The organism is Terriglobia bacterium, assembly GCA_020073495.1.
Taxonomy (GTDB): domain Bacteria; phylum Acidobacteriota; class Terriglobia; order Terriglobales; family Acidobacteriaceae; genus JAIQFD01.
Genome location: JAIQFD010000005.1, coordinates 115,344 through 230,686 on the forward strand (window position 1 = coordinate 115,344; position 115,343 = coordinate 230,686).

At 62.4% G+C, this 115,343-nt stretch carries 82 protein-coding genes, 1 other RNA gene and 1 pseudogene (2 of these 84 cut by a window edge); 46 read left to right on the forward strand and 38 right to left on the reverse strand.

Annotated elements, in window-relative coordinates:
- On the forward strand, nucleotides 1–155 hold the 3' portion of the coding sequence (locus tag LAN37_14005) for a hypothetical protein (GenBank protein MBZ5648324.1). Its footprint begins 103 nt before the window's first position; the window shows 155 of its 258 coding nt (coding positions 104–258); its start codon lies beyond the left edge, outside the window; its stop codon occupies nucleotides 153–155.
- 52 nt (nucleotides 156–207) lie between these two features.
- Here LAN37_14005 and sucB read toward each other — a convergent pair whose 3' ends face one another.
- From sucB to lpdA, 6 genes are read right to left on the reverse strand one after another with little or no spacing between them, the layout of a single operon-like run.
- Nucleotides 208–1,704, reverse strand: coding sequence for a 2-oxoglutarate dehydrogenase, E2 component, dihydrolipoamide succinyltransferase (gene sucB / locus LAN37_14010; protein ID MBZ5648325.1), 1,497 nt, complete (start codon nucleotides 1,702–1,704; stop codon nucleotides 208–210).
- Entirely contained in the window at nucleotides 1,683–2,651 is a 969-nt protein-coding gene (locus tag LAN37_14015) for a small ribosomal subunit Rsm22 family protein (protein ID MBZ5648326.1), read from the reverse strand. The genes sucB and LAN37_14015 overlap by 22 nt, the downstream gene beginning before the upstream one ends.
- Before the next feature lie 5 nt (nucleotides 2,652–2,656).
- Complete coding sequence (locus tag LAN37_14020; GenBank protein MBZ5648327.1) at nucleotides 2,657–3,631, reverse strand: alpha-ketoacid dehydrogenase subunit beta; 975 nt, start codon at nucleotides 3,629–3,631, stop codon at nucleotides 2,657–2,659.
- Nucleotides 3,632–3,635: 4 nt separating this feature from the next.
- Entirely contained in the window at nucleotides 3,636–5,036 is a 1,401-nt protein-coding gene (locus LAN37_14025) for a thiamine pyrophosphate-dependent dehydrogenase E1 component subunit alpha (protein MBZ5648328.1), read from the reverse strand.
- Between the two features lie 8 nt (nucleotides 5,037–5,044).
- Nucleotides 5,045–5,818 (reverse strand): lipoyl(octanoyl) transferase LipB, encoded by a 774-nt coding sequence (gene lipB, locus LAN37_14030; GenBank protein MBZ5648329.1) that lies wholly within the window; start codon nucleotides 5,816–5,818, stop codon nucleotides 5,045–5,047.
- Nucleotides 5,819–5,830: 12 nt separating this feature from the next.
- Nucleotides 5,831–7,255, reverse strand: coding sequence for a dihydrolipoyl dehydrogenase (gene lpdA, locus LAN37_14035; GenBank protein MBZ5648330.1), 1,425 nt, complete (start codon nucleotides 7,253–7,255; stop codon nucleotides 5,831–5,833).
- A 142-nt stretch (nucleotides 7,256–7,397) separates the two neighbouring features.
- On the opposite strand from lpdA, the gene LAN37_14040 reads away from it, so the two are divergent.
- On the forward strand, nucleotides 7,398–9,254 hold the full coding sequence (locus LAN37_14040; GenBank protein MBZ5648331.1) for a M2 family metallopeptidase: 1,857 nt from the start codon (nucleotides 7,398–7,400) through the stop codon (nucleotides 9,252–9,254).
- Between the two features lie 62 nt (nucleotides 9,255–9,316).
- Here the strand turns inward: LAN37_14040 and hemB are convergent, their stop codons facing one another.
- On the reverse strand, nucleotides 9,317–10,351 hold the full coding sequence (hemB, locus tag LAN37_14045) for a porphobilinogen synthase (GenBank protein ID MBZ5648332.1): 1,035 nt from the start codon (nucleotides 10,349–10,351) through the stop codon (nucleotides 9,317–9,319).
- A gap of 165 nt (nucleotides 10,352–10,516) precedes the next feature.
- Here hemB and LAN37_14050 point away from each other — a divergent pair, with 165 nt between their 5' ends.
- The 9 genes from LAN37_14050 to LAN37_14090 all read left to right on the forward strand — a co-directional run bounded on the left by LAN37_14050 (nucleotide 10,517) and on the right by LAN37_14090 (nucleotide 24,936).
- Nucleotides 10,517–12,223, forward strand: coding sequence for a HAMP domain-containing histidine kinase (locus LAN37_14050; GenBank protein MBZ5648333.1), 1,707 nt, complete (start codon nucleotides 10,517–10,519; stop codon nucleotides 12,221–12,223).
- 60 nt (nucleotides 12,224–12,283) lie between these two features.
- Complete coding sequence (locus tag LAN37_14055; protein ID MBZ5648334.1) at nucleotides 12,284–14,704, forward strand: endonuclease MutS2; 2,421 nt, start codon at nucleotides 12,284–12,286, stop codon at nucleotides 14,702–14,704.
- 22 nt (nucleotides 14,705–14,726) lie between these two features.
- Nucleotides 14,727–15,365, forward strand: coding sequence for a hypothetical protein (locus LAN37_14060; protein MBZ5648335.1), 639 nt, complete (start codon nucleotides 14,727–14,729; stop codon nucleotides 15,363–15,365).
- Nucleotides 15,366–15,502: 137 nt separating this feature from the next.
- Entirely contained in the window at nucleotides 15,503–17,317 is a 1,815-nt protein-coding gene (gene dnaG, locus LAN37_14065) for a DNA primase (GenBank protein MBZ5648336.1), read from the forward strand.
- A gap of 270 nt (nucleotides 17,318–17,587) precedes the next feature.
- Complete coding sequence (gene rpoD, locus LAN37_14070) at nucleotides 17,588–19,285, forward strand: RNA polymerase sigma factor RpoD (protein MBZ5648337.1); 1,698 nt, start codon at nucleotides 17,588–17,590, stop codon at nucleotides 19,283–19,285.
- 1,242 nt (nucleotides 19,286–20,527) lie between these two features.
- Nucleotides 20,528–21,907: a replicative DNA helicase gene (gene dnaB, locus LAN37_14075; GenBank protein ID MBZ5648338.1), complete on the forward strand. Its 1,380-nt coding sequence runs from the start codon at nucleotides 20,528–20,530 to the stop codon at nucleotides 21,905–21,907.
- Nucleotides 21,908–22,050: 143 nt separating this feature from the next.
- Complete coding sequence (locus LAN37_14080) at nucleotides 22,051–22,482, forward strand: hypothetical protein (GenBank protein MBZ5648339.1); 432 nt, start codon at nucleotides 22,051–22,053, stop codon at nucleotides 22,480–22,482.
- A 126-nt stretch (nucleotides 22,483–22,608) separates the two neighbouring features.
- Entirely contained in the window at nucleotides 22,609–23,754 is a 1,146-nt protein-coding gene (gene alr, locus LAN37_14085) for an alanine racemase (GenBank protein MBZ5648340.1), read from the forward strand.
- 108 nt (nucleotides 23,755–23,862) lie between these two features.
- Nucleotides 23,863–24,936 carry an alpha/beta hydrolase family protein gene (locus LAN37_14090; protein MBZ5648341.1) on the forward strand — a complete coding sequence of 358 codons (1,074 nt, stop codon included), beginning with the start codon at nucleotides 23,863–23,865 and terminating at the stop codon, nucleotides 24,934–24,936.
- A gap of 24 nt (nucleotides 24,937–24,960) precedes the next feature.
- Here LAN37_14090 and LAN37_14095 read toward each other — a convergent pair whose 3' ends face one another.
- Both LAN37_14095 and LAN37_14100 read right to left on the reverse strand, forming a co-directional pair.
- Nucleotides 24,961–25,278 (reverse strand): four helix bundle protein, encoded by a 318-nt coding sequence (locus LAN37_14095; protein ID MBZ5648342.1) that lies wholly within the window; start codon nucleotides 25,276–25,278, stop codon nucleotides 24,961–24,963.
- Between the two features lie 80 nt (nucleotides 25,279–25,358).
- Nucleotides 25,359–26,159, reverse strand: coding sequence for an enoyl-CoA hydratase/isomerase family protein (locus LAN37_14100; GenBank protein MBZ5648343.1), 801 nt, complete (start codon nucleotides 26,157–26,159; stop codon nucleotides 25,359–25,361).
- A 156-nt stretch (nucleotides 26,160–26,315) separates the two neighbouring features.
- Here LAN37_14100 and rpiB point away from each other — a divergent pair, with 156 nt between their 5' ends.
- The 3 genes from rpiB to LAN37_14115 all read left to right on the forward strand — a co-directional run bounded on the left by rpiB (nucleotide 26,316) and on the right by LAN37_14115 (nucleotide 29,387).
- A complete protein-coding gene (rpiB, locus tag LAN37_14105) occupies nucleotides 26,316–26,777 on the forward strand; it encodes a ribose 5-phosphate isomerase B (GenBank protein MBZ5648344.1) in 462 nt (153 codons plus the stop codon).
- A 56-nt stretch (nucleotides 26,778–26,833) separates the two neighbouring features.
- On the forward strand, nucleotides 26,834–28,123 hold the full coding sequence (locus LAN37_14110; GenBank protein MBZ5648345.1) for a serine hydroxymethyltransferase: 1,290 nt from the start codon (nucleotides 26,834–26,836) through the stop codon (nucleotides 28,121–28,123).
- 103 nt (nucleotides 28,124–28,226) lie between these two features.
- Complete coding sequence (locus LAN37_14115) at nucleotides 28,227–29,387, forward strand: glycosyltransferase family 4 protein (GenBank protein MBZ5648346.1); 1,161 nt, start codon at nucleotides 28,227–28,229, stop codon at nucleotides 29,385–29,387.
- Between the two features lie 358 nt (nucleotides 29,388–29,745).
- Here LAN37_14115 and rnpB read toward each other — a convergent pair.
- Nucleotides 29,746–30,201, reverse strand: an RNA gene (gene rnpB / locus LAN37_14120) — RNase P RNA component class A.
- Nucleotides 30,202–30,362: 161 nt separating this feature from the next.
- Here rnpB and LAN37_14125 point away from each other — a divergent pair.
- The 7 genes from LAN37_14125 (at nucleotide 30,363) to LAN37_14155 (ending at nucleotide 37,589) form a co-directional block, all read left to right on the forward strand.
- Nucleotides 30,363–31,616 carry a PLP-dependent aminotransferase family protein gene (locus LAN37_14125; GenBank protein ID MBZ5648347.1) on the forward strand — a complete coding sequence of 418 codons (1,254 nt, stop codon included), beginning with the start codon at nucleotides 30,363–30,365 and terminating at the stop codon, nucleotides 31,614–31,616.
- 124 nt (nucleotides 31,617–31,740) lie between these two features.
- Complete coding sequence (locus tag LAN37_14130) at nucleotides 31,741–32,970, forward strand: ABC transporter permease (GenBank protein ID MBZ5648348.1); 1,230 nt, start codon at nucleotides 31,741–31,743, stop codon at nucleotides 32,968–32,970.
- Nucleotides 32,967–34,229: an ABC transporter permease gene (locus LAN37_14135; GenBank protein MBZ5648349.1), complete on the forward strand. Its 1,263-nt coding sequence runs from the start codon at nucleotides 32,967–32,969 to the stop codon at nucleotides 34,227–34,229. Before LAN37_14130 ends, LAN37_14135 begins: the two co-directional genes overlap by 4 nt.
- Nucleotides 34,230–34,263: 34 nt before the next feature.
- Nucleotides 34,264–35,418 carry a bacteriohopanetetrol glucosamine biosynthesis glycosyltransferase HpnI gene (gene hpnI, locus LAN37_14140; GenBank protein ID MBZ5648350.1) on the forward strand — a complete coding sequence of 385 codons (1,155 nt, stop codon included), beginning with the start codon at nucleotides 34,264–34,266 and terminating at the stop codon, nucleotides 35,416–35,418.
- Nucleotides 35,419–35,911: 493 nt separating this feature from the next.
- Nucleotides 35,912–36,088 carry an NAD-dependent epimerase/dehydratase family protein gene (locus LAN37_14145; GenBank protein MBZ5648351.1) on the forward strand — a complete coding sequence of 59 codons (177 nt, stop codon included), beginning with the start codon at nucleotides 35,912–35,914 and terminating at the stop codon, nucleotides 36,086–36,088.
- Nucleotides 36,089–36,198: 110 nt separating this feature from the next.
- Nucleotides 36,199–36,861, forward strand: coding sequence for a tetratricopeptide repeat protein (locus LAN37_14150; GenBank protein ID MBZ5648352.1), 663 nt, complete (start codon nucleotides 36,199–36,201; stop codon nucleotides 36,859–36,861).
- Between the two features lie 62 nt (nucleotides 36,862–36,923).
- Nucleotides 36,924–37,589, forward strand: coding sequence for a tetratricopeptide repeat protein (locus LAN37_14155; protein MBZ5648353.1), 666 nt, complete (start codon nucleotides 36,924–36,926; stop codon nucleotides 37,587–37,589).
- A 188-nt stretch (nucleotides 37,590–37,777) separates the two neighbouring features.
- Here LAN37_14155 and LAN37_14160 read toward each other — a convergent pair whose 3' ends face one another.
- The 9 genes from LAN37_14160 to LAN37_14200 form a co-directional block, all read right to left on the reverse strand.
- A complete protein-coding gene (locus LAN37_14160; protein MBZ5648354.1) occupies nucleotides 37,778–40,126 on the reverse strand; it encodes a fused MFS/spermidine synthase in 2,349 nt (782 codons plus the stop codon).
- Between the two features lie 131 nt (nucleotides 40,127–40,257).
- A complete protein-coding gene (locus LAN37_14165; GenBank protein MBZ5648355.1) occupies nucleotides 40,258–41,727 on the reverse strand; it encodes a hypothetical protein in 1,470 nt (489 codons plus the stop codon).
- 298 nt (nucleotides 41,728–42,025) lie between these two features.
- The gene (locus tag LAN37_14170; protein MBZ5648356.1) at nucleotides 42,026–43,606 is read right to left on the reverse strand and encodes a hypothetical protein; all 1,581 of its coding nucleotides are present in this window, start codon (nucleotides 43,604–43,606) and stop codon (nucleotides 42,026–42,028) included.
- 368 nt (nucleotides 43,607–43,974) lie between these two features.
- Nucleotides 43,975–45,081, reverse strand: a complete 1,107-nt coding sequence (locus tag LAN37_14175; protein MBZ5648357.1) for a 6-bladed beta-propeller — start codon at nucleotides 45,079–45,081, stop codon at nucleotides 43,975–43,977.
- Nucleotides 45,063–46,865: a hypothetical protein gene (locus LAN37_14180; GenBank protein ID MBZ5648358.1), complete on the reverse strand. Its 1,803-nt coding sequence runs from the start codon at nucleotides 46,863–46,865 to the stop codon at nucleotides 45,063–45,065. Before LAN37_14180 ends, LAN37_14175 begins: the two co-directional genes overlap by 19 nt.
- Nucleotides 46,866–46,915: 50 nt before the next feature.
- On the reverse strand, nucleotides 46,916–47,929 hold the full coding sequence (locus LAN37_14185) for a peptidyl-prolyl cis-trans isomerase (GenBank protein MBZ5648359.1): 1,014 nt from the start codon (nucleotides 47,927–47,929) through the stop codon (nucleotides 46,916–46,918).
- A 67-nt stretch (nucleotides 47,930–47,996) separates the two neighbouring features.
- The gene (locus LAN37_14190; GenBank protein ID MBZ5648360.1) at nucleotides 47,997–48,941 is read right to left on the reverse strand and encodes a hypothetical protein; all 945 of its coding nucleotides are present in this window, start codon (nucleotides 48,939–48,941) and stop codon (nucleotides 47,997–47,999) included.
- A gap of 116 nt (nucleotides 48,942–49,057) precedes the next feature.
- Nucleotides 49,058–50,326, reverse strand: coding sequence for a 6-bladed beta-propeller (locus LAN37_14195; protein MBZ5648361.1), 1,269 nt, complete (start codon nucleotides 50,324–50,326; stop codon nucleotides 49,058–49,060).
- A gap of 24 nt (nucleotides 50,327–50,350) precedes the next feature.
- Nucleotides 50,351–51,847 (reverse strand): hypothetical protein, encoded by a 1,497-nt coding sequence (locus LAN37_14200; protein MBZ5648362.1) that lies wholly within the window; start codon nucleotides 51,845–51,847, stop codon nucleotides 50,351–50,353.
- 450 nt (nucleotides 51,848–52,297) lie between these two features.
- On the opposite strand from LAN37_14200, the gene LAN37_14205 reads away from it, so the two are divergent.
- Together LAN37_14205 and ccsA are read left to right on the forward strand one after the other, a co-directional pair.
- A complete protein-coding gene (locus tag LAN37_14205; GenBank protein MBZ5648363.1) occupies nucleotides 52,298–53,740 on the forward strand; it encodes a cytochrome c biogenesis protein ResB in 1,443 nt (480 codons plus the stop codon).
- Between the two features lie 355 nt (nucleotides 53,741–54,095).
- Complete coding sequence (gene ccsA / locus LAN37_14210; GenBank protein MBZ5648364.1) at nucleotides 54,096–55,163, forward strand: cytochrome c biogenesis protein CcsA; 1,068 nt, start codon at nucleotides 54,096–54,098, stop codon at nucleotides 55,161–55,163.
- 416 nt (nucleotides 55,164–55,579) lie between these two features.
- On the opposite strand, the gene LAN37_14215 is transcribed toward ccsA, so the two are convergent.
- Entirely contained in the window at nucleotides 55,580–56,053 is a 474-nt protein-coding gene (locus tag LAN37_14215) for a hypothetical protein (protein MBZ5648365.1), read from the reverse strand.
- Between the two features lie 516 nt (nucleotides 56,054–56,569).
- Between LAN37_14215 and LAN37_14220 the strand changes: the two genes are divergently transcribed.
- Together LAN37_14220 and LAN37_14225 are read left to right on the forward strand one after the other, a co-directional pair.
- Nucleotides 56,570–56,974, forward strand: coding sequence for a hypothetical protein (locus LAN37_14220; protein MBZ5648366.1), 405 nt, complete (start codon nucleotides 56,570–56,572; stop codon nucleotides 56,972–56,974).
- 121 nt (nucleotides 56,975–57,095) lie between these two features.
- The gene (locus tag LAN37_14225; protein MBZ5648367.1) at nucleotides 57,096–60,320 is read left to right on the forward strand and encodes a hypothetical protein; all 3,225 of its coding nucleotides are present in this window, start codon (nucleotides 57,096–57,098) and stop codon (nucleotides 60,318–60,320) included.
- Between the two features lie 72 nt (nucleotides 60,321–60,392).
- Here LAN37_14225 and LAN37_14230 read toward each other — a convergent pair whose 3' ends face one another.
- Both LAN37_14230 and LAN37_14235 read right to left on the reverse strand, forming a co-directional pair.
- Nucleotides 60,393–60,785 carry a response regulator gene (locus tag LAN37_14230; GenBank protein MBZ5648368.1) on the reverse strand — a complete coding sequence of 131 codons (393 nt, stop codon included), beginning with the start codon at nucleotides 60,783–60,785 and terminating at the stop codon, nucleotides 60,393–60,395.
- Nucleotides 60,782–62,020, reverse strand: a complete 1,239-nt coding sequence (locus LAN37_14235) for a hypothetical protein (GenBank protein ID MBZ5648369.1) — start codon at nucleotides 62,018–62,020, stop codon at nucleotides 60,782–60,784. Before LAN37_14235 ends, LAN37_14230 begins: the two co-directional genes overlap by 4 nt.
- Before the next feature lie 90 nt (nucleotides 62,021–62,110).
- On the opposite strand from LAN37_14235, the gene LAN37_14240 reads away from it, so the two are divergent.
- A complete protein-coding gene (locus LAN37_14240; GenBank protein ID MBZ5648370.1) occupies nucleotides 62,111–62,473 on the forward strand; it encodes a hypothetical protein in 363 nt (120 codons plus the stop codon).
- Between the two features lie 36 nt (nucleotides 62,474–62,509).
- Nucleotides 62,510–63,976, forward strand: a complete 1,467-nt coding sequence (locus tag LAN37_14245) for a sigma-54 dependent transcriptional regulator (protein ID MBZ5648371.1) — start codon at nucleotides 62,510–62,512, stop codon at nucleotides 63,974–63,976.
- Between the two features lie 69 nt (nucleotides 63,977–64,045).
- Here LAN37_14245 and LAN37_14250 read toward each other — a convergent pair whose 3' ends face one another.
- The 3 genes from LAN37_14250 to hemA are packed head-to-tail and all read right to left on the reverse strand — an operon-like array spanning nucleotide 64,046 to nucleotide 66,506.
- The gene (locus LAN37_14250) at nucleotides 64,046–64,576 is read right to left on the reverse strand and encodes a hemerythrin domain-containing protein (GenBank protein MBZ5648372.1); all 531 of its coding nucleotides are present in this window, start codon (nucleotides 64,574–64,576) and stop codon (nucleotides 64,046–64,048) included.
- Between the two features lie 3 nt (nucleotides 64,577–64,579).
- A complete protein-coding gene (locus LAN37_14255; GenBank protein ID MBZ5648373.1) occupies nucleotides 64,580–65,203 on the reverse strand; it encodes a tetratricopeptide repeat protein in 624 nt (207 codons plus the stop codon).
- Nucleotides 65,196–66,506, reverse strand: coding sequence for a glutamyl-tRNA reductase (hemA, locus tag LAN37_14260; protein ID MBZ5648374.1), 1,311 nt, complete (start codon nucleotides 66,504–66,506; stop codon nucleotides 65,196–65,198). Before hemA ends, LAN37_14255 begins: the two co-directional genes overlap by 8 nt.
- A 788-nt stretch (nucleotides 66,507–67,294) precedes the next feature.
- Here hemA and LAN37_14265 point away from each other — a divergent pair.
- Nucleotides 67,295–69,970 carry a TonB-dependent receptor gene (locus tag LAN37_14265; GenBank protein ID MBZ5648375.1) on the forward strand — a complete coding sequence of 892 codons (2,676 nt, stop codon included), beginning with the start codon at nucleotides 67,295–67,297 and terminating at the stop codon, nucleotides 69,968–69,970.
- A 529-nt stretch (nucleotides 69,971–70,499) separates the two neighbouring features.
- Here the strand turns inward: LAN37_14265 and LAN37_14270 are convergent.
- Nucleotides 70,500–71,258, reverse strand: a complete 759-nt coding sequence (locus tag LAN37_14270) for a Crp/Fnr family transcriptional regulator (GenBank protein ID MBZ5648376.1) — start codon at nucleotides 71,256–71,258, stop codon at nucleotides 70,500–70,502.
- A gap of 339 nt (nucleotides 71,259–71,597) precedes the next feature.
- Here LAN37_14270 and LAN37_14275 point away from each other — a divergent pair, with 339 nt between their 5' ends.
- The 8 genes and pseudogenes from LAN37_14275 (at nucleotide 71,598) to LAN37_14310 (ending at nucleotide 82,209) form a co-directional block, all read left to right on the forward strand.
- Nucleotides 71,598–72,056 (forward strand): hemerythrin domain-containing protein, encoded by a 459-nt coding sequence (locus LAN37_14275; GenBank protein MBZ5648377.1) that lies wholly within the window; start codon nucleotides 71,598–71,600, stop codon nucleotides 72,054–72,056.
- 317 nt (nucleotides 72,057–72,373) lie between these two features.
- Nucleotides 72,374–74,251: pseudogene (locus LAN37_14280) on the forward strand (2-oxoacid:acceptor oxidoreductase family protein).
- 183 nt (nucleotides 74,252–74,434) lie between these two features.
- Nucleotides 74,435–75,862 (forward strand): 4Fe-4S binding protein, encoded by a 1,428-nt coding sequence (locus LAN37_14285; GenBank protein MBZ5648378.1) that lies wholly within the window; start codon nucleotides 74,435–74,437, stop codon nucleotides 75,860–75,862.
- A gap of 748 nt (nucleotides 75,863–76,610) precedes the next feature.
- Complete coding sequence (locus LAN37_14290; protein ID MBZ5648379.1) at nucleotides 76,611–76,994, forward strand: hypothetical protein; 384 nt, start codon at nucleotides 76,611–76,613, stop codon at nucleotides 76,992–76,994.
- 124 nt (nucleotides 76,995–77,118) lie between these two features.
- A complete protein-coding gene (gene tnpA / locus LAN37_14295; protein ID MBZ5648380.1) occupies nucleotides 77,119–77,562 on the forward strand; it encodes an IS200/IS605 family transposase in 444 nt (147 codons plus the stop codon).
- Between the two features lie 664 nt (nucleotides 77,563–78,226).
- On the forward strand, nucleotides 78,227–78,763 hold the full coding sequence (locus tag LAN37_14300) for a hypothetical protein (protein ID MBZ5648381.1): 537 nt from the start codon (nucleotides 78,227–78,229) through the stop codon (nucleotides 78,761–78,763).
- A gap of 128 nt (nucleotides 78,764–78,891) precedes the next feature.
- Nucleotides 78,892–81,612: a serine/threonine-protein kinase gene (locus LAN37_14305; protein ID MBZ5648382.1), complete on the forward strand. Its 2,721-nt coding sequence runs from the start codon at nucleotides 78,892–78,894 to the stop codon at nucleotides 81,610–81,612.
- A gap of 75 nt (nucleotides 81,613–81,687) precedes the next feature.
- Nucleotides 81,688–82,209 carry a DinB family protein gene (locus LAN37_14310; GenBank protein ID MBZ5648383.1) on the forward strand — a complete coding sequence of 174 codons (522 nt, stop codon included), beginning with the start codon at nucleotides 81,688–81,690 and terminating at the stop codon, nucleotides 82,207–82,209.
- A gap of 43 nt (nucleotides 82,210–82,252) precedes the next feature.
- Here LAN37_14310 and LAN37_14315 read toward each other — a convergent pair whose 3' ends face one another.
- The 4 genes from LAN37_14315 to LAN37_14330 form a co-directional block, all read right to left on the reverse strand.
- The gene (locus LAN37_14315) at nucleotides 82,253–85,006 is read right to left on the reverse strand and encodes a bifunctional acetate--CoA ligase family protein/GNAT family N-acetyltransferase (GenBank protein MBZ5648384.1); all 2,754 of its coding nucleotides are present in this window, start codon (nucleotides 85,004–85,006) and stop codon (nucleotides 82,253–82,255) included.
- A 191-nt stretch (nucleotides 85,007–85,197) separates the two neighbouring features.
- Complete coding sequence (locus LAN37_14320) at nucleotides 85,198–86,880, reverse strand: GWxTD domain-containing protein (GenBank protein MBZ5648385.1); 1,683 nt, start codon at nucleotides 86,878–86,880, stop codon at nucleotides 85,198–85,200.
- Between the two features lie 91 nt (nucleotides 86,881–86,971).
- Nucleotides 86,972–87,976, reverse strand: coding sequence for a tetratricopeptide repeat protein (locus LAN37_14325; protein MBZ5648386.1), 1,005 nt, complete (start codon nucleotides 87,974–87,976; stop codon nucleotides 86,972–86,974).
- 269 nt (nucleotides 87,977–88,245) lie between these two features.
- Complete coding sequence (locus LAN37_14330) at nucleotides 88,246–91,836, reverse strand: TonB-dependent receptor (protein ID MBZ5648387.1); 3,591 nt, start codon at nucleotides 91,834–91,836, stop codon at nucleotides 88,246–88,248.
- Nucleotides 91,837–92,003: 167 nt separating this feature from the next.
- Here LAN37_14330 and LAN37_14335 point away from each other — a divergent pair, with 167 nt between their 5' ends.
- Nucleotides 92,004–92,153, forward strand: coding sequence for a hypothetical protein (locus LAN37_14335; GenBank protein MBZ5648388.1), 150 nt, complete (start codon nucleotides 92,004–92,006; stop codon nucleotides 92,151–92,153).
- 151 nt (nucleotides 92,154–92,304) lie between these two features.
- Nucleotides 92,305–92,796 (forward strand): Rrf2 family transcriptional regulator, encoded by a 492-nt coding sequence (locus tag LAN37_14340; GenBank protein ID MBZ5648389.1) that lies wholly within the window; start codon nucleotides 92,305–92,307, stop codon nucleotides 92,794–92,796.
- A 26-nt stretch (nucleotides 92,797–92,822) separates the two neighbouring features.
- Here LAN37_14340 and LAN37_14345 read toward each other — a convergent pair whose 3' ends face one another.
- From LAN37_14345 to LAN37_14365, 5 genes are all read right to left on the reverse strand, one after another.
- Entirely contained in the window at nucleotides 92,823–96,119 is a 3,297-nt protein-coding gene (locus tag LAN37_14345; GenBank protein ID MBZ5648390.1) for an efflux RND transporter permease subunit, read from the reverse strand.
- The gene (locus LAN37_14350) at nucleotides 96,116–96,607 is read right to left on the reverse strand and encodes a nitrous oxide reductase accessory protein NosL (protein MBZ5648391.1); all 492 of its coding nucleotides are present in this window, start codon (nucleotides 96,605–96,607) and stop codon (nucleotides 96,116–96,118) included. Before LAN37_14350 ends, LAN37_14345 begins: the two co-directional genes overlap by 4 nt.
- Before the next feature lie 45 nt (nucleotides 96,608–96,652).
- Complete coding sequence (locus LAN37_14355) at nucleotides 96,653–98,080, reverse strand: efflux RND transporter periplasmic adaptor subunit (protein MBZ5648392.1); 1,428 nt, start codon at nucleotides 98,078–98,080, stop codon at nucleotides 96,653–96,655.
- Between the two features lie 11 nt (nucleotides 98,081–98,091).
- On the reverse strand, nucleotides 98,092–99,441 hold the full coding sequence (locus LAN37_14360; GenBank protein ID MBZ5648393.1) for a TolC family protein: 1,350 nt from the start codon (nucleotides 99,439–99,441) through the stop codon (nucleotides 98,092–98,094).
- A gap of 100 nt (nucleotides 99,442–99,541) precedes the next feature.
- A complete protein-coding gene (locus LAN37_14365) occupies nucleotides 99,542–99,940 on the reverse strand; it encodes a hypothetical protein (protein MBZ5648394.1) in 399 nt (132 codons plus the stop codon).
- Nucleotides 99,941–100,222: 282 nt separating this feature from the next.
- Between LAN37_14365 and LAN37_14370 the strand changes: the two genes are divergently transcribed.
- The 5 genes from LAN37_14370 (at nucleotide 100,223) to LAN37_14390 (ending at nucleotide 108,648) form a co-directional block, all read left to right on the forward strand.
- Complete coding sequence (locus tag LAN37_14370; protein MBZ5648395.1) at nucleotides 100,223–102,259, forward strand: hypothetical protein; 2,037 nt, start codon at nucleotides 100,223–100,225, stop codon at nucleotides 102,257–102,259.
- Between the two features lie 185 nt (nucleotides 102,260–102,444).
- Nucleotides 102,445–102,804: a hypothetical protein gene (locus tag LAN37_14375; protein ID MBZ5648396.1), complete on the forward strand. Its 360-nt coding sequence runs from the start codon at nucleotides 102,445–102,447 to the stop codon at nucleotides 102,802–102,804.
- Nucleotides 102,805–102,956: 152 nt separating this feature from the next.
- Nucleotides 102,957–104,195: an efflux RND transporter periplasmic adaptor subunit gene (locus LAN37_14380; GenBank protein ID MBZ5648397.1), complete on the forward strand. Its 1,239-nt coding sequence runs from the start codon at nucleotides 102,957–102,959 to the stop codon at nucleotides 104,193–104,195.
- Nucleotides 104,195–107,329, forward strand: coding sequence for an efflux RND transporter permease subunit (locus tag LAN37_14385; GenBank protein MBZ5648398.1), 3,135 nt, complete (start codon nucleotides 104,195–104,197; stop codon nucleotides 107,327–107,329). Before LAN37_14380 ends, LAN37_14385 begins: the two co-directional genes overlap by 1 nt.
- Nucleotides 107,326–108,648 carry a TolC family protein gene (locus LAN37_14390; GenBank protein MBZ5648399.1) on the forward strand — a complete coding sequence of 441 codons (1,323 nt, stop codon included), beginning with the start codon at nucleotides 107,326–107,328 and terminating at the stop codon, nucleotides 108,646–108,648. The genes LAN37_14385 and LAN37_14390 overlap by 4 nt, the downstream gene beginning before the upstream one ends.
- Nucleotides 108,649–108,820: 172 nt before the next feature.
- Here the strand turns inward: LAN37_14390 and LAN37_14395 are convergent, their stop codons facing one another.
- Nucleotides 108,821–109,390 carry a PEP-CTERM sorting domain-containing protein gene (locus LAN37_14395; protein ID MBZ5648400.1) on the reverse strand — a complete coding sequence of 190 codons (570 nt, stop codon included), beginning with the start codon at nucleotides 109,388–109,390 and terminating at the stop codon, nucleotides 108,821–108,823.
- A gap of 572 nt (nucleotides 109,391–109,962) precedes the next feature.
- Here LAN37_14395 and LAN37_14400 point away from each other — a divergent pair.
- Nucleotides 109,963–110,892 (forward strand): polysaccharide deacetylase family protein, encoded by a 930-nt coding sequence (locus tag LAN37_14400; GenBank protein ID MBZ5648401.1) that lies wholly within the window; start codon nucleotides 109,963–109,965, stop codon nucleotides 110,890–110,892.
- Nucleotides 110,893–110,962: 70 nt separating this feature from the next.
- Here LAN37_14400 and LAN37_14405 read toward each other — a convergent pair whose 3' ends face one another.
- Nucleotides 110,963–111,898 (reverse strand): sigma-54 dependent transcriptional regulator, encoded by a 936-nt coding sequence (locus LAN37_14405; GenBank protein ID MBZ5648402.1) that lies wholly within the window; start codon nucleotides 111,896–111,898, stop codon nucleotides 110,963–110,965.
- 302 nt (nucleotides 111,899–112,200) lie between these two features.
- Nucleotides 112,201–112,584: a PilZ domain-containing protein gene (locus LAN37_14410; GenBank protein ID MBZ5648403.1), complete on the reverse strand. Its 384-nt coding sequence runs from the start codon at nucleotides 112,582–112,584 to the stop codon at nucleotides 112,201–112,203.
- A 444-nt stretch (nucleotides 112,585–113,028) separates the two neighbouring features.
- On the opposite strand from LAN37_14410, the gene LAN37_14415 reads away from it, so the two are divergent.
- Both LAN37_14415 and LAN37_14420 read left to right on the forward strand, forming a co-directional pair.
- Nucleotides 113,029–113,964 (forward strand): HAMP domain-containing histidine kinase, encoded by a 936-nt coding sequence (locus tag LAN37_14415; protein ID MBZ5648404.1) that lies wholly within the window; start codon nucleotides 113,029–113,031, stop codon nucleotides 113,962–113,964.
- A 3-nt stretch (nucleotides 113,965–113,967) separates the two neighbouring features.
- Nucleotides 113,968–115,343, forward strand: partial view of a sigma-54 dependent transcriptional regulator gene (locus LAN37_14420; protein ID MBZ5648405.1) — the 5' portion only. 52 nt of this gene lie beyond the right edge of the window; 1,376 of the gene's 1,428 nt are visible here — the first part of the coding sequence; its start codon is at nucleotides 113,968–113,970; its stop codon lies beyond the right edge, outside the window.

A 115,343-nucleotide genomic window follows, 5' to 3' on the forward strand; every position in this document is an offset into this window, starting at 1 on the left:
AATCGGTGCTGTCGTTCGTCAGCGCCGCTATCTCGATGGCGGAATCGATCTCCAATCGAGAGATCCTCGATGAGGGCAAGTTTCGCGATGGGCTCAGCAAGGTCATCGACGGCACGGTGCAGTGCCTGAACGCCTCCACCTGGGCGAAGCAATAAAGGAAACGGCAGGCCGGTCGGCCTGCCGTCGCAATTCCACGTGGAACGTTCGCTAGTAGATCGACTCGCTCCAGCCTTCCAGGTTCTTCTTCAGCGTGGCCAGGAACCTGTCGGCGTCGGCGCCGTCCACCACCCGGTGATCGTAGCCGAGCGAGACATGGATGATGTGGCGGATCACGATGTTGTCGCTGCCATCCTCGTCAGTGCGCACCACGGGCGTCTTGAAGATGCCGCCCATTCCCATGATCGCTACCTGCGGCTGGTTGATGATGGGCATGCCGAACAGCGGGCCGAACACCCCGGGATTGGTGATGGTGAAGGTGCCGCCCTGGACTTCGTCGGGCCGCAGCTTCTTCGAGCGCGCGCGCTCGGCGATGTCGGTGATGGCGCGCTGCAGCCCCACGAAGCTCAGCTCCTCGGCGTTCTTGATGACGGGCACGATCAGCCCCCACTCCAGCGCCACCGCGATCCCGAGGTTGATGTTCTTGTGGTAGCGGATGTTGTCGCCTTCGACCGAGCTGTTCACGATCGGGTGCTGGCGGATAGCGTTGATCACGGCTCGCGCGAAGAACGGCATCACCGTCAGCTTCACGCCATTCGCCTCCTCGAACTTCGCCTTTTCCCGCTCGCGGAGGCGCATGATGCGCGTGACGTCGACCTCGAAGACCGAGTACACGTGCGCGCTGGTGTGCTTGGACTCGACCATGCGCTGCGCGATGATCTTCCGCATCTGCGACATGGCTACCAACTCGCCGGGCACTGCGATCGGACCGCGCTCGGGCGGGGGAGCTGCGGGCTGGGCCGCTGCCCGTGCCGGCATCTCCATCGGACGCGCTGCGGGAGCGGCCGCCCCACGAGACGGCGCAGCCGCCGCGACGCCCGGGTGTTGCTCCACGAAGCCCAGGATGTCGTCTTTGGTGATGCGTCCGCCCAGGCCGGTCCCGGCTACTTGCGTCAGGTTCACCCCGTATTCCTTTGCGATGCGGCGCACCAGCGGGCTGGAGCGTACGTGTTCTGCTTCCTGGTCGCGATCGGTCGCGGGGAACTCGATCACCGACTCCTTGTGCGGGGCGGCCGCCGGCTGCTCTTTGGCACGCGCGGCGGGTTGCGGCTTCGCAGCTTCCATCTTGGGCTGAGGAGCGGCCTTGGCCGGGGCCGCCGGCTTAGCGGCTGGCGCCGCGGCCACCGACTCGCCTTCGGCGGCGATCGTGCCCACCACCGTATTCACCTGTACGGTCGTGCCTTCCTTCACCTTGATCTCGGTCAGCACTCCCGAGGCGGGCGCAGGGATCTCGGCGTCCACCTTGTCGGTCGAGATCTCGAACAGCGGCTCGTCGCGCTGCACCTTCTCCCCGGGCTTCTTCAGCCACTTGGTCAGCGTGCCTTCAAAGATCGATTCGCCCATCTGGGGCATGATCACGTCAGTCGGCATGGTTCTTTTTCCCCACAGGCTGCTGGTTGGCCCGGCAGCGGGATTGCGATCCGTCATTATAAATAATGTTAGCGCGAGACGCCGCCCGCCCGTATTTACGACTTCGGCGGCGGCCATGCATCGCCCCACTTCGCGCGCCGGGCCGCACGAAAAGCGTTTGGATCTGACTTCGTCACCGTGATCTCCCGCAGGTTTGGCGCCTCGCAGAGCGTCATCTTTATGTGTCCTTTGCCGTGGACCGGATGGCGCAGGATCCGCGCAGGAACCGTTGGAGCCGGTTTGCCGCGGACAAAGGCAAGGTAGGAGAACTTCTCGTCCTCGTAGCCCAGTTCGCCGGATTTCAGTCGCCGATGCAGGGAAGTCCGCTCTAGGCGCGCTGCAAAGTGACACCAGTCGCCGGGCCGCTTCGCCATCGGGCACTCAGCGTTGCCCGGGCAGGGCGCCAGAATGTGCTGTCCGTGCGCGAGCAGGGCCTCGCGCAAGGACAGCAGGGAAGCAAACCCGCGCGGCGTCCCCGGCTCGATGACGACGAGCGCCTTGCCCGACGCCTCCCACGCCCGCTTCAAAAGATCCATTCGCCCCTTCTCTTGGATCTCGCCGAGCGCATACGCTGCAATGACCAGATCATGTTGCGCGAGCGCGGCAGAGCGCAGGTCGCTTGTAACCCACTTTGCGCGGCCGAGGCCTTGATGCGCCGCCGCGAGCTGCTTGCCCACCGCGACCATCTCCGCGTCGCGCTCAATGAGCGTGACTCGCTCGAGGTTTGGGAATAGTTCGGCAGCGGTCCACGCGGCGGTGCCCGGTCCTGCGCCTAGGTCGAGCACACTGCGGATTTCGCCTACGCGTCCGCGCACTTCCTTCAACACGCCGGAGATCGCCGCGTAGGTCGCGGGCAGGCGCACCAGCAGATAAGCAAGGCGATGCTCCGAAGTGCTCAGCGCGATCTGCGGCAGGTCCGAGCGATAGCGCGCGCTGAGTTCTTCGCCGGCTCGGCGAATGGCCTTGAAATCGCGATTCTCGATGAGCGATTCGATGCTTTCGGCAAGCGCGTGCGGGAGCTGCATCCAGGTCAGTACTTCCGCAGCCAGCGCGCCTTTTCCACCACGTCCTTGGCGCTGGGCAGGAAGCGCTCCTCGAGCGGCGGGGAAAAGGGCACGGGAGTGTCCTGCGACGTGATGCGCACGATGGGCGCGTCCAGCCAGTCGAACGCCTCTTCGTTGATGATGGCCTCGATCTCGCCCGCGATGCCGCCGGTCTTCGTGTCCTCGTGCAGGATGATGACCTTGTTCGTCTTCTTCACCGTTTCAGCGATGGCCTCGCTGTCCAGCGGCAGCAGTGTGCGCAGGTCCACGACTTCCAACTCGATGCCTTCCTTGGCCAGCGTCTCGGCGGCCCCGAGCGCGGTGTAGAGCATGGCCGCGTAGGTGATCACGCTGACGTGCTTGCCCTCGCGCGCCACGCGCGCCTTGCCGATCGGCACCGTGTAGTCGTCCTCCGGCAGCTCTTCTTTAATGCGCCGATAGAGGAACTTATGCTCGAGGTACAGCACGGGATTGGGGTCGCGAATGGCGGACTTGATCAGTCCCTTGGCGTCGTACGCCGTCGCGGGCGCGATCACTTTCATCCCCGGCGTGTGCACAAAGTACATCTCGGGGTTCTGCGAGTGGAAGGGCCCGCCGTGGACGCCGCCGCCGCACGGCCCGCGCATCACGATGGGCGCGGGCGCGCCCCAGCGGTAGTGCGACTTGGCCAGCATGTTGGTGATCTGGTTGAAGGCGCAGCCGATGAAATCGATGAACTGAAACTCCGCCACCGGCCGCAGCCCGGTGAGCGCCGCACCGAACGCCGCGCCCACAATGGCCGATTCCGCAATGGGCGTGTCCACCACCCGCTCCGGGCCGAAGTGGTGGATGAAGCCGTCGGTGACCTTGAACGCCCCGCCGTAGATACCGATGTCCTCGCCGATGCAGAACACGCTCGGGTCGCGCTCCATCTCCTCCCAGAGTCCCTGGCGGATGGCTTCGAGATAGGTGACGTGTGCCATAGCGCTATTTCAGATGCCCCGCCGCTTCCGTCGCTTTTAGCTTCGCCCCGGCCTTTGCGCCTTGCTTCAACCCATACTTAGGCTTGATCGCGTGGCACTTGCCGTCGCAGTAGACGCCCTGGTGCTCGGCGTCGGTCGCCGGATCCGGCATCGGTGACGCGACCGCGGCATCGCGGTCGGCCTCAAGCTGCTTCTCGACGTCCTCGATCACTTTCTTGTTCTCCTCCGCCGACAGCCACTTCTTCACCTTGACCAGGTAATTCTCGAAGCGCGCGATGGGGTCGCGCCGCTGCCAGTACTCGAACAGCGGACGCGGGACGTACTGGGCCGCGTCGTGGATGGCGTGGCCCTTCATGCGCATCATTTTGGCTTCGATGAGCGTCGGGCCTTCGCCGCGGCGGGCGCGCTCGCATGCCTCGTGCGCCGCGTCGTACACCTGGCAAGCGTCGGTGCCGTCGATGATCAGGCTGGGCACGCCGTAAGCTAGCGCGCGCTCCGCCAGATCTTTGATCGCGAATTGCCGCTCGTTGGGCGTCGAGTATCCCCAAAGATTGTTTTCCACGATCAGCACCAGCCCCAGCTTCTGCACCGCAGCGAAGTTCAGCCCCTCGTGGAAGACTCCCGTGGACTGGCCGCCATCGCCGATATAGGTCATGACGGCGATGCTGCGTCCCTGGTAGCGTGCGCCCAGCGCCACGCCGGCCATCACCGGGATCAAGTCGCCGAGCATGGAGATTGGCGCGACAACGTTACGCTCGTAGATGTCGCCGAAGTGCGAGCTGGCGTCGCGCCCCCATGTCGGCGAGTCGGCCTTGGCCATGTACTGCCGCATGATGTCGCGGGCCGCGAAGCCCTTCACCAGCATCGAGCCCTGGTTGCGGATCATCGGCGCCAGCCACTCGTCCTTCTTCAACGCGAACGCCGAGGCGCACGAGCACGCCTCCTGCCCCAGGCCGAAGTACACCCCGCCGACCACCTTGCCCTGCTTGTACAGGTTCTCGAGCGCCGTCTCCATGCGGCGATTCAAGTGCATCCAGCGGTAGATCTCGATGGATTGTTCACGCGTCAGATACTTCGACTCGCGGATGGGCGGCGCGGGCGAGTCGAGCTTGCCCTCGACTTCCCATTTCACCTCGCCGTCCTTCTCGACTTGCAGGAGCCGGAAATCAGGGACTTCAAGTCGCCAGTCGGGGATGCCGTAGCGGTTGGTGCGCGGCGTCCCGTCTCCCTGACTTCCAGGAGAGACCCTGCCGGCAACGTCTCTACTCGGAGGCGCTCCGAAATTGTGCGCGCGCACCGGGACAGTCGCGGCCCGGTACGCGGTCAGATTGAGGTCCTTCAGGTCTTGCGCTTTGGCGGCGGGCTTCTGTGGCCGGTGACCGTTCTTTTTATTCTTCTTCGCCATCCGTATGCCTAGGCCCAGGGAGTGTCGTCGCCGTGCATGGCGCGCAGCCCGGCCGGCTCTTTCAGCGGTACGCCCACGGCGCGGCCGACCAACGCATCGAGAGTATCCACCCACAGTATCTGCGATTCAAACACCTTGCCGAAATTACGGACCACGACTTCCGCGACCTGGTCGAGCGCCGGCGTCGCGCGGCCGGGGTCGAGTGCTGCGATCGCCGTGTGAAGCGACATGACCGGCCTGTCGGAGATGCCGCAGGGCACGATGAGCTTGAACTGGTCGAGGTCGGTGGAGACATTCAGTGCGAAGCCGTGCGAGGTCACGCCGCGCGAGATGTGCACCCCGATGGCCGCCAACTTGGCCTCGGGGTCGAAGGTCCACACGCCGGTGCGGCCGGCGATGCGCTTGGCGGCCACGCCGAAGTCGGCGCAGGTGCGGATGAGCACCTCTTCTATATGGCGGACGTAATCCACCGCGCCCATACGCTTCGCCCGGTCGCGCAGATCGAAGATGGGATACCCGACGAGCTGTCCCGGACCGTGGTAGGTCACGTCGCCGCCGCGATCGCACTCGAAGATCTCTATACTCGCGCGCCGCATCTGCTCGTCGGAGGCGACCACGTTCTTCCGCGTGGCATTCCGCCCCAGCGTGATCACCGGGGGATGCTCAAGAAGAAGAAGGGTGTCGGCGATGCGGCCCTGTTTGCGCAGATCCACGAGCGTCTGCTGCAGGCGTGTGGCGGTCGCATAATCGACCATGCCGAGTTGGACGACGTTGATGACCACGCCGAGTTGCCCCTATGCGTTGATCGCCATCCCGTACACCGAGCTGAAGGCGTCGCCCATGGCCTCGTACAGCGTCGGGTGGGCGTGGGTGGTGAACATCAGGTCCTCGACCGTGGCCTCTGACTCCATCGCGGCGACCGCTTCGGAGATCATCTCGGTTGCGCCCGGGCCTATGATATGCACGCCCAGGATCTCGCCGTACTTTGCGCCCGCGACCACCTTGATGAATCCGTCATGCGAGCCCACGATTGACGCCTTTGAATTCCCGGCGAAGGGGAACTTGCCGACCTTGATGTCGAGCTTCCTCTCTCGCGCTGCCGCCTCGGTCAGGCCGACTGACCCGATCTGCGGCTCGCAATAGGTGCAGCCGGGGATGCGCTCGCGCTTCACCGGCCTGCCTTCTTTGCCGGCGATCTTGGCCACCGCCACCAGGCCTTCCATCGCTCCCGCGTGCGCCAGTTGCGGCATGCCGGCGACGATATCGCCGACGGCATATATGCCCGGTTCGCCCGTCTGCATCCATTCATTGGTGTGGACGAACCCGCGCTCCACCTTGATGTTCTTCACCTTCTCCAGCCCGACGTTCTCCGTGTTGGGCTTGCGGCCGACGGCGATCAGGATCTTCTCCGCATCGATCTTCTGCGATTTGCCGTCAGCGGTGATGGAGACCGCCACCCCGTCTTTCGATCTCTCGACCTTGTCCACCTTGGCCCCGACGTAGAAATTGATGCCGCGCTTCTTGAACACCCGCGCCAGTTCTTTCGAGATCTCTTCGTCCTCGACCGGCACCAGCCGCGGCAGCATCTCGAGGATGGTCACCTCGCTGCCGAACGACTTGTAGATCGACGCGAACTCCACGCCCACAGCCCCCGCGCCGACAACGATCAGCGACTTGGGGATCGAATCCAGGCTCAGGATCTCGACGTTGGTCAGGATGCGCGCGTCCGGCTCCAGGCCGGGGAGCATACGCGCCTCCGAGCCGGTAGCGAGCAGCACGTTTTTCGCTTTGGTAATGGTGCGCTCACCGCCCGCGCCGGCGGTGACCTCGATCTCGAAGACACCGTTCTTCGCCGGCCCGGTCAGGCGGCCATAGCCCGCGATGGTCGTCACCTTATTCTTGCGCATCAAAAACTCGAGTCCCTTGGCGTGCTTGAGGACGATCTTGTTCTTGCGTTGCATGATGACCGCCCAGTCGATTTTCACGTTCTCGGCGCCCACCAGGCCGAACTCCTTGCCTTCTTTCACGTGGTCGTAGATCTCAGCATTAAAGAGGAGGGCTTTGGTGGGAATGCAGCCCACGTGCAGGCAGGTTCCGCCCAGCTTCGCGTCCTTCTCGATGAGCGCAGTCTTCAGCCCGTATTGGCCGGCGCGGATGGCGGCGGTGTATCCGGCCGGGCCGCTCCCGATGATGGCAACATCGTAGATCGTCTCTGCCAAGGTCTTGCTCCCCTTCTGAATAGGATTCCGTCAGATAGACAGTCAGCCATTGTACGGCAGGCGGCGGACGCAGACGAATCCCGCCGCCTCCTATTCGATTCAGCAGTCCAGGATTTAGAATCAGCGCCCGGAGGTGTACCGCATGCGCCAGGTGTTCTGGACCGCCGCACTCATCCTATTGTTCCTGATCCCAGCTTCTTCGCAGACCTTGTCCACGACTCCCGCTGAGAAGCCGAAGGAAAGGGCCGCCGCCGGGAGCGCAGCCCCCACCGTTGCCGAGGCCGAGAAGTTCATCAAGGACGCCGAGGCCGCGCTCAGCGAAGCCACCATCAACCAGGGCCGCGCCGACTGGGTGAACCAGAATTTCATCACCGACGATACCGAGGCGATCTCCGCCGACTACAACAACAAGCTCATCGCCGAGACCACGAAGCTGGCGGAGCAGGCCACGCGTTTCGACAAGCTGAAGCTCCCGCTCGAGGTCGCGCGCAAGTTCAAGTTGCTGAAGCTTTCGCTTCCCATGCCCGCGCCAAGCAACGCGAAAGAGCGCGAAGAGCTGACCAAGAACCAGGTTTCCATGCAGTCGGACTATGGCAAGGGCAAGTACTGCCCGCCGAGCACGCCGGACAAGTGCCTTTCGCTGGGGCAGATCGAGAAGATCATGGCTACCAGCGCCGACCCGCAACAATTGAAGGAACTGTGGGTGGGCTGGCACAAGGTGGGCGCGCCCATGCGCCAGCGGTATGCCCGCTTCGCCGAACTCTCCAACAAGGGCGCGCGCGAGATGGGCTTCCCCGACGTCGGCGCCATGTGGCGCTCCAACTACGACATGACCCCCGACCAGTTCGAGCAGGAGGTCGAGCGCCTGTGGCAACAGGTGAAACCGCTCTACCTGTCGCTGCACGCGTACGTACGGGCGCAGCTGGTCAAGAAGTACGGCCCCCAGGTGGTCCCGCCGGACGGCATGATCCCTGCCCACCTGCTGGGAAACATGTGGGCGCAGGAGTGGGGCAACATCTATCCGTTGGTCGCGCCCGCCGACGCCGACAAGGGCTACGACCTGACCAAGCTGCTGGAAGAGAAAAAAACCACGCCCATCCAACTGGTGAAGTACGGCGAGGGATTCTTCACCTCGCTCGGTTTCGATCCGCTTCCCAGGACGTTCTGGGAACGCTCGCTGCTCGTGAAGCCGCAGGACCGCGACGTCGTCTGCCACGCCAGCGCGTGGGACCTTGATCTCCAGGAAGATGTCCGGCTCAAGATGTGCATCCAGGTCCGTGACGAGGACTTCATCACTGTCCATCACGAGCTGGGGCACAACTTCTACCAGCGCGCCTATCGCAAGCAGCCCTTCTTCTTTCAGGACAGCGCCAACGACGGCTTCCATGAGGCCATCGGCGACACCATGGCGCTCTCCGCGGTCAGGCCCGAGTACCTGCACCAGGTCGGCCTGCTACCGCAGGTGCCGCAGACTTCGAGCGACATCGGCTTTCTATTGAAAGAGGCGTTGGATAAGGTCGCGTTCCTGCCCTTCGGGCGACGCGTCGACCTGTGGCGATGGCAGGTCTTCAACGGCAAGATCAAGCCGCAGGATTACGAGAAGGCCTGGTGGGACATGATCAACAAGTACCAGGGGCTCTCGGCGCCTGTCCCGCGCACCGAAGCCGACTTCGATCCCGGCGCCAAGTACCACATTCCCGCGAACACACCGTACGCGCGGTACTTCCTGGCGCGGATCTACCAGTTCCAGTTCCAGCGCGCGTTGTGCAAGAAGGCCGCCTACAGCGGGCCGCTGCACCGCTGCTCTATCTACGGCAACAAGGCAGCGGGCGATCTGCTTAAGAAGGCGCTGGTAATGGGCAAAAGCCGTCCCTGGCAGGAGGTCATGTTCGAATTGACCGGTGAGAAGGAAGGCGACGCTTCTGCGATGATGGAATACTTCGCTCCGCTCAAGCAGTGGCTCGACGAGCAGAACAAGGGACAGAAGATCAGCTGGTGATCAGGTTGGCACAGAAGAAGGGCACGGTCGTTGCCGTGCCCTTTGATTTTTCTCTGCAACGGTCAGCCCAGTAGTTTTGCGGCGTCCTTCGCGAAATAGGTCAGGATGATGCTCGCCCCGGCACGCTGGATCGATTGCAGCGACTCCAGCATGATCCGGTTCTTGTCCACCCAGTTGTTCTGTGCGGCGGCCATGATCATGGCGTACTCGCCGGAGACCTGGTAAGCCGCCAGCGGCACATCAAAACGCTGGCGCGCTGCGTGGATCACGTCCAGGTAGGGCATCGCCGGCTTCACCATGACCATGTCGGCGCCCTCGGCCAGGTCGAGCTCGATCTCGTGCAGCGCTTCGCGCAGGTTGGCGCCATCCATCTGGTAAGAGCGGCGGTCGCCGAACTGCGGCGCCGAGTCCGCTGCCTCGCGGAACGGCCCGTAAAACGCCGAAGCGAACTTGGCCGCATAGGACAGGATGGGGATGTTGGTGAACCCATTCTCGTCGAGCGCCTTGCGGATGGCAGCCACGCGCCCATCCATCATGTCGGAGGGCGCGATAATGTCCATTCCGGCGCGCGCCTGCGACACCGCGGTCTTGGCCAGGATCTCCAACGTGGCGTCGTTGACGATCTCATACTCGGCGACGGCGGGGGGCGGAGCTGCGGCTACCGCAGCGCCCAGCGACTGCGCCGTGGTGCTCTTGCGCACGATCCCGCAGTGTCCGTGGCTCATGTACTCGCAGAGGCACACATCCCCAACGACGATCAGCCCCGGCACCTCGCGTTTGATGGCCCGCGTCGCCTGTTGTACGATTCCGTCGGTCGCCCAGGCGCCGGTTGCCATCTCGTCTTTCGACTCGGGCAGGCCGAAGAGGATGACCGCAGGCACTCCCAGCGACTTGACCTCGCGCGCCTCCTTGACCGCTTCATCGACCGAAAGGTTGTAAACCCCGGGCATGGAGCGCACTTCTTTGCGCACACCCTCCCCCGGGCAAACGAACATCGGGTACACGAAACCTTCAGGAGTAAGACGGGTTTCACGCACCAGCGACCGCATCTGGTCGGTCCGCCGGAGCCTGCGCATACGAGTGATAGGGAAGGACATGACGGCTTCATTCTAGCACCCGGGTCGGCACAAGAAATGCGTTCCAAGCCTGTATTTACGCGGTTCCGGGTACCTTTGTAACTATTGAATTCAGGGCATTTGCGGCTACCATGCTCCAGAAGGGGCCCTACGTCTAAGCGAGCCAAATCGTGGCTCATCCCGCCGATGTTGCTGGTCGGCGTCTATGCTGTGGTGTCCGTCACGGCCCCGCCGAGCTATGCCCTGACCGTTTTCGGTGACATTGCCCAGGAACTGATGGCCCTGGGTGTGCTCGCCGCCATGGCGGCCAACATCGGCCAGGACCGCGGCCGCGCCAATCTGTTCTGGATCTCGATGAGTGTGGGCTGCGCCTTTTGGGCCGCTTCCCAGGGTTTGTGGGTTTATTACGAGGTCGTCATTCGGCGTCCCATGCCCCAGCCGTTCTGGGGGGACATCATCTCGTTCCTTCACATCGTCCCCTTGATGGGAGCATTGGCCGTCCAGCCTCACCTGCGCCAGGACACGCGCTTCCTGCGGGTCGGCATGCTCGACCTCTCCACCCTGCTGCTGTGGTGGATGTATCTGTACCTCTTCTTGGTCATTCCCTGGCAATACATCTCGCTCAACGATTTTCAGTACGGACGGACGTTCACGACTCTGTCATTCATCGAAAATGTGGCCTTCGTCATTGGCGTGGGAATCGTTTGGGGAAGCACTGCCGGACCGTGGCGCAGGATCTACCAGCGCTTGTTCCTGGCCGGTCTCCTCTATGCCATGAGTTCGACCCTGGGGAACATCGCCGACTACAACCACAAATACTACACGGGCAGCATCTATGACGTTCCTTTGCTGATCTCGGTGCTCGGATTTATCTGGGCGGGGGTCGGCGCCCACGAGCAATGGAAAGAGGAGGGCACGGCGTCTCCTCGGCGCGAGCAGTACGCGGTGTGGCCGGCCCGGCTGGCGATGGCCGCCGTGCTCTCCATGCCGGTCGTGGCCATGCTCGACATCGCGATCATGCCGCAGCCGTTGGCGGTGCGCAATTACCGTTTGGTGCTCACCCTGGGCGCCATGCTGCTGCTCGGCGCGCTGGTGTTTATCAAGGAACATTTCATGGACGAGGAGCTGTTGCTCCTCTTGCAGGCATCGCATCAGTCCTTCGAGGACCTCAGCCGCGTCCAGGACCAGCTCGTGCACTCGGAGAAGATGGCCGCGCTCGGCCAGCTCGTTGCCGGCGCCGCTCACGAGATCAATAACCCGTTGGCCGCCATCCTCGGATACTCCGACATCCTGGGTTCGCAAAAATCGCTGCCAGAGGACGCTCGCGCCATGGCCGAGAAGATCGGGCAGCAGGCCCGCCGGACCAAGACCCTGGTCGGCCACCTGCTTAGCTTCGCCAAGCAATCGAATACGGAAAAGAGCCTGCTCAACGTCGATGCCGTGGTCAACAACGCGGTCACCCTGCGGCAGATGGATCTGGGAAAGAACAACATCCACGTCGAGCGTGTCAGCGAGGCGGAACAGCCTTACATCCTGGGCGACTCCAACCAGCTCCTCCAGGTCTGCTGCCATATCATCAACAATGCGGTGGACGCGCTGCAGGAGACTGGCGGCGGCACCATCACCGTTCGCACTGGCCGCCGCAACGGCCATGTCACGCTCGAAATCTCCGATACCGGCCCGGGGATCAAGGACCCGCAGCGCATCTTCGATCCCTTCTACACCACCAAGCCGATCGGCAAGGGCACTGGTCTGGGGCTGAGCGCCTGCTACGGAATCGTCCACGAGCACCACGGGCAGATCACGGGGTTCAACCGCCCCAACGGTGGGGCCACCTTCCTGTTGAAGTTTCCCGCCGCCGGCCAGAGCCTGATCGACAGCGTCAACCCCTAGAACGGGCCCTTACTGCTGAGGCTTGTTCGCCGCGTCTCCCTGATAACATTGGTTCTCTGTATGCCTGCCTTGCCGCACACCAGCGCGCGTGCGCTGGAATTCGACGTTCTCCGCGAGATGCTGCGCGGTTATGCCGCGTCGCCGCTCGGTCACGAGCGTCTCTCGCGCTTGGCACCCTCGGACGACATTGCCTGGATCGAACGCCAGCATCAACTCGTGGCCGAGGTGAGAGAATTCCTGCGCACCGGCGGCCGCTTCGATTTCTCCAGCCTGCTCGATCCGGCCGCACTGGTCGACAAGTCACGTATCGAGGGCGCCGCGCTCGATACCGAGGCTCTGCGCGCCATCGTGCTGGTGGTGGACCGCGCCGACGAGTGGCGGCACATCGCAGCCCATCCGCCGTCGCAGATGAAACGGGAGTTTGCGGCTGTTACCGAGCTCTCCAGCAGAATCGGCGACTTCACGGATTTCCTGCGCTTCTTCCGCAACAAGATCCTTCCTGACGGCACCCTCGACGACCGCGCCTCGCCCGAGCTGGCCCACGTCCGCCGCGAAGTCGAGAAGCAGAAGCGCCTGATCCAGGAATCTCTGCGCGGCTACCTGCGCCGCCTGGCCGAGGGCGGAGCCGTGCAGGATGAACTCATCACCATCCGCGGCGAGCGTTTCGTCATCCCGGTGAAGACGGAGCAGAAGCGCCGCGTCAACGGCGTCGTGCACGGCGCCAGTTCCAGCGGCCAGACCGTTTTCGTCGAGCCGCTCGAGACCATTGAGCAGAACAACGACCTGGTGCGCCTGCTGGAAGAGGAACAGGCCGAGGTCCACCGCATCCTGCTGGAAATGACCGCGCGCGTGCGCGATCACGCCGACGCCATCCTTGCTGCCGCCGACGTCCTCGCCGAACTGGAGCTTCAATTCGCCAAAGCGCGCTTCGCCGAAGACTACGACTGCGTGCAGCCCTCTTTCCGCGACCATGTGTGCATCCTCCGCAACGCGCGTCATCCCCTGCTCGATCGCACCCTGAAGCTGAAGAACGGGCGCATCGTGCCCATCTCGCTGGAACTCGAAGGCGACCGCCGCCAGCTCATCATCAGCGGCCCCAACACCGGGGGAAAGACAGTGGCGCTGAAGACCGTCGGCTTGCTCACCCTCATGGCACAGGCGGGTGTGCCCGTGTCCGCCGAGCGTGCCGAGCTGCCTGTTTTCGACGCCGTCCTGGCCGACATCGGCGACTACCAGTCCATCGAGCAGAACCTCTCGACCTTTTCTGCGCACATCACCAACATCGACCGCATCTCGCGTACGGCGACCGATCGCTCTCTGGTGCTGCTCGACGAACTCGGTTCCGCCACCGATCCCACCGAGGGAGCGGCGCTGGCCGTCGCTATCGCCGACTACTTCTGCCGACGTGGATGCATCAGCGTCATCTCCACCCACCACACCTCGCTCAAAGTCTATGCCGCGAACACCGACGGCGTGCTCAACGCCGCTGTCGGTTTCGACGAGCGCACGCTCCAGCCCACGTACGAGCTGAAGATCGGCGTGCCCGGCGCCTCGGCCGGCATCAATATCGCCCAGCGCCTGGGCCTGAACCCCGACATCCTGAAGGCCGCGCGAGAAGCCGTCGGCACGCAGGCTCGGGATGTCGCCCGGTTCCTGGACAAACTTCACGCCGAGCTCCGCGAAGCCGAGCAGGAGCGCTCGCGATTGCAGACGCGTGAAGAGGAGGTCGCCCGCGAGAAGAAACGCCTCGACAGCGAAGGCCTGAAGGAACAGCGCGAGCGCGTCCGCGACATGGAGAAAAAACTGGAGGGCGTGCTGCGTGACTTCGAATACCGTGCCCGCGAGACCGTGCAGGCGGTGCAGGACCGCGCCGCCGCCCTCAAGCTGTCGAAGGACGCGGAGCGCCGCATCGCCAAGCTGCGCCGCGAATTCAAGGAAGAATTCGATTCCGCCATCGTCGCGCACTCGACCGGCGCGGATCGCGGCGACCCCAATGCGCGGCCCTCCGAGGTCAAGCACGTCAGCGAGGGCGACACCGTGCGTCTGAAGTCGCTGGGTCGCAACGCCGTGGTCAAGCGCAAGCTCGACGACCAGGCCTACGAAGTCGAGATGGGCGCCATGAAGATGCGCGTGCCCAAGGACGACATAGCGGAGATCGTGATCCGCGCCTCCGACTCGCCGGTCAAGGCGGCACGCGCCCACGGCATCTCGGTTTCGGTGGCGGAAGAGTCGGGCGTGCCCACCGAGATCAACGTCATCGGCGAGAACGTGGACGAAGCCACCCGCCGCGTCGAGAAGTTCATTGACCGCGCCTTTCTGGCTGGCGCCTCACGCGTGCGCATCGTGCACGGCAGCGGTATGGGGATCCTGCGCAAGGCCCTGCGCCAATACTTGCAGAATCATCCCCAGGTCGCCAGCGTCTCCGAGCCTCCCCAGAACGAGGGTGGAGGGGGAGCGACGGTCGTGGAACTCCGGGTGTAAGCTTCGTTCGACCATGGCGTCTTTGCCGACTTACGATCCTTCTTGGCCACAACTGCTGTCGGGAGAGGCCATCATTTGGCGCGGCCGCCCCGTCCGTGGGCGCTACGTTGTCAAAGACGCGAAGATGACGCTGACGGGCATTCCCATGGCGCTGTTTATTTCAGTATGGATGTGGTTCGCAATCTCTATTCCGAAGAAGAACTGGCCTCCCAAGGGTCCGGACGACGCGTTCGGTTACATCTTTCCCGTGTTCGGGTTGTTGTTCGTGGCCGTTGCCTTGAATCAGTTGGTCGGGCATTACTTGCGAAACTGGCTGGAATCGGCGAACGCTGAATACGTGGTCACGAACAAGAGAATTATCCAGCGCCTCGGCGTGTTTCGCCCGCGCGAACTGAGCCATCCGCACTCTGACCGGCCGATCGAACTGCGGCGCTATGGGAATTCGCAAGTGGGTGACATTGTGCTACGCGCCACTTGGACGGCGGCTCAACCGAAGCAATTCGGCGAAGCTATCCAGCGAATGTTCAATCCGCAATCTGCCTCGAATGAGTTCGCCCTTTATGCCGTGGATAACGTTGAGACTGTATATCGGTTGATTCTCGAGCAACTCAAGAAGGCGCAAGCTGCAACCGAGGCGACGCCGTCGGTTTTCCGCCAATAGAGGCCCAGCGGAGTTGTAGTTTTCCGCGAATCTCCACGGCTTTGTCCGGGAATCCACAGCTTATCCACAGCTCTTGTCACATTTCTGCTGCGCCGTCGTAGTTTCTGGCCCAGAATTCCCGCGGAGCAGTCTGCCCGATGGCCAACCCCGGCGATTTCGCGTACACGCTGAAGCAGCAGGCGGACATCGTCCGCATCATCGGCGATTACGTGAAGCTGAAAAAATCCGGGGCGCAGAATTTCTCCGGCCTCTGCCCCTTCCACAACGAGAAGACTCCGTCTTTTTCCGTCCACCAGACGCGCCAGTTCTACCACTGCTTCGGCTGTGGCGTCTCCGGCGACGTCTTCTCCTTCGTGCAGAAGATCGAGAACATCACCTTTCCCGAAGCCGTGCGCCTGGTCGCGCAGAAGCTCGGCGTGCCCGTGCCCAAGCAGACCTACGACTCGCCCGCCGAGGCAAAAGAGGCCAAGCTGCGCGGCGCGCTCGTGGACCTTCACGAGCGCGCCTGCCAGTTCTTTGAAGAGCAACTCAAGCGCCCGGAAGCCGCACACGCCCGCGAGTACCTCGCCAGCCGCGGCCTGACCGAGGAAGGGATCAAGACCTTCCGCATCGGCTTCGCCCCCGACTCCGGTTTCGTGCTGCGTGATCGCCTGAAGGGCGCGGCCGACGAAGAACTCCTGAAAGCCTCTGGCCTCTTTTCGTGGAAGGAAGAGGCGCAGGGGGCAAGAGCTGCGCTGTACTCCAAGTTCCGCAACCGCGTGATTTTCCCCATCTCCAACGAATCAGGCAAGGTCATCGCCTTTACTGGCCGCACCCTCGCCACCGACGAGAAGTCTGGTCCCAAGTACCTGAACTCGCCCGAAACGGCGATTTACTCCAAGAGCCGCGTCCTCTACAACCTGGACCGCGCCCGGGAAGCGATCCGCAAGTTCGGTTACGTGATCCTGGTCGAAGGCCAGATGGACTGCATTTCGGTGTTCATGGCGGATCTCCACAATGTGATTGCCAGTTCCGGCACCGCCTTCACCGAGGCACAGGTCCGCCTGCTCAGCCGTTACACCAAGCAGATCATCGTCAACTTCGATCCTGACACCGCCGGCGCCGCCGCCGCCGAGCGTTCACTTGCCATGCTGGTCGCCGAAGATTTCGTGATCAAGGTCGTGACCCTGGAACAGGGCTTCGACCCCGACCTGTACGTCCGAAAGATGGGAAAAGCTGCCTACGAGAATGCATTGCGCAGCGCGCCAAGGTATTTCGACTACCTCATCGAGCGCGCCATGACTCAGTTTCCGCCGCGTTCGCCCGAAGGCAAGGTCAAGGCCGTCAATTTCCTGCTGCCGCATATCCAGCGCATCCCCAGCCGGATCACGCGCGACGAACTGGCCAACGACATCGCCCAGAAGCTGGGGATCGACTCTGCCGTCCTGCGCCAGGAACTGCGCCACGCCGTGGCCACGCGCAGCTCGTCGGTGAAAGCCGCCGCCGAGGCGCAGATCACGCAGGCTGAGCGCATTTTGATCCGCGCCCTGGCCTCGGCCACGGCCATGAGCGACGAATCTCCCCACTCCGACCGCTCGGGGGAAGATGGCCTTCCCGACCTTTGGCGTCAGGCTGAGTTCACGCTCACCAGCGAAGGCCTGCATCGCGGCCTGGCCGCCGAGTCCCTGATCGACGCCCTGCTCCAGGCCGAGCCCGGCACGGATCTCATGTCCCTGCCGCTGTCGGACTCCGACCGCCGCGTCCTCGCGACCACGCTGATGCACGAGGACGAAGAGCTCACGATGGAGCTGGTCGAAGAAGCGTTGGCAGCCTTACGCCGCCGCCGTCTCGAGCGTCAGCAACAGGAGGTGAAGCGCCAGATTGCCGATGCCGAGCGCAAGAACGATGCCGCCACCCTGAACCGCTTGGTTCAGGAGAAACTCCGCATCGACCGCGAGCTGGCGACGCACTAGTCGGGCTACTAGGTTTTCAGGGTTTGAGCATGGGAAATTTTCGGTTTCCGCCGCAAACCTCTGAAACCATCTAACCCATTGAAGCGTCTAATGGTTAAGAGGATCCGGCGGGCGGACTGGACGGGGGCGGGGACAAGGGTATCTCTGGCCAAGTGGCAGCCTATTTTGCTAACATTAATGGGTTTCGACGCTAAAGCCCCCACTATCACTCCCCGCTGCCATAATGCGCGGTGACAGTCCTTTGCCCGGGCAGGACTACGAGGATTTCTTTTGGCTCTCGAAGATAAGTACGACGACATCAAGAAGCTGATCGACGCCGGCAAGGAGAAGGGTTACCTCACCTACAGTGAGGTCAACGACCTGATCCCGCACGACGTCCACTCCCCCGAGGACCTCGACGACCTGCTGACCACCATCGGCACGCAGGGCATCGACGTTCTGGAAGGCCCCAAGGGTCTGCCCTCCGCCGAGATGGCGAAGAAGTTCGACCAGGAACTCGAGGCCGGCGAGGACGTCGAACTCGACCTCACTCCCGGCGCTCTCGAGAAGACCAACGATCCCGTCCGCATGTACCTGCGCGAGATGGGCACGGTCCCGCTGCTCACCCGCGAGGGCGAGGTCGAGATCGCCAAGCGCATCGAGCGCGGGCAGCTCCGCGTGCTCAAGGCCCTGTCCCGCTCGCCCATCATCATCCGCGAGGTGATGGCCATCGCCGAGGACCTCAAGAAGGGCGTCCGCAGCATCAAGGAGATCGTCATCTTCGACGAGGAGGAGCTCACCGAGGAGATCGTCCTCAACCGCATCAAGGAGACGACCTCCCGCATCGACGAGCTCGCCAAGCACTACAAGCGCGCGCAGCAGCTCGCCGAAAAACTGGCCGACCTTTCGCAGAAGAAGAAGCCCCGCGAATACCGCCGCTGCCGCTGGAACCTGGGCCGCGTGCAGGTGCTGATCTCGCTCATCATCCGCCAGTTCGCGTGGACCAACCCCGAACGCAAGCGCCTCATCGACAAGGTCAACAAGACCGTGGACGCCATGCGCTCCCTCGACCGCCAGGTCAACAGCCTGGAGAAAAAGATCGAGGCCACGCGCAGCGAGGACCTGAAAAAGGACTACCGCAAGCAGCAGCGCCAGCTCCGCAACGACCTGGAGCACATGGAGCACGAGGCGGGTGTCGACTTCCAGGAACTCCGCCGCACCCAGCGCGAGCTCATCCAGGGCGACATGGATGCGGAGAAGGCCAAGCGCGAGCTGATCGAGGCCAACCTCCGGCTGGTCGTCTCCATCGCCAAGAAGTACACCAACCGCGGCTTGCAGTTCCTTGACCTGATCCAGGAAGGCAACATCGGCCTGATGAAGGCGGTGGACAAGTTCGAGTACCGCCGCGGCTACAAGTTTTCGACCTACGCGACGTGGTGGATCCGCCAGGCCATCACCCGCGCCATCGCCGACCAGGCGCGCACCATCCGCATCCCGGTGCACATGATCGAGACCATCAACAAGCTGATTCGCACCTCGCGCCAGCTTGTGCAGGAGCTCGGCCGTGAGCCTACGTCGGAAGAGATCGCGAAGCGCATGGACATCCCGGTGGCGAAGGTCCGCAAGGTCCTGAAGATCGCCCAGGAGCCCATCTCGCTGGAGACGCCCATCGGCGAAGAGGAAGATTCCCACCTCGGCGACTTCATCGAGGACCGCGCCGTGGTTTCGCCCGCCGACGCCGTCATCAACGTCAATCTCAAGGAGCAGACGGCGCAGGTGCTGCGCACCCTGACTCCCAGGGAAGAGAAGGTCATTAAGATGCGCTTCGGTCTCGAGGACGGCTCTGAGCACACGCTCGAGGAAGTTGGGCAGTCATTCGCCGTCACCCGCGAACGTATCCGCCAGATCGAGGCCAAGGCCCTGCGCAAGCTCCGCCATCCTTCGCGCTCCCGCAAGCTCCGCGCGTTCCTCGACGGCGTCACCGACTAAGCCAACAGCTTGGAAGGGGCACGGCTTCAGCCGTGCCATAAGCGCAGAAAAGATCGGGGGCTTTAGCCCCTGAGGTCTCCAGAGCGCGGCACTCGGCCGCGCTCTTTCCTTGGCCCCATCCTGGGCGAGCGCGCGCCGAATTGGAGCCTGTCCGGCGCGAAGCGAACGGCAGCGCGAATCGAAGAGCCTGCCCTCAGCGAAGCGAATGGGACCCCTACCGAACCCGGGTTTTCCCCTCGATTTCCTCGCATTTCCACAGCAATCCACCGAAAGTCACAGCTTCTACACAACTTCGCCCCGCCGGACCCTTGCGCAGCGAATTTCCCTCGGGCATCTTCCCATCAACGCGAGCGTGCAGTGTCCGCGCGCGTGGTACGGTGCACGGGCTGTTACGTCGGAGGACGATTCTCGGCCCGACCGGTTGCCGGAAGCCCCAGGGGCCGCTGGCGACCTGCACCAAGCGTCCCGTCCCTGTCTGTGGGCGCGAGCCCACCGGCAAAAACAGGTGGCGAGAGGGCGCCCTGCGCGCGCATCCATGGGCGGTGACGTCCGTGGCTCGACTCGGACATTTGCACCCAACGGGGCGGTTGCGTGGCTGGCGCAACCGCCTTTGTTGTTTCTGCACCACCTCTGCCAAATAAATCCTGGGCATACCGGCTTTTCCACAAGCATTCTCCACAGACGTTGAGGCACAATTTTCAGTGAAGTGGTACAGATTGCTGGCAGCCGTACTAAGCACGTAGAGGAGATCACGATTCAGTGCGGTTCCCTCGCGAGAGATTTGATCGACTGATTGCCGCGTTACCTACGAAGAAGCTTTCGCGTCCGCAAAGCTTTGCCTTTTGTCTCGCGGCGTTCTGGATCTTTCTGACGGTTGCGGTACTCCCTTTCAACCTTGGCGACTATGGATCTGAAATCAAAGCCGCGTGCTTAGTTGGAGCCTTTGCGCTGATCGTGTGGTTTGCAAAGAAATTCTCGTAGTCTCTCGAAGCACACCCTTTCGCCCGATTTAATAGCTGTCTTCGCCTTATCTTCCCCTATGAACGAAATCGTGCCATAATTCTGCCAGCTCCCGTTCTTCGCCCATCTTCTTTTTCATCGCGGGAAGGATGACTCGCGATGCCCAAGTTGCACGTTCCTTGCCGCAACTATATCGACTACTGCTCTGTTTTCCAGAGGCCTTTTGCACATTGGTGGATGACGAGCGCAACCTATGCGTTTAGTTTTCTAAAACCATAGATTATGGCGACCACCGACTACAGCTTGGACCGCGGCCTGCCGGCGAGCATCGACGCCGAGCGCTCCATTCTGGGCGCCATCCTGCTCGACAATTTCTCTTATAACGAGGCCGCCGAGCAGCTGCTCCCCGACGACTTCTCGCTCGACTCCCACCGCCGCATCTTTTCGCGCATGATGGAGTTGGCCGAATCCGGCCGCCCCATCGACATCATCACCCTCCCGGAGGAGCTCGGACGCCACAAGGAGGTCGAGGCCATCGGCGGCGTGGCCTACCTGTCGTCCCTCACCGACGGTGTGCCCCGCCGCCCCAACATTGAGCACCACATCCGCATCGTCAAGGACAAGGCGATGCTGCGCGGCCTCATCCATGCCGCCAACAACGCCATCGCCCTGGCACTGGACCAGTCGGACACCGCCGACGACATCCTCGACTCGGCCGAATCCGCCATCTTCCAGATTTCCGAGCAGCGCCTGGGCCAGGGATTCATCGCCATCCCGCAGATCGTCAAGGAATCCTTCGGCTCCATCGACGCCCTCTACGAGCGTGGCCAGCGCATCACCGGCCTGGAGACCCACTTCGTGGACTTCGACAACCTGACCAGCGGCCTTCAGCCTTCGGACCTGGTCATCATCGCGGCCCGCCCTTCGATGGGCAAGACCGCGTTCGCCATGAACATCGCCGAGAACGTGGCCGTGCTCAACAAGAAGGTGGTCGGCATCTTCTCGCTGGAAATGTCGCGCGAGTCGCTCTTGCTGCGCCTGCTGTGCTCGCACGCGCGCGTTGATTCGCACAAGCTGCGCACCGGCTTCCTCGGCCGTGAGGACTACGACAAGCTTAGCTCGGCCCTGAACGCGCTCGCCGAAGCGCCCATTTTCATCGACGACACGCCCGGCATCTCTCTGCACGAGATGCGCGCCAAGGCCCGCCGCCTGATGCAGAAGGAGCAGCGGCTGGACCTGCTGATCGTGGACTACCTGCAACTGATGGCGGCGGCGCCCGTGGGCGGCAAGCGTTTCGAGAACCGCACCCAGGAAGTCTCCGCCATCTCTCGCGGACTGAAAGCGCTGGCCAAGGAACTGCGCGTGCCCGTCCTCGCGCTCTCCCAGTTAAGTCGTGCCCCGGAGAGCCGTGGCGGCGACCATCGTCCCCAATTGTCGGACCTGCGCGAGTCCGGCTCCATCGAGCAGGACGCCGACGTGGTGGCTTTCATCTTCCGCGAGGAGGTTTACAAGCCCGGCGATCCCGACCTCGACGGCTTGGCCGAGCTGCTCATCGCCAAACAGCGCAACGGTCCCACCGGCAAGGTCGAACTGGCGTTCATCAAGCGCTCCACCCGCTTCGAGTCCCGCGCCAGCGAGCCCTACGCGGAGGGTCCGATGTAAAGTCTTCGCAAACCGCGGGGCGAGGTGTATGCTGCGTCATCCTCCGATGCAAGATCCAGCCCTGCTGGTGTCTTCCACCGCAGCGGCCGAACCCCATTTGGAACGGTCCCCCAGGCTCCGAACGCTTTGCATTGGAGGCTTCGATGAGAACGGCCTACGTTCCGGTGGTTCCCCTGTTTCAAGGAGGGCCTTTCAAGGTCCTGCCCTTCCGGCCGGTATGGCTGAGCGGCTTGAACCTGCACGATCGCGGCGTCTTCAGCGCGCTGCTCGAACTCTCGTGGAGTTCGGTGCCCACCTGTTACCTGCCCAACGACCCCGAACAGCTCCGCCAGATCCTGGCCATGCAGTTCGGGCACGACAGCTGGGCCAAGCCGATCTCGGCCGAGGTCCTCGCGCGTTTCGTCCTCGACCAGCACAACGGCCTGCTGTACTTCCCGCCGCTGTTGCGTGCCTGCCACTACATGCAGGACGCCCTCGACCCAGAAGAGATATTCCGTATCGCGGCAGAGACCGTCGACGTAGCCACCTTACTGGCTGCGGACGAGCGTCCGCCGGTGGCGCCGTCGGATCGCTGACCCCGGTTTCGTCCGGGTGCGTGCCGGAATCGATCGTGGACGGTTCTGGTATGCACCCGAACGCTCGCGCCACGACTGTATAATCGGTTTGACGTGGCCGCATCCTCGGTTGTCCCATCGACCCAGATGATCTCTCGCCGGACCTGGGCGGAGATTTCCGCCTCCAAATTGCGTCACAATTTCCGCACGGTGCAGGACTACGTTGCCCCGCAAGCGACCGTCTGCGCCGTGGTGAAGGCCGACGCCTACGGTCACGGAGCCCAGGGCTGCGCCCGCGCCTTGGAACTCGAGGGCGCAAAGTGGTTCGGAGTGACCTCGACCCACGAGGGGATGCTGCTGCGCGACGCCGGCATCAACGGGCGCATCCTCGTGATGGCAGGATTCTTCCGCGGCGAGGAGGAGTACCTCCTCCAGAACAACCTCACGCCCACCATCTGGGACTGGAGCCACATCGAGCTGCTGGAGGATGCGGCCGAGAAGATGGGCAAGGACAGGATCAGCGTCCACCTTAAGGTGGATACGGGCATGACCCGCCTGGGCGCGGACCTTTCCGATCTGCCCATGCTCGCCGACGCCCTGCGTCAGGCGCGCCACGTCCGCGTCGAGGGCTTTTACAGTCACCTGGCCTCGGCGGAAGTGGTGGATGCTCCCACCGTCGAGCAGCAGATCGACCGCTTCGGCCACGCCTCGGCGACTATCATCGAGCACGGCCTCTCGCCCGCCTACTACCACATCGCCAACTCCGCCGCTCTTGCCACCCGGCCCAAGACGTGGATGAATTTTGTCCGTCCCGGCCTCGCCCTGTACGGCTACCACCTGCCGTTCGTCTCCGCCGAGACCGGCGCGCCCGACGATTCTTACGAACTGCCGGTGGTGCCCGTGCTGACCTGGAAGACGCGAGTGATCGCCCTGCGCGACGTTTCCGCACGCACCGCCATCGGCTACAGCGGCGCCTACGTCACTCCGGCTCCCGCCCGCATCGCCGTGCTGCCGGTCGGATACGCCGACGGCTTGAACCGCCAGCTCTCCTCCCGCGGCCGCGTCATCGTGCGCGGCGACTACGCTTCCATCATTGGCAACATCGCCATGGACCTGACCACCATCGACGTCACCCGAATCCCCGGCGTGGACATCGGCGACGAGGTCATCATCATCGGCTCGCAAGGGGACCGCTCCATCGGCCCTTGGGAGCATGCCACCCTCGCTTCCACGGTGGCCTACGAGATCCTCTGCGCTATTTCCAAGCGCGTCCCCCGCAAGTACGTGGACTAATCGTGTGGAACAGCCGCCCTCGGCTGTCTCTTACTGGGCACAACCTAGTAACGGTCGTTCGCAGTTGTTATAGTTTTTCCTTCCATGCTTCAGCTTTATTCCAAGTGGATGTATTCCTGGGAGACGCGTCTCACCATGCGCGACACCAACCGCGTGGTGCGGCCCTTCGACTGGGGGCTCGACTGGATGCGGGGCTGGCCGATGGTGAACGGCAGCTTTCACCGCGAATCTGCCGATCCCGAGCGCTTCGTGCACGAGCTGAACCGCGAGATCGTGCGCCGCAGCGAAACCTTTTTCTCCTACGAAACGCCGAACGACTTCCGCATCGAGATGCATGTACCGCCGCCGGCGCGCGACCGGGAAGGGAAGTACGTCCAGCGCGAGACGGCCCCGGCACAGTTCTTGCGCTTCACCTCACCGGTGCAGACGCCCTTCCCGGAGAACAACGTAGCGAATGCCCGCTGGTTTCCGGCGCGGGGCCGCCGCGCCATGCTCATCCTGCCGCAGTGGAACGCCGACGCCGAGAGCCATAACGGCCTGGGACGGTTGTTCAACTGGATGGGTGTCGCGGCTCTGCGCCTCAGCCTGCCCTACCACGACGTGCGCAAGCCCGCCGAGATCGAGCGCGCCGACTACGCCGTCTCGGCCAACATCGGCCGCACCATCGACGCCGTGCGCCAGGGCATCGTCGAGATCCGCGCCTGCCTCGACTGGCTCCAGCAGCAGGGATACACCGAGCTCGGGATCCTCGGCACCAGCCTGGGTTCGTGCTACGCGTTCATCGCCAGCGCCCACGACGAGCGCTTGAAGGTCAACGTCTTCAACCACGCTTCGACTTACTTTGCGGACGTGGTCTGGACCGGCCAGTCCACACGCCACATCCGCGCCGGGATCGAGTCCGCCATCGGCCTCGACCGGCTTCGCGATTGCTGGCGCTCCATCAGTCCCATGTCGTACTTCGACAAGTTCGCCGCCAAGCCGAAGAAATCGCTGGTCGTCTGGGCCACGCACGACCTCACCTTCCTGCCGGAGTTCTCCAGGCAGGTGGTCGCCGAGTTCGCGCGCCGGAAATGCGATTTCCGCCAGGCGGTACTCCCCTGCGGCCACTACGTCACCGGAGAGACGCCCTTCAAATACGTGGACGCCTTCCACATCTGTCGCTTCGTTTCTTCCGCCTTCTAGTTGCCAGTTGTCAGTTGCTGGTTGTCAGTTCTTCCGGATTGAGGCGAGCAGACCGTTGAGGATGCGGCCGACTTCCGCAGTGGATTGCAGCAGGTGTTCGGAGTCGGGATCCTGAATGTAGTGCAGCTTCGTGGCAATCTGTACGAGCGTTTCGAGCTCAAGCAAGGGGCCTCTAGCCGTCCGAAGAAAGTGTTGGAACTCTCCTTCGTAGCGACGGCCCTGGCCCTCGGCGATATTCGCGGGAACGGAAACGGCCGCTCTTCGCATTTGGCTTGTGAGCCCGTCTTTTTCATCCCATGGGAATCGCTTTGTTGTCGCGTAGATGTCTGTCACGAGGTCCATCGCCTTTTGCCAAGCTTTCAAATCCTTATACGTACACTCCACGGGATTCCTCCTGACAACTGGCAACCGACAACTGGCAACTACTTGTTCTTCCACACCGGCTTTCGCTTCTCCACCACCGCCCGCAGCCCTTCCTGCACGTCTTCCAGGTCCATGAGCTGGTTCAGGTAGATGTCATGCGATTTCTTCATCGCCTCCTGGATGGGCAGGCCGAGCGAGCTGCCGATGACCTTTTTCGTCATTTCCAGCACTGGCGCCGAGAACTCCCCGATGCGAGCGATGACCTCGTTCACCGCCTTTTCAAGATCGGCTTCCGGCACCACCTTGTTGACGAACCCGTGCACGTTGGCCTCTTCCGCCGACATCGCCTCGCCGGTCAGGATCAGCTCGTAGGTCTTTTTCGGCCCGATAAGCTGCGGCAGCATGACCGCGGCGAATGGCGGGAAGATCCCCAGCTTCACCTCCGGCTGCGCAAACTTGGCCTTGGGCGTCGCGATCACCATGTCGCCGAAGGCCACCAGCTCCGATCCCGCGCCGATCGCCGGTCCGTTCACCACCACGATCACCGGTTTCGAGATCTCGCGCATCGCCGTGAAGATACGGTTGAATGCATCCAGCGTCTGGAACACGCGATCCGCCTTCGAGTCCTCCAGCCCGATGCCCGCTGAGAACGTTTTTTGCGACGAATCGAGCAGGATGGCCTTGATGTCGCCCCGCCCGTTCAGGCTTTCGATCGCCTCCGCCATTTCGGTCATGAGCGGCACGGTCAGGACGTTGTACGGCGGATGGTTCAGCGTGATGCGGGCGATGTACGTGGTGGTGTCGAAATGGATGAACTTGAAGCCTTCTTTGACTTCCGGAGTTGGGCTGGTGCTGGCCATGGTCACTCCTCGGCGGAATTTTTGGGAGGCGTGATTATGTGACGAAATGCCTGTTTCCACAAGGGCCGCCGCTCCGCGATCGCACGCTCTCCGCAGCCTTTCTTTTACCCACGACCCGCGACCTGCGACCCACGACCGGTTTACAATTGACCCGCTATGAAGGTCGCCATCGGCGCCGACCATGCCGGCTACGAGCTGAAGGAAAAGATCAAGCAGCGCCTCGCGCAGCAGGGCATCGAGATCCGCGACGAGGGCACTGCCTCCACCGAGTCCGTGGACTATCCCGACTTCGCGCGCAAGGTTGGCGAAGAGGTGGCCGAAAAGAAGGTAGACTACGGCGTGCTCGTCTGTGGCAGCGGCATAGGCATGTCCATTGCCGCCAATAAGGTCCCCGGCGTGCGCGCCGCCAACGTCACCAGTGAGTTTGAGGCGCAGCTGAGCCGCGAGCATAACGACGCTAACGTACTCGCCCTTGGCGCCCGCATCCTCAAGGACGAAGAAGCCTTCGCCATTGTGGACAAGTGGCTGCACACCCCGTTCGCCGGCGGCCGCCACCAGCGCCGCGTCGACAAGATCATGGAGATCGAGCGTCAGGAGATCCAGGCCCACGCCAAATAATCCGGAGAGGCGCCCGTCAAGGCGTCGTTCACTTTCGCATTTAGAAGGACGCATTCATGAAAAACGATCGGATGTCCCGCCCCCTCTGGGAAGATGATCCAGAGATCGCCCAGGCCATCGCCAACGAAGAGCGCCGCCAGCACGAAGGCCTCGAGCTGATCGCCTCCGAGAACTTCGTCAGCGAGGCCGTGCTCGAAGCCGCCGGCTCCGTCTTCACCAACAAGTACGCCGAAGGCTATCCCGGCAAGCGCTACTACGGCGGCTGCGAGTTCACCGACGTGGTCGAGACCCTCGCCCGCGAGCGCGCCAAGAAGCTCTTCGGCGCTGACCACGCCAACGTCCAGGCGCACTCCGGCTCGTCGGCCAACCAGGCTGCCTACGCATCGGTCGTTCAGCCCGGCGATCCCGTCCTCGGCCTGAACCTCGCTCACGGCGGCCACCTCACCCACGGTCACCCGCTCAATTTCTCCGGCAAGACCTACAAGATCATTCCCTACGGTGTGACCAAAGAGACCGAGACCATCGACTACGATGCGCTGGAGAAGCTGGCCGAGCAGGAGCGCCCCAAGCTGATCATCGGCGGCGGCAGCGCCTACCCGCGCATCATCGACTTCGTGCGCATGCGCCAGATCGCCGACAAGGTCGGCGCCATCTACCTGGTGGACATGGCGCACTTCGCCGGCCTGGTCGCCGGTGGCGTGCATCCCTCGCCCGTGCCGCACGCCCAGATCGTCACCACCACCACCCACAAGACCCTGCGCGGTCCGCGCGCCGGCATGATCCTCTGCAAGCAGGAATACGCGGCTGCCGTTGACAAGACGTCGTTTCCCGGTTTCCAGGGCGGTCCGCTGGTGCACATCATGGCCGCGAAGGCGGTGTGCTTCCTCGAAGCCATGCAGCCGGAGTTCAAGGATTACGCCCGCCAGATCGTCGCCAATGCCAAGGTCCTGGCCGAGACCATCGCCGCCGACGGGTACCGCATCATCTCCGGCGGCACCGACACTCACCTCATGCTGGTCGACGTTTTCAGCAAGGGCATGCTGGGCAGCGAGGCCGAGAAGGCGCTGGGCGAGGCCGGCATCACCGTCAACAAGAACGCCATCCCCTTCGACACCAACCCGCCCATGAAGCCCAGCGGCATCCGCATCGGCTCGCCCGCGGTCACCACCCGCGGCATGAAGGAGGGCGAGATGCGCCAGATCGGCCACTGGATCGCCCAGGCGCTCAACAACCGCCAGGATGCGGCCGTCCTCAAGCGCATCCGCAAGGATGTGCTGGATATGTGCGAGGCTTTCCCGCTCTACGCCGAGCGCCGCGCCCGCGCCGCCGCCGAAATGAAAGCCTGACCACGCAGGACTCTGAGGTACGCGGAGGAGCTGAATGCTCCTCCGTTTTCTTTTTGCCTGCATTCCTCTGTGTCCTCCGCGTCCTCCGTGGTTAAATTGGTTCGTGCGCATCGCCCTCGACATGCGTCGCGTCAACGAGTTCGGCGTCGCCACCTATGTTCGCAACATTGTCCGCGCCCTCGCCCATCTGGATGACCGCAATCAGTACCGCCTGATCGGTTCCCCCGCGCGCCTTCGCGAATGCGGCGACCTGCCGCCCAATTTCACCCACATTCCCTATGCGCTCAACGAGATTTCCCCGCGCGACTATTTTCATTTTCAGCACGTCCTGCGCCGCCATTCCTGCGATGTGGTCCACGTCCCGCACCTGTTCTGGGTGCCGCAGTACATGCCCTGCCCCTACGTGGTCACGGTGCACGATCTGCTCGACTTCCTTTATCCGCAGAACGGCGGCACCGGCTGGAAGCAATGGGTCCAGGGCTACCTGACCCGCCGCACGCTGTTTCGCGCAGCGCGCATCTTCGCCGTTTCCAATTCGACCAAGAGCGACCTCATGCGCCTGTTTCGCGTGCCCGGCCACAACATCGAGGTCGTCTACAACGCCATTGACGAGCGCTTCCTCCAGGGCCACGCCTCCGACGCCGAGCGCCAGTTCATCCGCGAGCGCTACCAGGTGAATTATCCCTTCCTGCTGTATGCGGGAAACATCAAGCCGCACAAGAACATCGGCCGCATCATCGAGGCCTTCGCCGCGCTCAAAGCCGAACTGGAGAAGGAAGCCAAATTCACCGACCTGAAGCTCATCATCATCGGCGATGAGCTCTCCAAGCATCCCGATCTGCGCCGCACCGTCATCAAGGCCGGCGTGCAGAACGACGTTCGCTTCCTCGGCTTCGTCCCCATCGATGTGCTGCGCATCTTCTACGATGCGGCCAAGATCTTCGTCTTTCCCTCACTCTACGAGGGCTTTGGCCTTCCGCCGCTGGAGGCCATGGCGCTGGGCACGCCGGTGGTTACCTCGAACGCCTCATCCTTGCCCGAGGTGGTCGGCGATGCCGCCGTGCTGGTCAACCCCGAGAACGTCTTCGAGATCATGCACGCACTGCATCGCGTGCTGCTCGACCAGCCGTTCCGCGAGCGCCTGAAGCAGCGCAGCTACCAGCAGGCGCAGCGCTTCTCCTGGGAAGTCTCCGCCCAGCGCATCCTCCAGGTGTACCAGGAGGCCTGTGGCTCGGACCGTAAACTCGCCTCCGCCGCCGACTGACCGAACACGCTGGACGATTCCAGGACGCCAGAACATTGATGCGCTTCTCCTCCTGTACGGAAGAGAAGGGCATCCTGTGACGGACGGACCTGTAAGTTGAGCCGTCTTGCGGGCGTGAGCGCAGCGGGAGCCCGCAGGCGAAATCCTGACGCCCCGCGGAAGGACCTCGCGAACGCATTGATGCCCTCCCACTCCTTTCGGAATGAGAGGGCATTGAGTGACGGACGGACCTGTAAGTTGAGCCGTCTTGCGGGCGTGAGCGCAGCGGGAGCCCGCAGGCGAAATCCTGACGCCCCGCGGAAGGACCTCGCGAACGCATTGATGCCCTCCCACTCCTTTCGGAATGAGAGGGCATTGAGTGACGGACGGACCTGTAAGCCGAATTCTGTCTGCCGCTCCGAAGACCGGCAGGACGGTCATTCCTCTGGGCGGCACATTGCTGTGCCGCTCTAGCGACCTACCCGGAAGTTCCGCCCATTTCTGGGCGCCCGTGCTGGGCTGACGAGCCGAGCCGGCTCGTAGCGGGATTGCTCCCGCATTCCTCCCCTATTTGGTCTTGCTCCGTGTGGGGTTTGCCCTGCCCCGTCGATCGCTCGCCGGGCGGTGCGCTCTTACCGCACCTTTTCACCCTTACCTCGGCCTTGCGGCCGGGGCGGTATGTTTTCTGTGGCACTTTCCGTCCAGCGGGTTTGAGCCCGCCGTCCCGGACGTTATCCGGCACACTGCTCTGCGGAGTTCGGACTTTCCTCCCCGCCACCGCGCGGCCTGGCCAAAGCCAGCGTTCGCGGCGCGAGGCGACCATCCGGTCCGCCTGTCAACAAACTCATTATATTCCATCGTTTGCGCACCCGTCCTGCTCCTGTTTTGGCCGACCGGGTACCTCGGTTTGTTCGCCCGAACCATGCCATGTAACCCACATCACAGACTCCAGGCCCCCTTCGTCTTAGGCTGAGTTATGGCAGAGGCACCAAAACTATGTCTACTCCTTGGTTGCACCGATTTGCCCAGCGTACGCAAGCGGTAAAGAGCTCAGCCATTCGGGAACTCCTCAAAATCACCCAAAATCCAGACGTCATCTCCTTAGCCGGCGGGCTTCCCGCGCCGGAGGTCTTTCCCACCCAGCGTTTTCAGGAGGCCTGCCAGAAGGTTTTGGCTGAGAAGGGCCCGGCGGCTCTTCAGTACAGCGCCACCGAGGGGTATCTCCCCCTCCGCGAGATGATTGCCGCCCACACCGCCCGCTACGGCATCATGGCCACTCCGGAGAACGTGCTCATCACCTCCGGTTCGCAGCAGGCCCTGGACCTGATCGGCAAGCTGCTCATCAACCGTGGCGATCGCATCCTGGTCGAGGCGCCCACGTACCTGGGCGCGCTCCAGGCCTTCACCGTCTACGGCGCCGACTACGTGAGCGTTCCCATCGACCACGACGGCTTGCAAACCGACCGGCTCGAAGACGCCCTCCGCTCCGGCCCCAAGTTCATGTATGTTCTGCCCAACTTCCAGAACCCCGGCGGGGTCACGCTTTCCGAAGGCCGCCGCCACCAACTGGTCCTGCTCGCCGAAAAGTACGGCATCCCCATCATCGAGGACGATCCCTACGGCCAGCTCCGCTACGAGGGCGATCACATCCCGCCTCTGGTCGTCATCGATCGCGAGAACCTGCGCCGCGACAACGGCTACACCCTGGGCAATGTCATCTACCTCAGCACCTTCTCCAAGACCCTGGCGCCCGGCCTGCGCCTGGCCTGGATCCTCGCCCCGGCGGATGTCATCGCCAAGCTGGTGCAGCTCAAGCAGGGCGCCGACCTCCACACCGCGACCTTCAACCAGATGGTCGCCTACGAGGTCGCCCGCGACGGCTATCTCGACGAGCATGTGAAGTTCATCCGCCAGGTTTATCGCGAGCGCCGCGATGCCATGCTCAAGGCGCTGGACGAGTTCTTCCCCCGCGAAGTCACCTGGACCCACCCCCACGGGGGTCTCTTCCTCTGGGTCACGCTTCCCCCGGGCATGGACTGCCACGAGCTCTTCCCGGCCGCTCTCGCCGAGAATGTCGCCTTCGTCCCCGGCGACTGCTTCTACGTCACCGACGACGCTGAAGCGCGCCGCCATCTCCGGCTGAATTTCTCCTATTCGCGTCCAGAGGTCATCCGCGAAGGCGTCCGCCGCCTCTCCATCGCCGTGCGGCATCAGATGCAGCTACATCAGCTCGTACCCACGGCCGCCTGATCCCACCCAACGGCTGCGCAGCTCCTCCTGCGCGGCCGTTCCGTTTTCCTTCTCTCTGACCACTGCCCACTGTTCATCCGTCACAGCACTCCGTTCGCGTCCTGCTAGACTCATTTTGGGGTCCATGAACACTCTGGAAGCCATCCGGATTGCCTTGCAATCGCTCTGGGCGAACAAGCTCCGCTCCGCGCTGACCCTGCTCGGCGTGGTCATCGGCGTCGCTGCGGTCATCGCCGTCGTCACCTTCGTGAATGGCATCAACGGCTACGTCGCCGAGAAGATCTTTAACCTTGGCGCCGACGTCTTCATCATCAACAAGTCCAAGAACGTCATTACCAACGTGGACGAGTACCTCGAGGGCCGCCGCCGCAAGGACATCACTCTCGACGACTACCAAGCCGTGCGCGACGCCTGCCGCGCCTGCACCGTCATCGGCGCCACCGCCGGCAATCACACCGGCCGGGTCAACTACAAAGAACGCTCCATCACCGATTCCTTCGTGCGTGGCTGGACGCCCTCCATGGCCCGCATCTACGACCTCGACATCATCGCCGGCCGCGGCATCAGCGACGCCGACATGAACAGCGCTACCAACGTTGCCGTCATCGGCTACGACATCCTCGAGCAGGTCATGGGCAGCGAGGACCCCATCGGCAAGGAGATCCGCGTCGACGGCCAGCTCTACCAGGTCATCGGTGTCGGCAAGAAGGAAGGGAAGACTCTGGGCCAGAGCCGCGACAACTGGGTCATGATGCCCATCACGTCCTGGCTGCGTCTGTACGGCTCGCACAACTCACTGCGCATCTGGGGCAAGGCCTCCGCCGTCGGCGCCCCCATGGATGCCGCCATCGACGAGGCGCGCGTCGTGCTGCGCGCCCGCCGTCATGACCCCCCCGGCCAGCCCGACACCTTCGAGGCCGAGACCAACCAGACCTTCCTCGGCATCTGGGCAAGCCTCAGCAGCAGCTTCTTCATCGTGATGGTCGCCATCGCCTCGATTTCGCTCGTCGTCGGCGGCATCGTCATCATGAACATCATGCTGGTCTCGGTCACCGAGCGCACCCGCGAGATCGGCATCCGCAAGGCCGTGGGCGCCACCCGCTCCGATGTGGCCGCCCAGTTCCTCATCGAGTCTGCCACCATGGCCCTGGTCGGCGGCGTTCTCGGGGTCCTGTTCGGGGTCTTCATCGCCAAGTCGGTCACCGCTCTCATCGGGATGCCCTCCGCCATCAAGTTGTGGGCCGTGTTCGCCGGGCTAGCGGTGGCCACCAGCGTGGGCCTGTTCTTCGGCGTCTACCCGGCGCGCCGTGCCGCCCGCCTGGATCCCATCGCCGCCCTGAGGTTCGAACTATGATCCGCCGCCGCGACTACGGCGAGATCTTCGCCATGGCCCTCGACACCATCCGCAAGAACAAGATGCGCTCCGGCCTCACCGTTCTTGGCATCGTCATTGGCGTGATGACCGTCATCGGCATGTCGTCCGTGGTCAACGGCCTGAACTCCAATGTCAGGGAAGTGGTCGAGTCCATGGGCTCCGACATCGTGATGGCCTTCCACCTCAACGTCTTCACCTTCGGCCACATGCCCGAGGAGATGCGCACCCGCAAGGAGCTGACCTTCGAAGACGCTATGGCCATGAAAGACCTGCCCCACGTGAAGTACGTCACCGCGGGCGTGCGTCTTTTCCTCCCCCAGTTCGGCGCCGGTTCCTACGTCGTCAGCTACCAGGGGAGGAAGGCCAAGAACGTCATCCTCGAGGGCGACACTGCTTCCGTCAAAGACGTCTATGACGTGCGTTTGGTCGAGGGCCGCTGGTTCGGCGAAGTGGACGACGAACGCCGCTCGCCCGTCATCATCCTCGGCTATGAGACCTGGAAAACGCTCTTCGCCGAGCGCAGCGCTCTGGGCGCCGAGATCAACATCGAAGGCCAGCTTTTCACCGTCATCGGCGTCGGCGAGCCTCGCAAGACCGCCTTCGGCTCCGGCTCCAATCCCGAGGACAACATCGTCTTTTTCCCGCTCTCCACCTTCCGCAAGCTTCACCCCGAGCTCAAGCAGCACTGGATCAGCGTAAGAGCCACCTCGCACGAGGACATGGGCAAGGCCATGGACGAGATGCGTGAGCTCCTGCGCCGCCGTCGCAAGGTCCCCTCCAACAAGCCCGATAATTTCGAAGTCTTCACCCAGGACTCCCTCACCGACGTCTGGAACCAGGTCACCGGCGCCGTCTTCGTCTTCATGTTCGCGGTGGCCAGCGTGGGCTTGATCGTCGGCGGCGTCGGCGTGATGAACATCATGCTGGTCTCGGTCACCGAGCGAACCCGCGAGATCGGCGTGCGCAAGGCCATCGGCGCCCGCAAGCGCGACGTGCTCCTGCAATTCACCCTCGAGGCCATGACGCTGAGCGCGGTCGGCGGTGTGCTCGGCATCCTCGCCGGCGCCTTCGTCACCCAGCTCATCCGTTTTATCTGGTCCTCGCTGCCCGCCAGCATGTCCGCGTTCTGGATCACGACTGCCTTCGTTTCTTCTTGCGCCATCGGCCTCATCTTCGGTATCTACCCGGCGTGGAAAGCTGCTAATCTCGACCCCATCGACGCTCTGCGGTACGAATAGTTGAAAGGGCACGGCTAAAGCCGTGCCGTTACACTTGCTCAAGACCGCTCTCGAACTCGTGTTTGCGCTCCTGACCCTCTGCGGTCTCGGCTACTACCTCCTGGTGCTGTGGGCCGCGCGCTCCTTCGTGCGCCGATCGCGCCCCGTCGAGGTATTCACTCCACCCGTCACCATCCTCAAGCCAGTCCGCGGGATTGATCCGGAAGCCTTCGCCGCCTTCGAGAGCCACTGCCGCCAGGACTACCCGGATTTCGAGATCATCTTCGGTGTTTGGGACCCGGCTGATTCCGCCATTGCGGCCATCGAGCAACTCAAGAAGGAATTTCCTGATCGCAGCCTCCGCTTGATCGTCTGCCCCGAGATCCTCGGCACCAACCGGAAGGTGAGCAACCTGGTGCAGATGCTGCCCCACGCCCGCCACCAGCATCTGATCGTCAACGACAGCGACGTCCGCGTGCCCCAGGATTACCTGCGCAGGGTGGTGGCGCCGTTCGCGGATGCAAAGGTGGGCATGGTCACCGCGCTCTATCGCGGTGCGCCGGAGGATACCCTCGGCTCGGAACTGGAATCGCTCGGCATCAGCACGGATTTCATCGGTGGCGTGCTCGCGGCGCGCGTTGTGGACAGGGGCATTCGCTTCGCGCTCGGCTCCACACTCGCCATCCGCCGCGACCTCCTCGCCCAGATCGGCGGGTTCGAAGCCTTGCTCGACTACCTCGCCGACGATTACGAGATGGGCAAGCGTACCTGCGATGCCGGCTTCCGTGTCGAGCTCGCCGACACGGTGGTCGACACCCATTTGCCTGCCTACTCCTTGCGCAGCTTCTTCGAGCACCAGCTGCGCTGGGCACGAGGCATGCGCGACTCCCGCCGCGCTGGCTACTTCGGTGTGGTCCTTACTTTCGGTCTGCCCTGGTCGGTCTTCGCTCTGATCGCCGCTGGTGGTGCGTTGTGGGCCTGGGCACTCTTCGCAGTCACCGTGCTCGCGCGCCTCGCCGTCGCAGGGGTGATTGGCCGGGTCATCCTGCGCGACCCGCACGTCTGGTGCCTGCTCTGGCTGCTCCCTCTCCGCGACTTCATGGCCTTGCTGGTCTGGTGCGCCAGCTACGCCGGCCACACCATCATCTGGCGCGGCGAGCGCTTCCGGCTCAAGGACCGAAAGCTCTACCGCGTCTCCGGGTCAGCGTAAGGGAAAATAGGGAGTCGTCACTCCGGTGAGCGAGGCGTTTCCTGGCAACACTTTCATTCACAGGACGCAGAAACACCCGCTTCACATCGTGGGGCGTGAATCAGGAGAAGGGGCTACAGATTATTAGTCCGCGAATTCCGCCTGGCTGCGCTTGCTACGCCGGATCGGGCACTTGAGTTCGCCGCGCCGGAGCGCTCCCACCAGCTCGCGGACCTGAACAAAGCCGAGGTAACAGGGAATCACGAGGACAGCTAACGCCAGAATCCAGTTCACCATGCCTCGAAACTACGCTTCCAGGCACTGTTGAGTTTGTGAACTACGTCACATTTCCTTGTGATGCCGCTCCAGGCTGCGGCAAATCGCGCACGTTTGCGTCACAGCTGAATGTGACAGATTCAGCGATGCCAGCCGTGCGGCCGGAGCTGAAACTTGCGCGGATCTGGCTATGGCACTTGCGGTTCAGGGCCGCTCTCCGGCAGATTCGTGGACCAGGATGAATGTACTGGTCACTGGCGGGGCTGGCTCTATCGGATCCCATGCCGCGCGGGCTCTCGTTCGTAAGGGGCACACGGTTGTCCTGTACGACAACCTGAGCACCGGTGACGGGTGTTTGGCCGCCGGGTTGGAATTGGTGGTCGGTGACACGGCGAACGCACCTTCTCTGATGTGATACGCGTCACATTCGGGGGTGATTACAGACACAGTCCGGCGCGGTACCCCCCGCTATCGTGGAGGCATCCTGACACTCTCCGAAAAGTAGTGTGTGGAAGGGAAATCAGAATGGGGCAAGACGCTCAGAATCGCTCCTCCGACTGGACCGGCACGCAAGCCTATGTGCTTGCTGTCATTTGCCTGCTGCTCGGGACTCTTGTCGGCTATCTCCTGCGGGGGTCGGGTCCAGCCCAGGCAGCACCCGCCGGACAATCCGCAGAAAGCGCGGCAGGCACGATGGGTTCTCAGGTCACTCCCGAGCAACTGAGGGTTATGGCCGACAAACAGGCCGAGCCGGTACTTGGGCAATTGAAGCTGAAGCCCAGCGATCCCGCGCTGCTCATGCAGGCCGGCAACATCTATTACGACGCGCAACAATTCAAGGAAGCCGCCGACTACTATGCGCGCGCGCTCGAAGGCGATCCGAAGAACACCGATGTTCGTACCGACATGGCCACCGCGTATTGGTATCTGGGTGATGCAGACCGGGCTCTCGCGGAGTTCGACAGGGTACTCGAACAGCAACCGAACAAGGCGAATGCGCTGTTGAACCGCGGGATCGTGCGATGGAAGGGCAAGATGGACGTAAAGGGCGCCGTCGCAGACTGGGAAGGGCTGCTCAAGGCCAACCCGGATTTTCCGCAGCGCTCGAACGTGGAGCAGTTGATTGCAGAAGCCAAGAGACACAGCAATATCAAGCCCGGCGAGAAGACGTCGAAGCCGGCCATGTGAAATCCGTTCTGACCTCCGGATGAGCGCGGGCCTCCGCGGGTAGTTGAATGCAAGGAGAGGGCATGGACACGACATCGACACCTGGGACAAAGTGGACCGCCAAACAGGCCTACGTATTGGCAGTCGTGTGCATGCTCTCCGGAATCCCCGTCGGCTATCTTCTTCGTGCCCCGTCCACCAGTGCGGTCAGGAATGCCGCTCAAGATTCGCAGCAACCGGTGCCCGGCGTGGCGGCTCGCGCCGATCAGATAACTCCTGAACAGCTGAAGCACATGGCCGATGTGCAGGCCGAGCCGTTGTTGGCCGCCCTGCGGAAAGACCCCAACAACCCGGACGTGCTTGCGCAGGCAGGCAGCGTGTATTTCCGCGCACATCAGTTTCCGATCGCGGTGGACTATTACGAACGCGCCATGCAGATCAAGCCGACTGCCGATGGGCTCGTCTCGTTGTCTAACTCCTACCACTACGCCGGATCGGACGACCGTGCCATCGAGACCTTGAAGCGGGCATTGCAGATTGATCCCAAGTCGCCCAATGCGCTCTTCAATCTCGGCATGCTGAACTGGCAGGTGAGGAACGATCCCAAAGCTGCGATCGAACTTTGGCAACGCATGCTGAAAACCAATCCGAACCATCCACGTCGCGCAGAGGTGGAAAGCATGATCGTCAAAGCCAAGGAGCACGTGAAGGTGCCCGCCGGGATGACAACCGCCAAGCCGGCACTGTAGTCGGAGATCGTCGGCGTCTGGGAGTGCTGTCAAAGAGGGCTCTGCGGCCGCCCACCAGGCGGGGGTCCTCCCTGAGACTCACCTCTCTTCAACGCAAACCGCAGCAGAGTTCTATCGCGGTGCTTGCGGACCTGATTTGGACAAGAGTGCGTCAGACCGAAGGTTGCGATAGCAATCCCGCCGGTGGATCAAGGCGTCTTCATGGTTACGATTTGCCACAAGTTGCTGTAGTCATCCGTCCACAACAGTGCGCGGATCTTGTAGGGCACATAGTATCCGTGCTGAACGATGTCATCAGTAAGCACCGATGCCGGAGTGAATGAGAGCAACACCCAATCACTTGCAAGAGCGCCCTGTTGATCTTTATCGCCGTGGATTACGATCATCGTTAGGCCAAAATACCGGCTGAGCGCAGTGACGACCGGAGACAGGTCGAGACGCTGGCAAGTAATATGCACTGCCAGGACACCATCACTTCTCAGATGGCGCAGGTAGAGTTCAAACGCTTCGCGAGTGAGCAGGTGAACGGGGACGGAATCGTCGCTATAGGCGTCCACTACCAGGAAGTCAAAGTTGCCGTAGTCGCCGCGGGAGGCTTCACGCTCCAGAGACAGCCTGGCATCGCCGAGGACCACGTCCACTTTGCCGCCCGCGTCTTTCAGAAAAGTGAAGACTGGGCGCGGTCCTTCTGAGAGTGCGGCTACGGCCGGATCGATCTCGTAAATCCGCAGGTAGTCGCCGGGACGAGAGTAGGCTGCCAGCGTGCCCACCCCGAGCCCAATGATTCCCATGCGGATTGGCTGCCGGCGGCTACCACCCACATTCAGGTGCGATTGCAGCAACAAGCCGATACCGCTGTTCGGACCGTAATAGGTGGTGGGATACATGGCCATTACATCGCGGAACTGTGCTCCATGGGCCGTGGCGCCGTGCTGGAGAACGAGGTACAACTTGTTCTCGCCAAAGTAAGTGGAAACAACGCCAAAAAAATTGCGTGACTGTGTAACGTAACTCGTCTGAAGCTGCGCGACGATCCTGGCGTGCAGAAACGCCGCAAGCGCCAACACCACGACCATACAGGCTGTCCACCACTTTCCGCCACGCCAGCCAAGACGAGCTGGATCGCGGAAAACAAATGCCCCCAGTAGCAGGGGAACGCAGAAAAGACCCATCAGCGGAAAAAAATGCGACTCCGATGTGATTTGACGCCCAACTGGGTCCAAGCGGGTTTCCAGGTAAAAGACAGCGAATGCCGTCACCACGATGCTAACCAGCAGTGGAAAGGAACCGCGGTTCAGCCATGAGTCGCGATCTCGTGCCACCACGAACAGGACCAGCAGTGCAGTCGCAAACAGGCTTATCTGCAACTCCCAGAAGTCCGGAAACACATGGGGCGCGATTAAGGCCACGAAAATTCCACCGAGGGCGCCTCCGACGGAAATTGCCATGTAGAAGGAGGTTAGATACCTGGATTTGGGTTTCATTCGCGCCAGTTCACCGTGACACATCATGCAAACCGCGAACATGGCAAGCAGTAACACGCCCAGGTGCAGCATAAGATGGCCACGGCGCTGGATGGCCAGCGGGACCAGCGCCAGGCTGATGCCAAAGACTGCGTGAAAGATGCCACGCTTGTACCAGCGCTCACTCTCGAAACAGAGGATGAACGACAGCAGGTACAACGCCAACGGAATCACCCATAGCAGCGGGATCGCGACCAGCTCCTGCGAAATGACATTCGTCGCGGCCAGCAACATCATGCATGCGCAAGCGGCTAGACCAACCCAGAGCAGGTATTGCGCCGGCGTGGGCGGGCCCGCATCGATGTCATTGTCAGCTTGCGGTTCCGGGGCAGTTTCGCGGTCAACGGCATTGCGGGCATGGATCGCGCAGACCGCGCAGCCGGCCGCAAACAGAAAATAAGCAACGGTCCAAATCCGCGCTTGCGTTCGAAGCTTCAGCAATGGTTCCACAAGGAACGGATAGCTGATCAGGCCAAGAAGCGATCCAAAGTTTGAAACCGCATACAACCGGTAGGGCGAACGCCTGTTTTCGGTGCGAGCATACCAACTCTGGAGCAACGGCCCTGTGGTCGATAACAAGAAGAACGGAAGTGCGACACTGGCGCCGAGCAGGGCCATGATGTCGAGCACTGGATGATTGACGTCCTGAGGTTTGAAGCTGGCTCCAGGAGTAATGGGAGAAGGCCAAAAGCTCGCCGCCACAAGCAGCAGCAGAACTGAGATGATCACAAGAGAAACATGCACCTTGGCCTGCGCTGCTGGACTTAAACCGATCGAGATCCAGTGCGCGTAAGCATACCCAGCGAGCAGCAGCACTTGGAAGAACAACATCGATGTTGTCCAGACAGAGGGCGTTCCGCCGAACCACGGCAGTATGTACTTGCTGATGATCAGCTGCACCTGAAACAGCAGAAATGCGCTGAGGAACAAGGTGGCGGCAAGCAACCCAATCGCCGACGGTCGACCGGATGCGGCCGGTTTCACGGCTGACGTGGTCTCAGTGGGATTCAGCATACCAAGTGATAACTTCGGCAGAAACTCACGCACAACCTATAACCGCGAGTTCTGAACGCGAGTGGCGCAAACCGCATCTTCGAAGGAAGCCAGATGAAGTACGTGGTGCCCTCACGGTTTCCCCCGCTAGGTCATGGACTCCTTCTGGGACACGGTGCCCGCTGTTCAATGAACTTGCGCCACCGCAAGGCTTGGCCGCGGTGATCGGCACGCACCCGTCCAGCCTGTTCGTGATTGTATATCTGGTCGGCGATCGAAAAGTACCGGTCCGCTGCAGCTTCGTCTCCGGACTGCTGGTAATAGCGACCCAGGTTGTAGTTCCCGAGACGGGAGCCGGGCTCGGCCGCAAGCACCTGCTGGAGCAGCGGAAACGCTTCTGCTTCGCGGTTCAGGTCCAGATATGCGGCAGCGAGGTTGTTCTTCATGGAGATGTTTTTCGGAGCCGTCTCGACCGCCCGTTGAAACAACGAAAAATTATCCCGCCACACATGCAGATTAGAAATTGTTGCCCAGCAAAGGGCCGTTGCCACCACGGCAACAGCAACGATTCGCGTGGTTGTGAAGCGCAGCCGGGCGATCAATGCCGTCGCGATGAGCGCAAGGCCGACCGACGGCAGATACAAATAACGATCGTGTGCGAAGTCTCCTTCCAGAAGATACCGAATCCCCAAACTGGGGAGCAGGGTGACGCTGAACCATGCCGCTCCAAATCGAATGTCCGGGGAGGCGCCGCGAAGAACCCATACCAAACCGGCAATCACCACGAGCAGCAGCAGCAGCGGCCAGATCTCAGTCTCCACGGGAACGTCGTAGCAAGGGCTCAGATGGACGGGCCACACCAGATGTCCGGCGTAGAGAGCTAGCACGCGCGGCCAAGTCAAGACCATTGCTCCCACGCTCATGCTGGGCGGTGCGGCAGGGAAAAAGTGACCGATTGCATGGATACGAAGGGCCATGTACAGCATCGCGCCGAAGCAGTAAGGGATTGCCCCAAGCGCCGCGTCCTTCAATCGCGACTGTGTGCTTTCGTACGCAAAAATGAGGACAGGGGCCACAATGCCCACTTCTTTTGTAAACATGGCCAGCACGGCAAATAGAAGGGATACGTAGCTGATCGGAGATCTCCGCTTGGAATAGAAATAGATGGACGCCACCAGAAAAATCGTGACCAGTGGATCTTCCACGGAAGAGATCCAACCCACGGCCTCTGCGTGAATCGGATGGATTCCGAACACCGCGGCGGATAGGGCAGAACACTTCAGATCGTCCGTAAGACGCCGAATCAGCAAGAAAACAATGGCGGTCGCGCCGAGGTGCGCGAGAATCGACCCAAGATGCCAGACCGCACTGGGCGCCCCAAACAGAACATAAGCAAGGCGTAGCCAGATCAAGAAGACTGGCCGGTAGAAATTGGCGTCCTGCAGAGGTGAGTGGGCCCAGAGGTGTGAGGTGAAATATCCAGGCAGGTAACTCCAGGCTGTGATCCGCGGATTCGTAACGATTTGCTCGAAGTCGTCATAGACGAGGCAATAGCGGATCGTCGGCAGGAACAGGAAGAACGTCGGAGCAAGCACGGCTGCTATTGATATGGTGCGGCGCATATTGCAAAAATAAGTACGCAAGCGAATACGGGACTGTGATTGAGGTCACAGGTCGATCTGAACCCGCGGGGCAACACAGCGAGTGCGCCGGTTGCCGGTGAGGTCGTTTCTGTCAGCGAGGTCTCGTTTCCTCCAACTGACCGCGCTGACGACTGCGGCGGGATGTCTGACTGATGCAAAAGGGTGTTGAGCGTGCGTAGAGTCTTCCGGAAACAAAGGCACGGCAACTGCTTATTGTTCTGCTCAGTGTAAAAAGTGCGAATGCGTGCCAGCCAAGGTTATCCACCGGGTTGGGTCGTCACTTTGACTTCACGGGAACCCCGGTCCTTCCGATGCCCCTGAGAGCTGAAGGCGTAATCGTTCCATCGCCGTTGTGATCATAGCCGTGGCATCTCAGGGTACAGGTGTTCGTCGCTGAGTTATACGAGATCGGGACTCCCGAGCCGTTCGCGGAGACTACGTTGGCGTCGAAGTTCACGAGCCCCACCCCAGGGATGCTGCCTGTCTGCGCGACCCCGTGAGCGGTATGGCAGACAGAGCACGAAAACCCATCAGTGATGATGTGACTTGCGTGCCCACTGAAGCTGCTGGCACTCAGGATCCCAGAACCAGTGAGGTCATGGCACTTGGCGCACATTGCAAAGGGCCCGCCTATACTCCCCAAGTTCGACGGAGTCAGCCCTTGGAGCGGATTCGTGATGTTCTGGCCTGGCGCGGGCGCCTGGCTGAACTCGTAGCGGCGTTCCAGGATATGCATCCACTTGGAGCCGTGCGGTCCGTTGGGCCCCGGGCCACCGAACTCGCGATTGTCGTCGCTGTTATGGCAATCCGTGCACAGGATGCGGCTGCCGATTGGGCGCCCGTTTGTGATGCCGTCAAGATTCACCATGAACTTGCGAATGCTTGGCTGCGAGAATGAACTGCTGAAATCACGCATCACAGGATGGCTTGAGAGCGTGGTACTGCCAAATTGAGAGATCACATTCAGAGGATCGCCTGCGGAATTAGGATATGCCGGCAAATAACCGAATGTGGCGGGATTTGTGCCTTTTCCCGCGCTCGTGCCGTGGCAGCGCAGGCAGTTCTCATACTGATTGACCGCTGGAGTAAGGACAGTGACACCGTCTGCCGCACTGACTCCAGCGACGCCCGCTTGCGAGACTCGGATCGCGGGAGGGATGGTAAACGAGCTGACTTGATTGGCGGAATGAGGGTTGTGGCAGTCCGCACAAGTGGCATGCCGGTTATTGCTCAACACTGCGGTTTCTGCAGCGTCGTGTACATTGTTCCCCGCCGGCAAAGGATGTCCCGGCTTGACAAACTCGGCGTAGATGTTCGGGGAACTGGGAGAAAGATTCAACTCGCCGCTGTGGCATGTCAGGCAATCCTGTGTGGTCGGGTCCACGGTAGGCGCCGGCGGGTTCGCGGCGCGGAGCAGCCGCACTGGACCCTGTGCATTGTGGGACATGTGACAGGAACTGCATGCATTCTGTGCGACAGTACCGTAGCTTCCAACCTGCGCCTGACCTGCCACCTTGTTCGTCGCCGTGGCATGGATGCTGCCAGTCCACCCCGCGATTGGGTTGACCTTCCCGGAAACCACGCGGTTTGGATCATGGCAAGCAAGGCACATCTGGCCGTTCGAGCTGTCACGAACCAAGAAGTTCTGCGCGACCGTGTCGATACCTTGCACATGCGGGTTATGACAACTCGTGCACTCAATGTTGCCGCTCTTGAGCTTCACCTTTTGGAGCGGGTCGGCCGTCTTACCTTGCGAGACCAGGGATGCAACAAGATCAGGGGAATCCTTCATCGGTAGAACAACGCTGAAGGGATGTGACCCACTTAGATTAGTGCCCAGAACATCGATGTTGTTCATGTTCCCGGTCGTGGGGATCCTGCCATACGCTGCGCTTTGTCCCACTGCTACCGTACCATCATGGCAACTGAGGCAGAGGCTGCTGGAACGCCCCAGGGGAGGTTGGGTGTTACCTTGCTGGGGAGAGGTGGAACTCGCGTAGGGCATGTAGGTCTGCTTCGAAAGTGTCTGGTTCCACAGAGGCGTTATGCCGCCGATCCCGCTGTGGGGAGCGTGGCAAAACGTACAACCGAGGTTCCCAGGGGCTAGAACCGGCGACCCGCTCCCCGGCGACAAGTCGTGCATGCCGAGTACATCGCCGGATACTTGCGCCATCATTACGCCCTGGGCCAACAAGATCGTTGCGCAGGCTAACAAGAGTCTGGACTTCACTGGTTTCCCCCTCCAGCCTGCTTTGCTAGTCCAAAGTAGCGAAAAACCTGAACCCGACGGTTATAAGAATCCACCACATAGACACGATCATCTCGGTCGACCAGTAACCCGGTGGGCAAGCGGAATTCGCCGGCGCCTGTACCGTTCTGGCCGAAGTAGTACAAAAGTTGGCCTTCGCGGTTAAACACCTGCACCATGCTCAATAACCCATCCACAACGTAAAGATGGCCCTCAGAATCGAACCCGATCCCCTTGGGTCGGAAGGTCCCTCCGGCGCCGTCGCTTATCTTGCCGATGGCGTACTGGAAGCTCCCGGAGCGGTCCAGGATCTGCACGCGGAAGTTCATGGCATCTACGACGGCCAGGTTCTGCCCGTGCAGCAGCAGTTCGGTAGGAAAATTAAATTGACCAACATCAGCGCCATTCTGCCCGATGGTCTGTAGCACGCTGCCCTGCATGTCGAGCACGAATACCTTGTTGCGCAGCGTATCGGTAACATAGATCCGCTGTACGGCTGAATCCACGGCTATCCCGGTCGGCCGTTTGAAAAAGCCTTCTCCGCCTTTCAAACTGCCGAGCGCGTGCTTGAATTTCCCATTCGCATCGAAGACGAAGATCTTTCCTGACTCCGAATCAGTCACATAGATATTGTCTTGGGCATCAACGGCGATGCATTGTGGCCCGCGCAACGGATCCTTGCCCTTATCTTTGCGTTGCAGGAACTTATACTTCTGCTGTGCAAAATCAAAGATGTGCACGCCGAAAGCGCCCGGGTCAGTCACGATGAGTCGGCCGCGCGAGTCCATTGCGATGTCGTACGGACGCACGAAAGAGTGAAACTCAGGCTCGCCGGCGACGATGTCCACGACTTTGGTCCAGAAGCTGCGCTTGCTGCGCACCTCGCGTTCGGAACTGAAGCTGCGTTCGTAGGTAAGTTTGCGGCCTCCTTCCAGCAACAGCTCCGGAGGAGCCGGAGCGCTGACCTTCTCCCTGGCGTGCTTCGATGCCCAGGCCGGACACAGCAGGAGAAAGGCAATAGACGCCACTCTCAACACCGTGAGCAGACTTGCCTTCCGCGCCCCGCTCAAAAGAAGTTGAACCACCTGGACACCCCAACATAAAGGGAGGATATAGCGCTCGGCGGATAGCCGCTCGCGCTGATGCCTTGCGTGAACTTGGTGTATCCCGCCCGGAGCCCGATCTTCCTCAACTGGTACTGTAGGGTGGTGTTAAAGACATCGGTTCGGTTCAAGGAACTTATCGTGTCCTGCACGGTGCTGTTGTGCGCCGTCGCATAGTTCGCTGATAGCGAAAGCCTGCGCACAGGGGAAGCAGCGATACCAAATCCGTAACTGCTTCCGCCAAAGAGGATCACCTGGCTTGCAGGCAGGACTGGGAAGGGCACCGGAGTCGGCTGCAGTCCCGAAGCAGTCAGGATTGAAGTCCCACTCGATCTCGAATAGTTGCCGCTGGCGGATAACCAATGCACCGTGAGGCTGGTCGAGACGCTTTCGGCACTGCTTCCCGAACCTGCCTGGGCCGTCAAGCCGCTGTGGCCACCGCCGAACCCAGCGCTCCAAGCCACGTTCTTGCTCAGACGGCGGCTCACGTTGCCGCTGTAGTTATAAAAGGAGCTTGTATACAACACCAGCAGTGTCTGCACGTTCTGTGCGTAGCTGAACGATCCTGACAGGTTCCACCGCTTGATAGTGCGGGAGAAACCTATATTACCCATGAATCCGACTGAGCTGTTGCCAGCGTCGGTGGCGGTGTCCAGAACGGTTGCGGACAAGGTGAACAAACCGAAAAGCTTCCGCCCATAATTCAAGTTTCCGCTGCAGAAGGTCGCACCGTAGCTCCGCCCCCCATAGAGTTGCTCGATGTGCGAGACTTGGGCGTTCGCCACCAGATTCCGCGTTAGGGCGTACCCTGCACTGCCGTACAAGCCGAGGGAGTGCGAGGTCGACGCAGAAGGCACCGGTGGGACGCCGCCGGCAGAGAGGATTGCCTGGTTCAAGACCCCAACAAGGTTGTCGCTGTAGCTCTCATTGAACGACAAAGTGAGCTTCTGCGAGGGGCGGAACGAGACGGCCGCATTCTCGCTGTCGATCGTGCTGCCGGTGCCGCTGTTACCCGCAGAACCACCCTCGTAGTCCGATCTGGTGAAGCCAACAGAGAACCCCCCATGCAGGGGGAGGGAGTGCGAGGCGTTGACACCGAACGCGCTGCCGCTTGAAGTCCAAACCTGTTCCTGCTGGCCTGCCAGGAATTCAGGAACCGTCGCCTGAGAGGTCGAGTGATCGTAGGTGCCACTCAAGTGGAAGCCGGCAATCGAATATGTAGACCGGAGATTGATGTTTTGATTATCGGAATTGCTCTGCGTGTTCGTCCCATACACCAAGGATTCGCCGCTGCTCTTTGAGTAGCTTGCCGAGAGAGTGGGCCAGCCTGGAAGCAACGCGCTCCAGCCAATGCTGAAACCCTGGCTGTTGCCATGGGTCGTGAAGTTAGGTTCTTCCGGAACTCCGAATGTTCCAGAACTGTTGTAGTCCCGTCTGAAACTGATGGAGCCCGGGAAATGGCTGCCGCTAAAGATGTTGGCGGTAGCGTTGATCCCGCTGCTGTCGCTGATCGACTGATAGTTGGAATTGTCCCGCGACTGGTTGTAGTACGGCAGGATGTTGAACGAAACAAAACTTGGGCTGTGGAAAGAGCCAGCTAGGTTGCCACTGAGCCCCACGTCCAGGCTGTGCTCGGAACTGATTTGGTTACCATAGAATCCTGCATATCCCGCGGACACAGTGGCATTCGCGTTCATCTGGAGGTTCTCGCCGACTGTCACCTGTGCAGCGCACGGCAGCACCCAGAGGAAAAGCCCCGCCAGCATAGAGCGCCACCTTTGAAGGATACTGCACACTTCTCTTTGACCCCCGTCCCTCAGAACAGTTCCACTCTTGCACTTGTTCGTAACTTCTTATCCAGGTTGGCGCGGAGCTGGTTGGTCTTGTTCTTCCGCAGGTCCTTCCGCAGCGAGTCTTTCACCTGGGCAAACTCCGTCTTGCTGGCCGCATTGTGAGCATTCAGCCGGATGATGGTGTAGGCCTGATCGATTGGGATCAGATCGCTGATCTGGCCGGGCTGCATGGCCAGTGCGGCCTGCACCACCGCCGGCGGCAGTTGTGTGCGGTCCACGGCGTGGTGGTCGCCCATGTTCACGCGGTAATCATCCTCGGACAGCTTTTCAGCCAACAGGCCAAACTCCTCGTAGGTCTTGGACGCCTTTGCCTGGCGCAGCGCATCGTCCGCACGCTTGCGCGCTTTCTGCAACTGTTCCACACTCGCCGTCGGTGGCGGCAGGATCGAAATCGTCTGGATGCTGAATGACTCATCGTGCTCGAAAAGCGCCGGGTTTTTGTCGTAGTAGGCCTTGAGTTCGGCCGCCGAAACCGCCGATTTGTGCTCCACCTCGGTTGTCAGCAGGGACTCGATCAATAGTGAGCGTCGGATCCTCTCGCGCAGCAACTGCCGGGAACCCCTCATCTCCCTCTGCAGATAGCTGTCAAACTCCGTCTGACTGGAAAACTGCTCGCGGAAATCCACTTCGGCGCGATTGATGCGCGCGAGCGGCACGGTCATCTTTCGGCGCACCGCTTCCTGGTATACCAGTTCCTCGAAGATGATCATCTCCAGCGCGCCCTTACGGATCTCAGCCTCCTGGGACTTGGGGAACCCGTTGTGCTGCCGGGCGTAGGGAAAGATCGCCAACATCTCGCGCAGCAGATCCTGGTCGGTCAGCACGGCGCCGTTCACTCGGGCGACCGGCTTGCCCGTTGCCTGGTTCGCTGGGCTGGGCTGCTTCGTAACCAATGTTGGCGCGTGGGAGGCAACTTGGGCGGAGGCAGTGCCAAGCGCCACCAGCAGCAGAACAGTGATGGAAAACTCGTGCTTCATGATCCTCTTTCGTACGGCGGAGAAATTGGGGGAGAGAGATTCTCCCTCCCCCTTGTAAGCCATCAATTTAGAAAGCAGTGAGGACAGCGCCTCTGGCAGCGTTGTTCGCCTCGTTCGAGTCCCCAAAGTGGCACTGACGGCAGAACTGCGTAGTCGAAGACGCCATGCCATTGCCGGCCATGGTGTTGGCGCCGGGGTTGTAGGGGCCCCTGACGAAGAAGAACGTCTGGTAATACTTGCCGCCCCCATCGTTGCCGATTTGCCTTGTCCCAGCTCCAGATGCGAACACATTCATGATGTGTTGGTTATGGCAGGTTGTGCAGGCCACGAAGGCCTTGCCGCTACTGTTGACGCCGACCGATCGAAGCGCCGGCATTCCATAGACCGCCATGAAGTTGTCGTACTGGGAGTTCGCTGCTACCGTCCACACCGCACTGACGGTGCCGCTTTTGCTGGTGCTGGTGGTCATCGTGAGACCATACGCGGTCATGTCGCTTATGTTAGCCGCCGTGCCCACCGGATGGTCGTTTGCGTAGTTGCCGGCTCCGCTACCGTCATTGCCGAGCAGCGTCGGGATCGGGGCGGAACCATACCAGGACGGGAGAACCCCGAGCAGCTGCTCATAGGACTGGCCCACCATCATGTTGGTGGGGGTGTACTTGCCGTCATGGCAGCTCAGGCAAAGTAGAATGCCGTTCACCTCTTTATTGCGAGGAGTGGCCAGCATGCCGGCGGTGAACGCTTGCACATATGCTCCGTTATCACCGGTGGCGATCTGGGTGCCATAGAGCACGCTTACATCCTTGCCCCACAGCGCATAATTGCCGTTGGCGGGATCAGTCGTGGCGAACCCACTTCCGGGCGGCCCGCTGTGCGGCTGGTGGCAGCCCGCGCAGCCGCGGCCTCTGTTTTGGTGAGCGCCCAGCACGTCCCCCGTCGGCTGGTAGCTCTGCGCCATCACCAGGCCGGTGACGGCGAGAACGAACAGCAGAATCAAAGCTAGCTTCTTCATTGAGATAAGTCCTCCTGATAAGTTGTGTTGCGCAACTAAGTTGTTTCTACTGCCCGGAGACGGGCCTCGCCCGTATCTCCGGTTTGGCGGCCCCGGGGCCGCCAAACTTTTTGCGGCTACTTTGCCGCGGAACTTTTTTCGACGGCGGACGCACTCTCCTTCTGTGCCGCTGTGTCTGCCGGCTTCTCCGACCTTGCCGACTTCTTGTCCAGCTCCGCCTGCCGGCGTGCCCTCTCCGCCTCCGCCTCGGCATCGGTCACGTAGCGAAATTGCTGCACCCGGCCCGGATAGATCTCTGAAGTAAACACACGATTCTGTTTGTCAATGGTGATCCCGACCAAAGCCGCGAACTGGCCGGGAAGATTCCCGTGACCGCCGAGGTAGGTCAGCAACCGCCCCTCGTGATCGAACACCTGCACACGATCTTGCATTCCGTCGGCCACCCAGATGTGCCCATCGCCGTCCACGGCGACACCCTTGGGCCGCGCGAAGTATCCCGGCCCGTCGCCGTTCTTACCGAAGGTGCTGATGAAATTACCGTCGGCGTCGAAGATCTCCACCCGGTTGTTCATCGTGTCCGCGACATAGAGGTTGCCTTCCTGATCCACCGCTACGCCCCCCGGCATCGCGAAGTCACCCGGCGTGGTGAGCTCGTGATTGTGTCCGGTCGTCCCGATCTTGCGCAGCAGCCTGAGACTGTCGGCGTCAAAAACCAGCACCTGGTCCAGTCCGATGTCGCTGACGTAGAGAAGCCGGTTCTCGGTGTCAATCGCCAGTCCACCTGGACGCCCCAGTCCCTCGCTGATGGTGGCTTCCACTTCATGCTTGGGGTTGAACACCAGAACATGGCGCAACTCGGTATCGGAGACAAACAGGCGGTCGCTGTCGTCCATCGCCAAGTCAGTGATCCGGCCGAAATGCGCGTGCATGCCATTCTTGATGAGCGCAACATCCCTGGTATCCGTGTTGAAAATGAAGATCGCGCCCACTCGTACGTCCGCTACGTAGAGTCGGGCCTTGGAATCCACCGCCATGCCATACGGCTCGAATAGCTGAAAGCGAAGCTTGGGGTTTTCGCTCGCCGGCTGGGTCCCCGCCACGCGGTCCATCCAGCTTTGCTTCTTTTTCGTCGGGGAGAGTTCGATCTTCTCCCCTGCAAAGTAGGTCGTGTACTTGACTCGCGCGATGGCGGGCGGCTGAGGCCAGACGATCTTGGAATAGTCCAACATCTCAAGGACTGGAGGTTTGGGCGGTTCAGCTCCCTTCTTCTTTTTCTTTTCGGCGCCATAAAGGGAGAACGGCAAAGCCATTCCCACGGCCAGCAGAACCACCAGCGCTATCACTCCCTCGCCACCGCGAATCGAACTTGAACGAACTTCAGACATCTCCCCTACTCCCCAATCCCGCGTCTAGCGTGTTTGCTGCATATTCAGTCTGTTCTTGTGGCACGTGTCGCAGAATGCCATGTTATTGGCTTGATCCTTTACCAGCAGATCAGGCTGGGCCGAAGCGTGCGGCTGATGGCAGGTCAGACAGTTGAGGGAAGTCCTGACCTTGGTGCTGTCTGCCGGATCCATCAAGTTCGAAACCGGGTGAAGCTCTACCGGATGGCCCAGGTTGTACTTCAGCGGCAGCACCACCACCTTGCGGAAGTAGTTCTCCGGCAGCCTCACCTTGCCGTCAAAAATCGTTACCAAGTGTTCGCTCTCCAGCTTCTGCGGGTTGGCGTCCGGACCATGGCACTCGAGGCATAACTGGTTCGAGCTTCTCGCCCGCAGCAGCTTGGGGTTGTCGCCGCCGTGCGCTTGATGGCAGACAGCGCATCCCTGCTCGAACGCCGGCTGGTGGAGCACGGCCTTCTTGTGCTGCTCCGCCTGGTCCGAGTGGCAGCCCAGGCAGATATTCACCGGATCGGTCCTGGGCAGACCTGGCGACTTGCTGGCGTGCGGGGTATGACAGTCGACGCACTCTCCCTGCGCACCGGGATGCTGCACCTTGGCGCTATCGATCAGCTTCGCCTTGTCCTCGTGGCACGTAACGCAGAGCGCCCTGGCGTTCGCCTGGGTCAGCACAACTTTTCCATCTTTCGCCGGCTGATGGCAGCTGTCGCACATCTTGTTCTCGAATGGATTGTGTGTGAACGCTTGCATCAGCTTCGGCGCCTTCGACTGGTGCGGATCGTGGCACTGGATGCAGTCCGTAGTTCCGAACGGCTGGTTCTGGTGCGCTTTCTGCAGGTTCGCGTCCTTGGCGTCGTGGCAATCCAGGCAAAGCGCCGGCGTGCCTTTGGTCAGGTGATAACGGAACTCTCGCTGCGCCGCATCGCCGTTCTTGTGCGTGACGTGGCAAGTCTCGCACCCCATGTCCAGCGCCGCGTGACGGCTGCCCTTGTCCTGGACGTTGACCCCCTGCGTGTGGCAGGTGAGACAAAGGTTTTCGTTCCGGCTCGCGCCCGAGGTCGCCTTGCGGAGCTGATTCTTGTTCTCTGCCGTGTGCGGGTCGTGGCACTTGATGCAATCCCGCACCGCCGGCTGGTGCACGTGCCCTTTGATATCGGCGGCCTTTTTATCACTGTGGCAGGTGGCACATAGAGCCGAGGTGGTGGTGGTGGTCAGCTTGACGTAGGTGGTTTCCTTGTTGACCCGGACTTCGTGGCAGGCGGTGCACCCCATGGCGATGGCCGAATGCACGACCTTGCCTTTGCTCTTGTTCTCGTGGCAGCCGATGCAAGTCGCCGCGTCCGTGTTCTTCGCCAGCGGTACCGGATGTTTCTTTGCTGCCGCGGGCGAAACCAAGAGCAGCACAACGATCAGCGCCGTCGCTCCAGATAATGTCTGCTGGCCAAGGGAAGCAATCTTCCCCGCCTGCCGGATCAGGAGATGGAGCGGATTGGTCAGGGCCGTCACTGATGAATATCTCCGGCCAAGATAGGTGCACGGCAGTAGCCGTACCCGAGATTCTGAGAAACAAGAGGTATGTCATTTGTTATCAGTTACTTATTCGTTTCCAACAGATGCAAACTCTAGAGGGGCTAGTCGAGAAATGGGCCTTCTCCCTCAACTTTCGCGGTGAAAACCCGCAGCCGTAATCAACCACTCTGGAGTTCGCGTCCGGCCGCCCCCGTCCTGGCCCCTCTTGACGTCAGCTATCGCTCCTTTGTCGACAGAAAACGAACGAGAAAACAGCTCTGCTGAATGACACAACAGGCGGGAAAACGCACCACTGGGTGAAATCGCACAATCTGGAGCCGCTCCTGAATTCTCCTTCTCGGCCTAACTCTCTCGCCTTCAGTCACTTCCCCGGTCTTCGATTCTGGCCCCGCAGTTGCCTTTCTTCGTAGCGAAGGGAAAGCGCTCATGGTTCCAGACCTCCTCGCTTGGAAACGCCGGTTTTGGCAGTTGATGGGCTCCGTCCGCACCGGCATCGTCCTGCTGATTCTTATCGGGATTGCCACCTTTGCGGGCACCATCATCATGCAGCGCCCGATCAACGACGCCAATAAGCTTCACCAGGCGTACTCGCCCCAGATCCTGCGCTGGCTCGATGCCCTCGGCCTGACCGACGTCTTCCACAGCTGGTGGTTCGCCGTTCTGCTTGCCCTGCTCAGTGCCAACATCGTGGTCGCTTCGCTGGATCGTTGGCCCCAGGTCTGGAAATATTTCGCTCGCCCCTATCGCCGCGCCGAGCCTCACTTCCTCGCCTCGCTCAGCATGCAGCACGAGATCCGCATTCGCGACGAGGCCAGCGGCATCGAGGCCGCCGAGGCCGCCTTCCGCTCCGTCGGTCTCCGGCCCCAGCGCATCATCAAGGACACCGTTTCCCTTTACGCCGAGAAATTCCGCTTCGCCCGCCTGGCTCCCTTCGTTGTGCACGCCAGCCTGCTGCTGATCTTCGCCGGCGTCATGATCGATGGCCTGTGGGGCTATCGCGGCTACATCTCCCTGGTTCCAGGCGAGACCGGCCGGCAGATCGAGATGCGCGACGGCACGCGCAAGACCCTTCCCTTTTCCCTGCGTTGCGATGGCACCGGACAGGAGAACTATCCCGACGGAAGTCCCCAGCGCTGGTGGTCGAAGCTGGCTGTCATCGAAGACGGTCACCAGACTCAGGCCAAAGAGATCGCCGTGAATGATCCCCTGGTCCATCGGGGGATCCGCTTTTTCCAATCGGGCTACGGTCCGACCGGCGAGTTGCAGGCGGTCAAGGTGACGGCCACGGCCAAGGCCGGCGGCGCCCGGCAGACACTCGAACTGGCGCCCGACAAGACCGTGTCCCTCGACCCCGCTACAACCGTCCGCCTGGCGCAGTTCGTCCCCGATTTCGAGATCGCCGGCAACCAGATTCAGACGCGCTCGCAGCAGCCCAACAACCCGGCCCTCCAACTTGTCGTCACCACCGCCAAGGGAGACGTTTCCGCCTGGCTTTTTCCCAAGATGCCCGAGTTCGCCCACGGCAACGATTCCCCCTACGACTTCGCAGTCGCCGGGATGGAGCCGCAGCATTACACCGGGCTCGAGGTTTCCTACGAGCCGGGGCAATGGGGCGTGTGGGCCGGCGTCATCCTGATGGGCTTCGCGCTGGCGCTGGTTTTCTACTTCGTCCACATCCGCTTCTGGGCGGTCCCGGTGGACGACGGCCGCGGACGACTGGTCCTGTGGGTGGGCGCTTCGGCCAGCAAGAACCGGGACGAGGTCGAGCAGCGTTTCAATCACCTCGTCCTATTGATCGAGAACAACCTGGAGGCTGCCGCCGCCGCAGCGCGCGAGACGCACCGCGCCTCGGAACTGGTGGCGCACTAGGGATCGGATCGGAGAACCTGTAATGAGTACCCGTGCTCATGCCGAACAGCACCCCGCCGGGAGCAGCAATCTCTTGCTCTTCCTGGTTTCGCTGGCGACCGTCTTCATGCTCCTGATGTCCTTCCTCGGCACCATCAAGACCCGGACATTCTTCACCGAAGACAACCTGCTCTTCGTTGCGCTCACCTTTTACGCCGCGGCCACCGTGCTTTACGTGGGCTTCGCCGTCACCGGCACCGACCGCTTCATCAAGGCCGCGTGGGCCGCCACCTGGCTGGGATTTTTCGCCAACACCGGCGCCGGCGCGCACCGCTGGTACGTCGCCGGACACGCCCCCTTCTCCAGCATCTACGAGATGCTGCTCGCGTTTGTCTGGTCCATCGCCGTGCTGACCCTGTTCGTGCAGAAGCGCTATGGCGTGAAAGTGGTCGGGACCATCACCATGCCGCTGGCCGCGCTGGGCATCATCCTCATGCAGTTGCTGCCCTCCGACATTCACCCGCTGGTGCCGGCGCTGCAATCCACCTGGCTGCACATCCACGTCACCCTCGCCATGCTGTCTTATGCCGCCTGCGCCGTCAGCTTCGCCCTGGCCATGATGTTCCTCATCCAGGACAACATGCGCACGGAATCGTTCCTGGCCAATACCAGCGTGTTCGTCAGTCTCATCTACGCCGCCATCATCACGCGCTTCGCCGAGGGCGGCCTCAAGGTCGCCGCCTTCGACCCCCAGAGCAACAGCGAGTTCATCATCCAGCGCGGGCAGTCGCTGATGGTCGTCATCCCCAATCTGGGATGGATGTTCCTGCTGGCCATGATCGTCACCCTGGTTCCCACCGGCCTCTACTTTTGGGGATGGTTTGCCGGCGATGAGAACAAGTACCGCATGGCCGACGCCGCCTTCTTCGTCGGCATGCTCTTCCAGGTGCTGGCCACGGCGGCCTTCATCACCCGCGCCCGCGACGGCGCCTATCCCTCCCCCATGGCCGACGGTCTCTTCGCCACCCGGCTCTCCACCAGCCCCTTCATCCTCTCCGGGCTGATCGCGGGCCTGATGGCCTCGCTGCTCTACCTGATGTTGAAGTGGAGAAGGGAAGGATTGCAGGAGATGTTGCCCTCGGCCGGGCGCCTCGACAGCCTGACCTACAAGACCATCGGCATCGCCTTCCCGCTCTTGACCCTGATGATCGCCGCCGGCGCGTACTGGGCCAATCAGACGTGGGGCTCGTACTGGAGCTGGGACCCGAAAGAAACCGCGGCGCTGATCACCTGGATCGTGTACGCCGGCTATCTGCACATGCGCATCGCGCGCGGCTGGCGCGGACGCCGCGCCGCCTACTTCGCCATCCTCGGCTTCGCCGTGGTCATGTTCACGTTCTTCGGAGTCACGTACCTCTTACCGGGGCTGCACGCCTACGCTTAACCCCTTCATACCCCCTGCGAGCCGGGCCAGGCTCGCAATAGGCGCGACACCCCACGGGGCCGGACAAAATCCGGCCCCCCCTCATTTCACCGCTGGTGGAAGCCCCCGCCGGAACTTGTCCTGAGCGGAGCCGAAGGAGGCGGGGGTTTATGGCGGCGAGAAAAAATCCTCATCCCCTTTAGGGGCGGCACAAGCTCCGCGACGGCGTCACCCGCGCGACCCGCTGGCGTGCAAGGAGGCCGCGTACGGCTGGCGCGCAAGGAGGTAGTGCGGCACTTCAGTGCCGCGTACGCTGGCGTGCAAGGAGGTAGTGCGGCACTTCAGTGCCGCGTACGGCTCCGCAAGATATCGGACGGCTTTAGCCGCTGAGGAAACCACGCCGCGCAAGCGCCCTTCTAAGAGGGCTCCGGATCCGGCTACTCCTCCGCTGCCGCGTGGATGGTCAGCCCCAGCCAGCGCTTGTCGTCCGCCGGATCTCCGCTCAGCAGATGCCACGCGTTGCGATACTTCTCAAACCGTCCCCGGCTCGGGCGATGCGGGTACAGGTATGCGGCCGTGCAATTCTTGAGCACTTTCGCCGGAATCACATACCAAGCATCGAACAGCGGAACGTACACCACCAGCAGATCGTAGCCGTCCCCCGGACCCCGCCCCGACCGGTACGGCTTGACCCGGAAACACACTCGCGCGGTCCATCCCGACCGCACCTGCACCCGCAATGAGCCCAGCCGCCGGCTGAAAACGCTGAAATCGAACGGCTGGTTGTCCCCGTAGGGCTTCGACGCCACCAGCCCCAGCGCCGACACCTTGAGCAGGAAGACGATCTCCGCCAGTTCTCCCTTGGCTTTGTCGTTCAACCATTTCGGTGCGCGTTTCAGGCGAAGAGGCATTCGCGAGTCAGTGTCTCACCCACAGCTTTCACCAACCGTGACCGCCGTCACACGCGGCCCCGCAGCCCGCGCCAGCGGCCGGCGCAACGAGGTAGTGCGGCACTTCAGTGCCGCGTATACGTCGCAAAATGCCGGACGGCTTCAGCCGCTGAGGGATTCGCGTAGCGCGCCCCGCCCGCGCAGCCCGCTTCAGCGGGCGACAGAATTCAGCTCCGGGCGCGAGCCCTGGATAAGAGCTGAAATCCGCCGTCGGTTGAATCGCTGATACGTGACTCAGAACACATAAGAAGGTGATTACCGGCACTGCGCGGCGCTCCGCGACGAAGGAGAATTGCGCCCGAGGTCGGACGACCGCAGTTTCCCATCGCGGCCGCACCGTACACCGTGCGCAGGTCTGTTAAGAATCGGCTGATCATCAGCGGGGTGGCCCTCGCCACCCTGCCGTTGGCCATCTGTTCTGTCCCTTGGACGCACAAGGCATTCGAATCCTCCCTTGACCGGTGCCCCTGGGCGCACATGACGCTCGAGGCGTTTCTCAACCTGCTCTGGGTTTCGCTGGCCGTCGCGGCAGTCGCCCAGTGGGTGGCGCCGAGCCGCAGGAGACGCCGCGCCCATCTGTCTGAACTCCTCAGCCTGACCTTTATCCTCGCGCTGCTGTTTCCGGTGATCTCCGCGAACGACGACTTGGCGGGATTGGCGTTGATCAATGATGTCAAGACGTCGAAGGCGGTTTCTACCAGCTTAAAGAGTGACCAGCAGCTGCCAGCTCCGGCTGGAACGCCCGGCTTGCATGCAGCTTTAACGTCCCAATCAGTCTTTTCTCTTCCTCGCGCTTCCGAATCCGTCTCCGAGCCCGTCCATGCTGCCAGCGTCGCAACTCCTGGCGCCGCGACCGGGAATCACTCTCCGCCTCTTAGCTGACCTGAGATACGCCCCACAACCTTCCGCGTTGAAGACTCGGACCGCATGAGTTCGGGGTACACGCGGGCGTCCTTCTCGTTGAACGCAAGCTGTAATAGCCACTTGCACCGGGAGGAGCATCATGTATTTCCGTTCTCTTACCATCTTATTCATTGGAGCTTCATTGCTGTTGTGGGCCGGGTGGGGAGTCCCGAATGCGACTGCATCACCTGTTCGTCCGGAACGGGAGAAGGCGCTCGCAAAATACGTTGATATCCCCGGCTCCTCCAGCGTGGGAAGCGACGTCTGCGCGGGCTGTCACGAGGATACCAGCAAGAATTTCCAGCATGCTTTTCACAAGCAGCAGGGAGTGGAATGCGAGGATTGCCACGGCAAGGGCAGCCTCCACGTGGATGGAGGCGGTGACGTGGCGAAGATCATCAGCTTCGGGAAACGCCCGGCACAGACCGCCAACGGTGTTTGCTTGGGCTGCCACACGCGCGACGAGAAGGTACGGCATTGGTTGGGCGGGTCGCACGCAGCGAACCACGTTCGCTGTATCGATTGCCACCAGATCCACGACCGCGCCCTGAAAGCCGCGGACGAAGGCCGGATGCGCTTCGATACGGCGACTCGGGCAGCCTTCACTGCAGGGTCAGTGTCACCGGAAACCAATGTGATACTCCGGCCCAGATCAGAGACGAACGATGCCTGTATCAAGTGCCATCAGACCCAAGGCGCGCAACTCAGCATGCCCTACCATCACCCCTTGCGCGAAGGCAAGATGAGTTGTGCGGATTGTCACGATCCGCATGGCGGGCCGGCGGGCAACAATCTGCGGACGGCGAGCGTGAATCAGCTCTGTCTGGGCTGCCATGCCCAGTATCGCGGGCCGTTTGCCTACCAGCATCCCCCGGTGACGGAAAACTGCATGAACTGCCACACCGCCCACGGCTCGCCGAACACGAATTTGCTCTCCGTGAGCATGCCTGCGCTGTGCTTGCAATGCCATGCCGGCCACCATAACGGGGCCGGTCTGCCCCTGCCCGATCGCTGCACCAACTGCCACGGGTCGATCCACGGCACCGATGTCGCCACACCCAGCGGCGGCAGCAGATTCGTGGACAAAGGGCCCTACGGCTTGCCTGATCCCCCGCCTGCATCTGCTCACTCCCCGGTGGCGCCAATGGCCGCACATTCGGCGGTCTCTTCGGCGCTGCGTCCGGTTCCGTCTCACGTGCCGTCGTATGCCGTAGGCGCTGCGAGCGGGACGCTGGGCATGATGTCATCCGGATATCTGCCGCCGCTGTCGGGCGGGAACATGGGGGGTGGGGGCGGAGATCCTGGAGCCGCGGAGGGAGCCGGCCCATACTCGGTCTACTCCCTGACTCCAGGCTCGTACCGCTTCGTTGACGGTTCCGGCTTCCTGGGCCGGGTCGGCGAGTATGACACCCTGCAACAGTCGGCTGGGGCAAGCGCCGTCACTACCTATGTCTCACCCCAGAACCACTTGACCCTGGTCTCCCGCGCCGAGCTCCTGACCGGCGACGATTACTCTGCCGCCTCCCAGCTGACTGTGGGTGAGTGGCTGAAGGCCGGGTTCGACATGCGCAGCTTCGTGCAGCAGCAGGACCATTATCCTTTCTACGCGGGAGCGATGTCGTCGGACTTCCTTCCCCCTGACGGCAGCATCGATCTGATCCCTTCTCACACGCCCCTCGCGGTGACCAGAAGGCTTGGCAACGCCTACGCACGCTTGAAGGTGCCGAAACTGCCGGTCCATCTCTTCGTGAAGGGGGATTGGAAGGCCAGGGCAGGGGTGACTCAACTTAGGTATCTCGACGAGAACACGAACAACAACTGCGGCGAGTTTTGCCACTACACATCCCAGCGCCAGCGGACCAACTACACGACTCGGAATATCGCTGGCGGCGCGGACATTGACCTCGGTCCCGTCAGGATCACCTGGGAGCATCTTTTCAGCAGCTTCGCCGATCGGTGGACATTTCCTACCGGCATCTTTGGACCGTTCACCCCGGCAGACGAGCCGCCTCCTTTCCCGATACCCACGCCGCCCGCCGTCGTGCCCGGAAACTACCCGCTCGACATCCCCTCCCCCAACCAGGCGTCGTCGGACACGCTGAACTTGACCTGGACGGCTTCGCCCAAAGTCAGCTTCAACGGCCACGTTAGCTATACGCGCTTACGCAACACACTGACCGGCAACCCGCAGAACACGTTCCAGACCGACGAGACCGTGAACTGGCGTCCGCTCGACCGCTTGCGGGTGACTGCCGACTACCACCAGCAGAACCTCATCAACAACTTCATACCTTTCTACGACCTGTTTGGGAATGTTTCCTATCATCGGCACACGATCGGCGTGCGCTCGGACTACGAACTACCCAAGGGCTTCGATGTGGAAGGCTACTACCGGCGCACTGGCATCACCCGATCCAATTCGTCCCTGTGGCCGCAAGGCTACTCCTTCAGCAACTCGGACTTGTTGATGGTCGTACCCGAATCCTTCAGCAACACTACAGGTCTGGCGCTGCGTTATCACGGCCGCGGGCACTGGAGCGCGCGCGCGGGATACGAATGGACCGGGACCCACGATCCCGGCTACCTGACCGTTCCCCAGAGCAACAACCGTGCCTTCGCCAATATCTGGGTCACGCCTGCAAAATGGCTGACCTTCTCCAACGACGTGAACATCATCGTCCAGAATGCCTTTCCCGCCAGTCCGCTTCTCCGGCTCGATGGAACCGGACTTCCCGGGGATTTCCAGCGGCGCAACCGCTTCTACATTGAGACGCTCAGCGCCACCTTGCGGCCCGTCTCGGGGTGGAACCTGGGACTGGGATACTCCTACCAGCAGAACAGTCTGACCACCTATATGGCGTTTCAGAACGATTCGGGGGTCGGATATGTCATCAACGAACCCGCCGTGCCCTACAAGCAGATCACCCAGGCCTACTGGGCCGAGTCGACCTACCTGGTCAAGAAGCGCCTGGGGCTTGATCTCAGGCTCACCTATAACTCGGCACGTAGCGATATGCGCCCCGACGTCAATCCAGCCGATGCGGCGCTGCTCGGTAACCAGTCCCTGATTGCGTCGGCCACTTTCAACTCATCGTGCCCGCCGGTATGCTTTGTGGACGCTCTTTCCAACCTGAGTCTTGGCGCCACCCAGGTCTCGCAGGTCATCGTCCCCCAGTGGATCGGACAGTCCAAGGCTTACTATCTGTTCCCCAACAAGTTCGAAGGAGGCGTCATCTTCTACTACGGCAGTTACCGGGATCAGCTGAATCCCGGCTTGAACGGCGTACTGCGGACATTCAACCTTTATGTTGGACGCCGCTGGTAGCGGCCCGAGGTCAAGTCAGTGCTGGATAAATCGCGGAGATGATCGGGTGGGAGGCAAGCTCGGTCCAAGGAGCTACTTCAGCAGCTCTCTGACCTTGCCGACCAGCGCTTCCGCGTCGTAGATGGGCTTTTCCAGGTAGCCGTCGGCGCCTGAGGACTGCAGCAGACGCTCGCGGTCGCCGCTCATGGCGTGGGCGGTGGCGATCAGGATGGGCAGCTTGGGCAGGCGCTGCTTGAGCATCTGCGTCAGGCGCACGCCGTCGATCAACTCCCCCTGGAAGCGGCTGGCGCTGAGCGAGATGTCGAGGATGGCGAGATCGAGCTTGCCCGAATCCACTTCGCGCAGGATCTCGTCCACGTCTTCGGTGACCACGCAGGTGAATCCGCCGCCCCGCTCCAGCGCCATGCGGTAGAACTTGGCCACCAGCGGGTTGTCCTCCACGATGAGGACGCGGCGCGCGCTCATGAGCGTTTGGCCGCAGTTTCGGCGGGCACGGCCGCGCTCGCCAGAGGCAGCGTGAACCACACCTTCGTGCCCCGGCCTTCGCCGTCGCTCTCCAGCCCGATGCGCCCGCCCATCATCTCCACCAGGCGGCGCGAGATGGCCAGCCCCAGCCCGGTGCCGCCCACCCGCCGTGAGTGCGCCGGGTCCGCCTGCACGAACTTCTGGAACACGACTTCTTGCTTGTCCTTGGGTACGCCGACGCCGGTGTCCTGCACTTCGATGCGCAGCATGCCGCCGCTGTCCGCCGCGGCGCGCACCCGCACCGAGCCTTTGTTGGTGAACTTCACCGCGTTCTGCAACACGTTGAGCAGCACCTGGCGCAGGCGGACGGCGTCGCCGCGCACCCACGGCAGGTCCTTGCCACGGGTCTCGTCGCGCAGTTCGAGCTTCTTCTCGCTGGCCTGCACCGTCACCAGCGGCAGCGTCGAGTCCAGCAGCAGACGCGGGTCAAGCTCCTCGATCTGGAGCGGCATGCGTCCCGCCTCGATGCGTCCGATGTCCAGAATGTCGTTCACCAGCCCCAGCAGATGCTGCGCGCTCGAGTACACGTCCCGCAGAAGTTCCTTCTGCTCTTCCGGATCGGTGGCAAACCCGTCCAGGATCAGTTTGGTGAACCCGAGAATGGAATTGAGCGGCGTGCGCAGCTCGTGCGAAGTGTGCGCCAGGAACTCGTCTTTGGTATGGCTTAATTCCGCAAGGTCCCTATTGGCCCGCTCCAACTGCTCATTGAGCAAACGCAGGTTCTCGGTCGTCGCCTCCATGTAGCTCTGGCACATCAGATTGAGGTCGAGGTCGAGGATCTTGCCCAGGGAGCGGCTGAATCGGATGCGGACGTCGCCGGCTGAATATTCCAGTAGCAGGCATTCGGTCAGGAAGGCGCGCACGATGCCCATGGCGCTGATCACGTACTTCTGTTCCAGGCCGATGTGCACGTGCATCTGCCCGATGCGGTAGCGCAGTTGCGCGTAGGCTCCGTCGTACACGCCGCAGAACAGCCCTCGCGCCCAGTGTTGCAGCGTTCCTTTCAGGCGGTCCACCTGCACCTGGCCCTGGGTGAAGACGCGGTTGGCGTCCGCATGCTGCGGGATCTGGGCGTAGAAGCGCTCCGCCATCTCCGGCAGGTACTTCTCCATGCGCGGACCGAGTTCGCGCAGCAGCTTCGCGTCCTCGGCGGAGAAGCCGATGTACCGCTTCATTTCTTCCAGAAAAGTTTCCAAGCGATTCCCAGTACGTCAGAAATGCAGGGGATGATTTACCATCAATAAGTATACGAGAGACGCCCTTCTGTGAGCCTGTCCGCAGAAAACGTGGTGGAAGAGTTGATCGCCGCGCTGGCCCGAGTGCGCGCCGGCGACCTCAGCGTCACCGTGTCGTTCGCCGGCGCGGACGGCGCCGTCGGCAGGCTGGGCCGCGAGTTCAACGACACGATGCGCGCCCTGCGCGAGCAGCGCGGCGCCTCCGGCACCGGCCGCGCGGTCGAGCGACTGGTGCATGACATCAAGAACCCGCTGGCCGGGATCGCCGGGGTGCTGGACATCATCGGCCGCGACCTGCCCGCGGGCAGCCCCGCGCTCGAGGTCCTGCCCGACGTCCAGAACGAGATCGAAAGAATCGAGAAGCTGCTGGCGGAGTTCGCAAAAACGCAGTGAATACGCGGGTGCGCTACACTAGACAATCACACATCCATGGCTGACGAAACCATCCTGATCGTGGACGACGAGAAGCTTGTCCGCTGGTCCCTCCGCCAGAAATTCGAAGAGTGGGGCTACCGGGTGCTGGAGGCGGAGAACGCCGCCACCGCGCTGAAGGCGGCGCAGGCTTCCACTCCCGACGTCATCCTGCTCGACGTCCACCTGCCGGACATGACCGGCCTGGAAGTGCTGCAGAAGCTGAAGGACTCCGGCGGAGCGCGCGCCGTGATCATGATCACCGCCGACCCGCAGCTCGACGACGTGAAGGCGGCCATCAAGCTGGGCGCCTACGACTTCATCGGCAAGCCCATCGATTTCGACGAACTCGCCGTGACCACGCAGAACGCGCTCGAGGCCACGCGCCTGCGCGGCGAGGTGGAGAGCTTGCGCGGCGAAGTGCGCCGCCGCATCGGCTATCACGACGTGGTCGGCGTCTCGAAAAAGATGAGCGAGCTGATGAATTTCGTGCGCAAGGTCGCCGCCAGCGAGGCCTCCACCATCCTCATTCAAGGAGAGAGCGGCACGGGCAAGGACCTGATCGCCAAGGCCATCCACTACCAGTCGTCGCGGGCCGACAAGCCCTTCGTCGCCATCAACGCCTCCGCCATCCCCGAGACCCTGATGGAAGCCGAGCTTTTCGGCCACGAGCGCGGCGCATTCACCGACGCCAAAGCGATGAAGAAGGGCCTGTTCGAGGTCGCCGACAAGGGCACGCTCTTCCTCGACGAGATCGGCGAGCTATCGCCGTTCCTGCAGGCCAAGCTGCTGCGCGTGCTCGAAGACCAGGGCTTCCGGCGCGTGGGCGGAGTCAAGGACCTGCAGGCGGACGTGCGCGTCATCGCCGCCTCCAACCGCGACCTGGAGAAGGCCGTGCAGGAGGGCCACTTCCGCCAGGACCTCTATTACCGCCTGGCCATCATCTCCATCTTCATCCCGCCGCTGCGCGAACACCGTGAAGACATCGTGCCCCTGGTGGAGTTCTTCATCGAGCACTACAACCGCAAGTTCCGCAAGGCGATCCGCGGGGTGAGCGACGACACCCGCCGCCTCATGCTCAATTACGACTGGCCGGGCAACGTGCGCGAGCTGAAGAATTCCATCGAGCGCGCCATGATCCTGGAGGACGAGGCGGTGCTTCGGCCCGCCTACCTGCCCTTCGCCGTGGCCCAGCAGCACGCGCGCCTGACCGCCTTCGAGCACAGCTCGTCGCCGCAAGGCGGCTCGCCGACGCTGGCGAACGGGCGCTCGCTGCCCCGGCTTTCCATCCCCGAGGGCGGCACGTCGCTGGACGAGATCGAGCGCGCCATGGTCGAGCTGGCGCTGCAGCAGGCCAACGGCAACCAGACCCACGCCGCCAAGCTGCTCGACATCAGCCGCGACGCCCTGCGCTACAAGATGAAGAAGTACGGCTTCGTCCACGCCGAAGAAGAGGAAGAGCCCAGCGCCCAGCCGGAGAGCTAGGGCGATTCACCCCAGACATCGCAGAGGAATACATGGGCCGCGCATCCGCGCGGATGATCCCGGTCGGGCTCAGGTCGTGCGGTGGGTTATCTCGTGCGCGGCGCGGGAGAGGGTTTCCATCTCCCCGGCCAGTCGGACGTCGAGCTCGGGCTTGAGGAAGCGCGCCACCATGGGGAAGAGAACCCGCTCCTCCTTATAGGCGTGATCGTGGAGGAGTTGCAGCAGGGTAGTCCCGAAGAAGAGGAACTTCTGCACCACCTCCGGCCGCACGTTGCCTTGCAGCATCAACTGGTAGGAATTCTGCATGCGGTTGAAGTTGGAGACGATGTCGTCGTGCTCGGTGCGCAGCACCATGAGCGGGCCCACGTCGCGAGGCAGGAATTCTTCCAGCGCGGGATAGAGGATCTCGTCCTCCTTGCGCATGTGCACCATCAGGTCTACGCGGAAGTATTCGGCGAAGCGCTCGAAGGTGCGCACACGTTCCGGGCTCCAGGTGCTATCGAGCTTGAACTGCTCCAGAAGCTCGTCGAGCTCGGCGAAGCGCGACTCCGAGTACTTGTGGTCGTCCAAAAGCTGCTGGATGGATGCGGTCTCGGTCATAGGTCAGCCCTTCGACTTTGCTTTCTCCATCATCTCGAGCACCTTCTGCTTTTCCGGATAATTCGGATTGGTCTCGAGCAGGCGTTGCCAGACGGCGATGGCGCCCCGGGGGTCGTTCAGCCCCTGCAGCTTCACCACGCCCATGTTGAAGAGCGTTTGCGCGTGTTTAGGATCGACCTTCAGCCCCTTCTCGAATTCCGCGATGGCCTGGGCGGACGAGCCGGAATAAAACATCGCCGTACCCATGTCGGTGCGGACGTTCACGTCGTTGGGCTTCAGCGCCAGGGCTTTCTGGTAGTACTTGATCGCCTCGGGATAGAACTGGTGGTCGTAGTAGGCGTTGCCGATCTCGACCAGGGGCTTGGGGTCGCTGGGATTGGCCTTGGCGGCGTCGAGCAGCGGCTGCACCATCAGGTTGAGCTGGTCGGGCGACTGGAGCGAAGGTACGGCCGCCGGCGCCGCGGCAGCCGACGTTTGAGCCGGAGCGGCCGTCGCCGTCGAGGGCGAGGACGAACCGTGGAAGAGGTATCCGGCGACCAGCCCGCAGAATAACGTGACCATGGCCAGCAGATAAGCCTCGCGGCTGGTCCAGGTCTTGTTGCTGGCCTCGTTGTAGTTGTTACGCATTCCCCACTCCTTTAACGACGGGCGCCCTCGAGGCCGCTGCTTCCAGCTGGAAGAGTTTCTGCACCATCCCCGCGAGTTCCTGTTGGTCGCTGTTCTCCGGGCTCTGCTTCATTTCGCGGGCCAGCGATGCGGCGATCCGCTGCACCACGCGGGAGATCACCGTCTCGAAGGCCTGCCGCTGGGTGGGTGGCAGCGGTCCGGCTTCGCGCGCGTAGCGTTCCACTTCCTGGCGTCCGATCTCGTCCAGGCGCTGGTGCAGGGCGACGATGGCCGGCGCCACGCGCTCCATCGCCAGACGCCGGCTGAAATGCTGCGCCTCCTCGGCCACCAGGCGCTCGGCCTCGGCGGCCACGCCGCGGCGCTCGCCCATGTTACGCGCTACCACCTGCTCCAGGTCGTCCAAATCGTAAAGGAAAGCGCCGCGCACCTCGCGCACCGCGGGTTCGATGTTCCGGGGCACGGCAATGTCGATGAAAAACACCGGACGGCCGCCGCGCCGCTCGCACAGCCGCTCCACTTCGTCACGGGTCAGGATGACGTGCGGGCACCCGGTCGTGGTGATCACGATGTCGGCGTCCTCCAGGTGTTTCCAGCGCTCCTCGAAGCGGACCGCTTCGCCGCCCAGGGTGTTCGCCAGCTCGGCGGCGTGTTCGTAGGTGCGGTTGGCCACCAGCACCGTGCGGGCGCCGTTTTTCAGCAGGCAGCGCGCCGAGAGTTCGCTCATCTTGCCTGCGCCCAGGATCATGACCTTGCGCCCCTCGACCGAGCCCAGGATCTCTTTCGCCAGTTCCACGGCGGCGCAGGGCACGGACGCCGCTGCCGCTCCGATCTTCGTTTCGCTCCGCACCCGCTCCGACACCGCGAGCGCTCTCTCCACGATCTGGTCGAGGAAACGCCCGGACGTGCCCGCTTCCTGCGCTTTGGCCCAGGCCGACTTCATCTGGCTCACCACCTGCGATTCGCCCACCACCATCGAGTCCAGGCCGGAGACCGCGCGAAACATGTGCAGCAGAGCGTCGTCGCCCAGCAGGCGGTAGAAGTGTTCCCACTCGGAGAGCTTCATGCCGAACTCGCGGTTCAGATAGCCGAGCAGCGAGTTGGCGGCGGTCGAGAAATCGCTGGCCCACACGATGTACTCCGTGCGGTTGCAGGTGACCAGGATCACGACCTCTTCGATGCCATCCAGTTGCCGCAATTGGTGCAGGGCCTGGTACCAGCGGGATTCACCGACCCAGAAGCGCTCGCGCACGTCCACCGAGGCCGTGCGAAAGTTGAGCCCGATCACCACCAGATTCGCTTCCACAGGTCCCTCGGCAAATACTCCGACAACCTACTAAAGGCATCCCGGATGCCAAACCGGGAGCCATTTCAAGAGTGGGGCAGATACATCTAAATCATTTAGAGTCAATGAATTAGGATACACTGCCCGAACGAGTGTTCGGTGCGGGAAGTCGCGATGTGGGAATTCCCCCCTGCTGGAGTGCCTTTTCCCGCCCCGCCTCAGGCCCGACCGAAGCCTTTCGCACGTCTTCCGTACTGGCAGATCGGTCCGCTTTCGGGCGTCGTTTCAACTGCTTACGAATCAGGCTGGGTGCACTTGGGTTCAGTAGGAGGCAGGGCTCGGGAGTGATTGCTGGTGAGAAGAGGATTTATCAGCAGTTAGCCTCGGCCTATGTGTCCTTTCGGTACATTGACGTAACGTCCGCCAGGCAGGTAGCATCTCAGAATCCATGCGGGGGCACGGATATCCACGCGGCGAAGTGTTCAAGGCAGCGGTGGTGGTATGCGCTGTCCTTGTTGGACTTGCTCTTTCGGTCCAGGTCGCCCACTTCCACCCGGACGGGAACTCCGGTAACGAGAAGCACTGCTCCATCTGTTCCGGCGCGCACATTGCGCTACCAGTCGCACAAGCACACCTGACCGCATATCAGGCGGCGACTGCCGCTGAGAGTACTGCCCACGGGATTCCCGCTCCTGTCCGTCATTTGCCTTTCAGCCTGTCCAATCGCCCCCCTCCGCTCCTCTCCTAGCGCGCTTCGAACACTGTTCGCATTTTAACGTGCTGCCACCACTTCCAGTGGGGAGGAGTCCATGCGTATTTCATTGCAGTCGTTCATTCTGCTGCTGTTCTTGAGCCCGCTCGCGCTGCTGTCAGCCGGCTGGGCACAGTCATCCAACTCCGGGACCATCACAGGCGTAGTGAAGGACCCGACCGGAGCGGTGATTCCCGGCGCCAAGGTTGAGATTTCCTATCCAGTGAGCGGCTTCCACCGCGAGACGACCACGGGATCGTTAGGCGAATTCCGGTTCGCCAACATTCCCTTCAATCCGTATCACCTGGTAGTGACGGCGTCCGGCTTCAACGCGTACACGCAGGATGTGGATGTGCGGTCGCCGGTGCCGATCTCGGTACCCATCAGCCTCAACGTCGGTGCGGCAAGCACCAGCATCACGGTGGAGGCGACGGGCGCCGACCTGATTGAAGTCGATCCCAACTTCCATACCGACGTCGATCGCCGTCTGTTCGATAAGCTGCCGCTGGAGAGCCAGTCGTCGTCGGTCAGCTCGCTTGTGACCCTAGCTACCCCTGGCGTGGTGGCGGATTCAAACGGGTTATTCCACGGGATGGGCGACCACGCCGAGAATTCGTTCTCGGTGGACGGCCAACCGATCAGCGACCAACAGAGCAAAGTCTTCTCGAACCAGATCCCGGCTGATTCCATCCAGTCGCTGGAAGTGATCTCTGGAGCCCCACCGGCGGAATACGGGGATAAAACCAGCCTGGTGATCAAAGTGACCACACGGTCGGGCCTCAACCAAAACAAACCGACCGGCAGCGTGACGGCGTCGTACGGTTCCTTCGGCAGCGCAAGTGGAGGGTTCGACCTGGCTTATGGGAGCCAGAATTGGGGCAACTTCGTCTCCCTGAATGGGCTCAACACCGGACGTTTCCTCGACCCGCCTGAGTTCCAAGTGAACCATGACAAGGGCAACCAGCAGAACGTCTTCGACCGCGTGGATTTTCAAGCGAACGAGAAAGATTCGTTCCACGCGAATCTTAGTTACAGCCGGTCATGGTTCCAAACACCGAACTCTTTCGACTCTGCGGCCACCAGTCAAGACCAGCGCACGCAGATCCAGAGCTACAACATCGCCCCGAATTGGACGCACCTCTTCAGTCCAACCACGCTTCTGACCGTTACCACGTTCGTCCGGCACGACGGTTTCAATTACCACCCCAGCCACCATCCCCTGGCCGATCTGACCGAAACCGCCTCCCAGCGCCGGACGCTCACCAACACGGGCATCCGAACCGACCTTTCCTACGTGAAGGGCATTCACAACGTGAAGGCCGGCATCACCTTCCAGCACACGCTGCTGAATGAGAGCTTCAGCATTGGACTGACGGACCCTGGGGTGAACTCGCCGTGCCTCACCCAGAATGTGGCCGGTGACTTCGTGGGCGTGCCGGACCCGACCCTCCTCGATCCCTCGCAGTGCGCGGGCGCCGGATTTCAACAGAACATCGCGGCCAATCCCAATGCCGTTTCGCCTTTCGTGCCGTCGCTTGGCTGTTTCGACCTCACCAGGCCAATCCCATCGGTGATTGACGGTTGCGTCCTGGCCCAGAGCACATTGTTCGGCTTCAACGGCCACGCCGATATCCGAGAGCTGGCGCTGTATGTTCAAGACACGATCTCGAAAGGGAACTGGTCGTTCAACCTGGGGATTCGCGGCGACATCTATCGCGGTCTGGCTCGGGATGCGCAGCCGGAGCCCCGCCTGGGTGTTGCGTATAACATCAAGCGGACCAATACGGTCCTCCGCGCTTCGTACGCACGGATCATGGAAACGCCCTTCAACGAGAATCTGATCCTCGCCAGCACCAACAATCCAGTGACCGACGCGCTGTTTGGGGCGGGCACCGGTGTACCCGTCCGTTCGGGACAACGCAATGAGTTCCATGCCGGTTTTCAGCAGGCTTTCGGGAAATTTCTGGTGGTCGATGCCGATTATCTATGGAAGTACACGCACAACGCTTACGACTTCAGCGACTTCCTGAACACGCCCATCTTCTTCCCCATCGCCTGGCGCAATTCAAAGATCGATGGTCCATCCGTTCGCGTGAGCCTGCCGAATTTCCATGGCTTGACCGCTTTCGTGGTTATGGGGCATGTGAATGCGCGCTTCTTCGGGCCGCAGGTGGGAGGTCTGGGCACAGATCTGGGTGCTGCCGGCGCGCCGTTCCGCATCGATCACGACCAGAAATTCCAGCAAACGACCCACGTCCATTACCAACCCTGGAAACGCGGTCCCTGGTTTGCTTTTAATTGGAGATACGATAGTGGCCTGGTTGCCGGCGCGGTGCCCTTCGCGGTGGACAACGTCACTCCCGTGGACCTGACCGTGCTCACCGCCGATCAGCAGATACAGGCAGGCCTGTTCTGCGGGAACGTCTTTCCCACCTTGGTGGTCCCACTGACCACCTGCGCGCCTGCGCAGTATGGTTCAACGCGCATCCAGATACCTGCACCCGGTACTGAGAACGACGACAGCAATCCGCCGCGAATCGCTCCACGTCACCTCTTCGACGTCAGCATCGGCGACGACGACCTGTTCCACGGCGAGCGATACAAGTGGAGCCTACGCTTTACCGTCATTAACCTGACTAACAAGCTGGCCCTCTACAACTTTCTTTCCACTTTCAGCGGAACCCATTTCGTGACGCCGCGCTCAGAAACGGTGGAGCTCGGCTTTCATTTCTAGGATGATTGTCCAGGCGTCAGTTTGCTTGAAAGGAACCCAAGTGTTTGGCTAACTGTTGATAATAGACCTTCTCACCAGTTGACCTGCCCGGATCGATGCTACCGGACGCACCTTGCGTCAGTCGGGGTTCTGTTTCTCCTCCGGCATTCAGAAGCGGTTCACCTTCGCCGACACCCGGAAGGAGTGTCCGTCACGCTCCAGAAAAAGTGTGCGCACGTCTCCCGGTTTGCCGTGCAGAGCGTTGATGACCTCGCCGTGGAGGCCCCCAGCCTCTCAGATCATGCCGAGACGAGCCGATGCTGGAATCACCGTGGAAGCCCCCGCCTTAAGCCCCCGCCTTTAGGCGGGGGGTTCAAAGTTCGCTTCTAAGAAGATCCGGCTTTAGCCGCGGTGGCTTCGTTTTCTCTGCGCCGCAAACATCCGCGTTTCCCCGCGGCAAATGAACTTTTTCTGCGCGCTTTGCGGTGAGAGCTCAACCAAACGCGGCCGTGGCCGGCCGCGTTCGGTGGGTATGAAGTATCTATGAGACCTAGTTCAATGCCGCCCTGAGTTCTTCGGGGACCAGCACCGCCGTACTTCCTTTGATGCGGATGAGTTTCCTCCGCCGGAAGTCCGACAGCAGCCGGCTCACCGTCTCCCGCGACGCCCCGATGATCTTGCCGATCTCTTCGTGCGTCATGTGGAAGGGGACGCTGATGCCCCCGGGGTCCTGTTTGCCGTGTTCGTCGGCCCACTCCAGAAGGAGTTGCGCCAGCTTGGCGCGCGTGCTCGGCGCCAGCGCCAGCAATCGCGCCTGCTCCCACGACTTGTGCAGCTCCATGGACAAATGCTCCGCCACGCGGAGCGAGACGTCATGGTGCGTGCGCAGGAAGCGCAGGAACTTGCGCGCAGGAACGAACGCGATCTGGGCGGGAGTCAGCGTTTCCGCCGTCGAGGTGTAGGACGTGCCCGCGATCACGCTGGACAGGCCCAGCACTTCTCCCGCTTCCGCCAGCCGCAGGATGATGCTTTCTCCTTGTTTGGAACTGGCCGTCAGCTTGGCTTCGCCGCTGCACAGCACGAACAGGCCGCGCGGCGCCTCGCCTTCGACGAACAGCAACGCTCCCGGGGGATAGAGCGCAGTCTGGCGGATCATGTTGAGTTCGCGCAGCGTGTCCACCGGCATCTTGCAAAAGACGTTCTTCTGCCGGTTGGCGCACGTCTGGCAGTTGTCCACCACGCGCAGGCCGTAGGGCGCCGCTGGCTTGTGATTGCCGCCGGTTGGGACCCGGGCCGGGATCGTGTTCATAAGGGTTCTCCGGGGAACGGCCCATGCCATCGGGCCGATCCGGTGAGCGGTGGCCCCGGCGCAGCGCAGCGGAGTGTGGGGTCTCGGACCGGCCGCGCCGGAGCCACCGGTGAGGGCTCCAGGCCATGGGCTCATTCGTGGCCTGGGTACCTGTGCTCGAACTTAGTCTCGTTCGCTATGACTAGGGGCGCTGTGACGGGGGTCACGTTCCACGGTGACAAGCCTCACGGCGGCCTTCCCGTTCCGGGCGCACACTCGACTCCAGATTTTGCACCTCTGGGCTCACGCCGGGGGCGGTACGGGCGCATCCAGGCTCACCCGCCCTGCGAGAGGATCCCGATGGCGACATTCCCGATCACCTTCCGCTCGGATTCCAACCGGATCCATTGTGACCACCGGGTCCTGATCAATGAACTCATCGAACTCGACGGGGCACTCGACGCACTCGGCGGAGATTCCGGGGTCCTCGCCGACCGGGCGCCGGCGGCCAAGGTTCGTCGCTGCAGCCGCCACCTGGCCGAGGCCCTCCCCGACCACTTCCGCCACGAGGAAGCCACGGTGCTGGATACGGTCGCCAGGGTCAGCCCCGAGCTGGCTGAGTTCGCGCGCCAGATGCGCCACGAGCACGACCAGTTGCGCCGCCGCCTGCTCGAGTTCTGCCATGCGGCCCAGGAGCTGGAAGCCGGCCACGACATCGCCGGCTCGGTCGAGGCGGTCAAGGAATCGGGCAAGCAGCTCGCTCGCGACATGACCAGCCATATCGCCCTCGAGGAGCAGCAGTTGGACGGATTTTTATGACAAGCGGTTGTATCGCGCGGCCGCCCTCGTCCGCGCCTCCCGCGAAGCGGGCGAAACAGAGCGCGGAGCAAACACCCGCGCCCACGATCTTCGGAAAGACGGTGAAGGCTCGGGAGTTGTGGGGGCCCGGGCAGTTGGTCCACCTGCATCGTTTCATTTCCCCACATCGTTCATTCGAATTCATAACCTGCAACCTCGACGCGGTGCGCTGCAAGTTCGACAAGCCGCGCAAGCTTGCGGGACAGCACTCATGATGGAGGATTCCCTTGCCAAGCACGATCGCAGTACCGGAAAAAGCTGAAGCGAAGAAGGCGACGGTGAAGTATCCCGGGATCACCACCACCGTTGACGGTTCGGGCGCCGTGGTGTGGGTCGATTCCCACATCGCGCAGGGCGCCTGCGCCTATCCCATCACTCCCTCGACCCCCATGGGCGACGGATTTGCCGTCGAGTATTCCAACGGGAAGAAAAATCTCTGGGGCGAGTCCATCCGCTTCCTGGAGCCGGAGTCGGAGCACAGCTCCGCCTCGGCCTGCGAAGGGTTCGCGCTGGCCGGGGGCCGGGTCAGCAACTTCACCAGCGGCCAGGGCCTGATCCTGATGAAGGAAGTGCTCTACGTCATCAGCGGCAAGCGCCTGCCCGTGGTCTTCCACATCGGCGCGCGCGCCCTCACCTCGCACTCGCTGAACGTGCACTGCGGACACGACGACGTCTACGGCGTCGCCGACGTCGGCTGGGGCATGCTCTTCGGCCGCAACGCGCAGGAAGCCGCCGACCTGGCGCTCATCGCGCGCCGCGCTGCCGAGGACACCGAGACGCCGTTCATGAACATCCAGGACGGCTTCCTCACCACCCACACGCTCGAGACCATCCACTTGCCCGAGCCCGAGCTGATGAAGGAATTCGTCGGCGCTCCCGCCGACCGCCTCAAGTCCCTGTTCGATCCCACCCGCCCGGTGCTCACCGGCTGCGTCCAGAACCAGGACAGTTATATGAAGGGGAAGGTCGCGCAGAGATATTTCTACGACACGGTGGCGCCGCGGCTGGTCGCCGCCATGCGCGACTTCACCGAGCTGACCGGCCGGGAATACGACCTCATCCGCCCCTACAAGATGGAGGACGCCGAATACTCCATCATCGGCATGGGCAGCATGATGGAGACGGTCGAGGCCACGGTGGACCACCTGCGCAAGAAGGGCGTGAAGATCGGCTGCATCACCGTCATCAGCTTCCGTCCGTTCCCCGGCCGCGAACTGGTGGAGTCGCTGAAGAGCTGCCGCGCGGTGGCGGTGGTAGAGCGCGCCGACATCCCGCTGGCGGAATCGAACCCGCTGACGGCCGAACTGAAGGCCGCCTTTGCCGACGCCCAGATCGATCCCAACGGCCCGCGGCTGGAACGCATCCCCGCGGTGTACTCCGGCGTGGCCGGCCTGGGCGGGCGCGACATCCGTCCCGGACACTTCGTGGCCGTCGCCGACGCCATGATCCGGCTCGACAAGAAGCGTTTCTTCATGCTGGGCGTGAAGCACCCCGACGCGCTCGACGTCACCAGCGATCCCGACGTCCGTCCCGCGGGCGCGTTCTCGCTGCGCGGACACTCGGTCGGCGGCTTCGGCTCGGTGACCACCAATAAGGTCATCGCGTCGGTGGCTTCCGACCTGTTCGGCCTCTACGCACAGGCTTTCCCCAAGTACGGCTCGGAGAAGAAAGGACTGCCCACCAGCTACTGGCTGACGCTTGCGCCGGAGCCTATCCGGCTGCACGCGGAGATCAACAGCGTGGAGTTCGTCGCCATCCAGGACCAGAACGCGTTCCTGTCCGGCGATCCGATCGCCGGGCTGATCGACGGCGGCGTCATCTACCTGCAGTCGGTGCAACCGGCCGAGCAGGTATGGGACACGCTGCCGCCGGCGGCGCGCCAAACCATCCGCGCCCGCAAGCTGAAGCTGTACGCTCTGGACGCCACCAAGATCGCGCGCGAGTGCTCCAGCCGCGTGGATCTTCAGATCCGCATGCAGGGCATCGTGCTGCTGGGCGCGTTCCTGCGCCTGACGCCCTTCGCCGAAACGGCCGGCCTCGACGCCGAGCGCCTGTTCGCCTCGCTGGAAAAGACGCTGACCAAGTACTTCGGCAAGCGCGGCGGGCGCGTGGTGGAGGACAACCTGAAGGCGGCGCGCCGCGGCTTCGACGAGGTCACCTTGATCCAGCCTCCGGCCGCCGACGTCGAAGCGAAGAAGAAAGAGGGGAACGGGTTCAAGGTCCACTGGTCGCCGGAGGCGCCCTGCGTCGCCAACGACTTTTGCGATCACGTGATCGGCAGTTACGCGCGCGGGCGCGAAGCCGACCTGGACGCCGACGAGTTCCTGGCGCGTTCCTTCATGCCGCCGGCCAGCGCGCGGCTGCGCAGCTTCCGCACCCTGGCGCCCGAGCTTCCATTGCTCGACGCGGCCAAGTGCGTGGGCTGCATGGAGTGCGTCAACGTCTGTCCCGACACCGCCATCCTGGGCAAGGTCGCCGAACCCAAGGTGCTCGACGCCGAGCTGGCCAAGGTCCGCGGAGACGTGCGCGAATCGCTGCGCGCCGACTTCGTCAAAACCACCAAGTACTTCGACTTGCCGCAGAAAAGAGGCGAAGAAGGCGGGATGTTCAGCATCTTCGTCGATCCCGACAAGTGCAAGGGCTGCGGCGAGTGCGTGGTGGCCTGCGGCAACCACGACGCCCTGAAGATGGTCCCCAAGAACGGCATGGCCAAGTACGACCTGGCCATGGACCTCTACCATCACCTGCCGGAGACGCCGGCGCGCTTCCTCAACGAGAAGGCGCTGGGCGACATGATGCTGGCCCACCGCTCCATCCTGTTCGCGGGCGGAGCGGGCTCCTGCATGGGCTGCGGCGAAGCCACCGCACTGCGCCTGATGCTGGCCGCCACCGGCTTCAAGTACGGCGCCGACAACATCGGCATCGTGGCCGCCACCGGCTGCAACTCGGTGTACGGCTCCACCTATCCGTTCAACCCCTTCTCGGTGCCGTGGACGAACTCGCTGTTCGAGAACGCGTGCGCCGACGCCATGGGCATCCGCCTGCGCTGGGACCAGGAAGGCTTCACCGGCCGGCGCATCTGGTGCCTGGGCGGCGACGGCGCCATGTACGACATCGGCTTCCAGTCGCTGTCGCGCATGCTGGCGTCCGGGATGGACATCAAGGTCCTGGTGCTGGACACGCAGGTGTACTCCAACACCGGCGGCCAGACTTCGACCTCGACCTTCACCGGCCAGGACGCGAAGATGGCGCAGTTCGGCTCGGCCCAGCCGGGCAAGCGCGAGCACCGCAAGGAGCTGGCGCAGATCGGCCTCATGCACGGGGACGTCTTCGTGGCCCAGACCACGGCGGCGCACCTGAACCACTACTACAAGGCGATCATGGCGGCGAACGAGTTCCCCGGACCCGCGCTGGTGGTGGCCTATACCACCTGCCAGCCGGAGCACGGCGTGCCCGACGATCATTCGACCATCCAGTCCAAGCTGGCGGTGGAGAGCCGCACCTTCCCGCTGTTCGTGTACGACCCGCGCAACGGCGAGAAGCTGTCGCAACGCCTCAGCCTGGCCGGCAATCCGGCGATGAAGGAAGACTGGTACGTGGATCCCCGGACCAACAAACCGGTGGACTTCACCGCCTTCGCCAAGACCGAGGGCCGCTTCGCGCGGCACTTCGACAAGGACGGCAATCCCGACGAGTTCCTCAAGTACGCGCAGGAAGACCGGTTGTACAACTGGCATCGCCTGCAGGAGCTGGCGGGGTTGCGGTAGGTATGGGGCGTTCTCGCCTCGCGGCGAGGGCGCCACAGCTAGCGACTAGGTACTAGCCACTAGCCACTAACAACTGCTTTTGGCAAGGGAGACGTGATTCCGGCGCGTCTCTTCCTCCCAACGGGCCGCGGAGAACCAACCGCGGCCCGGTTCGTTGCTTGTCGATTCCGGCGGAGAGGTATGATGCGCACGTATGGATGGCCCAGTCGATGCTATGCGGACTATTGAGTCGCAGACGGAGCGACGGCACGTAACGTTTCCGTTACTCGCCGAAACCGGCAAGCTGTACCGATCGCGAGCGGCTCTGTTCGTGCGCATCATCGTTCCCGCATTTGTTTTCGGGTACTTGGCGATTTGGTGGACGGGAGAGCGGGCGTCGGCTATTTGGCAGGGGGGAGTGCGCGCGCGCTATGCCCTCCCAGACTGGCACGTAATGGTTTCGAGCCTCGGGATCCGGGCGGCCGGTTTCTTTGGGTCGTGGCTGCTGTACTGCTTTGCATTTGCAGGGATTTGCGGGGCTGTGAGGGCCATTCGGTTCGGGCAGGAGCCTGACGCTGAGGAGTGTCTCAATCCTGTCCGCGAAAGATTCGGGCCTCTGGTCCTGACCTCGGTCGTCCTGCTGGGTATGACTTGCGTTGCATTAGGGCTCGCGTTCGCTTCGTCGTTTGCTGTAGTCGGTCTTCTGCTGAGAATGAAGATTCTCACCAGTCCACTCGGAGTAGCCGCTCGGGGGGCCTACGCAGTGATCATGCTGCTTTGGTTGGCTCCGGTGACCTGGTACGCTCTGGCGGTTCCGGCTTCCACCCTCGACCGTTTACCAGTCCGCGCTGCCCTCCGGCGTAGTAGCGAACTGACGGACGACTACGTGGTCGCGCTTCCCACATTGATGCTGGAATCTGTGGCTTGCGGCTACATCGCTGCTATCTCGCCTTGGTACTTGTATTCGTGGATCGCGCCCCATGTCGGGGTACCTGAGTGGGGGTGGTGGATGCTGTTTGCTGCCGGCATGATCTGTTCATTGCTGGTCCAGCCGATCATGTTCGTAGGTTTTTCCCTTCTATACGAGGGGAGTGCAGCCAGGGAATCGAATGCCCGTGAGTCCGAGATCCGCGCCGGAGGCGCAAAGCAGTAGGAGCCCAGGACGGTAGTCCTGGGTAGGAGTCCGTCGAGATCCAAGTCCCGGCGGGACGGCGCAGGCCGGATCACAGCCAAATGTCCGGCGGCATGTTATAGTCCGCCGTTTTCGGGAGGGACTCATGGGACATTCCTTCGCCGTGAACCGCGTCCATATCGTCTTCAGCACCAAAGAGCGGCGCAAGCAGATCCCGGAAGGCGTCCAACCCAAACTCTGGGCGTTCATTGCATCGATCGCGCACAGCCGCCAGATCGAAGTGAAGGCCGTCGGCGGGACCGACGACCACGTTCATCTGCTGGTTGCGGTTCCCGCGGCGGTGAGTCTCGCGAAATGTATCCAGGAGCTGAAGGCAATCTCCTCAAAATGGATGCGTGATGAAGGTCATGATTTCACGTGGCAGGAAGGCTACGCGGCCTTCAGTGTCGGCGGGTCGCAAGTGGACACGATTGTGCAGTACATCGATCATCAGCGCGAGCACCACGCCAAGCACACGTTCGAATCGGAGTTATTGACGCTGTTAGAGAAACACGGCGTCACCTACGATCCGAAGTACGTCTTGGGATGAGACCTGCGTCGTCCCTCCGGGACTTGCGGACAAGGGCACATGCTAACCCAGGACTTCCGTCCTGGGCTTCCACTACGCCGCGCCTGCGGCGCTGTTGGCGCTCGATGGGGGCTTAATCAAGCTCCGCAGCTAGTGCACTCGCCGGTCTACCCGCACCACTCCGCCGCGCCTGCGGCGCTGTTGGCGCTCGATGGGGGCTTAATCAAGCTTCGCAGCTAGTGCACTCGCCGGTCTACCCGCACCACTCCGCCGCGCCTGCGGCGCTGTTGGCGCTCGATGGGCGGTGAGGCGTGCCCGCCAGCAGGTGCACTCGCTGGCCGACACCGGCGATTACGCCGCACCTCTGGCGCTGCTACTCGTCCGTCAAAATCAGGAGCCGCTCCAGATTGTGTACAGCGAATGCGAGGCGAAATTATAGCTTTAAGAATTGTCAAGCCCCCTGACTGTAGGTTTTCTCCGCAAGTCGTTGCAGCAGTAGCGAACATCGTGTTGTGGAAATCGTCGGATTCACCCCCTCCAATCTGCTATTCTGGAATTAGAGAGGTAGAGAGAAAGCCTTAACTGCCTCTTCTCCCAACAAGAAAACAGCAGGTCCCCTTCGGCTTCGCTCAGGGCAGGCTCTCACGGCTGAAGCCGTCCGGGGATGACACTGGAAGTGTGCCAAATGTCTCAAAACAAGACTGCGCAGGGGCGCTGGCACCCTCGTCTGCGCCATCGCAAGTCCAAGGGCGAATGGGCCGAGATCGCCTTCATGAGCCGGGCCATCGGCCTGGGATTCACCGTGTGCCGTCCCTTCGGCGAGAACCACCGCTTCGATTTCCTGGTGTTTGCCGCCGGGGGCAAGGTTTCGCGGGTGCAGGTGAAGTCGTCGTGGACGAAGCGGCAGAACGTCTATCAATTCAAAACCAGCGGGTCGGGACGGCCATACCGGCGGGGCGAAGTGGACTTCATCGTGGTGCTGGTGGTGCCGGAAGAGGTGTGGTACATCGTGCCGATCCGCGAGGTGTTGGGGCGAGATGCAGCAGCGGTTTTCCCGCATGTTCGGAAGAGCCGCGGACGGTTGGAGAAATATCGCCAAGCCTGGTACCTGCTGCGCACGCCTGAACCCGTGATCAAACTGCCTCAGACGGATGCCACCGGCCCAGACCTGCTGCCGTTCCCGGCACTCCTCGACTTCTGCAATCTGACTTCTTCGATTTGACTTGCCTTTTGTCGTGGAGCAAGAAACACCGCAGAACGCAGAACGAAGATTGCAGAAGTAGAAGGACAAGCGCACATGCCTACTTTGTCTGTGGGGCGGGATATAATGCGGGGCCAAGAGTGGGGGCGATGGGTATATCTTCCGGAACGAAACTAGGGCCGTACGAAGTCGGCGACGCGATCGGCGCCGGGGGCATGGGCGAGGTTTACCGCGCGCTCGACTCGCGGCTTGACCGCACCGTCGCCATCAAGGTCCTGGCCACACATCTTTCTACCAACCCGGAACTGCGGCAACGCTTCGATCGCGAGGCGCGGGCCATCTCGTCGCTGCAGCACCCGAATATCTGCACGCTTTTCGATGTCGGACACCAGAATGGCATCGACTTCCTGGTCATGGAGTACCTGGAGGGCGAAACGCTCGCGGACCGATTGCAAAAGGGCCCGGTGCCGATCAACCAGGCGCTGAAGATCGGCCTGGAGGTGGCGGACGCGCTGGAGAAGGCGCACCGGCAGGGGATCGTGCACCGCGACCTGAAGCCGGGAAACGTGATGCTGAGCAAGGCGGGCGCGAAGCTGATGGACTTTGGCCTGGCGAAACCGGCTGCGGTGCTGACGGCGGCCGGCTCCGGCACGGCGGGATCTCCGGTCACTCCCACCACGCCCACGAGTCCGACCATTGCCGCGCTCGCCTCGCCGACTTCTCCCATCACCAGCCGGGGGATGGTGGTGGGCACGTTTCAATACATCGCGCCCGAGGTGTTGCAGGGCGGGGAAGCGGACGCGCGCAGCGACATCTTCGCTTTCGGCGCGGTCCTGTACGAGATGATCACGGGACAGCGCGCGTTCGAAGGCAAGTCGCAACTGAGCGTGGCGTCTGCCATCCTGGAGAAAGAACCGGCGCCGGTCAGCTCGATCCAGCCCATGACACCGCCGGCGCTGGAGCAGGTGGTGAAGACCTGCCTGGCAAAGGATCCGGACGAGCGCTTCCAGACGGCGCACGACCTGAAGCTGCAATTGAGATGGATCGCGGAGGCGTCGTCGAGCCAGTTGGCTGCACCGGCCCAGGTGCGCGCGCGCCGCGCGGTGCAGAAGCGCACGTTGCTGATCGCCGCTGTCGTGGGCTGGGCCCTGGCGGCAGCAGCTCTCGCTATTTTCCTGTCAAGCCGCACCCAACTGGAGGAGGCGCGACGGCCGATCACGGCGTCCTGGATGGCGCCGGGCGGCACGGAATTCGCTTCCGTCGCGGTCGGTGCTCCGGCGCTCTCCCCGGATGGCTCGAAGCTGGCTTTCCTGACTGGTGGCGTTGCCTTTGCGACTGGTGGCGGCGCCGACACGAACCTGTGGGTGCGCGACGTTGCCAGCGGCGCGGTGCAGGAAGTGGGAGGAGTCGAGCGGCCGACTTTTCCCTTCTGGTCGCCCGATGGGAAGTACATCGGGTTTTTTTCGGCGGGAAAGTTGAAGAAGGTTGCGCTTGCCGGTGGACCCGTGCAGGTGCTCTGCGATGCGCCCGAAGGGCGCGGGGCAGCGTGGAGTTCGCGAGGCGTGATCATCTTCACTCCCAACATCCGTGAGTCCCTGTACAAAGTGGCGGAAGGGGGCGGCACGCCGGAGAAGATCACCGAGACCAAGACGGCCTGGACCCACCGCAATCCGTATTTTCTTCCCGACGGCGATCACTTCCTCTTTGTCTCCCGCGAGGCGATCGCGGCGACCGGCCCAGCAGGGGCGTTGTACGGCGCCTCGCTCTCGGGCGAGAAGCCGCGCCAGATCCTGGAGCGGGCGTCCAACGTGCAGTATTCAGACGGGTACCTGCTGTACCTGCGGGACACGGTGCTGGTGGCGCAGCGCTTCGACCCGAAATCGCTGAAGTTCGGCGGCGACCCGGTGCCGGTGGCCGAAAAGCTCGACTACTGGAACGCGCGCGACGTTGCCGCTTTTGCCGCCGCGCATGGCACGCTGGTCTATCGTCATGGATCGTTGCAGAAGACCCAGCCCGTCTGGGTGGACCGGGACGGCAAGGAACTGGGACGACTCGGGGAGCCCGGCCTGTACGCGACGATCCAGACCTCCCGCGACGGTTCGCTGGTGGGCATGGTCCGCCAGGACCCGGACACTGGGCGCGGGGACGTGTGGATCGTCGACAGCAAGCGGAATACGACGTCGCGCAGTACGTTTGCGGATGCCGGAAGCATCACGTACGCATTCTCGCCGGATACCAAGAGGATCGCGGTCGGCACCATTGCAGGGTCGGTCTCGGGAGGAATGTGGATCCAGCCGACGAGCGGCTCGGGTGACAAGGAGAACCTGGAGACGCCCTCGACGTGGGGCACGGTGAACAGTTGGTCCCCGAACGGACGCTATATCTTCTTCATGGTGCAGAACAATGCCACCCGGCAGGATGTTTACTACATCGACCTGAACGGGGACCGGAAGCTGACCCCCTTCATCCAATCGCCGGCCAATGACGTGGGAGCGGTCCTTTCGCCGAATGGCAAATGGCTCGCCTATGCCTGCGATGAGTCGGGAAGGCTGGAAGTCTATGTGACCGCCTTCCCCGGTCCCGGAGGGAGATGGCAGGTCTCCAATGGCGGCGGCATGAGTCCGTCGTGGAGTGGGGATGGAAAGCAGCTTTACTACGTCAATGGGGACAAGCTCATGTCAGTGGCGATTCAGAACGTCGAAACATTCGAATTCGGAACGCCGGCCGCGCTGCCCATCCACCTGAATGAATTCGCCGCGCTCGGACCGCCGGCGCCCGGCGAACGCTTTCCCGCTCTTAAGCCCGTGAACATGGGCCAGTCGCATCCTCAGGAAGTCATCCTTAATTGGACCGGCACGCTGAAGAAGTGACCCGAATGCTCTTGTCGTCTCAGTCGTTTGGTGGAATAACTTGAGCTGGCGTACATTGATGCGTGGGGGTGGAGCATGAGCCGAATCGCGATTGTGCTGTTGCTGTTGGTGATGTTGGTTGCCGGGGGGTGGGCCCAGGAAGCGAACCCGGTGGTGTCGGCGGCGCGCAAGCAGATCCTGCCGCGGGCGCGACACATGGTGGAGGCGGCCCAGGAGATGCCCGCCGACAAATACGGCTTCAAGGCCACCGAAGGGCAGATGAGCTTCGGCCAGATCGTCCGCCACACCGCCTGGGCCAACGGGCTGCTGTGCTCGATCGCCGCGGGGGAAAAGGCCCCGCCGGAGGACTTCAAGGACACCGACCCCAAGGACAAGCTGGTCGCGGCGCTGGCGGCCTCGGTCTCGTATTGCGAGGGCGTGCTGGCCAAGCTCGACGACAAGAACCTGGGCCAGCAATTGAAGGTCCCATGGGGCCCGATGACCCGCGCCGAGATCTTGTTCGAGATGAATGCCGACCAAGGTAACCACTACTCGATGCTCGCGTCCTACCTGCGGTTGAACGGGCTGCTGCCGCCCACGGCGAAGAAGAAGAAATGATCTTGCTGTCGATTGACGAGCGACGACTGACGACTACTGACAGCTAGCTCAGCACGATCACCGCTTCCAGCATGTGGTCCTCGTGCGAGCGGGAGACCTTGAAGCCAAGCTTGTCGGCGATACGCGCCATCTCGAGATTTTCCTCGAGGAAGCTGGCGGAGGCGCTGTCGAGCTTCTCGTCGCGGCCGAACTGGAGCACGCGCCGCAACAGCTCGGTACCCAGCCCGCGGTGGTGGTAGAGGTCGCTGATCAGCACCGCGACCTCGGCCTCGTTGAGCCCGTGCAGCTTGCTCAGGCGGGCCACACCGACGATCTCGCGCGTGCCGTCCTCCTTCTTGTGCTCTGCCACCAGCGCCATCTCGCGGTCGTAGTCGATGAAGCAGATGCGCATCAGCCGATCGTGGGCGATGCGCTGTGAGAGCTTCAGCGCGTTGAAGTAGCGCAGGTACACGCTGCGCTCGCTCAGGCCCTTGTGGAACTCGATCATGAGCAGTTCGTCTTCGGGGCGGATGGGCCGGATGGTGACCGGCATGCCGTCGCGCATGGTCCAGGGACCGGCGTACTGCGACGGATAGGGGCGGATGGAAAGCGCCGGCAGTTCCTCTTCGCGGACCTCGGGGCCGTGCAGCACCATGCGCGCGTCCAGCGCCAGCATCCGCTCCGGCGAGACCAGCAGGGGATTGATGTCGATCTCCCGGATCCAGCGCTGTTCCACCACCAGGTAGCTGAAGCGCACCAGCAGTTGTTCGAGCGCGTTCACGTCGGCCGCGGCGCGTCCGCGTACTCCTTTCAGCGCCTTGTGGATGCGGGTCTGCTCCATCATGCGGCGTGCCAGGGTGGTGTTGAGCGGCGGCAGGGCCAGGGCGCGGTCCTCGAAGACCTCGACCAGTTGCCCGCCGGCGCCGAACAGCAGCACCGGGCCGAACTGCGGGTCGAGCGAGCTGCCCACGATGATCTCGTAGCCTTCCATCTTCTCCATCGGCTGCACGGTCACGCCGAGGAAGTGCTCCGCGCCGGCTTTTTCCGCGACTGACTTGCGGATGGCTTCGAAAGCGGCGCGCACTTCGGTGTCGCTCGCGAGGTTCAGCTTCACTCCGCCTACGTCGGTCTTGTGCGTGACCGTCTCGGAGTGCAGCTTGAGCACGACTGGGAAGCCGATGATGCGGGCGAAGCTCACCGCCTCGTCGGCGCTGGCGGCGACCATGGTGCGCACGGTGGGGATGCCGTAGGCCTCGAGCACCTGCTTCGATTCGTACTCGGTGAGCAGAGTGCGGCCGCCTGCGCGAGCCTTGCGGACGATGGCCGCGGCACGCTCCGCGTCGTGGCTCTCGATGTCGGTCGCGGTCGGGGTCTCGTACAGGCCGCGGATGTTGTAGCTGTACCTCCACATGTAATTAAACATGTGGGCGGCGACCTCGGGATAGGGGAAGGCGGGGATGTTGGCGCTGTTGAGGATGTGCTCGCCGGCTTCGACGTCGGCGCCGCCCATCCAACTGGCGAGGATGGGCTTGCCCAGCTCGCCGACGAACCCTTTGACCAGTTCCGCGGCCTTGGTGGTGTCGGCCATGCCGTGCGCGACCAAGACGGCGAGCAGGGCGTCGGCGTTGGGATCTTTGGCGACGGTGCGCAGGGCCTGGGTGTACACCTCGGCGGTGGCGCTGCCGAGGGTGTCCACGGGATTGCCGTGGCTCCAGTGGGGGGAAAGGAATTTGCTGAGCTCGTCGATGGTCTCGGGGGCCAGCACGGCGAGTTCGCCGCCGCCGGACATCAGCGCGTCCGAGGCCAGCACGCCCGGCCCGCCGGCGTTGCTGACGATGGCCAGCCGGTTCCCCTTGGCGCGCGGCTGCTTGGCCAGCACTTCCGCCATGTGGAAGAGGTCGGAGATGGTGTCCACGCGCAGCACGCCGCAGCGGCGGAAGGCGGCGTGCAGGACTTCGTCGCTGCCGGTCAGCGAGCCGGTATGCGACGCGGCCGCCTGGGCCGCGGCCTGGGTCCTTCCGGCTTTGATGATCAGGATCGGCTTGGTGAGCGCGACTTCGCGGGCGGCGGAAAGGAAGGAGCGCGCGTCGCCCACCGATTCCATGTACAGCATGATGGCGGAGGTGCGGGGGTCGTCGCCGAGGTAGTAGATAAGGTCGCCCCAGCCGACGTCGAGCATGGAGCCGATGGAAGCGAATGCGCTGAAGCCGACCTGCTCGCGCAGGCTCCAGTCGAGCACCGCGGCGCAGAGGGCGCCGCTCTGGCTGACGAAGGCGATGCGTCCGCTGTGCGCGACGGCGTGAGAGAAGGTCGCGTTCAGCCCGCGCGGCGGCACCATCACCCCGTAACAGTTGGGGCCGACGATGCGCATGCGGCCGCGGCGCGCCTCGTAGAGCACCTGGCGCTCCAGCTCGGCGCCCGCCGGGCCGGTCTCCTTGAAGCCGGCCGAGATCACGATGGCGGCGCGCACCCCGCGCTCGGCGCAGTCGCGGATCACGCCGGGGACGGTATCCGCGGGCGTGATCACCACGGCCAGGTCCACCGCTTCCGGGACGTCTTTGATGCCGGGGTACGACTTGATGCCGAGCACGTGCGGGCGGTTGGGGTTGACGGGGAACACCGAACCGCCGAAGGGGCTGGTGATCAGGTTCCACAGGACGGCGCGGCCGACGGTGCCCGCCTTCTCCGTGGCCCCGATGACGGCGACGCTGCGCGGCGCGAAGATGGCGTCGAGGGGCTGCTCCTCGGTGCGCAGGACATCATGGACTTTGTGGGTGACCGGACTGGCGCCTGGCTTGGCGACTATTTTCGTGGCCATGGGTATCTTCTTTCAGCAGGTGACGGGCCAGCCCGGCCTGGATGCGCACAGAACGGCGACACAAACGACGTTTAGAACGAATGGCGGCGCGGCCGGTTTGAATGGGATCACCGCCAGCCAGTATGCACCAAAGCCGGCTGGCACAGGAAGCTCCCCCGACAGCACCGTGCTGCCGAAGAGATGGACCGCGGCTACTCAACCATGAACGTAGCCGTCGGCGCGACACTCTGCTTGGAGACCTTGTCGTCCACCTTAATCGTAACCCGGTACTGGCCGGGTGCGAGCTCCCCAGGCGGCACCTTCTTGGCCAGGGTCAACTGGCCGCCGACGTTGCCCATCTCCTGGGTGGATTCGACCGAGCGCATCACCGCCTTCTGATCGGCCAGGTTGGTGATCTCGACTTCGACGGTAGCAGACGGCTTGTGGGTCTTCTCGTCGATGCCGAGGTTGTACACCTGCATCCAGAAGTTGACGGCCTGATTGCGATTGAAGGTGGCGGGCTTGCCGGGCTCGGGGACCCGCGGCCGCACCTTGGTATCGCCTAGCACGAAGTTGCCTGCGCCCACGCTGCGGCTCGGCACCTCCTCTAAGATGTCAGCCAGGATCAGCGAGGAAGCCATCAGCCGGTCATCGCCGAACTCCGGCACCACGATACTGCGGCTCCAGTTGCCCATGCGGTCGCCATTTACGTCCTTGACCACGAGGTCCAGCCGGTAACGCCCCGAACGCAGGGGCACTGCCTTCCAGTAGACCGAGGGCCTTTCCAGTTCCCGGGGCAGCAGCTCGGTCGTCGTCTGGACTCGAACCGTGTCCTCGAAGGTCTGGGCGACCCGCCCGGTCAGGGTGGTGATGCGGCCGAAGATGTTGACCACCGCCGTCGCTACTCCCTGCTTCTCGGTGAAGGTCAAGGACTTGTTCTTGACCTGCACGGTGATGGGGACCAGCGCCGTATCCGAGGTGACCTTGGCGAAATCGGTGACCACGTCAAAGGGCACCAGGTTGTAGTTCAGCTTGTGGGTGACGACCGATTCCAGGTCCTTGAACTTGATGGCCGGAGGCCGGCTCAACTGGGCGAACTGCTGCAGCCGGTCGAACTGGCTCTTCCTGTTTTCGTCCACCGGGTTTTGCGGCAGCTTGGCGGGGTCAATCTCCATGTCGGCATTCATGTCCTTGTCCATGGGATTGAGAGAGATCTTGTAACCGCCGCAGCTGCAGCGATCAACGAACTCGATCTGGATGTTGTCACCCACCCCGTCGATGTGGTGATAGTTCCATATCTCGTAAGGGTAGGTGGTGGACGTGTACGCCGTCCCTTTGTCGTTGTACCCCGTGAGGCCTCTATAATCCTCAGGACGCTGGTAACCCTCTTCGCCGCCGCCATGCGACTCGATGTTGGCGGGAGGGCCGTACATGATGTAAATCTTGCCGCGGTCCGTTCTCCAGCCCTGGACGCCAGCGGTGAAGCGCTCGTTGGCGTAGGCGATGCGCCGGTAGTGCTCTTCCTTGTATTCGTTCTCGACGGTGTCAGGAGTCGGGTCACGGCGCATCCAGAACTGCTCGATGAACTGGTCCCGCTCCTCGTTGTTGCTGAGGCGCACGAAGGCGTTCTTCTCTTCGTCGGTGATGATGTAGACGACGTCCTGGGCCAGCCATTTCTTGTAAGGGCCTTCGAGCTCCTTCAGGAGCTTCTTCGCCTGCTTCTTCTGCTCGGCGGTCAGAGGACGGTTGAGCGGGTCGGTGCCCTGCGAAGCGGAGGGCTGGCCGGCGGCGGCAGCCTTGGAATCGTCGGCCTTCTTGGAGCCGCCTTCCTGGGCGAGCAGGCCGACCGCCAGAAAGCTAAACAACGTGATGCCAACCACACGACGCACCAACATGAACCGCTACTCCTTGGGGAAAACGCTGTACGATTTTATTTCCTGAGACGCGGTGAAGCAAGGCGCGAACCCGCTCGAACCGCGGCCCAGATCAAGATTGCGGCGATTTTGTCAAGCGGCGCACCTCCTCCTGGGCGCGCTTCACATTCAGCCCTTTCGGATCTTCCTCCAGGTACTGCTTCCACTGCGCGACCGCCTCCTGATGCTGCCCCAAGGCATCGAGCGCATAAGCGGCAATGACGTGGGCATTGGCCAGGCCCTGGTGGGGAAGCGCATGGACCCGGGTGGCGTGGTCCGCCGCTTCCTTGAAGCGATGGAGCTGGAGCTCGGCGTAGGCGGCATTGGTCAGTGCCCAGGCATCGGTGGGCTCGACCGCCAGAGACTGGTTCAACAGCACGGTCGTCTCCTGGTAATTGCGCTCGGAAAGCATGATGCGGGCCAGGTTGCGCTGCGCTCCCGCAAATTTGTCGTTGAGCGCGATCGCCTTCTGGAACGCCTTCCGCGCGGCGGTGAGCTCGAGCATCTGGGTATTGGCAATCCCCAGCCCGTTGTAGGCAAGATCGTAATCCGGGTAGAGGTCAATGGCCGACTGAAAAGACTTGCGGGCGGAGTCCCACTGCTTGTCGGCCAGGGCCCCGCTGCCTTTTTCAAACTGCTTGCGCGCGTTGTCGGGGATCTTCAGGCGGACGGTGGGAACGAAACCAGGCCCTCCCTGAGGAGGCGCCGCGTTGCCCTCGAGCTTGCGCTTCACTCGGAAATCTTCCCGGTGGAAACTTTCGACCGGGGTGATCTCGAATTCGGCCTCATAAGGTTGAACGTCGGCGCCATAGATGCGAACGCGGTGCATCCCGGTCATGGTGTTGAACTCCGCCTGCCCGTCGGTGCCGGTGGTCTGGGACGCCATGGCCGAGGTTCCGCCCACCCCATCCTGCAGTTCCACGGTGACGTCCCGCACCCGGGTCAGCCCGTCGTCGTACGTGACTATGACCCGCAAGCGGGTAGGCCTCGAGGGAGTAAGACGCACTCCTCCTTGCGGCAGGCAGGTGCCGCAGGCGGTCAGAACGAATAGGGCGAGCAGCAGGCCAGTCCTCGGCATGGAGATACTCCTTTCACTCTCGCTATGCCTTGATCACTTACATCGCGATCACGCACAGGGGAGAGGGGACCCTGGTCTGGACCTTCCTCGGCCTTCGGCCGGAATCTAAAACACACAGGCTCGTTCGATTCCGGTTACATCGGCCTGGGAACCGCTCCAGTATACCTCCCATCCGGATGCGGGTCGCCCGGTCTCTGCGCTTGCGAGTAAAAAGAAATTGGGCCGACTTTTCAGTCGGCCCAAAGTGTTCTCAAGCTCCCCTTCCCGACTTAGAAGGTGAACTTGACCTTGAAGCGGAGAGACCGCCCGGCCTGCCAGCCATACGGCATGCCGTACAGCGGGTTGAAGCCAGAGGATGGTTCAAACGCGGCGTTTCCAGGGCCCCCGTTCAGCTCGTTGATGTAGTTGTACTGTACATGCAACAAGTACGGGTAGTCGACGATGCACCTGGGGTCGATAACAACCGGGGTACAGGTCGCTCCCGCAGGGTCCACCGACAACGGGGCAATCCCGCCCGTTTTGGTCAGGTTCGAGTTGTAGTACGTCGGGCTGTGCTGGTTGAAGACGTTGAAGATGTTCGCCTCCAGGCCCAGCCTCAGCCGTTCGTTGTTCTTGCTGACGTGCATCTCCTGCGTGAAGTTCAGGTCGGTCTGGCTGAACGACGGTGTGCGGAACCCATGGATGATCGAGCCCGGGATGAAGGCGCCCGTGACCGGATCGGCGGTCATGTTGATCCAGTTGCCCCGGCCCTCCACGTCCGTGTTCATGCCAAATACGTCCAGGTAGGTGGTCAGGGGGCTGCCCGAGGACACCTGCTGGAAGCCGCCAAACGTGGTCTCCATCTTCCACCACTTCACCCGGTAGTAGGCCAGCATCTTCAGGGCGTGCGGCCGGTCGGTGGGCAGTGGCCCGTCGATCGGGTTACCGTGCCCGTCGAACGACCCCATGGGCTCGTCGAAGGCGCGGTTGGTGTTGCTGCCCTGCCGCCCGCCGCCGCCGTCGGCGATGTCGGTGGCGGTCAGGCCGGTGTAGTTGCCCCGCAGCTTGCTATAGGTGTACGACGCCTGGCCGTACCAGTGGGCCGAGGCCGCCTTGGTGAGCCGGAACTCCAAGCCGTCATACCTGCGGTTGGCCTTCGGGATCGGCGGATTCCCCGGGCCATACATGACCGCGTTGAATCCTTCGCCAGGGTTGTTGATGCTGTAGACTTCGCCACCTGGGCCGATGACACCGGTGTCCTCGATGGCACGGACCATGCGCTTGCGCGCCCAGCGGACCTCGAACGCCAGCTGCGGCGTGATGGCCCAGTCCGCTCCCAGCACGTACTCGCGCTGCAACGTCGGCTCGAGGCCCAGCAGCGATGCAGTGCAGCTCCCGGGAGTCGCTTGGTTGGCGTCGCACGCTCGATTGGGATCGTTGGAAACGATGCGGAAGTCATCGTTCTGGATGAAGCGCGCGCCGGCGGGAACGGTGCTGGCGCTCGAGAGCTGGCCCGAGGGTTCGCAGAAGTGCCCGTCTGCGCCCCGCACCGGGATGAAGAGGAGGTAGTTCGGGTTATCCATGGCGTACGTGCAGTCATGCCAGTAGTCGCCCCCGAAGCTGCCCCGGGGCGAGTCGTACTTCATGATGTCGTAGAACGACCCGAAGCTGCCGTAAATCTTCAGCTTGCCGTTGCGCATCACATCCCAGGACGCGCCCAGGCGGGGGGCGATTTTCTGACCCCAGCTAAAGTCGATGCCGGGGAAGCCCGAGGAGTAGGAGGGCACGGTCTCCTTGTCGAAGCGGACTCCCAGGTTCAGGGTCACGCCATGCCCGATGTTCCAGTTATCCTGGAGGTAAAAAGCGTGGGTGTTGCTTCCCACCTTGCCGCTGGTACCCAATTCGCGGAAGTTGATGGTGCCAAAGTTCCCGCGGCAGGTGTTGGCGATGGCGTCGGTGGCGGTGCCAGTTCCGGCCGAGCCCCAGGTGGCCAGGTTGAAAGCGGCGATCGGCACGCAGCCCAGGCTCGAGCCCACCACCGAGTGCCATGCAGTGCCGGTGGCGCCGCCGTTGGCATTGACCGTGGTATTGCCCATGTAGCTGACGTACGCGTTCGCCGTGATGTAGCCGGTCAGCACATCGTTGCTCAGCTTGTTGTAGAGGTACCCGAACTTGAAGTTGTGGGTGCCCCAGCCCTTAACGAAGTACGACAAGTCGTTGCTCCAGCTGGTCCGCCAGTACGAGTCGAAGGCGGTGCCAGTGTTGTCGCCAATGTTGAAATAGCCCGTCCCAAAGTTAGCGGCTGTAACGCAGGCAGGACAGGCGGCAGCCAGGGTGGTGCCGTCCAAGCCCGTCGTGTTGGCCGTCGCCCCCCCCAGGCTGGTGCTGTAGGAATAGGTGGTGTTGCGGATGATGTAGCGGATGCCGACGGGTGTCCCAAGTGTTTTGTAGGCGTTGTAGCCCCGGCCAAAACGCGAGCTGAAGATCAGGTTCGGGGTGATGGTGACATCCCCCCCAACCCCCAGGAGCTGGTTGGGCGCGCGATAGCCGATGCCGGCGTTGAAGTTGTCCGGATTGCCGCTGGCGCCCCCAAGGTTACACTGGTTGCCCAGGGTGTTCACGCAGGGAAGCAGGGCGCCAGTGACCGGATCGGTAGCCTGGACCATGAAGACAGAGTCCGCCGCCGCTTGGCTGTAGCCCTGGTTCTTGGAATAGTTGTACTGCCAGCTGCCGTAGATGTGCAGCTTGGAGAACGGGTTGGCGTCCACACGGGCCAGCGAGTAGTAAGTGTCGGTGTTGCTGGAGTACGTGCGCGGGCCAGGGGCGGGAAACTTCCCCGTCATGAACACGGTGCGCTGCTGGCGGATCAGGTCCGGCACCGAGCTGGCGAAGACCCAGATCTTGTCCTTCAGCAGGTAGCCGCCCACTTCAAAGCCCGGATCCCACACGCGGTAGTGGTCTTTTATGGGCTGGGTATACTCGGCGCCCCCGTTGTCACGCAGCGTCCGGTTGGGAGCGGCGTTCAGCGCATCGCCCTGGTAGGAGGTGAAGACGCTGCCGTGCCACTCGTTGGAGCCGCGCTTCTCGATGACGTTGATGATGCCGGACATGGCGCCACCGTGCTCCGCCTCGAAGCCGCTGGACTTGATCACCACTTCCTGGATGAACTCCATGGGAACGTTGAAGCTGGAGTTGCCGCTTTGAACGTTGGCGGTCTCCTGGCCCTCCACCATGTAGGAGTTCTCCGCGTTGGCGGCGCCGTCGATCTGGTTGCCCAAACTGCCGGCGGTATTCGCGCCTGTTGCAGATGCCAGTCCTAGGTACCGGTTAGCCCCTGAGTCCGCGGCCCCGCCCTGCAGAGGTTCTGCGCGGGCGCCCGGGGCGAACTGGATGACTGACTGGAAGGAGCGGCCCGTGGGAGCGTCGGCCAGGATGTCCGAGGTGACGTTGGTCTGGACCTTGCTCTGGGCCACGTCGATTTGGGGAGCCTGTCCGGTAACTTCGACGATCTCGGACGCGGCGCCTACTTTCAGCGTCACATCGATGGTGGGAGCGCGGCCGACGGCCAGGTCGATGCCGTCCAGCTTGTAGGTGGTGAAGCCACTCTTCGTCGCCGTCAGGTTGTAGCTGCCGGGGCGAAGGTTGTCGAAGCGATAGTAGCCCGACGAATCGGTGCTGGTCGCTGCCTTGCCAGTGAACAGCGCCGTACTTGTCAATTCCACCGTGGCGCTGGAAATTACCGCGCCGCTGGGATCCTTCACCGTGCCCTGTATCGATGACGTCCTTTCCACTTGAGCAAACATGGACGGTACGATGAGCACTGTGATGACCAGCGCAAGCAGCAGGCGCTTAGACATCTGGGGACGAATGTCACGTTCCATTGTGCCTCCTGAATTGTCTGAACTCATTTGACTGCCGAGAAACATCACCCCACTTGCTGCACCTGGACTGCCAAAGTATAGCGCTTGTAAGATACTCATTTTCAATCGCTTACACGAGTCTCTGTGGTTTTTTGCTACGCTTTTTGGGAAGCTATCCGGAGCCGTCTATGGAATTCCGTATAATCGGGTGTTACACCCCCGGCGTGCGCGAGTTCAAGGAATGCCTGTGCATCGAGCCGCAGGAACAGTTCGCCGCTCCCGCCCGCGACATCGTGGCCAAGCTGGAGAAGGCGCTCGGCCCCGGACAGGCGAAGTAAAGAAAGTTGGATCCTTCGAGGCCCGCCGTCCGGCGGGCCGTTTCCGTTGCGGATCGCAACGCGGGATGAACGTCGCTATGTGACCGGCGTCACAGAAGGGCGAGTGGGCGCCGCGATATAAACACCCTGCTCATGCAGAGGTGTACAAGCGATGATTTCTACGACTTCTGAGTATGCGTTGCGCGCCCTGGCTCATCTGGCCAGGATGCCGGAGGATGCCGCGGTGCTGGGCCGCGATCTGGCGCGCTCCACGGAGATCCCGGCCAATTACCTTTCCAAGATTCTGCTGACCCTGCGCAATGCCGGCTACCTGGTGACGGCGCGCGGCTCCGGCGGCGGCTACCGCCTGCGCAAAACCGCCGACGAGATCTACCTGATGGATATCGTCGAGCTGTTCGAGGGATCGAAGGCCAAGCCGGTCTGCTTCCTGAGCCGGACCAAGCCCTGTGGCGACCAGGAGGCCTGCACCGCGCATAGGGCCTGGCGCGACCTCAGCGCAGCCTACCGCGGATTCCTGCTTTCCACCACCGTGAGCATGATCTCCGGGGCGAATGGGCGAGCGAAAAAGAACGGCGAGGTGGACGCCACCAAGGACCTGAAGTCGAATGGCGCGCTGGCCGCCCTAGCGGCGCTGGCCAACTGAAACCGCCCTACCGGCGCTTGCTCCACTTATGCATGCGCCACCTCCGGCTGGGGCGCGTGCTTGAGCGCCGGCTTCACTTCGAAGTTCCACTTCCAGATGGCAAAGATGGGCGGATAGATGACCAGCTCCATCAGGAAGCTGGTGAGGATGCCGCCGATCATGGGCGCTGCAATGCGCTTCATCACGTCTCCACCCGCTCCTACTGACCACATGATCGGCAACAATCCGAACAGCATGCAGGCTACAGTCATCACCTTCGGGCGAAGGCGCTTGACCGCGCCGTTGACGATGGCCTCGCGCAGGTCGTCCCAGTTGCGCATGAGGCCTTTCTGCTGCGCATCCTTGTAGGCGAGGTCGAGGTAAAGGAGCATGAACACTGCGGTTTCCGCGTCCACGCCCAGCAGGGCGATCAGCCCGACCCAGACGGCAATGCTCATGTTGTAGCCCAGCAGGAAAAGGAACCACACGGCGCCAATGGCGGAGAAGGGAACCGCCAGCAGGATGATTCCCGTCTTGACCGCTGATCCAGTGTTGAAGTAGAGCAACAGGAAGACGATGAAGAGCGTGACCGGCAACACGATTTTCAGCCGTTCCTTCACGCGCTCCATCGATTCGTATTGGCCGCTCCAAACCAGCTGATAGCCGGCGGGAACGCTGACCTTCTGCCGGACAGCGTTCTTGGCATCCGTGACGTAGCTCCCGATGTCGCGGCCGCTGACATCCACATAGACGTATCCGCTCAGCCGGCCATTCTCGTCGCGGATCATGCCGGGGCCGGTTTTGAGGGAGATGTTGGCGAGTTGCGCCAGCGGGATCTGCGCGCCCGAAGGTGTATTGACCAGCGCGCGCCGCAGGCCGTCCAGGTCGCTGCGGTAGTCGCGCAAGTAGCGCACATTCACCGGGTAGCGCTCGCGGCCCTCGACGGTAGTGGTCACCTGGTCGCCTCCGACCGCCGACATCAGCACCTCGTTGGCGTCGTCCACGCTCAGTCCGTAGCGCGCGAGCTGGTCGCGCTTGAGGTCGAAGTCGAGGAAGTAGCCGCCGGTCGTGCGTTCCGCAAACACGCTGGTCGTGCCGGGAATATCCTTCAGCGCCATTTCGACCTGCTCGCCGATCTTCTCGATCTCACCCAGGTCCGACCCCAGGACCTTGATCCCGAGCGGCGTGCGCACGCCCGTGGTGAGCATGTCAATGCGCGCCTTGATCGGCATGGTCCAGGCATTGGCCGTGCCCGGAATATTCAGCGCTTCGTTCAGCCCGCCCGGACCATAGATCAACTCTTGCGTTGTCTTATGGTCGGGCCAGAACCGGGCAAGGATGTTTTGTGCCCAGTCGGGAGCCCATTTGGAATAAAACCGCTCACGCTTTGGCCACTGCATGTGGGGCTTGAGCACGACAACGGTTTCCATCATCGAATACGGCGCAGGGTCGGTAGCGCTCTCGACGCGACCCGCTTTGCCGAAAATACGCTCGACTTCCGGAAAGCCGCTGATGATCTTGTCCTGCACCTGCAGCAGGCGCGAAGCTTCGGTCACCGACATCCCCGGAAGCGTCGTCGGCATGTAGAGCAGCGTGCCCTCGTCGAGCGGGGGCATGAACTCCGAGCCCAACCGGAAGAAGACGGGCACGGTCACCGCCATGGCGATCACCGCCACCGCGATGGTCTTCCACTTGTGCTCCAGCACGAACTCCACCACCGGGTGGTAGAGCTTCATCAGCGGACGGCTGATGGGGTGAGTGTCCTCGCTGTGGATCTTGCCGACGAGCAGTCCATTGACGATCTTCGCCAGCCACTTCGGACGAAACTTGAAGTCATCCATGCGGGTGAACAGCAGCCGCATGGCCGGATCCAGCGTGATCGCCAGCACGGCCGCGATCGCCATGGCGAAGTTCTTGGTGAAGGCCAGCGGCTTGAACAGGCGGCCTTCTTGAGCTTCAAGCGTGAACACAGGCAGGAAGGCGACAGCGATCACCAGCAGAGCGAAAAAGCTGGGCCCGCCCACTTCCTTCACCGCCGAAATGACGACCTTGTGGTAATCGCCGGGCCGTCCCTCCGCGTTCCAATGCTCCAGCTTCTTGTGGGTCTGCTCGACGACAACCACGGCGGCATCCACCATCGCGCCGATGGCCACGGCGATCCCGCCCAGCGACATGATGTTCGCCGTCATCCCCGACATCTGGATGGGTATGAACGCCAGGATTATGGTGATGGGAATGGTGACGATCGGAATGATGGCGCTGGGGAAATGCCACAGGAATATGAGGATCACCAGGCTGACGATGAGCAGCTCTTCGATGAGCGTGTGCTTCAGGTTGTCCACCGACCGGTCGATCAGATCGGAGCGGTCGTAGGTCGGGACAATCTTCAAACCTTTGGGCAACGTCGGTTCGATCTCGGAGATCTTCGCCTTGACCCGCTCGATCACCTTCTGGGCGTTCTCGCCGAAGCGCATGATGACCACGGCGCCCACCACTTCGCCCTTGCCGTCGAGTTCGGCGACGCCGCGGCGCAGGTCGGGGCCAAAGGTGACCGTGGCCACGTCGCGCAGCAGGACCGGCGTGCCGGTCTGCGCGTTCACCATCACCGGGATCTCCTGCAGGTCGCGCAGGGAGCGCACGTAGCCGCGTCCGCGCACCATGTACTCGCGGCCCGACATCTCCACCAGCCGCCCGCCTACGTCGTTATTCGACTTCTTCACCGCGTTCACCACCATGTCGATGGGCACGCGGTAGGCCAGCAACTTGTTGGGATCGACGTTCACCTGGTACTGGCGCACGAAGCCGCCGATGGGCGCGACTTCGGCAACTCCCGGCACCGCCTGCAAGGCGTAGCGCAGGTACCAGTCCTGGTAGCTGCGCATCTGCTCCAGCGAATACTTGCCGGTGGTGTCGGTCAGTGCGTACTCGTACACCCAGCCGACCGCGGTGGCATCCTTGGCCAGCTCCACATTGACGCCCTTGGGCAACCGCGGGGTGACCGAGCTCAGATATTCCAGGGTGCGGGAACGGGCCCAATAGATATCAGTGCCTTCCTCGAAGATGATGTAGATGTAGGAATAGCCGAAGTCGCTGAACGCCCGGATATCCTTCACCTTCGGCATGCCGAGCAGCGCCGAGGTGATGGGGTAACTGACCTGGTCTTCCATGATGTCCGGGCTGCGGTCCCACTTGGCGTACACGATCACCTGCGTGTCCGACAGATCGGGGATGGCATCCAGCTTCGTGTTGTTCAGCGAATGCCAGCCGAACAGAACGCCCACGGCGATGAACAGAAACACCAGGAACTTGTGTGTGGCGCAACTTTCGATGATGCGGTCGATCACTGTTCCACCTCCCGCACCAGCTCATCGAGGTTGTGCAGCGTTCCGCCATTCTTTTCCCGGAAGGACTCCGCGGCCTGCCGGCTGGCGAAGGCCAGCGTGCCCGGAGCGCAGCGGTCGAACATCAGGTGCTCGGCGTGCTTGCTCTCGTCGGTGCGCATGGCGTCGTGCGCGCAGACCACCACGCGGCTGCCGTCCACGAACCAGGCGCTCTCCGGCTTCAGCGTGGCGCCGGAGTTGTAGTCGGTGACCTCGAGGATCTTCACCGGCTTGTGCTCCTGCCGGGCCTCGCTCAGGGCGCAGTGGGCGCAGCAGGCCGCGCGGCGCTTTCCGCCGATCTCCGCCACCACCCGCGCCTCGGGCATGATGTGCCTTTGGCAGAAACCGCAGAACTCCTGCGCTTGCTTGTGCATGCGCCAGTATCCGGCGGCGACCAGGCCACCCAGCACCAGCAGCACTACCACCGCGACCATCGATGCTTTCTTTGCCATGATCCCTTCTTCCGCTAGCTACTAACTACCAGCTACTAGCTACTTCTAGTGCTGCATCTCTCCCATCGCCGATTTCAACTGGCTCTCGGAGTCGATGAGAAAATTGCCCGAGGTCACGATGGTTTCGCCCGGCTTCAGCCCGGACAGGACCACCACCTTACCCTCCACGTGCGCGCCGGCTGTGACCTTGCGCGGCGCAAAGCGGCCCTCGCCGCCTGCGACGAACACCGTCTGCTCGCGCCCGGAGTCGAGCACCGCCTCTTCGGGCACGACGATGCTGTCGCCGTAATCTACCTTCAGGGTCACGTCGGCGAACATCTGCGGCTTCAACTCCATTCCGGCGTTGGGGACGTCGATGCGCACCTTGAGGGTGTGGCTCTGCGCGTCCAATTGCGGGTTGATGAAGTTGATCCGCCCGCGCCACACCTTGCCGGGGTAATAGCTCAGACGGATCTCCACCGGCTGTCCCACGCGCACGTACGGCGCCTCGTACTCATACACGTCGGCGTTCACCCACAGGCTGGAGAGATTCGCGACCGTGTACAGCTCCGTGTCGGGATTCACTGACGTCTGCGGGAACGCCTTGCGCTCCTGTACGACGCCGGATGCGGGCGAGTAGATAGTCATGGTGCGGCTGACTTCGCCGGTCTCGTCGAGCTTCTTGATCTGCTCGTCCGAGATATCCCACAGCTTCAACCGCTCGCGCGCCGATGCGAGCAACGACTGCGCCCCCTGCGAAACGCTGGGGAACTGCGACGAGCCCATGGACCTCTCCCCGCGCTTGGCGATCAGGTACTCTTGCTGGGTCGCGACCAGATCGGGGCTGTACACGGTGAACAGCGGCTGGCCCTTGCGCACCGTCTGGCCGACGTAATCCACGAATACCTTCTCGATGAATCCCGAGACCTTCACGTGAACGTGCACCAGCCTGGTCTCGTCGGCGGTCACCTGGCCGGTGGTGTGGATCTCCCGCGTCAGCCGCTGCCGCTCGACCACGGCGGTGCGCACGCCTATGAGTTGCTGCCGGTCGGAGGAGACCATCACCGAACCCGGCGGCATGTTCATCGGCTGGTCATCGGCGTACTTCGGCACCATCTCCATGCCGCAGTCGGGAGACTTGCCGGGATGGTCCGCTTTGAACTGCGGATGCATCGGGTCGTACCAGTAGAGGATCTTGCGTTCGCCCTTGGACGCTGTGGCCGCGGCACTTTGAGCAGGCTGCGTCGCCTGATCGGCGTACATGGGCACCAGGTCCATGCCATCCGGAGCCTTGCCGGGCTTGCCGTAGTGGTGCTGCGGGTTCATTGCGTCGTACCAGTACAGGACGTTGCGTTCCCCGCTTTCGGCTTGCTGCTCCGTGTGGCTGTGCTGAAAGGCGGCGGTCACCTTCCCGGCATAGAGCAATCCAAGGAGAACAGCGATTGCGCCTGCCAATGCAAAAATGCGTAAGAACTTGTTGTTTATCTGAGCCATCTGCGTACTCCTTATTTCCTCCCGGGCCCTTGCGGTGCGCCCGTAGGGGCCGGCTGCGCACTGGTCAGGTCGACACCCACCAGTGCCTCCATCCGCGCCAGCGTGGTCTGGTGATTCGCCAGCTCGCGGAAGTACTCGACCTCGTAGTTGTTCACGGTGGTGAAGTTGCCGAGCACGGTCAGGAAATCCACGTTGCCCACCTGGTAGGCCGACATGCTCGACTCCAGCGCCAGCGACGACTGCGGCACCACGCCCTGCGCGTAGAGCTTCAAAAGCTGGTCCGACGCCTTGGCTGCCAGGTAATTCTGCTTGAGCTCGAAGAAGAGCTCGTTCTGGCGGTTGTCGCGCGAGCGCTCACTCGCCGCCCGCTCCTCCACTGCCTGCTGGATCGCCTGCTTCTGCTTGTTCCCGTAGAAGACCGGGATGCTGACCGAGAACGTCATGCCGTGCATGTCAGGCATCTCCGGACGCTGCTGGTACATGTAGCCGACGCTCAGGTCGGGCAGCGCGTCCTTCTGCGCCAGGTTGGCGGCCAGTTGGTTGCGCTCGATCAGGCGCGCGTCGCGCTGCAGTTCGGTATCGTTCTGTCGCGCCAGCTTGTAGAGCTCGTCGAGCGAATAGGAGAGGCCGGAGGCCTCGACCTCGGCCGGCGGAGGCAGCGGAGACTCCGGACTGCGCAGCATCAGCGTGTTCAGCCGCGCGCGTGCGATGTCGCGCTGCGCTTCCAGTGTGGTCAGTTTTTGCAGCAGCAGGGAGACCTCCACCTGCGACTTGAGCACGTCCTGCTGCACCGCCTTGCCCACGCGGTAGCGCGCCTCGGCAATCTGCGACAGCTTCTCCAGCAGCTCGCGGTTGCGCTGCATGCTCTGGATGGCCTTCTCGTAGAAAAAGTAGTCGTAGAAGGCCGTCTTGACCTCGGCGACCACGCGCCGCCGCTGCGCTTCGACGTCCCATTGCGCGGCGTCGGCGTCCTTGCCCGCCATCTCGCCGCGCAGGCGCAGCTTGCCGGGGAAGGGCAGCATCTGCATCGCGCTCACGCTGCGGTAGCTCGACGGATCGCCCGTCTGCACGCTGAAGGGCTGCGCGTTGCCCATCCAGCCGATGCTGACGCTCGGGTCGGGCAGAGCTTTGGCCTGGGGCACGCGCCGCCGTTGCGCCTCCACCATGTGCGCTGCGCTCTGGAGGGCGGGATTCCTCTCCACTGCCACGCGCACCACATCTTCCAGCCGCAGCACGTCATTCCCGAGTTGCGGTTGCGACATCGGCGGTGAGGTCGTGCGCGCGCTATCGCTGGCGAAGCAAGGCATGGCCAGACCGAGGGCCAGCAGTGCCACTGCAAGTATCGATTCTTTGCGGATCATGTACGTCTCTCTTCGTTCGCCGTCGGCCGTGAGCCAATAGCCGGCAGCGAACAGCTGATTGCCAATTCCTAACTGCTGATTGCTGGAAAGAGAGACAGGGCTAGATCAGGAAGGTGCAGAGCACGGCCTGGGGAGAATGGGCCGGTGTAAGGAAGACAGCGTCCCTGACTTCGGACGGGGGAGTGGGGAGGGCTGGGGCTGCAAGCGCGAGCGTCTTCATGGGGGCGACGCTGGCGTGCGAGACCGCGGGTCCCTGGAGATCGGTCCTGGGCACGGGCCGGGCCGGGGACAGAGCGCAGCACGAGCCGTCCATGGGCATCGGCTGCTGCTCCATCGAGGCCGTCGCGCCGCTCTCCGGGCAGTCAGCGCAGCGCTCGGCCGGCATGCTGGGGCAGTGCTCCGCCGCGCTCATGCCGGCGCACATGACCATGGCTGCGGCCGGGGCGGCCAACAGCGCCATCAGCAGCGCCAGGGCGACGGATTGGAAGGCCCGCTTCATGGGTCCGATCTTGGCTCAGCTTACCTCAGGGTTAGACGCCGGGCTGTGATATTCGTCACACTTAAGCATGCAAACGGTCACGCCCGCCGGTAACGTGGGTCCATTCTACCGGAAAGCGCGCGCTCCCGCGCTTTCCCCACGTCGTAACGGAACTTTCACAAAACATTCAACCCCTGTTCATAGACTGCGGTTACGATTCTTCTTCCCGCACCCAGGTCGTTTCCGGGAAGTGGCTCACGCAGAAGCTTTGAAAAATTCTGTCCATCTAACGCTGGAGGCAAAATGAAGCGAGTTCTGGCAGTTGCGCTGCTGTGTGCATTGACGGCGAGCGCTTTGGCGTCGCCTGACGGTCAGGCGGCGAGCGCTGACACCCCCAAGAAAGCCCGGAAGTCCTCGGCGGCGAAGCCCTCACCCGTTACCGCCGAACAACTGCGCGAGATCAAGTCCGCTCTCGATGCACAGCAGCAGCAGATCCAGACGCTGCAGCAGCAGGTCCAGACGCGCGACCAGCAGATCCAGCAACTGCAGCAGCGGCTGGACCAGAACCAGGCGGCCGCGCAGGACGCGCAAGCCAAAGCCGACACCGCGTCTTCCACAGCCTCGCGGTTGCAGAGTGACGTTTCCGACCTCAAGACCAATGCCACCAACGCCGCCGTGACCATGCAGGAGGAGCAGAAGCACGTCCGTGCTGCGACGGAGAGTCCGGCCGCGATTCGGTTCAAGGGCGTGACCATCACCCCGGGCGGTTTCATTGAAGCAGCGACCGTGAACCGAACGAGGGCGACCAGCGGGGATATCAATACGCCATTTACAGGCATTCCGTATAACGGGAACGCGCTGAGCAAGCTATCGGAGATGAATTTCACCGCCCGCCAATCGCGCCTCAGTGCATTGATTGAGGGCAAACTGGCGAACGCCAAGGTCTCGGCCTACTACGAAGCGGACTTCCTTGGTGCTGGAACGACGTCGAACAACCGTCAGAGTAACTCGTACGTGTACCGCCAACGCCAATTGTTTGCGCGAGCGGATCTCGCCAACGGTTGGGCGATTTCGGGCGGACAGATGTGGAGTCTGGCGACCGAGAACGTCAAGGGAATCGTGAATCGCAATGAGCGCTTCCCGCTGCAGATCGACCCACAGTACATCGTGGGGTTCACATGGCAAAGGGCCTATGCTCTCCGCGTCGTGAAGAGCTTCGAGGATAATAAGGTTTCAATCGGCTTCTCGATGGAAGGTCCGCAAACCACCGTGGGGGGCCGCGGATTCAGCGCCTACACGAATACTTCCGCGATTGGCAGCGTAACCACCTTCCAGGATTTCTTTGTGAACGCCCCTGGCGCGGGTGGCGGTTTGTACAACGCATTCGATTCCACAGGCTACACCGTCAACAAAACGCCCGATTTTGTCGCCAAGTTGGCTGTGGATCCTCCGGGATGGGGTCACTACGAAGTATTCGGGATCCTCTCGGACTTCCGCAATCGCGTGTACCCTTGCGCGGTCGTAGGCACGAACGCGGGGAATACGCCTCCCCCGGGGGTACCGACGGTGCTGGCGTGTCCAGTGGATGGATCGACGGCACCCAGTGTTCTGGGAGCTTTCAATGATTCGCGACTTGCCGGTGGACTTGGCGCTAGCGTTTTCGCCCCCCCGCTGTTCCAAAAGAAGCTGGATCTCGGCTTGAAGGTCGTGGCCGGCGATGGCATCGGACGCTTCGGCACCGCTCAGCTTGCCGATGTGACGGCTCGGCCCGATGGCACGCTTGCTCCGATTCGGACCCTTCACTATTTGACTTCGTTCGTCGTGCACCCCAACAAGAAGTGGGACCTCTACGCATACTGGGGCAGCGAATACGATGCCCGTGCGTCGTACGTTGGCTACCAATCGGTGAAGATCACCAACTCGCCAGCGATTCCGGGTTGCGGAGGCGCAGGCCAGCCAGCGTGTGTCGGCGGAGCCGGACCGGTTCCGGGGATCCCTGCACAGACGGCAACCAGCATTTCGATCACCGGCATCGGCGGCTATGGGTCGCCCTTCGCCAACAACACCGGCTGCTCCACGGAGACTGCACCCGCCGGTACCGGTGCTCCCGGAGGCGGAGGCACATGCGCGGGCGATATCCGCGTGATCTCGGAAGCCACGCTTGGCTTCTGGCACAAGATCTACCAGGGCGAGAAGGGCCGGGTCCAGTGGGGCCTACAATACTCCTACATCTACAAGATTGGTTGGGGGGGCGATAACAACAATCCGGCGAACCCCACCATTTCCCCGAAGGCGATCAACAACATGATCTTCACCTCACTGCGTTACTACCTGCCCTAGTTCAGAGCAGCGGAAGGGGTGTGGAGTTCTTGGGGGCAGCCTGAACAGGCTGCCCTTTTTGCTCTTCTGGAGAGGCCGCCGATGAAGACCCGCGCTCCTCGTGCATGCCGGAGCTTCCATCTTGGGGAAGATCTCCGTTCCTGGGATCTCGCTGGGTTTTTCTGTTCGGCGGCGAGTGGAATATAATGCGGCAGCAACTCTTGCCGTTGGTGAATCTAGCCCAAACCGGATCTCCATTTGCGGCGCCGACCCTCTCTCGCGTGCGTACGCTGGTGCTGTTGTTCGCCGCTTTATCCCTGGTTGTAAGCCTGGCCGGCCGCACCTTCGATAACGAGGGCGAGCGCCACACGTCCGTGCGCTCGGGTTCCCACCAGGCGAAGCACCAGCATCTGGACCGTGACTCCGTGACCTGGGCAGTTCCGGTGGCGCTGTTCGTGCCGCCGCTCTGGCGTGCGGTTGCAGCTCACGTCCCGGCGCCGAGTGAGCCGCTGGTTCCCGTCGAGATGTATAGCAGTTTGTATAACCGGCCTCCCCCTTCCTGCTGATTCCATCACCGCACTCATAGATTTTTGCAGGCAACACCCCAGGGTGTAGTGAATTCATCTTCAGTCGCCGGCGCTCCCGCCAGAGGCGCGCGGCGGGGATTTGTTCTTTCGCTGGAGCTGCGAACGAGCGTTCCAGGAGGCTTATTCACGCAATGAAGTTACAACGCAAGTATCTGATCATTCCCGCCGCGGTCGTCATCGCTGGAGTGATTGCGGTCTTGAGCTTCCCCGGCAGGAAGGCAGAGGCCGACGGTGACGATTCCGCAGGGCGCCCGGTCGCGGTGGCGCTGGCCGAGCGCAAGCCTCTCGACAACTCGATCACCCTGTCCGGCGAATTCCGGCCCTTCCAGCAGGTAGACGTCCACGCCAAGGTCGCAGGCTACATCCGCGTGATCTACGTGGACGTCGGCGACAAAGTGAAGGAAGGCCAGACCCTCGCCATCCTGGAAGTACCCGAGCTGAGTGCCCAGGTGGTGGGCGCCGAAGCTTCCATCCGGCGCGACCGCGATGCCATCCAGCGCGCCACCAGCGATGTCGAGCGCGCCAACTCGGCGCACGCCGCCTACCACACCGCCTACACCCGGCTGAAGCAGGCCTCGGAGCAGCGTCCCGGCCTCATCGCCGAGCAGGAACTCGATGATTCCATGGCCAAGGACAAGGAATCGGAAGCCAACGTGAGCAGCGCGCAGGCGGCTCTGGCGGAAGCCCGCAACCAGTTGAACGTTGCGGAAGCCACCCGCCAGCAATTAGCCGCCATGGAAGCCTACTCGCGCATCACGGCTCCGTTCGCGGGCGCGATCACCAAGCGCTACGCCGACACCGGCTCCCTCATTCAGGCCGGGACCGCCTCCAATACGCAGGCCATGCCCGTGGTGCGCCTGGCCGAGTTGTGGAAATTCCGCCTCACCTTGCCGGTCCCCGAGTCCGCGGTCCCCATGGTGCACCTGGGGAGCGTGGTGCAGGTGCGCGTCCCCTCGCTGAACCGCGACTTCGAAGGGCGCGTGGCCCGTTTTGCCGACTCTCTCGACCAGCAGACCCGCACCATGCAGACGGAAGTGGATGTCGAGAACAAAGACGGCAGCCTGGTGCAGGGCATGTATGCGGAAGTGGCGCTGGTGCTGTCGCGCAAGGACGCCGCACTGACCGTGCCCGTCCAGGCAGTCACGCGCAACGGGAACGAAGCCAGCGTGCTGGTGGTGGGGACGGACAACCGCATCGAGGAGCGCAAGGTACAGCTCGGGATGGAAGGCGCACACCGGCTGGAGATCACCTCCGGCGTGAAGGAGGGCGAGCGCGTGGTGATCGGCAGCCGCAGCCAGTTCCGGACTGGCGAGCGGGTCGTTCCCAAGATCATCCGCTCCAATGGAACCAATGTGGAGGGTGGGCTCTGATGTCCCGGTTCGCGATCAAGAATCCCTACTTCATCATCGTTTGCTGTCTGGCGATCGCCGTCGTGGGGACCACCATCGTGGCCCGCATGCCGGTGGACCTGTTCCCGCCCATCAATGTCCCCGTCGTCGTCGTGGCTACGTTTTACTCGGGGATGCCGCCCGAGCAGATCGAAACCGACATCACCGGCCGCTTCGAGCGTTTCTTCACCCTGGGCAGCAATATCGACCACATCGAGTCCCATTCCATGCCCGGCGTCAGCTTGATCAAGATCTACTTCCAGCCGGGCACCGATTCCGACGCCGATCTCAGCGAGATCTCCAACCTGGCGATGGCGGACCTCAGAAAGCTGCCTCCCGGCACCCTGCCTCCGGTGGTGCTGAAGTTTGACGCCTCCAGTCTTCCCGTTTGCCTGATCACGCTGAAAGGCCAGGGACTGAACGAGACGCAGCTCCGCGACCTGGGCCAGTACAACGTCCGCAACCAGGTGGCGAACGTCCCCGGCGCCTCGGTGCCTCAGCCCTTTGGCGGCAAGTACCGCCAGATCATGGTCTACGTGGACCCTCTCAAGCTGGAAGCCCACCAGCTCAGCGTCATGGACGTGGTGCGCACGGTCAACGACAGCAACCTGATCCTGCCCGCGGGCGACGTGCGCATCGGCTCCGTGGACTACAACCTTTACACCAACAGCCAACTGCCGACCACGGAAGAGATCAATCACCTGCCTTTGAAGACCGTGGGCAGCGCCTCCGTGCTGGTGCGCGACGTGGGCAAGGCCATGGACGCGAATCAGATCCAGACCAACGTGGTGCGGGTGGATGGCCAACGGTCCGTCTATTTGCCCATCCTCAAGCAGGGCGGCGATACCAACACCATCGCCGTGGTGAATGGCATCAAGAAAGCCGTGGCCAACCTGACCGATGTGCCCAGGGAGCTGGTCGCCAAGGTGGTCTTCGACCAGTCCGATTTCGTCAAGAAGGCGATCGAGAACCTGCTGCACGAGGGCGCCCTCGGCTTGATCCTCACCGGCCTCATGATCCTGCTCTTCCTGGGCAGCATGCGCGCCACCGCGGCGGTCTTCCTCTCCATCCCCCTCTCCGCGCTGGCCGCCTTCCTGGCCATCAGCGCCGGCGGCGGCACGGTGAACACCATGGTGCTGGGCGGGCTGGCGCTGGCCTTTTCCCGCCTCATCGACAATTCGGTGGTGGTGCTGGAGAACATCTTCCGCCACATGGAGATGGGCGAACCGCCCGAAGTGGCTGCGGAAAAAGGCGGCCGGGAGGTCGCCCTGCCCGTGTTGGCGGCGACTTTGACCACCATCGTTGTCTTCTTCCCCGTGATTTTTCTCTACGGCGTCAGCCGCTTCCTCTTCACCGCCCTGGCCCTCGCCGTCGTGTTCTCCATGCTGGCTTCCTTCTTCGTCGCCATGACTGTGGTGCCTCTGTTCTGCGCCAAGCTGATGAAGTCCGGCCATCTGGTCCACGAGCACCAGGTCTCCGATTCTCGTTTCGGCCGCGTGGTCAGCATTTTCAACCGTTACTTCGAGAAAATGGTCCGGCGCTACGACCACACTCTCGACCGTTCGCTGTTACGGCCCATGGCCACCACTCTTGGCCTGGTCGGCGTCTCCCTCCTGTGTTTCTCTCTCTACCCGCTGCTGGGTGTCGCTTACTTCCCGCGCACCGATCCCGGACAGTTCGTCATCAACCTGAAGGCGCCCTCCGGCACGCGGCTGGAAGTGACCGAGGGCTACATCAAGCAGGTGGAAGAAGAGATTCGCCGCATCGTCCCTCCCAATGAGTTAGGCATGATCGTCTCCAACGTCGGCATCACCCCGGGATTTGCGGCGATCTACACCCCCAACTCGGCGCAGCATACGGCCTTCGTCCAGGTCAGCCTGAAGGAAGGCCACAAGGTGGGCAGCTACGAATACATGAATCGGGTCCGCACCGCGCTGAACAAAGGCATGCCGCAACTCAGCACCTACTTCCAGTCCGGCGGCCTGGTGGATGCGGTGCTGAACCTCGGCTTGCCTGCGCCCATCGATATCCAGGTCAGCGGCATGAACCTGGACTCCGCCTACCAGGTCGCCTCCGAGATCGCCCACCGTGTCCGGAAGCTCAAAGGCGTGAGCGACATCCTTGTGCCTCAGGACATCGATTATCCGGCGCTGCGCATCGACATCGACCGCGAGCGCGCCAGCCTGGTCGGCCTCAGCCAGAAAGAGGTGGTGAACAACGTCATCACCGCTCTCACTTCCAACCAGATGATCGCTCCCAGCTTCTGGGTCGATCCCAAGAGCGGCAACGATTACATGCTGACCGTGCAGTATCAGGAAGAGACGGTGCGGACGCTCCGCGACCTGAAGCAGATCCCGCTGCGCGCGGCCAACGGCGCACATCCCACGCAGCTCGACGCCGTGGCCAGCATCCAGCCCATCCAGTCGCCTACCGAGGTGGACCACTACCAGTTGCGCCGGGTCATCGACGTTTACGTCTCCCCTCGCGGGGAAGACCTGGGGTCGTTGACTGGCCCCATCGACAAGATCGTCCGCGAAACCAAACTGCCCGAGGGCGTGCGCGTGGACCTGCGCGGATCGGTGCAGGGCATGCGCTCCTCGTTCAAGAGCTTCGGCCTCGGCCTGCTGCTCTCCATCGTGCTGGTGTACCTGATCCTGGTCGCGCAGTTCGAGTCCTTCGTCGATCCCTTCATCATCCTGTTCGCCATCCCGCCCGGCATCGCCGGTGTGCTGCTGACCTTGCTGCTCACCGGTACCACCATGAACATCATGTCGCTCATGGGTGTGGTCATGATGGTCGGCATCGTGGTCTCCAACAGCATCCTGATCGTGGACTTCTCGCGCATCCTTTGGCGCGAGGGGCACACCTTGCAGGAGACCGTCAAGATCGCCAGCCGCATCCGTCTGCGTCCCATCCTGATGACCTCGCTGGCCACCATCATCGGTCTGCTTCCCATGGCGCTGAAACTTGGCACCGGCACCGAGGCCTATGCGCCCCTGGCGCGCGCCATCATCGGCGGGCTGCTGGTCTCCGTGGTGGTGACCGTCTATCTCGTCCCGGCGGCGTATCTCTGGGTACACCAGAAAGATGAACTGTCCCCAGAGGTGCCGGCATGATGCGCCTCAGCCGGCCCCTCATCCTGGTTGTCTGTTTTGCGCTGGGAGCCTGGGCGCAGAGCGCCCCGCCCGCAGCTCCGCAAACCGCTCCGGCTGCTCCCCAGCGTCTATCCTTAAAGGACGCCGAGGCGCTCGCGCTCAAGAACAATCCCCAGCTCTCGGTGGCGCGCCTCAACGCTCTGGCCCAGCAGCAGGTGACGCGCCAGGTCCGATCCGCGCTCTGGCCCACCTCCACCGGATACATCACCGCGGTCGAGCCGCACGACAATAGCCGCATCACGGCCGGCGGGCTCAATAACCCGACCGTCTTCGAGCGCGCCGCCGGCGGCGCCTTCTTCTCCCAGTTGATCACCGATTTCGGCCGCACCGCCAACCTGGTCTCCAGCGCCTCGCTGCGGGCCAAGGCGGAAGACCAGAACGCTATCGCCACCAGGGAACAGATTCTGCTCGCGGTGGACCAGTCGTTCTACGCTGCGCTCCAGGCCCAGGCCGTGCTCAAGGTCGCGCAGCAGACGGTCGAATCCCGGCAGAACCTCACCGACCAGGTCGAAGCCCTGTTCAAGAGCAAGCTGAAGTCGGAGCTCGACGCCAGCTTCGCTCGCGTCAATCTCGCTCAGGCCAAACTGCTTCTGCTCGACGCGCAGAACAACGCCAAGGCCGCGCTGGCCAATCTTTCCGCCGTCCTCGGCTATCCCACGCTCCAGGATTTCGCGCTAGAGGAATCCGCCGAGCCGATCGCGCCTCCGCCCGCCGACGTGGATCGGCTCATCGCCCACGCCATGAGCCTGCGCCCCGAGATCCTGGCCCTCGATTTCAACTACCAGTCGGCGCAGAAATTCCGCACCGCCGAGCGCGACCTGATGCTGCCCAGCATCCGCGCGCTGGGCGCGGTGGGCGGCGCTCCCGCGCGCGACGATCGCATCACCAGCTCCTGGTTCGGCGCCGTCGGGGTGAACGTGGAGATCCCCATCTTCAACGGATTCCTGTTCTCGGCCCGGGCGCACGAGGCAGACCTCCGCGCCCAGGCCGCACGCGACCTGTTGCGCGACCTGCGCAACCGCATCTCCCGCGATGTCCGCGACAGTTGGCTCAACGCCAACGGCGCCTACGACCGCATGAGCGTCACCCGCCAGCTCCTCGACCAGGCCAACCTTGCGCTGAACCTGGCGCAGACCCGCTATAACCTCGGCCTGGGCAATATCGTCGAGCTTAGCCAGGCCCAGCTCCAGCAGACCCAGGCGCAGATCAGCGACACCCAGGCCGGCTACGATTACCGCCTCGCCCTGGCCACTCTGCGCTTCCAGACCACGGGGCTGTAGGAGATGCCGTAGCGGATTGGCGGTGAGAAGGGGATTTCTCGCCAACGATCGCGTCGCGGGCCGGCGCAAGCGTTGACCTCTGACTTGGCGCGGAGCAAATGAAATCCCCCGCTGTTCGCACAACGGGGGATTCGGAGTGTCGGCTATTCGCGCAGGGCCGGAGCCTCTGCGGTTACAGGTTGAACTTGCGGCGCAGTACGCCCGCCATACCGATCAAGCCGGAGCCGAACATCGCCAGCGTGCCAGGCTCAGGTACCGGTTCAAGGTGAATATCGCCGCTGCCCACCACGCCCTGGCCACCGGCTGCGAAGCTGACCGGCGCCGGGTTGATGTCCATGTGAATCAAGCCAGAGAAGCCCGTTTGGCTCACGGGCAAGCCGAGGAAGGCAAGCAACAGAGGATCCACTGAGCCACTAATGAAGTTGCCGACAAAGGTCATGCCGCCGCCGCCGTTAAAGCCGAGCTGGGCTGTCAAGAAGATGCCCGAGAAGCAGGGCCCGCCGCAGCCATCGATCGTGATGTTGCCGCCCGTACCCCACGTGAACGGGTTCCCCACCGAGCCGTCGCCACCGATGGCGCCACCGCTCGTGAGAGACAGTGGCAGGAACAGGAAATTCCCATTCACCTGGACGGTAGTGCTGGCGGCGTTGAGGGTGCTGCCAACTCCGCCTGCCCACGCCCAATTCCCGCCGGCGAACAGAAAGTCAATATCGCCCGCTGTCGCCAGCGGCACGAAGACCACTGCTAGAAGCGCTACTAAAATCACTCTCTTTAGAGACATCGTCTTCTCCTTCCGACACTCCCTCGGGAGTCCTGTGAACGAGCTTCCGGAGCAGCGGAGAAAAACTGGGGGAACCGTTTACTCCTGCTGAGCCATATACCCGGTTAAGGTTTAGCACCTTTACTGCCAAACCTTGAAATTATTCAAACAACTGAAAACAAAGAACTTGTCAAATGCATCCACATGCGCCGAATACGCCAAAGCTGCAAATGTCTGCACATGAGTGACAAGCGGGTGCGGGTCTGGTTGGGCCTACCCCGCTTGTCAAGCTCTCTCCCGCGCCGCTTAGCGGAGCGGGGGGACTCTGCGGCTAGTTACCTCGCAGCATCCAGCACTCTTCTCTTATGCATTCTTCCGGCCAATACCTCACCAAGTCTAAGTCTCTTATTTTTAACGACTTACTTTTGTCGCGCAGCTCTCTGTTGATAAACAAGTTGCAAACTTCTGCATATCCCAAGGGAAAGACTTAGGACTTTTGTCCATACACTCATGAGTGAGCTGGCAGGTTTCCCGCCATGTTATAGTCTTGCTCCGTGACCGCCTCCGGCACATCCCTCCGAACTCCCGATTCTTCAACAGGTTGGCCGTGTTTCTCCCCAGACGGCCTGAGCGTGGATGTCGAGGATTACTATCACGTCGAAGCCTTCGCCGATCGCATTTCCCCGGAGGATTGGATCCGTTATCCCAGCCGTGTGGTCGACAATACCCGCCACGTGCTCGAGCTGCTGGCCGAGCTGGGCGCCAAAGCAACCTTTTTCGTGTTAGGTCACGTGGCTGAGAACAAGCCGATTCTCGTGCGCGAGATCCTCGCCGCCGGTCACGAAGTGGGCTGTCACAGCTACCGTCACCGTCGGATCCACACGCTCACGCCCGAGCAATTCCGCGAGGATACCCGTCGCGCGCTGCGCGTCATCCAGGACGCCGGCGGGCGCGAGGTGCTCGGCTATCGCGCGCCCACTTTTTCTGTCATCAAGCAGTCTCTATGGGCCATCCCGATCCTGGCGGAGGAAGGTTTCCTCTACGACTCCAGCGTGTATCCCGTGGTGCACGACACTTACGGCATACCCGAGGCGCCGCGCCATCTCTATCGCTGGGAGTTCGTCGGCGGCTCGCTGTTCGAGATCCCGCCGCTGACCGTCTCCGTCCTCGGACGCAATTTGCCGGTCGGCGGGGGCGGCTACCTGCGTAACTTGCCGATGTGGTACACCCGCTGGGCCGTGCGTCGCATCCGAGAGCGCGAACATCGCCCGGTCTTGGTGTACCTGCATCCCTGGGAGGTCGATCCCACGCAGCCCCGCCTCGAGGGGAGCTGGAAATCGAAGGTCCGGCATTATCGCAACCTCGAGGTCATGGAGGAGCGTCTACGCGAAGTCATCCGCGGCGGCCGCTTCCGCCCCTTGAAGGATGTTCTCGCGGCCCACCGCGATCACGATGCGATTCCGGCGTACCCCCTGAAGGCATAGCTCCGGGGGATCGGCGCAGGAAAAAGGCCGCAGCGGATCTGCCGCGGCCTCTTGACCTTATCTGGTCACTCTATTCTTCGTTTGCCGCGCGGTTCGATGGCAGGCCCGCATCGCGGATCTTGTACAACAGCGCGCGGTAGCTGATGCTGAGCGCACGCGCCGCTCGCTTGCGGTTCCAGTTGTTCGCCTGCAGCGCCTTCAGGATCACCTGTCGCTCCAGCTCCCGCACCGCGTCGCGCGTCACCCGCTTGAGCGAGATCTTCCCATCCGGCGGGATATCGGGCACCAGCGGGTTCTGGGTTTGGTTGACCAGTTCTCCCGTGACCGATTCTTCCGACCCCAGGATCACGTAGCGCTTGACCAGGTTCTCCAGTTCGCGCACGTTGCCCGGCCAGGCGTAGTTCTGCATCAAGCGCATCGTTTGTCCCGAGAGCGGCCTCGTCTTCAGGCTGTACTTCGCGTTGTAGAAGTCCAGGAAGTAGGCGGCGAGATCGGGGATGTCGACCGCGCGATCGCGCAGCGCCGGCAATTGCAGGTTCACCACGTTGATGCGATAGAACAGGTCTTGCCGGAAGTTCCCGTTCTCGATCTCCTGTTCCAGCGGGCGGTTGGTGGCGCAAATCACGCGCAGCTCCACTTGCGTGTCGTCCTGTCCGCCCAAGCGGCAGAACTGACCGTCCTGCAGGAATTGCAGCAGCTTTGCCTGCAGACCCAGATCCAGGTCCCCGATCTCATCGAGGAACAACACGCCGCCGTGGGCAGCCTCGACGCGTCCCGGCTTCGCCCCGTAGGCGCCGGTGAACGCTCCCTTCTCGTAGCCGAACAGTTCGCTTTCCAGCAACGTGCCCGGGATGGCCGGACAGTTCACTTTGACCATCGGCCCATCCGCCAGTGGCGACCGCTGGTGGATCAGGCGGGCTATCACTTCTTTGCCGGTCCCGCTCTCTCCCTGAATCAAGACCGGGATGCTGGCGGCACTGATTTTCTCCACCTTATGCCGCACCATTGCCATCCCGTCGGAACGGCCAAAAATCACCTCATCGGGGGGAAGATCCTGCGCTTGCGGTGGTCGAGCACCTGCGGTCTGCACCATATTCTTGTCTCACTTCGAGATAGAATGTGCGGGGGATACACTGAATCAATGTTTTGCACTTAAAGCGCCAAACATTGCACTCTAGCATGCCTAGAGGAAGCTATCTGCGGTGTTTCGCTGTAGAACAAGCCATCCAATTTCAACAACTTGGGAAAACTAGGGAATTAGGGGCACACTGCGGCCTGCAAGCGAGCAGGGAAAAAGTGAAAACATTTTCACACGTAGGAAGGAATTTTCCTCTTGCGGAGGCCGACCTTAGACCGCTTCGGGGGGTTCAGGATGTTGGCGAACTTGAGTCCCCAAAGCTGGTAGCTCTCGCCCATCGTCACTCGCACCAGTTTGGCACGCATCCGGCGCACTGACTTCGGAAGGCTGATGGCACGGGGCACGGGAGCGACCGGAATCTCCAGCGAAAGCCTTACACAACGCGGCAATTGCCGCCGCGTTGCTACCAGCGCCCCTCCCGCGCTGATGTTCAGCGCCGTTGCGAATTCCAGGAATTCCTTGCCGTCTTCGGCGGTGCCGCGGATGAACACTGGGATTGCCAGAGGAATCCGCTGCCACTTCCTTTGGTCTGAACGTGCACGTTTGCGGGCCACGGGCGCTCCTCACTGCGATAGTGTTCATCCGTTCCTCCCGCACTCTGGATGCCAAACTGGTATGGGTACCCCACAGGACAAAAAGTGCCTTTTCTATCATGTATTTACATATACCCCTGTCCTAACGGACAATGACCCTAAGTACCTAGTTGAAACCGCAATCTTTTTCCTTTACGGTGCAAGTTTCTTACATTTGTTCCTTGACACTCCAGAACAGCTGCCTTACCATCCAATCTCCCCCTCCCCTCAACGGCCTACGACTCGATGGCTCTTAAGGCCAGCAAGTGTGTGGTTAGTGTGGGCTAATGGTGTTTCCCCCTGTTTTTGGCCTTGTTTTTGGTAGATGATACGGGGAGCCCACGTGCTCCGTCGTGCACTCCGGGGTGCGCACGATCGGTCGTAGGATCAACCCAAACCCTGCTGTCGCAACACGATAGATTTGCCATGCCCGAGAAGCGAGAGATACGTCGCGTAAACGACGTTGCCTTGGAGCCGCTGGAAACCAGCGCTGCGGGCGACATCTCCTGGACCGACGCCGGCCTGGATCGCCCCCCCAGCCCCGAGGAATACCGCCGCCTGGTCGAAGCCTACGGGCGCCTGGAGGAGGAGAACCGACGTCGCACCGTCGCTCTGGCCACCGCCGCTCACGAATTGAAGACACCTTTGTCCATCATGGCTGGCTACATGGAGCTGTTGCTCGGCGGCAAACTCGGCGAGCTGAGCGAGCGCCAGCGCCAGGTCCTCTCCGACATGCGCGAGAACGGGGTCCGCCTCCAGCAGTTCATCCAGGATTTCCTGACCTACAGCGCGCTGGAATCGGGCAACGTGCGTCTTCGCTTCGAGGTCGCCGATTTCAATGCCGTTCTCCAGGAGGTGTGCAGCTTCTGGCTGCAGCGCTTCCATGACAACCACGTGGCTCTCTACTTCCTGCCCAGCGAGAAGCTGAAACCTTTCGCCTTCGACAGTTTCAAGATCCAGCACATCATTTCCAATCTTCTCGACAATGCACTCAAGTACACGCCCCAGGGTGGCACCGTCTGGTTGAACGCGGATCCGTACCACTGGGAGCGGCGCAGCGGCAAGCCTTCGCATATGGCCAACGACCGCCGCAAGCGCGCGGAATGGGCCACCAACGCCGTCCGCGTCACCGTTTCCGACACCGGCGCCGGACTGGCGCCCGAATTCCATTCCGAGATTTTTGACGACTTTTTTAAGGGCCCTCTGCCCAACGGCTCCAAAGCCGAAGGCATGGGCCTGGGACTGGCGATTGCCCGCCGCCTGGTTCTTGCCCACGGCGGCAAGATCTGGCTAGAAAGTGAACCCGGGCAGGGATCGAAGTTTTGTTTCCTCATCCCGACCAAACCATCGGTACAGGAGTAAGGCTTGCGGACATCAGTGACACCGGCCAATATCCTCGTCGTGGATGACGAACCCAGCATGCTGGGGTACATGCGGACCCTTCTGGAGGTGGATTCTCACCGCGTGGAGACCGCGGCCAGCGGCTCTGACGCGCTGCAGCGCGTTCGCCGCAACCCCGCTCCCGCCGTGGTGCTGCTCGACCTTCTGATGCCCGGCCTCGACGGCCTGCGCACGCTCGAGCAGCTTCGGGAAATCAATCCCGGAGTCAAGGTGGTGATGCTTTCCTGCGTCAGCGACACGCGCAAGGTGGTCGAGGCCATGCGTCTCGGCGCCTCCGATTACCTCACCAAGCCCTTCAATAAGGCCGAGCTTGATGCCGTGCTCCTGCACTGCCTGCATCCGGCCTCCACCGCCGGTCAGAGCGCGGATACGGCCGAGATCGAAGAGATCGGCGATGACGCATTCTTCGTCGCCGCCACCCCCCAGATGCGCGCCATCCGCGGCCAGGTCAACCAGGTGGCTCACGTGGACGTCCCCGTCCTCATCCTCGGCGAGAGCGGCACGGGCAAGGAAATCATCGCCCTCCTCATTCACAAGTCGTCGACTCGCGCTCACCGCACCTTCATGAAGGTCAACTGCGCCGCCATGCCCGCCGACCTGCTGGAGAGCGAGCTTTTCGGCTACGAGCCCGGCGCCTTCACCGGCGCCGTCAAGTCCAAGCCCGGCAAATTCGAGATCTGCAACAAGGGAACCATCCTGCTCGACGAGATCGGCGAGATGCCTCCCTCCTTGCAGGCCAAGCTGCTGCACGTGCTCCAGGACCAGAAATTCTCCCGCCTGGGCGGGAGGACCACCATCGAGGTGGACGTGCGCATCCTCGCCGCCACCAACATCGACGTGCAAGCCGCCATCGCCAGCCGCCGCCTGCGCGAAGATCTTTACTACCGGCTGAACGCCTTCACCATCTCCGTCCCGCCCCTGCGCGAGCGCAAAGAAGCCATCCCCATCATGCTGAAAACCTTCATGAATCGCATGGCGGAGCGCTACGCCCGCGACCCGCTGGCGTTTTCCCAACAGTTCCTCGACGCCTGCATGAAGTATTCCTGGCCCGGAAACGTGCGCGAGTTGGAGAACATCGTGAAGCGCTACCTCATCCTCGGCGACGAATCCGTGATCCTCAGCGAGCTTGCTCCCAAGACCAGGGGCGATGCGGCCCTGCACTCTGCCTCCGTCACTCCCGCCGGCGGGCTCAAGGGCCTGGTGCGTAGCCTGAAGGACGGGGCCGAGGCCGAAGCCATCACCCGCGCCCTCGAGCAGACCAACTGGAGCCGCAAGGAAGCCGCCAAGCTGCTCAACATCAGCTACAAGGCCCTCCTCTACAAGACCCGCCAGTACGGCAT

Excerpts from the sequence above, each read along its gene's own strand:
- LAN37_14320 (MBZ5648385.1), bottom strand. The coding sequence starts at position 86,880 with ATGTTGGTGCGTCGTGTGGTTGGCATCACGTTGTTTAGCTTTCTGGCG.
- LAN37_14380 (MBZ5648397.1), top strand. The coding sequence starts at position 102,957 with ATGAAGTTACAACGCAAGTATCTGATCATTCCCGCCGCGGTCGTCATC.
- LAN37_14170 (MBZ5648356.1), bottom strand. The coding sequence starts at position 43,606 with ATGAACAACATCGATGTTCTGGGCACTAATCTAAGTGGGTCACATCCC.
- LAN37_14080 (MBZ5648339.1), top strand. The coding sequence starts at position 22,051 with ATGAGAACGGCCTACGTTCCGGTGGTTCCCCTGTTTCAAGGAGGGCCT.
- tnpA (MBZ5648380.1), top strand. The coding sequence starts at position 77,119 with ATGGGACATTCCTTCGCCGTGAACCGCGTCCATATCGTCTTCAGCACC.
- hemB (MBZ5648332.1), bottom strand. The coding sequence starts at position 10,351 with ATGTCCTTCCCTATCACTCGTATGCGCAGGCTCCGGCGGACCGACCAG.
- LAN37_14165 (MBZ5648355.1), bottom strand. The coding sequence starts at position 41,727 with ATGCGCCGCACCATATCAATAGCAGCCGTGCTTGCTCCGACGTTCTTC.
- LAN37_14285 (MBZ5648378.1), top strand. The coding sequence starts at position 74,435 with ATGCCGCCGGCCAGCGCGCGGCTGCGCAGCTTCCGCACCCTGGCGCCC.
- LAN37_14335 (MBZ5648388.1), top strand. The coding sequence starts at position 92,004 with ATGGAATTCCGTATAATCGGGTGTTACACCCCCGGCGTGCGCGAGTTC.
- LAN37_14095 (MBZ5648342.1), bottom strand. The coding sequence starts at position 25,278 with ATGGACCTCGTGACAGACATCTACGCGACAACAAAGCGATTCCCATGG.
- dnaB (MBZ5648338.1), top strand. The coding sequence starts at position 20,528 with ATGGCGACCACCGACTACAGCTTGGACCGCGGCCTGCCGGCGAGCATC.
- LAN37_14405 (MBZ5648402.1), bottom strand. The coding sequence starts at position 111,898 with ATGGTGCGGCATAAGGTGGAGAAAATCAGTGCCGCCAGCATCCCGGTC.
- LAN37_14305 (MBZ5648382.1), top strand. The coding sequence starts at position 78,892 with ATGGGTATATCTTCCGGAACGAAACTAGGGCCGTACGAAGTCGGCGAC.
- LAN37_14235 (MBZ5648369.1), bottom strand. The coding sequence starts at position 62,020 with ATGAAGCGGTACATCGGCTTCTCCGCCGAGGACGCGAAGCTGCTGCGC.
- LAN37_14370 (MBZ5648395.1), top strand. The coding sequence starts at position 100,223 with ATGAAGCGAGTTCTGGCAGTTGCGCTGCTGTGTGCATTGACGGCGAGC.
- LAN37_14185 (MBZ5648359.1), bottom strand. The coding sequence starts at position 47,929 with ATGAAGCACGAGTTTTCCATCACTGTTCTGCTGCTGGTGGCGCTTGGC.
- LAN37_14055 (MBZ5648334.1), top strand. The coding sequence starts at position 12,284 with ATGCCTGCCTTGCCGCACACCAGCGCGCGTGCGCTGGAATTCGACGTT.
- LAN37_14040 (MBZ5648331.1), top strand. The coding sequence starts at position 7,398 with ATGCGCCAGGTGTTCTGGACCGCCGCACTCATCCTATTGTTCCTGATC.
- LAN37_14180 (MBZ5648358.1), bottom strand. The coding sequence starts at position 46,865 with ATGCTGGCGGGGCTTTTCCTCTGGGTGCTGCCGTGCGCTGCACAGGTG.
- LAN37_14020 (MBZ5648327.1), bottom strand. The coding sequence starts at position 3,631 with ATGGCACACGTCACCTATCTCGAAGCCATCCGCCAGGGACTCTGGGAG.
- LAN37_14360 (MBZ5648393.1), bottom strand. The coding sequence starts at position 99,441 with ATGATCCGCAAAGAATCGATACTTGCAGTGGCACTGCTGGCCCTCGGT.
- LAN37_14225 (MBZ5648367.1), top strand. The coding sequence starts at position 57,096 with ATGTATTTCCGTTCTCTTACCATCTTATTCATTGGAGCTTCATTGCTG.
- rpiB (MBZ5648344.1), top strand. The coding sequence starts at position 26,316 with ATGAAGGTCGCCATCGGCGCCGACCATGCCGGCTACGAGCTGAAGGAA.
- LAN37_14150 (MBZ5648352.1), top strand. The coding sequence starts at position 36,199 with ATGGGGCAAGACGCTCAGAATCGCTCCTCCGACTGGACCGGCACGCAA.
- LAN37_14230 (MBZ5648368.1), bottom strand. The coding sequence starts at position 60,785 with ATGAGCGCGCGCCGCGTCCTCATCGTGGAGGACAACCCGCTGGTGGCC.
- LAN37_14270 (MBZ5648376.1), bottom strand. The coding sequence starts at position 71,258 with ATGAACACGATCCCGGCCCGGGTCCCAACCGGCGGCAATCACAAGCCA.
- LAN37_14390 (MBZ5648399.1), top strand. The coding sequence starts at position 107,326 with ATGATGCGCCTCAGCCGGCCCCTCATCCTGGTTGTCTGTTTTGCGCTG.
- LAN37_14135 (MBZ5648349.1), top strand. The coding sequence starts at position 32,967 with ATGATCCGCCGCCGCGACTACGGCGAGATCTTCGCCATGGCCCTCGAC.
- LAN37_14250 (MBZ5648372.1), bottom strand. The coding sequence starts at position 64,576 with ATGACCGAGACCGCATCCATCCAGCAGCTTTTGGACGACCACAAGTAC.
- LAN37_14310 (MBZ5648383.1), top strand. The coding sequence starts at position 81,688 with ATGAGCCGAATCGCGATTGTGCTGTTGCTGTTGGTGATGTTGGTTGCC.
- LAN37_14025 (MBZ5648328.1), bottom strand. The coding sequence starts at position 5,036 with ATGGCGAAGAAGAATAAAAAGAACGGTCACCGGCCACAGAAGCCCGCC.
- LAN37_14355 (MBZ5648392.1), bottom strand. The coding sequence starts at position 98,080 with ATGGCTCAGATAAACAACAAGTTCTTACGCATTTTTGCATTGGCAGGC.
- alr (MBZ5648340.1), top strand. The coding sequence starts at position 22,609 with ATGATCTCTCGCCGGACCTGGGCGGAGATTTCCGCCTCCAAATTGCGT.
- LAN37_14110 (MBZ5648345.1), top strand. The coding sequence starts at position 26,834 with ATGAAAAACGATCGGATGTCCCGCCCCCTCTGGGAAGATGATCCAGAG.
- LAN37_14205 (MBZ5648363.1), top strand. The coding sequence starts at position 52,298 with ATGGTTCCAGACCTCCTCGCTTGGAAACGCCGGTTTTGGCAGTTGATG.
- LAN37_14215 (MBZ5648365.1), bottom strand. The coding sequence starts at position 56,053 with ATGCCTCTTCGCCTGAAACGCGCACCGAAATGGTTGAACGACAAAGCC.
- LAN37_14325 (MBZ5648386.1), bottom strand. The coding sequence starts at position 87,976 with ATGCCGAGGACTGGCCTGCTGCTCGCCCTATTCGTTCTGACCGCCTGC.
- LAN37_14275 (MBZ5648377.1), top strand. The coding sequence starts at position 71,598 with ATGGCGACATTCCCGATCACCTTCCGCTCGGATTCCAACCGGATCCAT.
- LAN37_14315 (MBZ5648384.1), bottom strand. The coding sequence starts at position 85,006 with ATGGCCACGAAAATAGTCGCCAAGCCAGGCGCCAGTCCGGTCACCCAC.
- LAN37_14415 (MBZ5648404.1), top strand. The coding sequence starts at position 113,029 with ATGCCCGAGAAGCGAGAGATACGTCGCGTAAACGACGTTGCCTTGGAG.
- LAN37_14330 (MBZ5648387.1), bottom strand. The coding sequence starts at position 91,836 with ATGGAACGTGACATTCGTCCCCAGATGTCTAAGCGCCTGCTGCTTGCG.
- LAN37_14130 (MBZ5648348.1), top strand. The coding sequence starts at position 31,741 with ATGAACACTCTGGAAGCCATCCGGATTGCCTTGCAATCGCTCTGGGCG.
- LAN37_14190 (MBZ5648360.1), bottom strand. The coding sequence starts at position 48,941 with ATGAAGAAGCTAGCTTTGATTCTGCTGTTCGTTCTCGCCGTCACCGGC.
- LAN37_14145 (MBZ5648351.1), top strand. The coding sequence starts at position 35,912 with ATGAATGTACTGGTCACTGGCGGGGCTGGCTCTATCGGATCCCATGCC.
- LAN37_14195 (MBZ5648361.1), bottom strand. The coding sequence starts at position 50,326 with ATGTCTGAAGTTCGTTCAAGTTCGATTCGCGGTGGCGAGGGAGTGATA.
- LAN37_14155 (MBZ5648353.1), top strand. The coding sequence starts at position 36,924 with ATGGACACGACATCGACACCTGGGACAAAGTGGACCGCCAAACAGGCC.
- LAN37_14375 (MBZ5648396.1), top strand. The coding sequence starts at position 102,445 with ATGCGGCAGCAACTCTTGCCGTTGGTGAATCTAGCCCAAACCGGATCT.
- sucB (MBZ5648325.1), bottom strand. The coding sequence starts at position 1,704 with ATGGCCGCCGCCGAAGTCGTAAATACGGGCGGGCGGCGTCTCGCGCTA.
- LAN37_14160 (MBZ5648354.1), bottom strand. The coding sequence starts at position 40,126 with ATGCTGAATCCCACTGAGACCACGTCAGCCGTGAAACCGGCCGCATCC.
- LAN37_14090 (MBZ5648341.1), top strand. The coding sequence starts at position 23,863 with ATGTATTCCTGGGAGACGCGTCTCACCATGCGCGACACCAACCGCGTG.
- LAN37_14015 (MBZ5648326.1), bottom strand. The coding sequence starts at position 2,651 with ATGCAGCTCCCGCACGCGCTTGCCGAAAGCATCGAATCGCTCATCGAG.
- LAN37_14220 (MBZ5648366.1), top strand. The coding sequence starts at position 56,570 with ATGACGCTCGAGGCGTTTCTCAACCTGCTCTGGGTTTCGCTGGCCGTC.
- LAN37_14265 (MBZ5648375.1), top strand. The coding sequence starts at position 67,295 with ATGCGTATTTCATTGCAGTCGTTCATTCTGCTGCTGTTCTTGAGCCCG.
- LAN37_14385 (MBZ5648398.1), top strand. The coding sequence starts at position 104,195 with ATGTCCCGGTTCGCGATCAAGAATCCCTACTTCATCATCGTTTGCTGT.
- LAN37_14050 (MBZ5648333.1), top strand. The coding sequence starts at position 10,517 with ATGTTGCTGGTCGGCGTCTATGCTGTGGTGTCCGTCACGGCCCCGCCG.
- LAN37_14100 (MBZ5648343.1), bottom strand. The coding sequence starts at position 26,159 with ATGGCCAGCACCAGCCCAACTCCGGAAGTCAAAGAAGGCTTCAAGTTC.
- LAN37_14290 (MBZ5648379.1), top strand. The coding sequence starts at position 76,611 with ATGCTGCTTTGGTTGGCTCCGGTGACCTGGTACGCTCTGGCGGTTCCG.
- LAN37_14340 (MBZ5648389.1), top strand. The coding sequence starts at position 92,305 with ATGATTTCTACGACTTCTGAGTATGCGTTGCGCGCCCTGGCTCATCTG.
- LAN37_14365 (MBZ5648394.1), bottom strand. The coding sequence starts at position 99,940 with ATGAAGCGGGCCTTCCAATCCGTCGCCCTGGCGCTGCTGATGGCGCTG.
- dnaG (MBZ5648336.1), top strand. The coding sequence starts at position 15,503 with ATGGCCAACCCCGGCGATTTCGCGTACACGCTGAAGCAGCAGGCGGAC.
- ccsA (MBZ5648364.1), top strand. The coding sequence starts at position 54,096 with ATGCTGCTCGCGTTTGTCTGGTCCATCGCCGTGCTGACCCTGTTCGTG.
- LAN37_14255 (MBZ5648373.1), bottom strand. The coding sequence starts at position 65,203 with ATGCGTAACAACTACAACGAGGCCAGCAACAAGACCTGGACCAGCCGC.
- LAN37_14350 (MBZ5648391.1), bottom strand. The coding sequence starts at position 96,607 with ATGGCAAAGAAAGCATCGATGGTCGCGGTGGTAGTGCTGCTGGTGCTG.
- LAN37_14245 (MBZ5648371.1), top strand. The coding sequence starts at position 62,510 with ATGGCTGACGAAACCATCCTGATCGTGGACGACGAGAAGCTTGTCCGC.
- LAN37_14300 (MBZ5648381.1), top strand. The coding sequence starts at position 78,227 with ATGTCTCAAAACAAGACTGCGCAGGGGCGCTGGCACCCTCGTCTGCGC.
- LAN37_14125 (MBZ5648347.1), top strand. The coding sequence starts at position 30,363 with ATGTCTACTCCTTGGTTGCACCGATTTGCCCAGCGTACGCAAGCGGTA.